The sequence below is a fragment of the Micromonospora sp. NBC_01655 genome (assembly GCF_026339755.1).
Lineage (GTDB): Bacteria > Actinomycetota > Actinomycetes > Mycobacteriales > Micromonosporaceae > Micromonospora.
This window is the reverse complement of the sequence record NZ_JAPEQF010000001.1, coordinates 5,158,658-5,271,273: the sequence shown is the minus strand read 5'-3', so window position 1 is coordinate 5,271,273 and position 112,616 is coordinate 5,158,658. Positions and strand designations below refer to the sequence as shown.

The 112,616-nt window shown below is 74.0% G+C and carries 106 protein-coding genes and 5 pseudogenes (1 of these 111 cut by a window edge); 76 read left to right on the top strand and 35 right to left on the bottom strand.

The genetic code is table 11. The features are described from left to right. Positions 1-22: 22 nt before the first annotated feature. Positions 23-985 (top strand): NAD(P)/FAD-dependent oxidoreductase, encoded by a 963-nt coding sequence (locus OOK41_RS23860; protein ID WP_266266764.1) that lies wholly within the window; start codon positions 23-25, stop codon positions 983-985. A gap of 34 nt (positions 986-1,019) precedes the next feature. On the opposite strand, the gene OOK41_RS23855 is transcribed toward OOK41_RS23860, so the two are convergent. Then, positions 1,020-2,297: a sodium:proton antiporter gene (locus tag OOK41_RS23855; RefSeq protein ID WP_266266763.1), complete on the bottom strand. Its 1,278-nt coding sequence runs from the start codon at positions 2,295-2,297 to the stop codon at positions 1,020-1,022. Positions 2,298-2,449: 152 nt separating this feature from the next. On the opposite strand from OOK41_RS23855, the pseudogene OOK41_RS31965 reads away from it, so the two are divergent. Next, positions 2,450-2,559: pseudogene (locus OOK41_RS31965) on the top strand (XRE family transcriptional regulator); the annotation flags it as partial. 220 nt (positions 2,560-2,779) lie between these two features. Here the strand turns inward: OOK41_RS31965 and OOK41_RS23850 are convergent. Next, on the bottom strand, positions 2,780-4,906 hold the full coding sequence (locus OOK41_RS23850; RefSeq protein ID WP_117669387.1) for a SpoIIE family protein phosphatase: 2,127 nt from the start codon (positions 4,904-4,906) through the stop codon (positions 2,780-2,782). Positions 4,907-5,117: 211 nt separating this feature from the next. Between OOK41_RS23850 and OOK41_RS23845 the strand changes: the two genes are divergently transcribed. Then, a complete protein-coding gene (locus OOK41_RS23845) occupies positions 5,118-6,002 on the top strand; it encodes a hypothetical protein (protein WP_117669386.1) in 885 nt (294 codons plus the stop codon). Positions 6,003-6,056: 54 nt separating this feature from the next. Here the strand turns inward: OOK41_RS23845 and OOK41_RS23840 are convergent, their stop codons facing one another. Further along, a complete protein-coding gene (locus tag OOK41_RS23840; protein WP_117669385.1) occupies positions 6,057-6,431 on the bottom strand; it encodes a DUF6401 family natural product biosynthesis protein in 375 nt (124 codons plus the stop codon). Positions 6,432-6,597: 166 nt separating this feature from the next. Here OOK41_RS23840 and OOK41_RS23835 point away from each other — a divergent pair, with 166 nt between their 5' ends. Next, a complete protein-coding gene (locus tag OOK41_RS23835; protein WP_266266762.1) occupies positions 6,598-7,044 on the top strand; it encodes a hypothetical protein in 447 nt (148 codons plus the stop codon). 24 nt (positions 7,045-7,068) lie between these two features. On the opposite strand, the gene OOK41_RS23830 is transcribed toward OOK41_RS23835, so the two are convergent. From OOK41_RS23830 to OOK41_RS23810, 5 genes are all read right to left on the bottom strand, one after another. Then, the gene (locus tag OOK41_RS23830) at positions 7,069-7,281 is read right to left on the bottom strand and encodes a hypothetical protein (protein WP_117669383.1); all 213 of its coding nucleotides are present in this window, start codon (positions 7,279-7,281) and stop codon (positions 7,069-7,071) included. Between the two features lie 181 nt (positions 7,282-7,462). Beyond that, positions 7,463-7,726, bottom strand: a complete 264-nt coding sequence (locus tag OOK41_RS23825; protein ID WP_117669382.1) for a hypothetical protein — start codon at positions 7,724-7,726, stop codon at positions 7,463-7,465. Positions 7,727-7,835: 109 nt separating this feature from the next. After that, entirely contained in the window at positions 7,836-8,297 is a 462-nt protein-coding gene (locus OOK41_RS23820) for an SRPBCC family protein (RefSeq protein ID WP_266266761.1), read from the bottom strand. 53 nt (positions 8,298-8,350) lie between these two features. Beyond that, a complete protein-coding gene (locus OOK41_RS23815; RefSeq protein WP_266267957.1) occupies positions 8,351-8,767 on the bottom strand; it encodes a DUF2795 domain-containing protein in 417 nt (138 codons plus the stop codon). An 81-nt stretch (positions 8,768-8,848) separates the two neighbouring features. Beyond that, positions 8,849-9,829, bottom strand: coding sequence for a YihY/virulence factor BrkB family protein (locus OOK41_RS23810; RefSeq protein ID WP_266266760.1), 981 nt, complete (start codon positions 9,827-9,829; stop codon positions 8,849-8,851). A 164-nt stretch (positions 9,830-9,993) separates the two neighbouring features. On the opposite strand from OOK41_RS23810, the gene OOK41_RS23805 reads away from it, so the two are divergent. Beyond that, positions 9,994-10,395, top strand: coding sequence for a ChaB family protein (locus OOK41_RS23805; RefSeq protein ID WP_266266759.1), 402 nt, complete (start codon positions 9,994-9,996; stop codon positions 10,393-10,395). A 108-nt stretch (positions 10,396-10,503) separates the two neighbouring features. On the opposite strand, the gene OOK41_RS23800 is transcribed toward OOK41_RS23805, so the two are convergent. Then, a complete protein-coding gene (locus OOK41_RS23800) occupies positions 10,504-11,937 on the bottom strand; it encodes an aldehyde dehydrogenase (protein WP_266266758.1) in 1,434 nt (477 codons plus the stop codon). Between the two features lie 72 nt (positions 11,938-12,009). Between OOK41_RS23800 and OOK41_RS23795 the strand changes: the two genes are divergently transcribed. Continuing rightward, a complete protein-coding gene (locus OOK41_RS23795; RefSeq protein ID WP_266266757.1) occupies positions 12,010-13,614 on the top strand; it encodes an NAD(P)/FAD-dependent oxidoreductase in 1,605 nt (534 codons plus the stop codon). 165 nt (positions 13,615-13,779) lie between these two features. Here the strand turns inward: OOK41_RS23795 and OOK41_RS23790 are convergent, their stop codons facing one another. Continuing rightward, complete coding sequence (locus OOK41_RS23790; protein WP_117669376.1) at positions 13,780-14,547, bottom strand: polyprenol monophosphomannose synthase; 768 nt, start codon at positions 14,545-14,547, stop codon at positions 13,780-13,782. A 222-nt stretch (positions 14,548-14,769) separates the two neighbouring features. Continuing rightward, a complete protein-coding gene (locus tag OOK41_RS23785) occupies positions 14,770-15,216 on the bottom strand; it encodes an SRPBCC family protein (protein ID WP_117669375.1) in 447 nt (148 codons plus the stop codon). A 287-nt stretch (positions 15,217-15,503) separates the two neighbouring features. On the opposite strand from OOK41_RS23785, the pseudogene OOK41_RS23780 reads away from it, so the two are divergent. The 8 genes and pseudogenes from OOK41_RS23780 to OOK41_RS23745 all read left to right on the top strand — a co-directional run. Beyond that, positions 15,504-17,090 (top strand): annotated as a pseudogene (locus OOK41_RS23780) (HAD-IIIA family hydrolase); the annotation flags it as partial. Between the two features lie 125 nt (positions 17,091-17,215). Beyond that, positions 17,216-18,190, top strand: coding sequence for a glycosyltransferase (locus tag OOK41_RS23775; RefSeq protein WP_266266756.1), 975 nt, complete (start codon positions 17,216-17,218; stop codon positions 18,188-18,190). Then, the gene (locus OOK41_RS23770) at positions 18,175-19,389 is read left to right on the top strand and encodes a glycosyltransferase (protein WP_266266755.1); all 1,215 of its coding nucleotides are present in this window, start codon (positions 18,175-18,177) and stop codon (positions 19,387-19,389) included. The genes OOK41_RS23775 and OOK41_RS23770 overlap by 16 nt, the downstream gene beginning before the upstream one ends. Next, positions 19,389-20,129 (top strand): SIS domain-containing protein, encoded by a 741-nt coding sequence (locus OOK41_RS23765; protein WP_117669371.1) that lies wholly within the window; start codon positions 19,389-19,391, stop codon positions 20,127-20,129. The genes OOK41_RS23770 and OOK41_RS23765 overlap by 1 nt, the downstream gene beginning before the upstream one ends. Before the next feature lie 12 nt (positions 20,130-20,141). Further along, positions 20,142-21,641 (top strand): PfkB family carbohydrate kinase, encoded by a 1,500-nt coding sequence (locus OOK41_RS23760; RefSeq protein ID WP_266266754.1) that lies wholly within the window; start codon positions 20,142-20,144, stop codon positions 21,639-21,641. An 11-nt stretch (positions 21,642-21,652) separates the two neighbouring features. Then, positions 21,653-22,339: an SDR family oxidoreductase gene (locus tag OOK41_RS23755; protein WP_117669551.1), complete on the top strand. Its 687-nt coding sequence runs from the start codon at positions 21,653-21,655 to the stop codon at positions 22,337-22,339. Beyond that, positions 22,336-23,334 carry a glycosyltransferase family 9 protein gene (locus OOK41_RS23750; RefSeq protein ID WP_266266753.1) on the top strand — a complete coding sequence of 333 codons (999 nt, stop codon included), beginning with the start codon at positions 22,336-22,338 and terminating at the stop codon, positions 23,332-23,334. The genes OOK41_RS23755 and OOK41_RS23750 overlap by 4 nt, the downstream gene beginning before the upstream one ends. Continuing rightward, positions 23,318-24,301 carry a DNA topoisomerase IB gene (locus tag OOK41_RS23745; RefSeq protein WP_266266752.1) on the top strand — a complete coding sequence of 328 codons (984 nt, stop codon included), beginning with the start codon at positions 23,318-23,320 and terminating at the stop codon, positions 24,299-24,301. The genes OOK41_RS23750 and OOK41_RS23745 overlap by 17 nt, the downstream gene beginning before the upstream one ends. A gap of 367 nt (positions 24,302-24,668) precedes the next feature. Here OOK41_RS23745 and OOK41_RS23740 read toward each other — a convergent pair whose 3' ends face one another. Both OOK41_RS23740 and OOK41_RS23735 read right to left on the bottom strand, forming a co-directional pair. Then, complete coding sequence (locus OOK41_RS23740; protein ID WP_266266751.1) at positions 24,669-25,652, bottom strand: helix-turn-helix domain-containing protein; 984 nt, start codon at positions 25,650-25,652, stop codon at positions 24,669-24,671. 389 nt (positions 25,653-26,041) lie between these two features. Further along, complete coding sequence (locus tag OOK41_RS23735; RefSeq protein WP_266266750.1) at positions 26,042-27,247, bottom strand: helix-turn-helix domain-containing protein; 1,206 nt, start codon at positions 27,245-27,247, stop codon at positions 26,042-26,044. Positions 27,248-27,860: 613 nt separating this feature from the next. On the opposite strand from OOK41_RS23735, the gene OOK41_RS23730 reads away from it, so the two are divergent. Together OOK41_RS23730 and OOK41_RS23725 are read left to right on the top strand one after the other, a co-directional pair. Continuing rightward, entirely contained in the window at positions 27,861-28,112 is a 252-nt protein-coding gene (locus tag OOK41_RS23730) for a GntR family transcriptional regulator (RefSeq protein ID WP_266266749.1), read from the top strand. 251 nt (positions 28,113-28,363) lie between these two features. Then, positions 28,364-28,531 carry a hypothetical protein gene (locus OOK41_RS23725; protein WP_266266748.1) on the top strand — a complete coding sequence of 56 codons (168 nt, stop codon included), beginning with the start codon at positions 28,364-28,366 and terminating at the stop codon, positions 28,529-28,531. Between the two features lie 153 nt (positions 28,532-28,684). On the opposite strand, the pseudogene OOK41_RS23720 reads toward OOK41_RS23725, so the two are convergent. Further along, positions 28,685-28,897: pseudogene (locus OOK41_RS23720) on the bottom strand (XRE family transcriptional regulator); the annotation flags it as partial. A 161-nt stretch (positions 28,898-29,058) separates the two neighbouring features. Between OOK41_RS23720 and OOK41_RS23715 the strand changes: the two are divergent. Further along, complete coding sequence (locus OOK41_RS23715) at positions 29,059-30,528, top strand: hypothetical protein (RefSeq protein ID WP_266266747.1); 1,470 nt, start codon at positions 29,059-29,061, stop codon at positions 30,526-30,528. A 188-nt stretch (positions 30,529-30,716) separates the two neighbouring features. Here OOK41_RS23715 and OOK41_RS23710 read toward each other — a convergent pair whose 3' ends face one another. The 3 genes from OOK41_RS23710 to OOK41_RS23700 form a co-directional block, all read right to left on the bottom strand. Then, positions 30,717-31,220 carry a hypothetical protein gene (locus OOK41_RS23710; RefSeq protein WP_266266746.1) on the bottom strand — a complete coding sequence of 168 codons (504 nt, stop codon included), beginning with the start codon at positions 31,218-31,220 and terminating at the stop codon, positions 30,717-30,719. A 144-nt stretch (positions 31,221-31,364) separates the two neighbouring features. Further along, positions 31,365-32,996 (bottom strand): RecQ family ATP-dependent DNA helicase, encoded by a 1,632-nt coding sequence (locus tag OOK41_RS23705; RefSeq protein ID WP_266266745.1) that lies wholly within the window; start codon positions 32,994-32,996, stop codon positions 31,365-31,367. Positions 32,997-33,134: 138 nt separating this feature from the next. Next, the gene (locus OOK41_RS23700) at positions 33,135-33,260 is read right to left on the bottom strand and encodes a hypothetical protein (protein WP_256371533.1); all 126 of its coding nucleotides are present in this window, start codon (positions 33,258-33,260) and stop codon (positions 33,135-33,137) included. Positions 33,261-33,407: 147 nt separating this feature from the next. Here OOK41_RS23700 and OOK41_RS23695 point away from each other — a divergent pair, with 147 nt between their 5' ends. After that, positions 33,408-34,946, top strand: a complete 1,539-nt coding sequence (locus OOK41_RS23695) for a glycoside hydrolase family 3 protein (protein WP_117669364.1) — start codon at positions 33,408-33,410, stop codon at positions 34,944-34,946. A gap of 90 nt (positions 34,947-35,036) precedes the next feature. On the opposite strand, the gene OOK41_RS23690 is transcribed toward OOK41_RS23695, so the two are convergent. Then, entirely contained in the window at positions 35,037-35,321 is a 285-nt protein-coding gene (locus OOK41_RS23690) for a GNAT family N-acetyltransferase (protein ID WP_117669363.1), read from the bottom strand. Between the two features lie 67 nt (positions 35,322-35,388). Continuing rightward, positions 35,389-35,547: pseudogene (locus OOK41_RS23685) on the bottom strand (aminotransferase class V-fold PLP-dependent enzyme); the annotation flags it as partial. A gap of 56 nt (positions 35,548-35,603) precedes the next feature. On the opposite strand from OOK41_RS23685, the gene OOK41_RS23680 reads away from it, so the two are divergent. The 7 genes from OOK41_RS23680 to OOK41_RS23650 all read left to right on the top strand — a co-directional run bounded on the left by OOK41_RS23680 (position 35,604) and on the right by OOK41_RS23650 (position 39,900). Then, the gene (locus OOK41_RS23680; RefSeq protein WP_266266744.1) at positions 35,604-35,969 is read left to right on the top strand and encodes a hypothetical protein; all 366 of its coding nucleotides are present in this window, start codon (positions 35,604-35,606) and stop codon (positions 35,967-35,969) included. Between the two features lie 60 nt (positions 35,970-36,029). Then, positions 36,030-36,854, top strand: coding sequence for a DUF1206 domain-containing protein (locus OOK41_RS23675; RefSeq protein WP_266266743.1), 825 nt, complete (start codon positions 36,030-36,032; stop codon positions 36,852-36,854). Between the two features lie 80 nt (positions 36,855-36,934). Beyond that, positions 36,935-38,134 (top strand): mechanosensitive ion channel family protein, encoded by a 1,200-nt coding sequence (locus tag OOK41_RS23670; RefSeq protein WP_117669360.1) that lies wholly within the window; start codon positions 36,935-36,937, stop codon positions 38,132-38,134. A 232-nt stretch (positions 38,135-38,366) separates the two neighbouring features. Next, positions 38,367-38,801 (top strand): phage holin family protein, encoded by a 435-nt coding sequence (locus OOK41_RS23665; protein WP_117669359.1) that lies wholly within the window; start codon positions 38,367-38,369, stop codon positions 38,799-38,801. Then, positions 38,798-39,133 (top strand): DUF3618 domain-containing protein, encoded by a 336-nt coding sequence (locus OOK41_RS23660; protein ID WP_117669358.1) that lies wholly within the window; start codon positions 38,798-38,800, stop codon positions 39,131-39,133. Before OOK41_RS23665 ends, OOK41_RS23660 begins: the two co-directional genes overlap by 4 nt. Further along, positions 39,130-39,402, top strand: coding sequence for a DUF4235 domain-containing protein (locus tag OOK41_RS23655; protein ID WP_117669357.1), 273 nt, complete (start codon positions 39,130-39,132; stop codon positions 39,400-39,402). The genes OOK41_RS23660 and OOK41_RS23655 overlap by 4 nt, the downstream gene beginning before the upstream one ends. Before the next feature lie 294 nt (positions 39,403-39,696). Continuing rightward, entirely contained in the window at positions 39,697-39,900 is a 204-nt protein-coding gene (locus OOK41_RS23650) for a cold-shock protein (protein WP_030338233.1), read from the top strand. Positions 39,901-40,121: 221 nt separating this feature from the next. Here OOK41_RS23650 and OOK41_RS23645 read toward each other — a convergent pair whose 3' ends face one another. After that, complete coding sequence (locus OOK41_RS23645) at positions 40,122-40,316, bottom strand: hypothetical protein (RefSeq protein ID WP_117669356.1); 195 nt, start codon at positions 40,314-40,316, stop codon at positions 40,122-40,124. A 350-nt stretch (positions 40,317-40,666) separates the two neighbouring features. On the opposite strand from OOK41_RS23645, the gene OOK41_RS23640 reads away from it, so the two are divergent. Together OOK41_RS23640 and OOK41_RS23635 are read left to right on the top strand one after the other, a co-directional pair. Beyond that, complete coding sequence (locus OOK41_RS23640; RefSeq protein WP_117669550.1) at positions 40,667-41,461, top strand: trans-aconitate 2-methyltransferase; 795 nt, start codon at positions 40,667-40,669, stop codon at positions 41,459-41,461. Beyond that, complete coding sequence (locus OOK41_RS23635) at positions 41,458-42,483, top strand: adenosine deaminase (RefSeq protein WP_266266741.1); 1,026 nt, start codon at positions 41,458-41,460, stop codon at positions 42,481-42,483. The genes OOK41_RS23640 and OOK41_RS23635 overlap by 4 nt, the downstream gene beginning before the upstream one ends. Positions 42,484-42,747: 264 nt before the next feature. On the opposite strand, the gene OOK41_RS23630 is transcribed toward OOK41_RS23635, so the two are convergent. Together OOK41_RS23630 and OOK41_RS23625 are read right to left on the bottom strand one after the other, a co-directional pair. Then, entirely contained in the window at positions 42,748-44,151 is a 1,404-nt protein-coding gene (locus OOK41_RS23630) for a HAMP domain-containing sensor histidine kinase (protein ID WP_266266740.1), read from the bottom strand. Between the two features lie 29 nt (positions 44,152-44,180). Then, entirely contained in the window at positions 44,181-44,870 is a 690-nt protein-coding gene (locus OOK41_RS23625) for a response regulator transcription factor (protein WP_117669353.1), read from the bottom strand. A 73-nt stretch (positions 44,871-44,943) separates the two neighbouring features. Here OOK41_RS23625 and OOK41_RS23620 point away from each other — a divergent pair, with 73 nt between their 5' ends. After that, positions 44,944-45,864 (top strand): ADP-ribosylglycohydrolase family protein, encoded by a 921-nt coding sequence (locus OOK41_RS23620; protein WP_266266739.1) that lies wholly within the window; start codon positions 44,944-44,946, stop codon positions 45,862-45,864. Between the two features lie 179 nt (positions 45,865-46,043). Beyond that, the gene (gene thrS / locus OOK41_RS23615) at positions 46,044-48,056 is read left to right on the top strand and encodes a threonine--tRNA ligase (protein WP_266266738.1); all 2,013 of its coding nucleotides are present in this window, start codon (positions 46,044-46,046) and stop codon (positions 48,054-48,056) included. Positions 48,057-48,144: 88 nt separating this feature from the next. Here the strand turns inward: thrS and OOK41_RS31960 are convergent, their stop codons facing one another. Then, positions 48,145-48,882, bottom strand: coding sequence for a D-Ala-D-Ala carboxypeptidase family metallohydrolase (locus OOK41_RS31960; protein WP_305792070.1), 738 nt, complete (start codon positions 48,880-48,882; stop codon positions 48,145-48,147). Positions 48,883-49,102: 220 nt separating this feature from the next. Here OOK41_RS31960 and OOK41_RS23600 point away from each other — a divergent pair, with 220 nt between their 5' ends. Then, positions 49,103-49,615 (top strand): HIT domain-containing protein, encoded by a 513-nt coding sequence (locus tag OOK41_RS23600; RefSeq protein ID WP_207892789.1) that lies wholly within the window; start codon positions 49,103-49,105, stop codon positions 49,613-49,615. 95 nt (positions 49,616-49,710) lie between these two features. Next, complete coding sequence (locus OOK41_RS23595) at positions 49,711-50,769, top strand: aldo/keto reductase (protein ID WP_266266737.1); 1,059 nt, start codon at positions 49,711-49,713, stop codon at positions 50,767-50,769. A gap of 27 nt (positions 50,770-50,796) precedes the next feature. On the opposite strand, the gene OOK41_RS23590 is transcribed toward OOK41_RS23595, so the two are convergent. Further along, positions 50,797-52,959 (bottom strand): elongation factor G-like protein EF-G2, encoded by a 2,163-nt coding sequence (locus OOK41_RS23590; protein WP_266266736.1) that lies wholly within the window; start codon positions 52,957-52,959, stop codon positions 50,797-50,799. 253 nt (positions 52,960-53,212) lie between these two features. On the opposite strand from OOK41_RS23590, the gene pgsA reads away from it, so the two are divergent. The 6 genes from pgsA to pdxT all read left to right on the top strand — a co-directional run bounded on the left by pgsA (position 53,213) and on the right by pdxT (position 58,313). Continuing rightward, a complete protein-coding gene (pgsA, locus tag OOK41_RS23585) occupies positions 53,213-53,845 on the top strand; it encodes a phosphatidylinositol phosphate synthase (protein WP_117669347.1) in 633 nt (210 codons plus the stop codon). After that, complete coding sequence (locus tag OOK41_RS23580) at positions 53,842-54,792, top strand: phosphatidylinositol mannoside acyltransferase (protein WP_117669346.1); 951 nt, start codon at positions 53,842-53,844, stop codon at positions 54,790-54,792. The genes pgsA and OOK41_RS23580 overlap by 4 nt, the downstream gene beginning before the upstream one ends. A gap of 17 nt (positions 54,793-54,809) precedes the next feature. Then, positions 54,810-55,970 (top strand): glycosyltransferase family 4 protein, encoded by a 1,161-nt coding sequence (locus OOK41_RS23575; protein ID WP_117669345.1) that lies wholly within the window; start codon positions 54,810-54,812, stop codon positions 55,968-55,970. A gap of 82 nt (positions 55,971-56,052) precedes the next feature. After that, the gene (locus OOK41_RS23570; protein ID WP_266266735.1) at positions 56,053-56,553 is read left to right on the top strand and encodes a hypothetical protein; all 501 of its coding nucleotides are present in this window, start codon (positions 56,053-56,055) and stop codon (positions 56,551-56,553) included. 163 nt (positions 56,554-56,716) lie between these two features. Further along, positions 56,717-57,634, top strand: a complete 918-nt coding sequence (gene pdxS, locus OOK41_RS23565) for a pyridoxal 5'-phosphate synthase lyase subunit PdxS (RefSeq protein WP_117669343.1) — start codon at positions 56,717-56,719, stop codon at positions 57,632-57,634. Positions 57,635-57,707: 73 nt separating this feature from the next. Further along, the gene (gene pdxT, locus OOK41_RS23560) at positions 57,708-58,313 is read left to right on the top strand and encodes a pyridoxal 5'-phosphate synthase glutaminase subunit PdxT (RefSeq protein WP_266266734.1); all 606 of its coding nucleotides are present in this window, start codon (positions 57,708-57,710) and stop codon (positions 58,311-58,313) included. A gap of 80 nt (positions 58,314-58,393) precedes the next feature. On the opposite strand, the gene OOK41_RS23555 is transcribed toward pdxT, so the two are convergent. Both OOK41_RS23555 and OOK41_RS32115 read right to left on the bottom strand, forming a co-directional pair. Then, positions 58,394-58,744 (bottom strand): hypothetical protein, encoded by a 351-nt coding sequence (locus tag OOK41_RS23555; protein ID WP_266266733.1) that lies wholly within the window; start codon positions 58,742-58,744, stop codon positions 58,394-58,396. A gap of 31 nt (positions 58,745-58,775) precedes the next feature. Then, positions 58,776-58,895, bottom strand: a pseudogene (locus OOK41_RS32115) (type IV secretory system conjugative DNA transfer family protein); the annotation flags it as partial. Between the two features lie 352 nt (positions 58,896-59,247). On the opposite strand from OOK41_RS32115, the gene OOK41_RS23545 reads away from it, so the two are divergent. The 3 genes from OOK41_RS23545 (at position 59,248) to OOK41_RS23535 (ending at position 62,014) form a co-directional block, all read left to right on the top strand. Then, positions 59,248-59,997, top strand: coding sequence for a YebC/PmpR family DNA-binding transcriptional regulator (locus OOK41_RS23545; RefSeq protein WP_117669342.1), 750 nt, complete (start codon positions 59,248-59,250; stop codon positions 59,995-59,997). Between the two features lie 3 nt (positions 59,998-60,000). Then, positions 60,001-60,624 carry a DUF402 domain-containing protein gene (locus OOK41_RS23540; protein WP_266266732.1) on the top strand — a complete coding sequence of 208 codons (624 nt, stop codon included), beginning with the start codon at positions 60,001-60,003 and terminating at the stop codon, positions 60,622-60,624. 127 nt (positions 60,625-60,751) lie between these two features. Next, positions 60,752-62,014, top strand: a complete 1,263-nt coding sequence (locus tag OOK41_RS23535) for a hypothetical protein (protein ID WP_266266731.1) — start codon at positions 60,752-60,754, stop codon at positions 62,012-62,014. Positions 62,015-62,074: 60 nt separating this feature from the next. Here OOK41_RS23535 and OOK41_RS23530 read toward each other — a convergent pair whose 3' ends face one another. Beyond that, positions 62,075-63,022, bottom strand: coding sequence for a permease prefix domain 1-containing protein (locus OOK41_RS23530; RefSeq protein ID WP_266266730.1), 948 nt, complete (start codon positions 63,020-63,022; stop codon positions 62,075-62,077). After that, the gene (locus OOK41_RS23525) at positions 63,019-63,360 is read right to left on the bottom strand and encodes a PadR family transcriptional regulator (RefSeq protein WP_266266729.1); all 342 of its coding nucleotides are present in this window, start codon (positions 63,358-63,360) and stop codon (positions 63,019-63,021) included. The genes OOK41_RS23530 and OOK41_RS23525 overlap by 4 nt, the downstream gene beginning before the upstream one ends. A 196-nt stretch (positions 63,361-63,556) precedes the next feature. On the opposite strand from OOK41_RS23525, the gene dnaE reads away from it, so the two are divergent. The 7 genes from dnaE to OOK41_RS23490 all read left to right on the top strand — a co-directional run bounded on the left by dnaE (position 63,557) and on the right by OOK41_RS23490 (position 73,132). Next, a complete protein-coding gene (gene dnaE / locus OOK41_RS23520; RefSeq protein ID WP_266266728.1) occupies positions 63,557-67,090 on the top strand; it encodes a DNA polymerase III subunit alpha in 3,534 nt (1,177 codons plus the stop codon). 80 nt (positions 67,091-67,170) lie between these two features. After that, positions 67,171-68,208 (top strand): aminotransferase class V-fold PLP-dependent enzyme, encoded by a 1,038-nt coding sequence (locus tag OOK41_RS23515; RefSeq protein WP_117669337.1) that lies wholly within the window; start codon positions 67,171-67,173, stop codon positions 68,206-68,208. Positions 68,209-68,506: 298 nt separating this feature from the next. Continuing rightward, positions 68,507-69,268 (top strand): ABC transporter ATP-binding protein, encoded by a 762-nt coding sequence (locus OOK41_RS23510; protein ID WP_266266727.1) that lies wholly within the window; start codon positions 68,507-68,509, stop codon positions 69,266-69,268. After that, the gene (locus OOK41_RS23505) at positions 69,255-69,947 is read left to right on the top strand and encodes an ABC transporter ATP-binding protein (RefSeq protein WP_117669336.1); all 693 of its coding nucleotides are present in this window, start codon (positions 69,255-69,257) and stop codon (positions 69,945-69,947) included. The genes OOK41_RS23510 and OOK41_RS23505 overlap by 14 nt, the downstream gene beginning before the upstream one ends. A 43-nt stretch (positions 69,948-69,990) precedes the next feature. Beyond that, on the top strand, positions 69,991-71,244 hold the full coding sequence (locus OOK41_RS23500; RefSeq protein WP_117669335.1) for an ABC transporter substrate-binding protein: 1,254 nt from the start codon (positions 69,991-69,993) through the stop codon (positions 71,242-71,244). After that, positions 71,241-72,122 (top strand): branched-chain amino acid ABC transporter permease, encoded by an 882-nt coding sequence (locus tag OOK41_RS23495; RefSeq protein WP_117669334.1) that lies wholly within the window; start codon positions 71,241-71,243, stop codon positions 72,120-72,122. Before OOK41_RS23500 ends, OOK41_RS23495 begins: the two co-directional genes overlap by 4 nt. Further along, complete coding sequence (locus OOK41_RS23490) at positions 72,119-73,132, top strand: branched-chain amino acid ABC transporter permease (RefSeq protein WP_266266726.1); 1,014 nt, start codon at positions 72,119-72,121, stop codon at positions 73,130-73,132. The genes OOK41_RS23495 and OOK41_RS23490 overlap by 4 nt, the downstream gene beginning before the upstream one ends. Before the next feature lie 86 nt (positions 73,133-73,218). Here the strand turns inward: OOK41_RS23490 and OOK41_RS23485 are convergent, their stop codons facing one another. After that, on the bottom strand, positions 73,219-73,827 hold the full coding sequence (locus tag OOK41_RS23485) for a hypothetical protein (protein WP_266266725.1): 609 nt from the start codon (positions 73,825-73,827) through the stop codon (positions 73,219-73,221). Between the two features lie 497 nt (positions 73,828-74,324). Here OOK41_RS23485 and OOK41_RS23480 point away from each other — a divergent pair, with 497 nt between their 5' ends. After that, entirely contained in the window at positions 74,325-75,896 is a 1,572-nt protein-coding gene (locus OOK41_RS23480) for an MFS transporter (RefSeq protein ID WP_266266724.1), read from the top strand. Between the two features lie 11 nt (positions 75,897-75,907). Continuing rightward, the gene (locus OOK41_RS23475; RefSeq protein WP_266266723.1) at positions 75,908-76,516 is read left to right on the top strand and encodes a TetR/AcrR family transcriptional regulator; all 609 of its coding nucleotides are present in this window, start codon (positions 75,908-75,910) and stop codon (positions 76,514-76,516) included. A 91-nt stretch (positions 76,517-76,607) separates the two neighbouring features. Here the strand turns inward: OOK41_RS23475 and OOK41_RS23470 are convergent, their stop codons facing one another. Together OOK41_RS23470 and OOK41_RS23465 are read right to left on the bottom strand one after the other, a co-directional pair. Then, a complete protein-coding gene (locus OOK41_RS23470) occupies positions 76,608-78,527 on the bottom strand; it encodes a helix-turn-helix domain-containing protein (RefSeq protein WP_266266722.1) in 1,920 nt (639 codons plus the stop codon). A 14-nt stretch (positions 78,528-78,541) separates the two neighbouring features. Continuing rightward, complete coding sequence (locus OOK41_RS23465; RefSeq protein ID WP_266266721.1) at positions 78,542-79,324, bottom strand: 3-hydroxybutyrate dehydrogenase; 783 nt, start codon at positions 79,322-79,324, stop codon at positions 78,542-78,544. 205 nt (positions 79,325-79,529) lie between these two features. Between OOK41_RS23465 and ruvC the strand changes: the two genes are divergently transcribed. From ruvC to OOK41_RS23425, 8 genes are all read left to right on the top strand, one after another. Beyond that, positions 79,530-80,057 (top strand): crossover junction endodeoxyribonuclease RuvC, encoded by a 528-nt coding sequence (gene ruvC / locus OOK41_RS23460; RefSeq protein WP_117671554.1) that lies wholly within the window; start codon positions 79,530-79,532, stop codon positions 80,055-80,057. Beyond that, the gene (ruvA, locus tag OOK41_RS23455; RefSeq protein WP_266266720.1) at positions 80,054-80,569 is read left to right on the top strand and encodes a Holliday junction branch migration protein RuvA; all 516 of its coding nucleotides are present in this window, start codon (positions 80,054-80,056) and stop codon (positions 80,567-80,569) included. The genes ruvC and ruvA overlap by 4 nt, the downstream gene beginning before the upstream one ends. Then, the gene (ruvB, locus tag OOK41_RS23450; RefSeq protein WP_117671558.1) at positions 80,566-81,636 is read left to right on the top strand and encodes a Holliday junction branch migration DNA helicase RuvB; all 1,071 of its coding nucleotides are present in this window, start codon (positions 80,566-80,568) and stop codon (positions 81,634-81,636) included. Before ruvA ends, ruvB begins: the two co-directional genes overlap by 4 nt. Before the next feature lie 194 nt (positions 81,637-81,830). Further along, a complete protein-coding gene (yajC, locus tag OOK41_RS23445; protein ID WP_117671560.1) occupies positions 81,831-82,124 on the top strand; it encodes a preprotein translocase subunit YajC in 294 nt (97 codons plus the stop codon). A gap of 243 nt (positions 82,125-82,367) precedes the next feature. After that, positions 82,368-84,257 carry a protein translocase subunit SecD gene (gene secD / locus OOK41_RS23440; RefSeq protein ID WP_266267955.1) on the top strand — a complete coding sequence of 630 codons (1,890 nt, stop codon included), beginning with the start codon at positions 82,368-82,370 and terminating at the stop codon, positions 84,255-84,257. Between the two features lies 1 nt (position 84,258). Continuing rightward, positions 84,259-85,449, top strand: a complete 1,191-nt coding sequence (gene secF / locus OOK41_RS23435; RefSeq protein WP_266266719.1) for a protein translocase subunit SecF — start codon at positions 84,259-84,261, stop codon at positions 85,447-85,449. Positions 85,450-85,552: 103 nt separating this feature from the next. Beyond that, positions 85,553-86,119, top strand: a complete 567-nt coding sequence (locus OOK41_RS23430; RefSeq protein WP_266266718.1) for an adenine phosphoribosyltransferase — start codon at positions 85,553-85,555, stop codon at positions 86,117-86,119. A gap of 274 nt (positions 86,120-86,393) precedes the next feature. Next, positions 86,394-88,847 (top strand): bifunctional (p)ppGpp synthetase/guanosine-3',5'-bis(diphosphate) 3'-pyrophosphohydrolase, encoded by a 2,454-nt coding sequence (locus tag OOK41_RS23425; protein WP_266267954.1) that lies wholly within the window; start codon positions 86,394-86,396, stop codon positions 88,845-88,847. Between the two features lie 60 nt (positions 88,848-88,907). Here the strand turns inward: OOK41_RS23425 and OOK41_RS23420 are convergent, their stop codons facing one another. After that, positions 88,908-89,744, bottom strand: coding sequence for a peptidylprolyl isomerase (locus OOK41_RS23420; RefSeq protein WP_266266717.1), 837 nt, complete (start codon positions 89,742-89,744; stop codon positions 88,908-88,910). Positions 89,745-89,808: 64 nt separating this feature from the next. Beyond that, positions 89,809-90,687 carry a peptidylprolyl isomerase gene (locus OOK41_RS23415; protein ID WP_266266716.1) on the bottom strand — a complete coding sequence of 293 codons (879 nt, stop codon included), beginning with the start codon at positions 90,685-90,687 and terminating at the stop codon, positions 89,809-89,811. A 263-nt stretch (positions 90,688-90,950) separates the two neighbouring features. Here OOK41_RS23415 and OOK41_RS23410 point away from each other — a divergent pair, with 263 nt between their 5' ends. The 15 genes from OOK41_RS23410 to OOK41_RS23340 all read left to right on the top strand — a co-directional run bounded on the left by OOK41_RS23410 (position 90,951) and on the right by OOK41_RS23340 (position 107,329). Continuing rightward, entirely contained in the window at positions 90,951-91,670 is a 720-nt protein-coding gene (locus OOK41_RS23410) for an MBL fold metallo-hydrolase (RefSeq protein ID WP_266266715.1), read from the top strand. A 73-nt stretch (positions 91,671-91,743) separates the two neighbouring features. Further along, positions 91,744-93,072, top strand: coding sequence for a histidine--tRNA ligase (hisS, locus tag OOK41_RS23405; protein WP_266266714.1), 1,329 nt, complete (start codon positions 91,744-91,746; stop codon positions 93,070-93,072). Positions 93,073-93,284: 212 nt separating this feature from the next. Then, positions 93,285-94,460 (top strand): sensor histidine kinase, encoded by a 1,176-nt coding sequence (locus tag OOK41_RS23400; protein WP_266266713.1) that lies wholly within the window; start codon positions 93,285-93,287, stop codon positions 94,458-94,460. Continuing rightward, positions 94,448-95,086, top strand: coding sequence for a response regulator transcription factor (locus OOK41_RS23395; RefSeq protein ID WP_266266712.1), 639 nt, complete (start codon positions 94,448-94,450; stop codon positions 95,084-95,086). The genes OOK41_RS23400 and OOK41_RS23395 overlap by 13 nt, the downstream gene beginning before the upstream one ends. Positions 95,087-95,488: 402 nt before the next feature. Next, complete coding sequence (locus tag OOK41_RS23390; RefSeq protein WP_266267953.1) at positions 95,489-96,811, top strand: aspartate aminotransferase family protein; 1,323 nt, start codon at positions 95,489-95,491, stop codon at positions 96,809-96,811. Continuing rightward, a complete protein-coding gene (locus tag OOK41_RS23385; protein ID WP_266266711.1) occupies positions 96,808-97,848 on the top strand; it encodes an NAD(P)-dependent oxidoreductase in 1,041 nt (346 codons plus the stop codon). The genes OOK41_RS23390 and OOK41_RS23385 overlap by 4 nt, the downstream gene beginning before the upstream one ends. 13 nt (positions 97,849-97,861) lie before the next feature. After that, positions 97,862-98,827, top strand: coding sequence for a UbiA prenyltransferase family protein (locus tag OOK41_RS23380; RefSeq protein WP_266266710.1), 966 nt, complete (start codon positions 97,862-97,864; stop codon positions 98,825-98,827). A gap of 79 nt (positions 98,828-98,906) precedes the next feature. Beyond that, on the top strand, positions 98,907-99,935 hold the full coding sequence (locus tag OOK41_RS23375) for a glycosyltransferase family A protein (RefSeq protein ID WP_266266709.1): 1,029 nt from the start codon (positions 98,907-98,909) through the stop codon (positions 99,933-99,935). After that, positions 99,932-101,059, top strand: a complete 1,128-nt coding sequence (locus OOK41_RS23370) for an endonuclease/exonuclease/phosphatase family protein (RefSeq protein WP_266266708.1) — start codon at positions 99,932-99,934, stop codon at positions 101,057-101,059. Before OOK41_RS23375 ends, OOK41_RS23370 begins: the two co-directional genes overlap by 4 nt. After that, positions 101,056-102,084: a glycosyltransferase family 2 protein gene (locus tag OOK41_RS23365; protein ID WP_266266707.1), complete on the top strand. Its 1,029-nt coding sequence runs from the start codon at positions 101,056-101,058 to the stop codon at positions 102,082-102,084. Before OOK41_RS23370 ends, OOK41_RS23365 begins: the two co-directional genes overlap by 4 nt. Position 102,085: 1 nt before the next feature. Beyond that, the gene (locus OOK41_RS23360) at positions 102,086-103,105 is read left to right on the top strand and encodes a glycosyltransferase family 2 protein (protein ID WP_266266706.1); all 1,020 of its coding nucleotides are present in this window, start codon (positions 102,086-102,088) and stop codon (positions 103,103-103,105) included. Continuing rightward, positions 103,102-104,238 carry an endonuclease/exonuclease/phosphatase family protein gene (locus OOK41_RS23355; protein WP_266266705.1) on the top strand — a complete coding sequence of 379 codons (1,137 nt, stop codon included), beginning with the start codon at positions 103,102-103,104 and terminating at the stop codon, positions 104,236-104,238. The genes OOK41_RS23360 and OOK41_RS23355 overlap by 4 nt, the downstream gene beginning before the upstream one ends. Then, entirely contained in the window at positions 104,235-105,263 is a 1,029-nt protein-coding gene (locus tag OOK41_RS23350) for a lysylphosphatidylglycerol synthase domain-containing protein (protein ID WP_266266704.1), read from the top strand. Before OOK41_RS23355 ends, OOK41_RS23350 begins: the two co-directional genes overlap by 4 nt. Next, on the top strand, positions 105,260-106,294 hold the full coding sequence (locus OOK41_RS23345; protein WP_207892870.1) for a class I SAM-dependent methyltransferase: 1,035 nt from the start codon (positions 105,260-105,262) through the stop codon (positions 106,292-106,294). Before OOK41_RS23350 ends, OOK41_RS23345 begins: the two co-directional genes overlap by 4 nt. A 96-nt stretch (positions 106,295-106,390) precedes the next feature. Next, on the top strand, positions 106,391-107,329 hold the full coding sequence (locus tag OOK41_RS23340; RefSeq protein WP_117671596.1) for an acyl-ACP desaturase: 939 nt from the start codon (positions 106,391-106,393) through the stop codon (positions 107,327-107,329). 159 nt (positions 107,330-107,488) lie between these two features. Here the strand turns inward: OOK41_RS23340 and OOK41_RS23335 are convergent, their stop codons facing one another. Next, positions 107,489-108,010: a PaaI family thioesterase gene (locus tag OOK41_RS23335; RefSeq protein WP_117671598.1), complete on the bottom strand. Its 522-nt coding sequence runs from the start codon at positions 108,008-108,010 to the stop codon at positions 107,489-107,491. Positions 108,011-108,066: 56 nt separating this feature from the next. On the opposite strand from OOK41_RS23335, the gene OOK41_RS23330 reads away from it, so the two are divergent. Together OOK41_RS23330 and OOK41_RS23325 are read left to right on the top strand one after the other, a co-directional pair. Then, positions 108,067-108,570 (top strand): helix-turn-helix domain-containing protein, encoded by a 504-nt coding sequence (locus OOK41_RS23330; RefSeq protein WP_117671600.1) that lies wholly within the window; start codon positions 108,067-108,069, stop codon positions 108,568-108,570. Positions 108,571-109,000: 430 nt separating this feature from the next. After that, complete coding sequence (locus OOK41_RS23325) at positions 109,001-110,053, top strand: S1 family peptidase (protein ID WP_117671602.1); 1,053 nt, start codon at positions 109,001-109,003, stop codon at positions 110,051-110,053. A gap of 120 nt (positions 110,054-110,173) precedes the next feature. Here OOK41_RS23325 and OOK41_RS23320 read toward each other — a convergent pair whose 3' ends face one another. Next, on the bottom strand, positions 110,174-110,347 hold the full coding sequence (locus OOK41_RS23320) for a hypothetical protein (protein ID WP_266266702.1): 174 nt from the start codon (positions 110,345-110,347) through the stop codon (positions 110,174-110,176). Between the two features lie 119 nt (positions 110,348-110,466). Between OOK41_RS23320 and aspS the strand changes: the two genes are divergently transcribed. Together aspS and OOK41_RS23310 are read left to right on the top strand one after the other, a co-directional pair. Next, positions 110,467-112,272, top strand: coding sequence for an aspartate--tRNA ligase (gene aspS, locus OOK41_RS23315; protein WP_117671604.1), 1,806 nt, complete (start codon positions 110,467-110,469; stop codon positions 112,270-112,272). Between the two features lie 69 nt (positions 112,273-112,341). Continuing rightward, positions 112,342-112,616 carry the 5' portion of a sugar nucleotide-binding protein gene (locus OOK41_RS23310; RefSeq protein ID WP_266266701.1) on the top strand. It continues 541 nt past the right edge of the window, so only the first 275 of its 816 coding nucleotides appear in the window; its start codon is at positions 112,342-112,344; its stop codon lies beyond the right edge, outside the window.

Below are 112,616 nucleotides of genomic sequence, written 5' to 3'. Positions count from 1 at the left end.
GGGAACCTCCTACCATCACCGGATGGATGCGGACCGGACGCGGGTCGTGGTGGTCGGGGCAGGGATCGCCGGGGTGGCGTGCGCCACCGAGCTGCTCCGGGCGGGCGTACCGGTGCAGATCCGTGAGCGTGCCCGGGTGGCGGGTGGCCGGATGGCCAGCAGGCGGTTCGACGGGCGCCCGGCGGACATCGGCGCGGCGTACTTCACCGTCAGCGACCCGGACTTCGCCGAGGTGGTGCGCGGCTGGGCGGCCGACGGGCTGGCCCGGGAGTGGACCGACACCTTCGTCGCATACTCCGCGCAGGGCCGGCGTGAGGTCCCCGGGCCGGTGCGCTGGGCGGCCCCGCGGGGGTTGCGGTCGCTGGTCGAGCACCTGGCCGCCGACCTGCCGGTGGTGGTCGACCGGCTGGTGCTCGGCGTCGAGCCCGGGCCGGCCGTGGACGGGTCGCCCTGCGCCGCCGTGGTGCTGGCCGTGCCCGGCCCACAGGCGGCCCTGCTGCTCGATCCGGCGCTCGCGGCGGCCACCGCCGCCGTGCAGGCGCAGCGGTGGTCGCCGACGCTGAGCGCGGTGCTGCGCTTCCCGGCCCGGTCCTGGCCCGACTTCGCCGGCGCGTTCGTCAACGAGCATCCCCTGCTCACGCTCGTCTGCGACGACGGCGACCGGCGCGGCGACGGTGCCCCGGTGCTGGTCGCGCACACCACGCCCACGTTCGCCGCCGGTCACCTCGCCCAGCCGACCGGGGCCGGCCCGGCCATCGAGCAGGCCGTCCGCGACCTGCTCGGCCTGCCCGAGCCCGCCGCGTTCGTGCACGTGCACCGCTGGACGTACGCCACGCCGACCGTGCCCGGCGGGGGCGGGACGTACTACCTGGACGCCGACGGCATCGGGCTGGCCGGCGACGCCTTCGGCAAGCCCCGGGTGCAGAGCGCCTGGCGCTCGGGCCACGACCTCGGCCGCGCCCTGGCCGCCCGCCTGCACCCCTGACCCACCCCCCTCACCTTGGCGGGAGAGGACGGGGTCAGGCTGGGGACGGGGTGGGGGTGGGCTCGGGTGTCTCCTCGGTGCGTTCGCCCGCGCGGTCGAGGAGCTGCATCACCGGGGTGGCGGCCACCCCGTGCACCACCACCGAGACGATCACCACCAGCCCGACCGTGGCCCAGACCAGATCGGCCTGCGGGAAGTCCGCCTTCGTCGTGGCGTACGCCAGGTAGTAGAGCGAGCCGACGCCCCGGATGCCGAACAGCGAGATCACCCAGTGCTCCGCCGGCCGGCCCGGCGCGCCGCGCAGCGACAGCCACCCGGCCAGCGGCCGGACCACGAAGACCAGCGCCAGCCCGACCAGCGCGGCCGGCCAGGTCAGCGGGGCGAGCAGCCCGCCGACCACCGCGCCGCCGAAGAGCAGCAGCAGCAGGACGGTCAGCAGCCGCTCGATCTGCTCGGCGAAGGCGTGCAGCACCGAGTGGAACTCGTGGGTCCGCTCGGCCGACCGGATCGCCCGGGCGGCCACGAAGACGGCCAGGAAGCCGTAGCCGCCGACCACCTCGACCAGCCCGTACGTCAGGAACGTGGCGGCCAGCGCGAGGAAGCCCTCGGCGTGCCGGGCGAGCCGCAGCGTGCTCGGGGCGCGGAAGAACAGCTTGCCGAGCAGCCAGCCGACCAGCAGCCCGCCGCCGACGCCGACGGCCAGCTTGTACAGCACGTCGACGGTGAACCAGTCGGCGAACCAGTTCGCCGGGGCGAGGCTCGTGCCGGCGATCGCGATGGCCGCGTACACGAAGGGGAAGGCCAGGCCGTCGTTGAGACCGGCCTCCGAGGTCAGCGCGAAGCGCACCTCGTCCTCGGAGTCCTCCACGTCGGTCGGCTCGCCGACCTGCACGTCGGCGGCGAGCACCGGATCGGTCGGGGCCAGCGCCGCGCCCAGCAGCAGCGCGGCGGCGGGCACCAGGCCCGCCCACCACCAGCCGAGCAGCGCCACGGCCGCGATGCAGATCGGCATCGCGACCGCCAGCAGCCGCCAGGTGGACGACCACCTGGCCCAGCTCAACGGCCGGTCGATCTTGAGGCCCGCGCCCATCAGCGCGACGATCACGCCGATCTCGGTGAGGTGGGTGGCGATCTCGGGATACTCCAGCGGGTCCGGGCTGGGCAGCCCGGTGGGCAGGACGAAGATCAGCATGCCCAGGCCGAGGAACGCGATCGGCATCGACAACGGCCGGCGCTCCAGCAGCCGGGGGAGAATTCCGGCGAGCAGGGCGCCCAGCCCCACCACCGCGAACGCGACGTCTACCGGTTCCACCGCACCACCCCTCGACCTCGCCCACGGCCGCGGGCAGGTGGTGACGGACCTTGCCCCGTCGACGTTCGCGGTATGCGTGCCGCCCGCAACCGATCCGCCGCCTGCCCGCGGACTTCGCGGCGGTCAGCCCCGTGCGCAGGTGGTGACCCCACACCGACGATCTTGTTACGCTCCAGCGCACGTGCGAGGTCGTCCGGGGCGAGGCGCTCCCGGGCGGCCGTCACTCGACCTGATCAGGGAGGCGGCGCAGGCATGGACGTGACCGAGGCCCGGTGGCGGTGCGACCCGGGATCGTGGCAGGCACTCGGGGAGTTCACCAGACGGCACTGATCCGAGGGCGTCGGCAAGTCTCGCAGCCCAGGGAGCTGCCGGCCCCGGCGCGGCGTCGACCTGGTCCACTCCAGGTCACTGACCCGGGGGCTCCCGTGCTTCGGACAGCGCGATGTGCGTGACCTGGAGTCGATCGTGTCGTCGGCGTCCGGCTAACCGGACGGGATGAGGATCTCGAACCAGACCGTCGAGCCGCGCACCGTCGGGTCGGTGCCCCAGGCGTCGCTGAGCTGCTCGATCAGGCCGAGCCCGCGGCCCCGGCTGCTCAACGTGTCGGTGCGGGCCCGGGTCACCGTCCCCCGGGTGCCGGAGTCGGCCACCGACACCAGCAGCCGCTCCGGGCTGAGGTCGATCTCGACCCGGGCGGCGGTGCCGGCGTGCAGCAGCGCGTTGGTGGTCAGCTCGCTGGTGCACAGCACCGCCGCACCGACCACCGCCTCGGGCACCTGCCAGTCGGTGAGCTGGGCGGTCATCCAGTGCCGCACCCGGCTCGGCGCGGTCGGCTCCGCCGGCACCTCCATGCTCGCCGAGCGGCTCGGGATCAGCGCGTGTTCGACCGCCAGCACGGCGACGTCGTCCTCGGTGGCGCCGCCGACGGCGGCGGTGGCGACCGCGCACAGCGCCCGTGGGTCGCCGCTGGCCGCGCCGGCCACGGCGCTGGCCAGGTCGTCCAGCCCGGCGGTGAGGCTCTGCCACCGCCGCTCCACGACCCCGTCGCTGAACAACAGCAGGGTGTCCCCCGGGGCGAACGGGACCGTGGTGGTGCGCGGAGCACAGCCCAGCCCGAGCGGGGCCCCGGGCGGCACGTCCAGGTACCGGGCCACCGGCTCGCCGTCGGGTGCGGCGCGGCGCACCAGCGGCGCGGGGTGCCCGGCGCTGGCCAGGGTGAGCCGCTCCCGCTGCGCGTCGACCACCCCGAACACCACGGTCACGAACAACTCGTGCGTGCCGGTCTCGGTGCCGAGGCTGCCCACCAGGCGGTCCAGCCCGGCGAGCACGGCGTCCGGCCGAGAGTCGGCCAGGGCCAGCGCGCGCAGCGCCGCCCGGACCTGGCCCATCCGCGCCGCCGCCTGCACGTCGTGCCCGGCCACGTCGCCGAGCACGATGCCCAGCTCGCCGGTGGGCAGCAGGAACGCGTCGTAGAAGTCCCCACCGGCGGCGTTGCCGTCGACGCCGGGGTCGTACCGGGCGGCGATCCGCAGCCGGGGCAGGTCCGGCAGGCGCTCGGGCAGCATGCTGCGTTGCAGGAGCTGGGCGGTGCCGTGCTGGGTCTCGAACCGGCGGGCGCGCTCGGCGGCCTGGCCGACCAGCTCGGCCGAGGCGGCCAGCAGGGCCCGTTCGGCGGCAGGCCACAGGTGGGCCGCGTGGTAGCCGACGGTCAGGCCGCCGCGCAGGACCGACGTCCGCAGCGGCTGGGCGGCCAGCGCCCGCACCTTCTGGTCGTGTCGGTCCACCGCGATGTCCCGCAGCGGCTGGCCGTCGCCGACGAACTGGGGCACGCCGCTGCGGGCGGCGACGACCAGCGGCCCGGGGGAGTCGGCGGGTGAACGCCGCCACAGCGGGGGCAGCCGCTCGTCGGCCTCGTCCAGCAGTTCACCGCGCACCCGCCGGACCGTGCGCCACCCCGCGCCGTCGTCCACGCCGAAGGTGACCCGGTCGGCGTCGAACGCGGTCAGCAGGTAGCGCAGGGCGACCCGGGCGACGTCGTCCAGGGTGAGGGTGCCGGCCAGCGCGGCGGCCACGTCGCTGAGGCTCTGCAACTGCTCGGTGACCTGGCTGGTCTCGGCGGCGACGGTCAGCGCCCCGACGATCCGCCCCGCGCTGTCCCGCACCGGGGAGCAGCCCCGGGTGAACACGGCCCGCTCGCGGGCGCCGGGGCGGAGCCGGTCGAAGGGGAGCACCGCCTCCTTCTCCAGGAACGACTCGCCGTGCCGGTAGGCGCGGTCGATCACGTCGCCGACGCCCGGCTCGGCCCACACGTCGGCGAACACCTCGGCCGCCGGCCGGCCGACCGCGCCGGGGTGGCGGTCGCCGATCAGCGCCGCGTACCCGTCGTTGTAGAGCAGCAGGAGGTCGTCGCCGTACGCGAGCGCCATCGGCACCGGCGAGGCGAGGATCAGATCCACCACCCCGCGCACCCCCGGATCCCAGCCCTGGGGCGGGCCGAGCGCCGTGTCGGCCCAGGGATGGCCGAGAACGACACCCACCGCTCCGGAGACACCCGTCTCCGCCGCGGCGCGCGTTGCTGGCGTGGGCACTCGCCCGACCGTGCCTGGCATGTCCGCAGCCTAGCCGGAGCGCCCGGCCGGAGGCCGGATCGCGTGCCCGGGTGGCGGCGCGCGCCCCGCCGCCGCCCGGCCCTGGTGGTCATCAATGCAGGTCAGGGCCGTTCTGGACGGAGATGTCGGGAAATTCTCTGCCGGTCTGGCGGCGTGCTGCCCGGCGGGACGGGTATGCCCGCGCCGAAGTCCATGCGACAGGAGGGACACCATGCAGAAAACCCTCGCGGTCGGGCAGGTAGACATCGGGGCCGCCCTGACTGATTTGTGGAGGTCGGTGTTGCTCTTCATCCCGAGGGCGATCGCGTTCATCGTGATCCTCGTGGTGGGGTGGCTCATCGCCAGAGCAGTGCTGAAGATCGTGGACACGGTACTGGAACGGGTGGGGTTCGACCGCGCGGTCGAACGGGGCGGCGTGAAGCGCGCACTGGAACGCACCAAGTACGACGCCAGCGACATCCTGGCGAGACTGGCGTACTACGCGGTCCTGCTGTTCACCCTGCAGTTCGCCTTCGGGGTGTGGGGGCCGAACGCGATCAGCGACCTGATCCGGGGGGTGGTCGCCTGGCTGCCGCGGGCGTTCATCGCGATCATCATCGTGGTGGTGGCCGCCGCGATCGCCAACGCGGTGCGCGACCTGGTCACCGGCTTCCTGGGCGGGCTGTCGTACGGCCGGGTGCTGGCCGACCTGACGGCGATCTTCATCCTGGCGCTGGGCGTGATCGCCGCGCTGAACCAGGTGGGCATCGCCACCACCGTCACCACGCCGGTGCTGATCGCGGTGCTCGCCACGGTGGCCGGCATCCTGATCATCGGTGTCGGCGGCGGTCTGGTGCGGCCGATGCAGAACCGCTGGGAGGGCTGGCTCGACCGGGCCGCCGAGGAGTCCCGGGCGCTGCGGGAGCACCGCCAGGCCCAGGCCGCCGGCAAGGGCGACGTCGAGCGGCGGATGGCCGACCGGTCGGGCGCCGAGCGCACCCAGGCCATGCCCCAGCCCGAGGGATCGATGACCGGCGCCCGCGGCGGGCAGGGCACGTACCGCTCCGGCGGTATGCCGGGCGACGAGACCCAGCAGTTCGGCCGCCCGGGTAGCTGACGGGAGGAGCACGGGGGAGGGGGTCCGCGCGGGCCCCCTCCCCGCTCGCGTACGTCAGGGGGTGGGCCGCGCCGCCGGGCCGTTCTCCAGCGCGCGGGCCAGAGCGCAGACCGCCAGCAGCCGGGCCAGCGGCCAGTCGGGCTCCGACCAGTCCGTCGAACGGGTGGGCGGCTGCCAGCCGTGCGCCCGCGCCGCGTCCCGGACGCCCTCGGCGTACCCGGCGAGCGCGGCCGGGCTCAGCGGCCGGCGGTCGCCGCCGAGGCTGTCCCGGACGGCCGCGGCGTGCTGGTCGATCTCGGCGAGCAGCCCGGGCCGGGCCGCCGCCGCCGCGAGCCCGGCGGTGCCGATCGCGACGGTCAACCGGGCGAGGACGGTGTTGGCGGAGTCCGCGGCGGAACGGCTGACCACCTGGTTCGACGGCACACGCATGAGCAACGAGGCTAACCGGCTGGTAACCGGGGCGGAGTCGGCCGCTCGGCCGGTACCGGATCCTCCGCCCGACGGCCCGTACCCGGCCGTGCGGATTGACCCGGTCCCGACGGGGCAGAAGGGAGGACGCGCGTATCGCCGCGCGGTCGACACGGTGGAGGGACGGATGGGACACCGGGACGGACCCGACGAGCAGCACCGTCGCCCGCCGGGGGTGAGCGACGCCACCGTGGAGGCGCTGGGCAGGCTCAGCGAGGCGCTGGAGACCGTGGAGCGGGCCCGTGGGCACCTCTACTCGATGCACCAACTCATCGGCCACGCCGACCTGATGCTCGACGACGCCGTGGCGAAGTTCCGCGCGGCCGGGCACGACGTGATCGCCGACCGGATCGCCACCGACCTGCTCGGCCGCAACGTGATCGCCGGACGGTGGACCTTCCAGATCGTCGAGGACTTCGACGACGGGTACCACGCGCTGTTCCGGGACCTCGACCGCCAGGCCCGCGAGGAACTGGTCGGTGGCCGGCGGCACCTGTACGAGGCGGAGATGAAGGAGCGGCGGCGCACCCGGGGTCGGCCCGGGCACGAGGCGCGACCGGGCGGCGGGGGCTGACCCCGCGCGCCCGGGCGTCGGGGACTAGTCGGAGGAGGTCGCGCCGGCGGGGCGCCGCCGCGAGGCGTCGTCCGCGATGATCACGGTGGCCACCATCAGGGCGACGCACAGGCTGAACAGCCAGGAGTCGTCGGTGGCGAACCTGGCGGCCACCGGCGCCTGGACGGCGGCGAGGAGGAAGCCGAGCCAGGCGAGGCGGCGCTGACGAACGGTGAGGAAGCCGGAGCCCTGTTGCATCCCGAAAGTCTTACGCGGCCCCCGCCGATCGCCGTCACCCGATTGGCCGATTCTGGATGACCTGTCCGCTTTTTCGGCCATCCGTACGGTGCTTTTTGTCGGTTCGGGGGTAGCGGCCGACCCCCGAACCGGCCCCGCCCGCCGTCGGAAGCGGGGCGGGCGGGGCCGGGCGGGGCGGGCGTCACATGGTGTCCGGGCCGGTCCGACCCGTGGTCGACGCCCGGTACGCCCGGTCGGCGTCCGTGCGCTCGCGCTCCCGTTCGGCCGGCGCCGCGCCGCGGTCCACCGCCTCCGGGCCGTGCCCGAACGCGGCCTCCTCACCGGCGTCGTTGCCGGTCACGTCGTCGGACTGCCCGTCGAGCGTCGACCGGGCCACCGCCCGGTCCAGTTCCTCCAGGGGGAGCCGCTCCTCGTCGCGCCACACATGGCTGTCGTTGTCGGTCATGCTGTCGCGGTACCCGCGGTCGGTGATCGCAAACGGCCGCGCCGCCGCTACCCGGACACGACGATGGCCGCCGGGGGCCGGCGGCCATCGTCAGGGCGTGCGCGGGGGATCAGGGCTGGGGCCGGTCGATGGCACCCCGCCAGGCGCCGGTCTCCTGACCGCGCCGCTCGATGAACTGCTTGAACCGCTCCAGGTCGCCCTTGGCGCGGCGGTCGACGACGCCGAGCTTGTCGCCGGCCTGCTCCACCACCCCGTGCGGCTCGAACTCGAGCTGGAGGGTGACCCGGGTGTGGTCCCCGTCCAGGCGGTGGAAGGTCACCACGCCAGCCTGCTGGGTGCCGCCGGTGGACCGCCAGGCGACCCGCTCGTCGGGCAACTGCTCGGTGATCTCGGCGTCGAACTCGCGCTTGACCCCGGCGATCTCCACCGTCCAGTGGGTCTTCGTGTCGGAGATCTGCCGGACCTCCTGCACCCCCTCCATGAAGTGCGGGAACTCCTCGAACTGGGTCCACTGGTCGTACGCGGTCCGGATCGGCACGGACACGTCAACGTGTTCGGTGACGCCACTCATCGACAATCCTCCTCAGTGCGCCGGTGCTTGGTCCGGATCGTGGGCCGGTCCGGTCACCAGCGCGTCGTCTCGTTCTTGTGCCCGAGCGCGGCCCACACCTCGGAAACCGTCTGGTAGCGGGTGCCCGGCGGCAGGCCCTCCAGGGCGGCGACGATGTCGTCGGGCGCGGTGTTGTCGCGCGCGTTCGCGACCAACGCGTCCCGGTCGCCGGGCAGGGCGGTCATCGTGATGAACCGCCCGAGCCGGCTGCGCCCCTCCACGTCGGAGGAGCTCATCCCCTGCGGCGAGCCGGTGCGCAGCGGGCCGGCCGGTGCTGTGGTCGGCTCCGGCTGGTCCTCGCCCGCGGGCTCGGGCTGCCGGAACTCGTCGACCCGCGAGCCACCGGTCCCCGGGCCCTGAACCAGGCCGCTGACCTCCTGGCCCATCTGCTCGTCGACCCTCGGGCTGTGCTTGCTGCTGCCACGTTCCAAACGGTCCATGCCTTGTGCGCTACCCGAGCGGGCCGCCGGTAAACCGACGGGGACGCCGGACGGGCGGAATGCGGCGACTCGTCACGAGGCGGCCGGTGACCGGGGCGGCAGCACCGGCTCGCCCGGGTCGGGACCGCCGGCCTGGATCTGCCGGCCGCGTTGCAGTTCGGCGTTGATCTGCACGCCCAGCATCAGCGCGCAGTTGGACAGGTAGAGCCAGACCAGGAACGCGATCACCGCGCCGAGGCTGCCGTAGGTGACGTCGTACGAGCCGAAGTTCGCCACGTACAGGCCGAAGCCGAAGGAGGCCAGCGCCCAGGACACCAGGGCCACCGCCCCGCCCGGGGTGAGCCAGCGGAACCGCGGCTGGCGCACGTTCGGGGCGATCCTGAACAGCAGCGACAGCAGCACCATCATCACCATGGCCAGCACCGGCCACTTCACGACGCTCCACGTCGTCCGGGTCAGCCCGCCGGCGTTGACCAGGTCGCCCACCGCGTCGGTGACCGGGCCGCTGACGATCAGACCGGTGGCCACCACGGCCAGCAGCACCAGCGTCACGGCGGCCAGGCCGATCTGTAGCGGGCGTAGCTTCCAGACCGGCCGCCCCTCCCGCACCCCGTAGATCGCGTTGGAGGCCCGGGTGAACGCCCCGATGAACCCGGACGCCGACCAGAGCGCACCGAGCAGGCCGAAGCTGAGCAGCACCTTGGCGCCGCTCTGCTGGTCCACCACGCCCCGCACCACGCTGACGAAACCGTCGTTGCCGACCACCGACCCGGCCCCCACCTCCCGGGCCAGGTCGATCACGGTGTCCACCGTGCGCTCCCCGTCGGAGACCAACCCGACCAGGGCGACCACCACGATGGTGGACGGGAACAGCGCGAGCACGCCGTAGTAGGTGAGCGCGGCGGCCCAGTCCGCGCAGTTGTCCTGCACGAAGTTCCGGCCGCTGCGCACCAGCACCCCGCGCCAGGTGTGCCAGCTCAGTTGGCGTACCCGCCGGGGCAGCCGCAGCGGCCCGCCGGGAGGAGCCGTGCCCGGTTGCGTCGTCGCTGTCATGACCGCCCCCTGCGCCCGGCGGCCCGGGTGATCCGCCCACCCGTCGCTCGCCTGGCCCAGCCGGTACCCGGCGCCGGAAATCGCCAAACCCGGCGCCCGGTTTGGCGGTGCGGCCCGGGGGAACGGTGGGAGTCAGCGATCCCGTCGACGCGGAGGAGGACGACATGCCCGGGCGCGAGGTACTGCCCAGCACGCTGCGGCGCTCCCCGGACAAGGCGCAGCGCACCTGGGAGAAGACGCACGACTCGGCGGTGGAGACGTACGGCGAGGGGGAACGGGCGCACCGTACCGCCTTCGCCGCCGTGAAACACAAGTTCGAGAAGGTGGGCGACCACTGGGAGCCCAAGGGTCGCAAGGGGCCCAGCGACCGCCAGGCGGCCGGTGGCGGCCCGGAGCGACGGGCCCCTACGGCGGGCGGGGTGGACGCCAACGCCACCAAGGACCACCTGATGACGGTGGCCCGCAAACTGGACGTCCCGGGCCGGTCCCGGATGACCAAGCCCGAACTGGTCAGGGCCATCGAGAAGGCCAACGACCGGCAGACCCGCCGGGCCCGCGGCGACTGACTCCGCCGCCACCGCCCGATCCGTCGATCATGGAGTCGTGCCGGGGTACGGAAGCCGCGAAGCGGCCGAACCACCCGGCACGACTCCATGATCGCGCGCGGGGAGGGGTCACCAGTGCCCGCTGCCGGGGGCCTGGATGTGGACCGCCTTGGTGGCGGTGAACTCGTCGAGGAGTTCCGGGCCGTAGCCGTAGCCCCGGCCGCTGGCGCGGCGTGGCTGGGCGGCGCCGCCCGGAGCGCCGCCGAAGACGGCGTTGACCTTGACCGTGCCGACCGGGAGTTCCCGCCAGGCCCGCTGGGCGTGGCTCATCGACCCGGTGAGCACCGTGGCGGCCAGCCCGTACGGCGAGTCGGCGGCGCACCGCAGCGCCTCGCTGAACGAGTCCACCACGACCACCGGGGCGACCGGGCCGAACGTCTCCTCGCGGACCAGGGTCATGTCGTGCCGGCAGTCCGTGACCACGGTCGCCGGGTAGAACGCCCCCGGCCCGTCCGGCAGCGTGCCGCCGGCGCGGACCCGCGCCCCGTCGGCCACCGCCGCCGTCACCTGCCCGTGCACGTGGTCCCGGTGCCGCCGGTCGACCAGCGGCCCGAGTTCGGTCCCCGGGTCCCGGCCGGCACCCGCCCGCAGCGCCTCGGCCCGCCGCACCAGGGCGTCGACGAAGTCCTCGGCGACGTCGCGGTGCACGTAGATCCGCTCCACCGCGACGCAGATCTGCCCGGCGTTGGCGAACGCACCCAGCGCCGCCTGCTCCGCCGCCCAGACCGGGTCGACGCCGGCGTCGACGACCAGCGGGTCGCTGCCGCCGTTCTCCAGCAGCGCTTTCGCCCCGGTCCGGGCCGCCGCCGCGGCGATCGACCGGCCGGTGACGCTGGACCCGACGTGCGCCACCACGTCCACGTCGCTCGCGGCCAGCGCCGCACCGACCTCGCCACCCCCGGTGAGCAGCGACAGCACCCCGGGCGGCAGTGCGCCGTCCAGCGCCCGGGCCAGCAGCCACCCGGTCGCCGGGGTCCGCTCGCTCGGCTTGTGCAGCACCACGTTGCCGGTCACCAGGGCCGCGCCGAGCAGCCCGCAGGAGACTGCCACGGGGTCGTTCCACGGCGTGAGCGCGGCGACCACCCCGCGCGGCTGCGGCGTCATGAAGTCGATCGCCTGCCCGCCGCCGAGCAGGGTCCGCCCGCCGCGCACCGGGCCCAGCTCCGCGTACTGGCGCAGGGTGCCGACACCCGCCTCGACGCCGCCCCGGGCGTCCGCCAGGGGCTTGCCCATCTCGGCGGTGACCGCCGCGGCCAGCTCGTCCGTCGCGGCCTCGACCGCGTCCGCGGCCCGGTGCAGGGCCGCCGCCCGCTCGGCCGGAGCGGTCGCCGCCCACTCGGCCGCCACGCCCCGCGCGGCCTCCACCGCCTTGCCGACCTCGTCCGCCGTCGCCACCGGCACGGTGCTGACCGGCGAGCCGTCGGCCGGATCGTGGACGACCAACTCGCCGCCCGCGCCGCCCGCGCCCCACACTCCACCTATGAGCTGCGAAACCGTGTACATGCGGCGGTGGATGCCCCGGTCCCCCCGGCGCAAACGCGTTTTACCCGGTAACCGGCCGGGTAGCCGGATCGGATGATCTCGACTGGGGTGCAGACGGCGGACGCCGTGGTGGTCGGCGCGGGCCACAACGGCCTGGTGGCCGCCAACCTGCTGGCCGACGCGGGCTGGGACGTGCTGGTGCTGGAGGCGACCGGCGCGCCCGGCGGGGCGGTGCGCTCGGCCGAGGTGACCGCGCCCGGCTATCTCAGCGACCTGTACAGCGCCTTCTACCCCCTCGGGTACGCCTCCCCGGTGCTGGCCGGGCTGGAGCTGGACCGGCACGGCCTGAGCTGGACCCACGCCCCCGACGTGCTGGCCCACCTGCTGCCCGACGGCCGGGCGGCGGTGCTGAACCGGGACCTCGACGCCACGGCGGCCTCGCTGGCGGCGTTCGCCCCCGCCGACGGCGAGCGCTGGCGCCGGGCGTACGCCGACTGGCTGGACGTCGCCGGGCCGATACTGGAGTCCGTCACCACCCCGTTCCCGCCCGTGCGCGGCGGGCTCGCCCTGCTGCGCCGGCTCAGGGTGGGCGGGGCGCTGCGGCTGGCCCGCCGCCTCGTCGTGCCGGTGCGCAGGCTGGGCGAGGAGTTGTTCGACGGCGAGGGCGGCACCCTGCTGCTGGCCGGCTGTGCCCTGCACACCGACCTGGCGCCGGAGGAGGCCGGCTCCGGCGTGTACGGCTGGCTGCTGGCCATGCTCGGCCAGCAGGTCGGCTGGCCGGTGCCGGTCGGCGGGTCGCAGCGGATCACCGACGCGCTGGTGGACCGGCTCACCGCCCGGGGCGGGCGGATCCTCTACGCCGCCCGGGTGGACCGGGTGCTCACGGCCCGGGGCCGGGCGATGGGGGTACGCACCGTCGGCGGCACCGCCTGGCGGGCCCGCCGCGCGGTGCTGGCCGACGTCCCCGCCCCCGCGCTCTACCTGGACCTGGTAGGGCCGGCGACGCTGCCGCCCCGGCTGGTGGCGGACCTCGCGCACTTCCGGTGGGACGGCTCCACCCTGAAGGTCGACTGGGCGCTGTCCGGGCCGGTGCCGTGGGCCAACCCGGCGGTGGCCGCCGCCGGCACGGTGCACCTCGGCGCCGACCTCGACGGTCTGACCGGCTACGCCGCCGAACTGGCCCGGGGCGAGCTCCCCCGGGACCCGTTCCTGCTGACCGGGCAGATGAGCGTCGCCGACCCGAGCCACTCGCCGGCCGGGACCGAGTCGCTCTGGTCGTACACCCACCTGCCGTTCCGGCGGAACTGGCGGGCCGAGGACGTCGCCGCGCACGTCGACCGGATGGAGCAGGTGCTGGAGGCGGCGGCCCCCGGCTTCCGGGCCCGGATCGTCGGGCGGCACGTCGCCGGCCCGGCTGACCTGGAGCGGGGCGACCCGAGCCTGGTCGGCGGGGCGCTGGGCGGCGGCACCGCCGCGGCGTACCAGCAGCTCTTCCTGCGGCCGATTCCCGGCCTGGGTCGCGCGGACACCCCGGTCGACCGGCTGTACCTGGCCAGTTCCTCGGCCCACCCGGGCGGCGGGGTGCACGGCGCGCCGGGCGCGAACGCGGCCCGGGCGGCGCTGGCCCGCGACCGGGCGGTCACCGGCGGGCTCTACGCCGGGGTGATCGGCGCGGCCCACCGGGCGGTCTACCGCTGAGCCCGCCGACCTGCCGGTCCCGCCCGCCGACCCGCCGCTGAGCCCGCCGACCCGCCGCTGAGCCCGCCGACCCGCCGCTGAGCCCGTCGGCCCGTCGTCGAGCGCGGTCGACCGGGCGACGCGGCGGGGCGGGCCCGGGCGCGTCGGCGCCCGGGCCGCGGACGGTCAGCGCTCGATGTTGCGGTGCCGGGTGCGCAGCTTGAACGGCATCAGCGCGCTCTCGATCTTGGTGGCGGTGGTCATCTTCGAGTCGCCGTCGCGGCGCTCCTCGAAGCGGATCGGCACCTCCAGGATGGTGTGGCCGAGCTTCGTGGCCAGGTAGTGCATCTCCACCTGGAAGCTGTAGCCGTTCGACTGCACCCGGTCCAGGCCGATGTCCCGCAGCGCGTCGGCCTGCCAGATCTTGAAACCCGCCGTGAGGTCCCGGATGCGCACCCGCAGCAGCGTGTGCACGTAGAGGTTGGCCCAGCCGCTGAGCGCGCGGCGGTACAGCGGCCACGCCTCGTCGAGCTGGCCGCCGGGGACGTAGCGGGAGCCGATGACCACGCCCGCCCGGGTGGACAGCAGCGCCCCGAGCATGCCGGGCAGCGCCTCCGGCGGGTGGGACAGGTCGGCGTCCATCTGCGCCACGTACTCGGCGCCCCCGTCGAGCGCCCGGGTGATCCCGTCGACGTACGCCCGGCCGAGCCCTTCCTTGCCGGCCCGGTGCACCACCCGCACCCGGTCGGGGTGTTCGAGGGCCAGCTTGTCGGCCACCTCGCCGGTGCCGTCCGGCGAGTTGTCGTCGGCGACCAGCACCGTCAGGCCCGGCAGCGGCAGCGCGAGGAGACGCTCGACCAGCACCGGCAGGTTGCCCGCCTCGTTGTAGGTGGGGACCACGACGGTCAGGCGCGCGTCCCGCCACGGCTCGGGCAACTGCACGGGTTCGATCATGACGGACATCCTCGGTTTGCCGACAGGTTCACCAGAGAGGGTAGCCAGTTGCCCGTCGCGTGTCGTAAAGGCTCCCCGTCCGGTACGAATGACGTGGTGTGTTCGCCGGCCCGGCAGTGACGTCCCCGGGCGATCAGCCCTCGGCCGGGCGCCCCGCTCGGCGTACGCCCGGCTGACCCCGGCGCTCGTCACGGCAGGTCACCGGCCCGCCTCCCCGCCCCGTCACCGGCCCGCCTTCTGCCGGGTCGCGATGTCGGCGAGCCGGCGCAGCGTCTCCCGGTTGCGCTGGTGCAGCACCAGGTCGTTGAGCTTGTTCCGGACCCAGCGCAGCGGGCCGGCGGCGAAGTCCTCGCCGATGCGGACCAGGGTGGCGTTCTCGCCGGCCGGTTCGAGGGTGAACACCACGGTCGCCTCGCCGGCCGGCCACAGCCCGGCCCGGAGCACCAGCCTGCGGGGCGGCTCGCAGGCCAGCACGGTCGAGGTGTCCTGGAGGGAGAACGGCCAGGGCCCGGCCTTGTGGTGCAGCCGGGCGCCGACCCGGGGCCAGGCGTCGTCGACGTCGCGCACGTGCACCGTGCCCACCACCCAGTCGCTGTACGTCCAGCCGTCCGCGAGGACGTCGAAGACCTGCTGCGGGGGTGCCTCGATCACTTCATCCACAGTCGCCACCGCCCTGCCGTACCCGGGTCCGAGGTGGGCTAACGACCCGAGCGGGTTAGCTTCTCCGGTGCGGCGGGTATCGCCGCACCGGAGCCGACGGACGTCCCGTCGCGTCCGCCCCGCCGCCGAAGGTGAGCGCCCGCGACGGCCGCCGGCCCGGAGGGCGGCGCGAGGGCTGGTCCGTCGCACGAGCGGCGCTACCGCGCCCGGGGACGACGTTTACTCCTCAGGGCGCAGGGAACCCGCCGCCCGTGCGACGGGACCAGTTGGAGCCGGATCGGCGCAGGTCAGCCCGGGTGGACCCGGGTGCTGGCCGGGGCCGGTCCGGCGGCGTCCTGTTCGACGCGGTGCTGCTCGACCGGGACGGGACCCTGGTCGAGGACGTGCCGTACAACGGGGATCCGGAGAAGGTGCGGCCGATGCCGGGGGCGCGGGAGGCCCTTGACCGGTTGCGGGCGGCGGGGCTGCGGCTGGGGGTGGTGACGAACCAGTCGGGCCTGGCGCGGGGCTGCTTCACCGCCGGACAACTGGGCCGGGTGCACGCGCGGATCGAGGAACTGCTCGGCCCCTTCGACACCTGGCGGGTGTGCCCGCACGACGACGGGGCGGGGTGCGGGTGCCGTAAGCCGGCGGCGGGGCTGGTGCGCGCCGCCGCCGCCGACCTGGGCACGACGCCGGGACGCTGCGTGGTGGTGGGAGACATCGGCCGGGACATGACCGCCGCCCTCGCGGCGGGCGCGTCCGGGGTGTTGGTGCCGACGCCGGTGACCCGGGCCGAGGAGGTCGCCGCCGCCCCGCACACCGCCCCGACGCTGCCGGCCGCGGTGGAGGAGATCCTGCGCCGGCAGGCCGCCGTCGTCGCGGCCGTGCCGCGCACGGCGGGGACGGTGTTGGTGGTGCGCTCGGACTCGGCGGGGGACGTGCTGGTGACCGGGCCGGGGATCCGGGCGGTGGCGGCGCACGCGGAGCGGGTGGTGCTGTTGTGCGGGCCGCGGGGTCGGGCGGCGGCGGGGTTGTTGCCGGGGGTGGACGAGATCGTCGAGTGGCCCCTGGAGTGGATCGATCCGAAGCCGGCCGGGGTCAATCCGGAGCGGACCCGGCGGCTGGTGCGGCGGCTGGCGGCGGTGGGGGCCGACGAGGCGGTGATCTTCACCAGTTTCCACCAGTCGCCGCTGCCGCTGGCGTTGTTGCTGCGGCTGGCCGGGGTGCCCCGGATCGCCGCGATCAGCGACGACTACCCGGGCAGCCTGCTGGACGTGCGCCACCGCGTCCCGGTGGGAGCGCCGGAGCCGGAGCGGGCCCTGTCGTTGGCCGCCGCCGCCGGCCACGCCCTGCCCGCCGACGACGAACCCCGACTGCGCCTGCGCCGGGACGCGGTGCCGGCCGCGCCGTCGCGGCTCGGCCCGCCCGGGTACGTGGTCGTGCACCCCGGCTCGTCGGCCTCGGCCCGGGCCTGCCCGGCGGAGCTGGCCGCCCGGATCGTCCGGGTGCTCGCCGGCGCCGGTCACCGGGTGGTGGTCACCGGCGGGCCCGGCGAGCGGGAACTGACCGCCCGGGTCGCCGCCGCCGGCGGCACCGACCTCGGGGGACGCACCGGACTCGCCGAGCTGGCCGGGATCATCGCCGGCGCCGGCGCCCTCGTCGTCGGCAACACCGGCCCCGCCCACCTCGCCGCCGCGCTCGGCACCCCCGTGGTCAGCCTGTTCGCCCCCACCGTTCCGTTCGGGCAGTGGGGGCCCTACCGGGTGCCGACCGTCCGCCTCGGCGACGCCGACGCGCCCTGCCGCGACACCCGCTCGGCGGGCTGCCCGGTCGCCGGGCACCCCTGCCTCGCTGGGGTCGACCCCGCCGCGGTCCTCGCCGCGGTCCGGCTCCTCGGCGTGCCCACCACGGGGGCCGCCCGCGCCGACGCCACGGCGGGTGCGGACGCCACGGCCGGAGTCGGCGGTGCGGCCGGCGCCGGTGGGTCGCCGGCGGTCGCCGTGCCGGCCGGTGGCGGGAGCGGCCGATGAACATCCTGGTCTGGCACGTGCACGGCTCCTGGGCCACGTCCTTCGTGCACGGCAGGCACCGCTACCTGGTGCCGGTCACCCCCGACCGGGGCCCCTACGGCCTCGGCCGGGCCCGCACCTACCCGTGGCCCGACGGGGCCGTCGAGGTCACCCCGGCCGAGCTGCGCGGGGCCGAGGTGGACGTGGTGATCCTCCAGCGCCCCGAGGAGTTCGACCTGGCCTCCGAGTGGCTCGGCCGCCGGGTCGGCCGGGACGTGCCGGCGGTCTACGTCGAGCACAACACCCCCAAGGGGGACGTGCCCAACAGCCGTCACCCGATGGCCGACCGCGACGACCTGCTGCTCGTCCACGTAACCGGATTCAACCAGCTCTTCTGGGACAACGGCGGCACCCGCAGCACCGTCGTCGAGCACGGCATCGTCGCCCCGAACGTCGAGTGGACCGGCGAACTCGACCGGCTCGCCGTCGTCATCAACGAGCCGGTACGCCGCTGGCGGGTCACCGGCACCGACCTGCTGCCCCGGTTCGCCGCCCTCGCCCCGCTGGACGTCTTCGGCATGGGGGTCGCCGGGCTCGCCGACCGGCTGGGGCTGCCCGCCGACCGGGTCGCCAGCCACGACGACGTGCCGCAGGACCGGATGCACGCCGAACTGGCCCGGCGGCGGGCCTACCTGCACCTGTGCCGGTGGACCTCGCTCGGGCTCAGCCTGATCGAGGCGATGGCCATCGGCATGCCGGTCGTCGCGCTGGCCACCACCGAGGCGGTGGTGGCGGTGCCGCCGGAGGCCGGCGCGCTCTCCACCCGGGTCGACGACCTGCTGGCGGCGACCCGCCGGCTCCTCGACGACCCGTCGGCCGCCCGCCGCGCGGGCACGGCGTCCCGGCGGGCCGCCCGGGACCGTTACGGCCTGGACCGTTTCCTCGCTGACTGGGACCGGCTGCTGGAGGAGGAAGTATGCGCATCGCGATGATCTCGGAGCACGCCAGCCCGCTCGCCGTCCTCGGCGGCGAGGACGCCGGCGGCCAGAACACGCATGTCGCGGAGCTTTCCGCCGCGCTCGCCGCCGCCGGTCACGACGTGCGGGTGTACACCCGCCGGGACGCGGTGGACCTGCCGGTGACGGTCCGCAGCCCGGACGGGTACGACGTGGTGCACGTGCCGGCCGGGCCGGCCGAGCCGGTCGCCAAGGACGCGCTGCTGCCGCACATGCGGGCGTTCGGCCGCTGGCTGGTCGACCGGTGGCGCGCCGGGGACTGGACGCCCGAGGTGATCCATGCCCACTTCTGGATGAGCGGCCTGGCCGCGCTGGCCGCCGGCCGGCAGACCGGGGTGCCGGTGGTGCAGACGTACCACGCCCTCGGCGCGGTGAAGCGCCGCCACCAGGGCGTCCAGGACACCAGCCCGCCCCGCCGGATCGGTCACGAGCGGGAGCTGGGCCGGGCTGTCGACCGGGTGGTCGCCCAGTGCCAGGACGAGGTCGGCGAGCTGGTCCGGCTCGGGGTGCCCCGGTCGCGGATCACCGTCGTCCCGTCCGGGGTCAACCTCGGCACGTTCACGCCGCTCGGCCCGGCCGCCGCGCGGGGCCCGGGGCGCCGCATCCTCACCGTGGGCCGCCTGGTGGAGCGCAAGGGCTTCCAGGACGTGATCCGCGCGATGCCGCTGGTGCCGGACGCCGAGTGCGTGGTGGTGGGCGGCCCGCCGGAGGGGCTGCTGGAGACCGACCCGCACGCCCGCCGGCTGCGGGCCCTCGCCCAGTCCTGCGGGGTGGACGACCGGGTGACGCTGGTCGGGGCGGTGCCCCGCGAGGAGATGGGCCGCTGGTACCGCTCCGCCGACGTGCTGGTCGCCGCCCCCTGGTACGAGCCGTTCGGGCTGACCCCGCTGGAGGCGATGGCGTGCGGCGTGCCCGTGGTCGGCACGGCCGTCGGCGGGCTGACCGACACCGTGCTCGACGGGGTGACCGGCGACCTGGTGCCGGCCCGGGACCCGCGCGCGCTGGGCGCCGCGATCCGCCGCCTGCTCGACGACCGGATCCGGCGGTTCTCCTACGCCGGGGCGGCCCGCGACCGGGCCCGGCGCAGCTACTCCTGGGCCGCCACGGCCGAGCGGCTGGCCGACGTGTACGGCCAGGTGGCGGCGGTGCGCCGGCCCACCTGGGTGGTCGCCTGATGGCCGCCGCGCCGCCCGGTCCCGCCGGCCCGGCCGCCCCGTCGGTGCTCGACGGGCACCTGGCCAGCCTGGCCGCGGCCCTGCTGCCGTACCGCCGGTCGGAGGAACTGCTGGCCCGGTGGGGCGGGGAGTTGGCGCACCGGCTCGCCGCGGGCGGCCGGTTGCTGGTGGCCGGCAACGGCGGCAGCGCCGCCGAGGCCCAGCACCTCACCGCCGAACTCGTCGGCAAGCTCCGCGACGACCGCCAGCCCCTCTCCGCCATCGCCCTGCACGCCGAGACCTCCGCCCTCACCGCCATCGCCAACGACTACGGCTACGACCACACCTTCGCCCGCCAGGTCCGCGCCCACGGCCGGCGGGACGACATCCTCCTGCTCATGTCCACCAGCGGCACCAGCACCAATCTCCTGACCGCCGCCCACACCGCCCGCGAGACCGGCCTGCTCTGCTGGGCCCTCACCGGCCCCACCCCCAACCCCCTCGCCGACGCCTGCCACGACGTCCTCGCCATCGACTCCCCCGACAGCCAGGTGGTCCAGGAGCTGCACCTGGTCTCCGTCCACGTGCTCTGCGAGTACGTCGACCGGGTGCTGCCCGCCGCCCTCGCGGTGGCCGGCGCGCGCGGCCCGGGCGGCGCGGAACCGGCGGCGGCTCCGTCCGGCGGGCCGGACCGGCCGGTGCGGGCCGGGGTCGAGGTGGTGCTGGACGGCGAGGCCGACCGGCAGGTCGAGACGGGCTGAGGAGGCGAGCTGATGGCGGGACCCGTGGTGGTGGTCGGTGACATCCTGCTCGACCGGGACGTCGAGGGGGTGGTGAACCGGCTCTGTCCGGACTCCCCGGTGCCGGTGCTCGACGAGTCGACGGCCGTGGACCGGCCCGGCGGCGCCGGCCTGGCGGCGGTCTTCGCCGCCGCGCTGGGCGCCGAGGTGGCCCTGGTGACCGCGCTCGCCGACGACGAGGGCGGGGCCCGGCTGAGCACGCTGCTCGCCGCGGCCGGGGTGCAGGTGTACGCGCTGCCGCTGCGCGGCGCCACCCCGGAGAAGATCCGGCTGCACGCCCGGGGCCGGGTGCTGCTGCGGCACGACCGGGGCGGGTCGGCCGGGGAGCCCGGCGAGCCGAGCGACGCCGCCCTGCGGTTGCTCGCCTCCGCGTCCGCCGTGCTGGTCAGCGACTACGGCCGGGGGGTGGCCCGACAGCCGGCCCTGCGCTGCGCGCTCGCGGCGACCCGCGCGCCCGTGGTGTGGGACCCGCACCCCCGAGGGCCGGCGGCGGTGCCGGGGGTGCATCTGGCCACCCCGAACGAGTCGGAGGTGCGCGATCTGGTGAAGACCGGGCCGGGCGCGTCCCGGCTGGCCACCGCGTCGAGGGGCGCGCAGGAGCTGCGCCGGCGCTGGCGGGCCGGCGCGGTCACCGTCACCCTGGGCGGCGACGGCGCGCTGCTCTGCCACGCGGGGTCGACGCCGCTGGTGGTGCCCGCCCCGGCCAGCGCCGAGGGGGACACCTGCGGTGCGGGCGACCGCTTCGCCGCGACCGCCAGCATCGCCCTGTCCCGGGGCGCGCTGGTCTCCGAGGCGGTGCAGGCGGCGGTCACCGAGGCGTCGGCGTACGTCGCGGCCGGGGGAGTGGCCGCGGCCCTGCCGCCGCCGGCCCGGACGGCTTCGCTGACCGGGTCCCGCCGCGGCGGGGGCGACCGGGTCGGGGTGGGCGCCGCCGCCGGGGTGGTCACCGCGGTCCGCGCGGCCGGCGGCACGGTCGTCGCCACCGGCGGGTGCTTCGACCTGCTGCACGCCGGGCACGTGGCCACCCTGGAGGCGGCCCGCCAGCTCGGTGACTGCCTGGTCGTCTGCCTCAACTCCGACGCCAGCGTGGCGGGGCTGAAGGGGCCGGACCGGCCGGTGGTGCCGCAGGGCGACCGCGGTCGGCTGCTGGCGGCACTGGGCTGCGTCGACGCGGTGCTGGTCTTCGACGAGCCCACCCCGCAGGCGGCACTGACCTGGCTGCGTCCCGACATCTGGGTGAAGGGCGGCGACTACGCCACCGGCGGCGAGCCGGGGCTGCCCGAGGCGGAGCTGCTGGGCCGCTGGGGCGGGCACACGGTGGTCGTGCCGTACCTCGACGGGCGCTCCACCACCGACATGATCGCCGCCGCCCGCGCCGGCGGCGGGACGACCGGGTCCGGCGACCGGGTGCCCGGGCCGCCGCCAGGCGTCGCGGTGGGCGTGGATGGCGCGACGGCGAAGGGGGCACGATGACCGGCAACACTGTGGGGACGGGGCCGACCGTCCTGGTCACGGGCGGGTCGAGCGGGTTGGGGGCGGCCGTGGTGACGGCCGTGGCCCGGGCCGGCGGCCGGCCGCTGGTGCTGGACCGCGACGCCCCGGCCGACGGGGTGCCGTGGGTCGAGTGCGACCTGGCCGACACCCGCGCGGCCGAGGCGGCCACCCGGCGGCTCGCCGAACGCTCCGGGGGCCTCGACGCCGTGGTCACCGCCGCCGGCATCGACGTGCCCGGCCGGCTCGCCGACGTGCCCGGGCAGACCTGGGACCGGATCGTCGCCGTCGACCTGCTCGCCACCGCGGCGGTGATCCGGGCCGCCCTGCCCTGGCTGGAGGAGTCCCGGGGCAACGTCGTCACGGTCGCCTCCACCCTCGGCGTCAAGGCCGTCAGCGACGCCACCGCGTACTGCGCCGCGAAGTTCGGCGTGGTCGGCTTCACCCGCGCCCTCGCCGCCGAGCTGGCCGGCGCGGTCGGCGTCACCCTGCTCGTCCCCGGCGGGATGCGCACCGCCTTCTTCGACGACCGGGACGCGCAGTACCGGCCCGGCCCCGACGCCAACCTCAACGACCCCGCCGACACCGCCGCCGCGGTCATGTTCGCCCTGTCCCAACCGCCCGGCAGCACCGTCCGCGAGCTGGTCGTCTGCGCCGAGCAGGAGTCGTCGTACCCGTGATCCTCGTGCTCCGGGCGCTCGGCGTCGGCGACCTCGCCACCGGGGTGCCGGCGCTGCGCGCCCTGCGCGCCGCGTACCCCGACCGGGAGCTGGCGCTGGCCGCGCCGCGCTGGCTGGCCCCCCTGGTCGACCTGGTCGGCGGCGTCGACCGCCTGGTGCCGGCGGACGGCCTGGGGAACCTGGGGTGGCCCGGCCCGCCGCCCGGGCTGGCGGTCAACCTGCACGGATGCGGCCCCCGGTCGCACCGGGTGCTGGCCGCCACCCGCCCCGGCCGGCTGCTCGCCTTCGCCAGTCCCGACGCCGGCCACGCCGACGGCCCCGACTGGCGGGCCGACGAGCACGAGATCGACCGGTGGTGCCGACTGCTCGGCTGGTACGGCGTCCCCGCCGACCGCACCGACCTCGCCCTGCGCCGTCCCGCCCCCGGCGGCATCCCGACCGGGGTGACGGTGGTGCACCCCGGCAGCAAGGTCCCGGCCAAGCGCTGGCCGGCCCGGCGGTTCGCGGCACTGGCCCGGGAGCTGACCGGCCGGGGGCACCGGGTGGTGGTCACCGGATCGGCGGGCGAGCGGGAACTGGCCGGGTGGGTGGCGTACCACGGTGGGCTGGCGCCGGACGCCGTGCTCGCCGGCCGGACGGACCTCGGCGACCTCGCCGCCCTCGTCGCCGGTGCCCGCCTGGTGGTCAGCGGGGACACCGGCGTCGCGCACCTCGCCACCGGGTACGGCACCGCGTCGGTGGTGCTCTTCGGTCCCGTCCCGCCGGCGCGGTGGGGGCCGCCGCCGGACCGCCCGTGGCACCGGGTGCTCTGGCACGGCGACGGTGCCCGGCCCCACCGGCCCGCCGCCCGGCCGCCCGGAGCGTGGGGCGATTGGCCCGGGTACGACGGGGTAACAACCGATTCGACACTGTCGGCCGTCGGCCTCGACGAGGTGCTGGCGGCCGTGGACGACGCGGAACGGGCGGTGCGGGTCTCCGGTGCGGTTACGGCGTAGCGATCCGGCTGGGCCGGGGTACGGCCGCCGGCGAAGCGGCAGAGGTTGGACGTTCCTCGACCCGAGGGGCGAGCCGGTCCGCGACTCCGGCGAGCTGCCCCGGCTGCGGGACCTGGTGATCCCGCCGGCCTGGCGGGACGTCTGGATCTCGCCGCACCACAACGGGCACATCCAGGCCACCGGGATCGACGCGGCCGGCCGCAAGCAGTACCTCTACCACCCGCAGTGGCGGCGCAACCGGGACGAGGCGAAGTTCGACCACGTGCTGGAGGTCGCCCACCGGCTCCCGGTGCTGCGCGAGCGGGTGCGATGTGACCTGTCCGGCCGGGGGCTGAACCGGGACCGGGTGCTCGCCACGGTCGCCTGCCTGCTCGACATGGGAATGTTCCGGGTCGGTAGCGACCAGTACGCGGTCGGCGACGACGCCACCTTCGGGGTCGCCACGCTGCGCCCCGAGCACGCCCGCAGCCGGCAGGGCTGCGTGGTGTTCGAGTTCCCCGCCAAGGGCGGCATCGACCAGGTGCGGCGGATCGAGGACCCGGAGCTGTGCCGGGTGCTGACCAACCTGCGCCGCCAGCGCCGCCGGGCCGAGCGGTTGTTCGGCTACTGGGACGGCCGGGACTGGCGGGACGTGCGCGCCGATGAGGTCAACGAGTACCTGCGCGCCGCCAGCGGCGGCGAGATGACCGCGAAGGACTTCCGCACCTGGCACGCCACCGTGCTGGCGGCCACCGAGCTGGCCACCCACGGGCCGGCCCGGTCCGCGACGGCCCGCAGGCGGGCGGTGGCGGCGGTGATGCGCGAGGTCGCCGAGCTGCTCGGCAACACCGCCACCGTGGCCCGGACCTCCTACGTGGACCCGCGCGTGGTCGACCTGTTCCACGACGGGGTGGTCGCCCCGGTGGAGCCGGGCGCGCCCCGGGCGGAGGCGGAGCGGCGGGTGCTGGAACTGCTGGAGGACGCCTGACCGGCCCCGCCGACGGTCCTGGGGGGAGAGCGACGGGGCCGGGGCCGGGGCCGGCGGCGACCGACGCACGGGATCGTCGCGTCGCGCGGCTGGGGACGCGGCCGGACGGCACCGGGCGACCGCCCGCGACGGTCGGTCGCGGGCGCCTCGCCACGGCCCCCCGATACGTGTGGGCCGCCGCGCCGGTGGTCCCGTTCGCCGGCCCGCCCCCAGTATCGGTGGGCGGCGGCGGGACGGAGTTGACAGTGGACGCCGGGCGGTTGACGATCCGTGCCGTCGAGGGCGGTGCGCCCGCCAGCTACGGGTCACGCCTGCGGGACGGTGCGGGCCGAGCGCCGTGGGCCGGTCGGGCCGGGACCGCCGCCGGCTACCGGCTCTCCCGGAAGGCGCGCGGGCTGGTGCCGTACGCGGCGCGGAAGGCGCGGCTGAAGTGGGTCTTGTCGCGAAAGCCCCAGCGCGCGCCGATGGCCTGGACGGTCTGGTCGCGCAGGAGCGGGTCGGTGAGGTCGCGGCGGCAGCGTTCGAGGCGGCGTCGGCGAATGACGCCGCCGACGGTCTCGTCCTGGTCGGCGAAGAGGCGGTGCAGGGTGCGCAGGGCGACGTGGTGGGCGTCGGCGACGGACTGGGGGGACAGGTCGGGGTCGCCGAGGTGGCGCTCGATGAAGTCGCGTACCTGGGTGAGCAGGGCCTGTTGGCGCAGCTCGGTGGGGAGGGCGGCCTCCGCGTCGAGGTGGCGGGCGAGCAGCAGGGAGACCAGGGTGAGGGTGACGTCGGCGAGGTGGGGGGCATCGGTGGCGCGGAACTGCTCGGGGTGCCGGGTGATCTGGTGCAGGTGCTGGGCGAGCAGCGCGCCGTGCCCCTGGGCGCCCGACATCCGCACCGCCGAGAGCCGGTCGACCTTGTCGGTGTCCAGCGGCAGCAGCGCCCGGGGGATGAGCACGGTGGCCGAGGCGGCGTCCTCCCGGCCGTGTTGCCGGCTGGCGTGCATGATGTCGTGCGGCCGACCCCAGTCGATGAGCGCGAAGTCACCGCTGCCCATCGCGGTGTCCCGGCGCCGGGCGCTGATCGCGCTGGTGCCGGCGACGGTCAGCGGGATCTGGTAGACCTCCGGGTCGCCCTGGCGGATCAGCCGGGGGGTCCGCCGCCCCACCAGGGACTGGTAGCGGAACCGGGTGAGCTGGATCCCGCCGCCCAGGTCGACCAGCCGGGCGCGGCCCCGGAAGTCGGCCGTGTGGTCGCTGGTGAACGCGATCGGCGCGGAGACCCGGGCCGCCATGTCGACCCAGAAGGGCCACCGCTCCGCCGGCGGCAGCGCCGTCGTGTCCACCGTCTCGGCCCGCAGTGTGCCCATCACCGATCTCCCCGTGTGGTGCCCGTGCCGGGTCGACGACGCGGCCGGCCGTCAATCATCTCCGGTCGGCGCGTCCATCGCCCACCTCCCAGTCCGTGACATTGCTCCGATGTCGAAGCGGGGAGCGGCCGGGCCACCGGAGCCCTACTACGGTTCGTTCCGGTCGCGTGCGACTGGCCCGGTCGCCGTGCTTCGCTGCCGAACCGCAGCTCTGCCGCTGGCCGGTCGGATGGCCGCGAGGAAGTTCTGTGCGGTGGTCGCCGCCGGGCAGTGCGGGACCCGGCACACCGGGCAGCGGCCGTCCCGGTCGGGCCGGTGCTGGCGCAGGATAGTCCGGGCCGTCAGGGCGAGCCGGTTGCGGATCTGGGCCAGGGAGAGGAACGGCGCGGTCACCGGGTCAGGCCGACCAGGGCGGCCAGGCGTGCCACGTCGGCCGGTGTCGGGCCGCCGCGCGCCACGTCGGCGATCACCGTACGCGCCACCGGCCGACACCGGATCTCCGCCGGCGCGGTCCGGCCGGCGTCGACCAGCGCGCGGCCCGCCCGCAGCAGGTCACCGACCTGGAGGTACGCCCGCGCGGCGTCCACCAGGTGCGCGGCCCGATGCTCGACCGGCAACCGCCCCCACCCGCCACGGCCGGTGGCCTTCTCGTGCCAGCTCACCGCCTCACCACCGTCACCCAGCTCCACCGCCGCCGCCACCCGAGCCAGCTCGACCGTCGTGGGTCCGAAGCTGGCCCCGTGGTGATGGTCCTGGCCCTCGCCGACCTGCTCGGCGAACTCGGCCGCCTGTTCGATCAGCTCCCCCACGCTGCGCCCGTCACCGCACACGGCGGCGGCAAGAGCAGCCTCCACCAACAACGTCCCGCACCACGACAGCTCCCGGAGCGGGCCGTCGTGCGGCACAGGAGGTGCGATCCGGTGCGCGGCGGCGACCGTCGCCGCCATCGCCAACCGGCCCCGCCTCGCCGTGCGCAGCGCCTGTCCGAGCGGGATCGCGGCGATCGCCTCCAGCAGCGGGTCACCGGCGGCCACCGCCATCGCCCGGTCGGCCGCCAACCACGCCAGGTCCGCGTCCTCGAGCTTCACCAGCGTCGACGCCACGATCCGGTACACCTGTACCAGCAGGTTCGCCACCTCGCCCCCCAGGCTGGCGGCGTGGGCACGTTGGGCGTCGCCGAGTAGGTCCGGCAGCATCCGCACCACCTGCGGGTAGTGCGCGTGTTGGTAGGTCAACCAGGCATGCTCCACCCGTCGGCCCAGCTCGCCGACCGGCAGGACCGGTCGGGAACCCGGCCCGTCCAGAAGGGTGGGGTAGCGCGCGAGCGCGGCCCGTACTCCGTCCACGCCCTCAACGGCAACAGTGGTCGACGACGGCAGGGCGTCCCCGCCCACCAGCGCCGACGGGTCCACCCGAAGCACCTCGGCGATGTCCTGGATGACCGAGAATCTGTCCAGGGCGCGGACGCCCCGTTCGACCTTGTCGACCCAGCTCTTGGACTTGCCGAGCCGGTCGGCCAGCATCTGCTGCGTCATCCTGCGCCGGGCCCGCCACTGCGCGACTCGCCGGCCTATCGGCAGGTCGTCACTGTCCACGATGCCACCGCCGGTCCGGCACCGCCCGCGTGGTCTCGTCGACCGGTATCCGATCGGCCTCGGCCTGCGCCAGAATCCGACGCCTCGCCGCCTCCTGCTCGGCCTGCTCGCCACAGCTCGACGTGGCCTCGTCATCGTTACTGGGTCTCATACGGGTCATTTCCCCTCTCCGGGTAGGGCGCGGCGGCGTGCTCTTGGAGGGATCGACCTCGCTACGCTCGGCCAGCGGCCACGGTTGATTGGGATGCGGTGCCGGACACGGCAGGGCAGGTCGGCCCCACACCGGCAGATCCGCCGCCACTTCCGCCAAGACCAGACCGGCCGATGCCGGCGAGCCAGGGTGAGGGCAACCGCCAGGACATACTCGTCATAGGAAATGCGCCTCATCGGCTCGTCGCTGGCACCTGTGCCAACGGTCTCCACGCTGGCTCTGTCGAAGAGAGCACGGCTTCCTCCTTGTGCCGCGGCTTTGCGGAAGGCGTGGATGCCCGAACGCGGGAAGTTCGCCCGGACATCCACGCCGGCGAGGACGGTCCGACAGCGCCAACCGAGGGAATCGGCCTCCCCTGCAACTTCCCATGGGTACCGTTGGGTAGTCAAGGGCAGGAGGTAGGTGGTCTACTCGGGTTGCCAACCGAGGAGAAGCACCGTGCCACCGCGTTACCGCTACGAGCAGATTGCCGACGACCTAGCCGCACGTATCGCGTCGGGAGAGTTCCCGCCAGCCTCCAAGCTGCCCAGCCGACGGGAGCTGATCGAGCAATACGGGGTCACCGAGCCAGTGATCGACCGCGCCATGCAGGTTCTACGCATCAAGGGAATGATCGAGACGCTGCCGGGTGTCGGCGTGTTCGTCGCCGAGTAGCCGTCGCCATCGCGGCGCTCGGACTCGGTGCCGCCGGCTGCACCGCCACGGACAGGCCGGCAACCGGCGCGGATCCGAGCCCACTAGCCGACGCGGAGTTCGTGGTATCCGGCGCGGTGGTGCTGGACGTCAGCACGTCCTTCAAGCGGGACCGGCGTGGCGGCTGACCCTGCACCGGCGACCACGCCGGCATCCACAACGGCACGCCCGTCTTCATCGACGTTGACGGCGGCGCCTCCCCCGCCGGGCAGTTGACCGACGGCAGGGCGCTCATGGACGGCATGTGCCGGTTCTGGTTCGCGGTACGGGACGTGCCGACCGGGCAGGACCGCTACCGCGTTCGCGTCGCCGACAGGGACGGCCGGGTGTACGGCGAGGCGGAACTTGAGGGGACGCTGGTGACCTTCCACCTCAGGTGACGGTGAGCGCCGTCCGGCGTCAGTGGATCCGGATAGTTGAGCGCGAAGCAGCGCCCGGCTCGGCATGCGGTTCGTCGGCGTGGCGGAACGTCAGGTCAAGTGAGATGCGGTCAACCGGGCGGTCAGTTCCTCCGCCAGGGACCATGGACCGTCAGCCTGCCGCACCGCCTCACCGGGCTTCTGCAACTCGACGGCAAGGGCCACCGCATGGGCGACCATAATGACCCGCGAGAACGACGTCTGTGGTTGATAGAAGCCCTGCGGCAGCCGCTGCGCCACCCGATCCACGTGATCCCAGTACCGCCAGGCCCGGCCCTCTTCCCCTGCCCGAGCGGCGATATGGGCAGCCTCGAAGTTCAGGGCACCCCGTTCCCTGCCCTCCCTCTCGACCTCCTCCATCTGCACCGAACCCGCCCCTGCGCCGAGCGCGCCCTGTTCGCGGCAGAGGAGTGGCCGTCACACGATCGGTGGATCTCGCGTGCGAGACTCGCGACGACGATTGGAGTCTGAGCGGAGGGGGCCAGGCCATGTCTGACAAGGCGCCGGTGCCTGTTCACCTTGCTGCAGCGTTGGATGGTCTTGCTGAGAATCCGGGGTTGCCGGCGGAGTTGGTCCGTCGGTTGGTGGGCTATCGGCGGGGCTTTGGTCGTGTGGCCGAACGGGCGGACCTGACCACTGAGGTGATCGCCGAGATCATCGCGGCCGACCACCACTGGCTTGTGCACACCCTTGCGCTCAACTCTCATATACCGGATACAGTCCGATTGCGACTTGCCGAGCATCGGAATCCCGCCATTCGGGCCGCATCGCTTGTTGGCGGACGCGACGCGGCCAGGGACCTGTTCGAACGGCTGATCAACGACCCGGACAAGCAGGTGCGTCAAGAACTCGCGGAGTGCGACCACGTTCCCGCCGATCTTCGTGCTCGCATGGCGGGTGACTCTGATCCAGAGATCCGTGCGACGCTGGCGCGTTGGTGGCCGCAAGCCCCGGAGGAGGTACGGCGGATCTTGCTGACCGATCCCGTCGACCAAGTCCGCGCGGCGGCCTGTTCCACCTACTACAGCCAGCCACCCCACCCGGTCCCGCCGGCCGACCTTGTTCCGATCCTGCTGGATGACCCGGTCACCCGGGTCGGTGCCGTGCGGCATTGCACTCTCACCGCCGAGACCGCTCTGCGGCTGTCCAACGACCCGAACCACCAGGTACGCCGGCAAGTAGCTGAGCATCCACAGCTTTCCCCGAAGCTGCGCGACACACTCGCTGAGGACCCGAGCGCATCCGTAAGAGTCGGCATCTTCGCCCGGCGTGACACCCCCGAGTCGATCCGGTACAAGATCTACGCCGGGATTCAGCGCGGTTCCGGCCCGCTGACCGACATGCTTGACGACGATCTCGACGACGACACAGCCCTACAAGAGATCGAGGACTTCCTCGCCGTCACCGAGCTGCGGGACCTGCCCCTGCCCTGGGTCACCGCCGACCCGCTGCCACACGTTGGCTCGCCGTACGTCTGCTTCCGGCTTTCCGCAGCTCGAAGCCGATCACTTCCAGTGGACGCGGTGACACGACTGCTCCACGACGACGAGAGCAACGTACGCACGACCATGGCCAGACACGCTCCCCACCTGGTCGACCAAGCCACTGCTGAACGCATAGACCGCGACTTCCGACCATGCAAAAGAACACGCTGGCGTCCGGCCGACGACTTCACCTTCTCGCCGCAAACCCTACGCCGATTCGCGACCGATCCCGACCCGAGAATGCGCTGCCTCGCGCCACGCGACCCCGACCTACCCACCGACCTGGCCGAGCACCTGGCCGCCGACTCCGAAAGCTCGGTACGCCGAACCATCGCCGCCCATCCACGCCTGCCAACACACGCGCTGATCACCTTGCTAACGGATCAAACCGAATGGGTTACCCGAGCAGCCGCCGCCTCACCATCCCTGCCAGTAGTTGACATGGAGCGCCTGCTTCTCCTCGCCGGCCTCTGAGCCCAACCAACCAGCTCACGACCGGACGGTGAATCGATCAATCCTCTGTCGCGTTGTGTGACACGCGGTTGGCGGAATGTGCGCATACTCGATCTGGCCGCGCAGACGGCGACGCTCTGCCGGCGGCGGGCGGCAGCGGCGCAATCCGGCCGCCCCCGGTGCGGAGACGGCCGGCGTGACGCCCGGGATCAGTCGTTGAGGATTTCGGAGAGCCGGTCGCGGAACCGCCGCTCGGAGTCGCTCACCTGGTCGCCGCCGAGGCCGAGGATGCCGCCGCTGGACGCCGCGCCCACCACGTGCTCGGCGATCTCGACCAGCCAGTGCTTGTAGGCGCCGGCCTCGCCCTCGTCGACCTTGGCGGCCAGCAGCCGGGCCGCCGAGGCGGCCCGGTTCAGCACGTCCTCGATCATCGCCCGCGGGTCGGCCGGCGCGATCACGGGCAGCTCCTCGCCGGCCTCCGGGTCGCCCACCCGGGACACGATCTCGCCCGACACGGCCGCGACCAGGGGGCTGGCCGACTCCCGCCCGGTGGCGATGGTCTCCAGGCCCGCGGCGTTCTCGGCCATGGTGCGGCGGGCGCTGTCGGGCTCGGCGGCGCTCGCCGCGGTGAGCACCGACTGCGGCAGGCCGACCAGCAGCCCCCACTCCTCGTCGGAGAAACCGAACCCGGTGTACGCCGGCTGCTCGATCACGTCCCCGCTCCTCTCATCCTGGTCTCACTCGGCTCGACTGTCTCACTCGGCTCGACTGTCTCACTCGGCTCGACTGTCTCACTCGGCTCGACTGTCTCACTCGGCTCGACTGCCGCCGCCCCGGTCGCCGGGGCCCGGCTCAGGCTAGTCGAGGGTCAACAGCCCCTGTCCGGACACCACGCGCACCGACAGCGTCTTGTAGCCGACCTCGTCGAAGAGCACCGTCATCCGGTCGTCCTCGTAACTGAGCACCATGCCGGGCCCCCACTCCGGGTGCCGCACCTGGCTGTGCACCGGGAACGGCCCGCCCGCGCCGTCGTCGGCGACGCTCGTGCCGGCCAGGCAGTTGTCGCAGTGCCCGCACACCTCGGTCATCTGCTCGCCGAAGTACGCCAGCAGCGCCTGCCCCCGGCAGCCGGTGGTCTCGGCGAAGGCCCGCATCATGTCGGTCCTTGACCGGGTCACGGTCTGCTGGCGTTCCGCCTCGGCCCGCGCGGCCTCGCCGGCCTCGGCCGGCGTGGGGGAGTACCGGGGCGCGCCGATCCGCTGCTTCGGCCGCGGCTCGGCGGCGCCGACCTGCTCCAACAGGGCGAGGTACTGCCCGAGCTTGCGCGGCCCCAGGCCGGTCAGCTCCCGCAGCTCCTTCTTCGTGGCCGGCTTCCTGCGCAGCAGGGCGGCCAGGTCGCGCAGCTCGGTGGCGGCCGGCAGGCCGCCGGAGAAGAAGCGTTGCAGGCCGACGTCCTCGGCCTGCCAGAGCAGCAGCACCCGGGCCGGCTTCCCGTCGCGCCCGGCCCGGCCGATCTCCTGGAAGTAGCTGTCCGGCGAGTCGGGCAGCGCCATGTGCACCACCCAGGCGATGTCGGGCTTGTCGATGCCCATGCCGAACGCCGAGGTGGCCACCATGATCGGCACCTGGTCGGCGAGGAACGCCTCGTGCAACTCCCCGCGCGCCCCGGCGGGCATGCCGCCGTGGTAGCACTGCGACGGGAGGCCGGCGTCGGTGAGCCGGCCGGCCAGCTCCTCGGCGGCGCGCCGGGTCGGCACGTAGCTGATCCCGGGCCGCCGGTCCTCGCGCAGCAGCGCGAGCAGCCGCCGCCACCGGTAGTCCTCCGTGGGGCAGTGCGCCACCTCCAGGAAGAGGTTCGGCCGGTCCAGCCCGGAGACCACCACCTCGGCGTCGCGCAGCCGCAGCCGGGCGATGATGTCGTCGCGGACCGGTGGCGAGGCCGTGGCGGTCAGCGCGACCACCGGCGGCCGGCCGATGCCGTCGATGAGGTGGCCCAGCGCCAGGTAGTCGGGGCGGAAGTCGTGCCCCCACGCCGAGATGCAGTGCGCCTCGTCGATCGCCACGAGGGCCGGCCGCAGCGACTTCACCTCCGCCATCCGGTCCGGGTTGGCGAGCTGTTCCGGGGTGATGAAGAGGAACTCCGCCCGGCCCTCGCGGATCTCGGCGATCGCCTCCGCCTGCTGGGCGGCGGTCTCGTCCGAGCTGATCCGCACCGCCCGCAGCTCCGGGCGTCGGCGCTCGTTGAGCGCCGCGATCTGGTCCTGCTGGAGGGCGAGCAGCGGGGAGATCACCACGGTCGGGCCGGGGATCAGGCTGGCCGGGATCTGGTAGATCGCCGACTTGCCGGCGCCGGTGGGCAGCACCACCAGGGCGTCGCGTCGCTTCATCACCGCGCGCATGGCGGCGAGCTGGTTGGGTCGCAGGGCGGTCCAGCCGAACAGGCTGCGCGCCGCGCGGCGCAACGTCATCGAGTGCGTGGACAGTCTCATCGAGGGCCGGAGGTACCCGCCGCGATCAGCGGCGAAACCCCGCGCCAGGAGGGCGCAGCGCCGGACCTGCCGGGCCGTACCCGGGGCACGGCGGGGTGACCGGCCGGCCCGCGCGGCGCCGACCGCGATCCGCGGGGGTCAGCGCCGGCGGAACATCGCCCGGATGGCGGCGAGCAGGAGCAGGCCGCCGACGACCAGTCCGAGCAGCCGTACACCGGGCACGTCGGCCGCGCTGGTCGCGTCGGCGAGGGGCGGCAGTGGCATGTGGGAACTCTCCCACGCCGGGCCGGCCCGCGCCATCCGTTAACAGTAAGGTTTATTGACTATTACTGGGCCCGGTGTGACCATGGCAAGCACCGCCGCGTCCCGCGGCCGGGTCCGAAACGGGAAAGACGGGGGTACGGCAGCCGCATGAGCAGCGCACCGACGGGGAAGCTGGCGAGCCTGGCGGCCGCCGTCCTGCAACCGGGATTCGTCGGCACCACCCCACCGCCCTGGGTCTGCCGGTGGCTAGGCGAAGGGCTCGGCTCGGTGGTCCTCTTCGCCCGCAACATCGTCGACCTCGACCAGGTCGCCGCGCTCACCGCGGCCCTGCGCGCGGAGCGGCCCGACGTGGTGGTCGGCATCGACGAGGAGGCCGGCGACGTCACCCGGATCGAGTCCGGACGAGGCAGCTCCCGCCCCGGCAACTTCGCCCTCGGCGCGGTCGACGACCCGGAGCTGACCCACGAGGTGGCCCGCGACCTCGGCCGCGAACTGGCCTCGGTCGGCGTCACCCTCAACTTCGCCCCGGACGCGGACGTCAACTCCAACCCGGCCAACCCGGTCATCGGGGTCCGTGCCTTCGGCGCCGACCCGGCCCTGGTCGCCCGGCACACCGCCGCCTGGGTCCGGGGGTTGCAGTCCGGCGGGGTGGCCGCCTGCGCCAAGCACTTTCCCGGCCACGGCGACACCCGGGTCGACTCGCACCACGACCTGCCCCGCATCGGTGGCACCCGGCAACAGCTCGACGCCGCCGAACTGGTCCCGTTCCGGGCCGCCGTGGCGGCCGGGGTGCGGGCGGTGATGACCGGCCACCTGCTCGTCCCGGCGCTGGACCCGGAGCTGCCGGCCACGCTCAGCCCGCGCATCCTCGGCGGCCTGCTGCGCGACGAGCTCGGCTTCGCCGGCGTGGTGGTCACCGACGCGGTGGAGATGCGCGCGGTCGCCGACCGGTACGGCTTCGCCGGGGCGGCCGTGCGCGCCCTGGCCGCCGGCGCGGACGCGATCTGCATCGGCGGGGAACGGGCCGACGAGGAGTCCGCCCGCGAGCTGCGCGACGCCATCGTCGCCGCCGTGGTGGCCGGCGAGCTGCCCGAGGAGCGGCTGGCCGAGGCGGCTCAGCGGGTCGGCCGGCTGGCGAGCTGGACGACGGCGGCCCGGGCCGGGATCCCGGCCCGCCCCGGCGTCGGGGTCGACGGCTCCCCGGTCGGGCTGGCCGCCGCCCGCCGGGCGCTGCGGGTGACCGCGGGCACCGGCGCCGAGTCGGCGCTGCCGCTGGCCGCCGCCCCGCACGTGGTCGAGTTCGAGCCGCCGCGCAACATCGCGATCGGTCCGGAGACCCCGTGGGGGATCGCCGCCCCCCTCGCCGGCCTGCTCACCGGCACCACCTCGGTACGCCTCGGCGAGGCCGACCTGCCCGCCGACCCGACCGCCGGGGCGGCCGGCCGGCCGCTGGTGCTGGTCGTCCGCGACCTGCACCGGCACGACTGGATGCGCGCCGCCGTGCGGCGGGCCATCGCCGTGCGCCCCGACGCGGTGGTGGTCGAGCTGGGCGTGCCCGTGCTGGTCGCCGGCGCGGTGCACGTGGCCACGCACGGCGCCACCCGGGCCGGCGCCCGCGCCGCGGCCGAGTTGCTCGCCGGCACCCGGCCGACCGCCGGCCAGCCTCGGCTGGACGTCCTCGGCTGACGCCTCGACGCCCGGCGGACGGGGGCCCGGCCGGCCGGGCCCCGGCCCGCCGACGCTGGTCGGGCCGCCCGCGTCGGCGCGCCCGCCGGGTCAGCCGGTGGTGACCAGGTCCGCGTACTCCGGGTGGCGCTCGATGAACGCGGCCATGAACGGGCACCTGGGCACCACCCGGCCGCCGCGCTCGCGGACCTGGTCCAGGGTGGCCCGCATCAGCGCGGACCCGACCCCCATGTTCTGGAACCCGGGGTCGACCTCGGTGTGCGTGAAGACCAGCACCTCGCCGCGGGGCAGGTACGCGGTGAACCCGGCCAGCGCGTCGTCGACCAGGATCTCGAAGCGGCGGCGGGCGGGGTTGTCCTCGACCAGGAAGCTCACCCGGTCATTCTGCCCCGGGTTCCGGCCAGCTCGTCCAGTTCGCCAGCAACCGGTCCACCTGGTCGGCTGGCCCGGACCACCTGTACGCGCTGGTCACCAGGAAATCCGCGCCCAGCGAGGCGACGCCGGTGGGGCCGTGCGGCACCGAGTGCACCCCGTCCACGCAGACCAGCGCGCCGGCCGCGTGCGCCGCCTTGGCGACCGCCGGCACGTCCGCCCAGGGCAAGCAGGGGCGATCGTGGGCCCCTCGGGCGCTCGCGCGGGCCTCGTACCCTTGATCGGGTGACGAACCGACCCGGTACCTCTCCGTCCACCCCCACCCGCCGGGCCGCCGGCCTGCTGGCCGGCCTGGCGCTCGGCGTCGCCCTACTCGCCGGTTGCAGCAGCGAGGGCGCCTCCACCGACTGCGTCCTGGACGCCTGCACGGTCACCTTCGACCGTGGTGTCGAGGCCAGCGCCACCATCCTCGGCGTCGAGGCCAAGCTCGTCGGCGCCCAGGGCGACCAGGTGACCGTCGAGGTCGCCGGCGAGCAGTTGTCGCTGACCGTCGGCCAGCAGGCTACCGAGGTCGGCGGCTTCGCCGTGACCCTGGACAGCGTCACCGACCAGGAGGTCAAGATCCGCGTCTCGCGCAACCCCTCCGGCTGACGGCGCTGCGGCGGCGGTGGCCGACGTTTGGGGATCTCCGCGATCGGAGATTGTGGCGCCATGTCACTCACCCGGAACGCCGAAGCCACCGCCTCGCAGGCCGCGAACAGCCGGTGGCTCGAACTACTCGCCCGGGCCGGCTTCATCGGCTACGGCGTCGTGCACCTGCTGTTCGCCTGGCTGGCCCTACAGATCGCCTTCGGCGGCTCGGGTGGCAAGAGCGGCGACCAGTCCGGTGCGCTGGGCACCCTGGCCGAGCAGCCGCTGGGCAAGTTCCTCTGCGTCGCCATCGCCGTCGGCATGCTCGCCATGGCGATCTGGCAGGCCCTGGAGGCGGCCGTCGGCCACCGCGCCGAGCGCGACAAGGAGCGGCTCGTCGAGCGGATCGCCTCGGCCGCCCGCACCCTGGTCTACCTCTACTTCGCCTGGACCGCCTGGAAGGTCTTCTCCAACGCCGGCTCCAGCAGCGCCGAGCAGCAGGAGGCCCTGACCGGCAAGCTGATGACCTCCGCCGGCGGACGCTGGCTGGTCGGCCTGGCCGGCCTGGTGCTCGCCGCCATCGGCATCGGCCTGGTGGTCTACGGGTGGAGGAAGAAGTTCGAGAAGCACCTGAAGACCGGTGAGATGAGCCCCCACACCCGCACCCTGGCCCGCCGGCTCGGCATGGCCGGCTACATCGCCAAGGGCGTCGCGTACGGCATCGCGGGCCTGCTGGTCGTGGTGGCCGCCGTCAACTACGACCCGGAGCAGGCCCGCGGCCTCGACGCCGCCCTGCGCGCCCTGCGCGACCAGTCCTACGGCCCGTTCCTGCTGGCCCTGGTCGCCCTCGGCATCGCCTGCTTCGGCGCCTACTGCTTCCTCCAGTCCCGGTACCGCAAGGTCTGATCTGGCCGGATCGGGCAACAACGGGCACCATTGGGCCTTTGCCCGGACCCAGGGTGCCCGTTGGAGGGAGAGAGACACCCGTGCAGAGCTACCTCACGACGGTCGTCGCCGCGCTCGCCGCGGCGGCGATCGCCGTTTTCCTGGTCGAGGTGGTGCACCGCGCGACCCGGCGGCTCGGCCGGCGCTCACTGCTGATGACCGAGCTGACCGACCACGCGCACCGCTCGTTCCAGGTCGCCGCGACCGTCCTCGCCGTGCAGTTCGCCGTCCGGTTCTCCACCGGCTACGCCGTCGGCACCCAGTGGCGGCAGGTGGTGCTGCACGTGCTGGTGCTCACCGTCATCGTCACCGCGGCCTGGCTGGTCGCCTCGCTGCTGGTGGTGGTCGAGGACGTGGCGCTGGCCCGGTTCCGGGTGGACGTGCCGAACAACCGGCACGCCCGCCGGGTGCGTACCCAGGTGGTGATGCTGCGCCGGCTGACCATCGCGGTGATCGTGATCCTGGCCGTCGGCGTGATGCTGATGACCTTCCCCAGCGTCCGGGGCGTCGGGGCCGGCGTGCTGACCTCCGCCGGCGTGGCCGGTGTGGTCGCCGCGCTGGCCGCGCAGAGCCTGCTCGGCAACGTCTTCGCCGGCCTCCAGCTCGCGTTCAGCGACGCGGTACGCCTGGACGACGTGGTGGTCGTCGAGGGGGAGTGGGGCCGGATCGAGGAGCTGACCCTCAGCTACGTGGTGGTGCAGATCTGGGACGACCGCCGGTTGATCCTGCCCACCTCGTACTTCACCAGCAAGCCCTTCCAGAACTGGACCCGCACGGAGGCGGCGGTGCTCGGGACCGCCGAGTTCGACGTCGACTGGTCGGTCAACGTGCAGGCGATGCGCGAGGAGTTGCGCCGGCTGGTGGAGGGCAGCGACCTGTGGGACGGCCGGGTCTGCGTACTCCAGGTGACCGACGCGACCGGCGGCCTGGTCAAGGTCCGCGCCCTGGTCAGCGCGGCGGACGCCGGCAGCCTGTGGGACCTGCGCTGCCTGGTGCGCGAGCACCTGGTCGGCTGGGTCCGCGACCACCGCCCGACCGCCCTGCCCCGGATGCGCGCCGAGATCGGCGACTCCTCCGGCGCCCTGCCCTGGCAGTCGGTGCAGCCCCGGCGCCCGGTGCGCCGGCCGGCCGACACCGACGTCCCCGACGACGCCCGGGTCTTCGGCGGCAGCGACGACGGCGCGGCCCGCAGCGAGGCCTTCGTCGGCCCAGAAGATACCCCCACCCCCACCCCCCGCTGACCCCACCCCCGCTCGAAGCGGTGATCAAGAGGTTTGCGTCGCCCCGGCCGCGGGATCCCGACGCAAACCTCTTGATCACCGTGGGCCGGCGGGGGGAGGTGGGTGGGGTGGGGGTTTGAGCGGCTGATTGTGGGGGACTGGTGCGCGGTGGTCAGGCGACTGGCCGCAGCGCGCAGGATTGACGGGCGGCTACTCCGGGCATACAGCGCGGTGATGATGAAAGGAGGACAGCATGGCTGACGTCGCGAACCACCGCACGTCTCAGAACGGGAGCGAGCCGTCCACCGCCGAACTGGTGCAGCGGGCCACGGAGCAGGTCTCTCGCCTCGTCCGGGACGAGCTCGCGCTGGCCCGGGCGGAGCTGACCCAGAAGGGTAAGCACGCCGGCATCGGGATCGGCCTGTTCGGCGGCGGCGGGGCCCTGGCGCTCTACGGGCTCGGCGCGCTGGTCGCCGCCGTGATCCTGTTGCTGGCGCTGGTCATGCCCGCGTGGCTGGCGGCGCTGATCGTGGCGGTGGCGCTCTTCCTGATGGCCGGGATCCTCGCCCTGGTCGGCAAGAAGCAGGTCAGCCAGGCGGTCCCGCCGCTTCCGGCGGCGACGGTACGCAGCGTCCGGGCGGACGTGGACACCGTAACCGCCGCGGTGAAGGACAGGGGACGGGCATGACGGGCAACGGGACCGGCGACACCGAGGCGCTCCGCGAGGAGATCCGGCGGACCAGGGTGGAGTTGGGCGAGACGATGGAGGCGCTGGCCGCCAAGGCCGACGTCAAGGCCCGCCTGAGATCCTCCGCCGAGCAGGCGAAGGGCCGGATGCGGAAGCAGGCCGCGCAGACGGTGGCCCGGGTGCGGGAGCAGGCGACGCAGAGCGCCGGGGCTGCGCGGGAGGCGTCCTCCGCCGGCGCGGGGCTGCGCGGCCCGGTACCGTGGGCGGCCGTCGCGGCCGGCGCGGTGGCTACCATGATCGTGCTGTTGATCGTTCGGGGGAGGCGCAGGTGAGCAGGGGCATCGGCAAGGCCGCGTACAAGCCGGTCGGGGTGCTGCTCGGCCTGGCCGCCGGCACCGTCGCGGGCGTGATCTTCCGGCAGGTCTGGAAGGTGACCGCTGGCGACGGCGAGGCCCCGAGCGCGACCGACGAGGAGCGTGGCTGGGGCGAGATCCTGGCCGCCGCCGCCCTCCAGGGCGCGATCTTCGCGGTGGTCCGGGCGGCCGTGGACCGGGGCGGGGCGGTCGGCGTACGTCGGCTGACCGGCCGCTGGCCCGACTGACCTGTCGTTACCAGGCGGAGGGCCCTTTTCCGGTACGCCGGGGAGGGGCCCTTTCTGCTGGCGACGCCGGCCCACCAAGCCGGAATTCGGGCGTCCTTCGGGTCACCTGCCGGAGAATTTCGTCGGGTAGGCTGTGCAGAGTTTTCGCTACGTGGTTTGCTGTTCCACGCTGTTGCGAGATGGCGTGGGTTGAGAGAAGTCTCCTGCACAGGGGGCCGCCTCAGGCGCCGCTGATCGAAAACGGCCAATCGGCCGCACGGCGTGCTCGGCCGCCAGTTTTAGAAGGAGATACACATGGCGCAGGGAACCGTGAAGTGGTTCAACGCAGACAAGGGCTTCGGCTTCATCACCGTCGACGGCGGGGGTGCTGACGTGTTCGTCCACTTCTCGGCCATCCAGACCAGCGGCTACCGCTCGCTGGAGGAGAACCAGCGGGTGGAGTTCGAGATCGCCCAGGGTCAGAAGGGCCCGCAGGCTGAGCAGGTCCGCCCGATCTGAGCAGCCGTGGCCGGCGCGCCGGCCGAGGGGATGATCCGACCCGGATCACAGTGAAACCCCGCGTCCCGTCCGGGATGCGGGGTTTTCCGTTGCCCCGCACCCGGTTGCCCCGCACCCGTTGCCCGGCCTTGCTTCGACCGGCCTCGCTTCGACCGGGCCTCGCTTCGACCGGCCCGCGCGTCGGGCCCGGCCGGTCGGGCGCCCGATCCGCCGGGGAGCGGTCAGGGCCGGCGGCGGCTGCGCAGGCCGCGCCAGATCGTCACGAGTCCGATCAGGGCCAGCGGCAGGCCGAGCAGTGCCCAGATCCGTTGGTCGGTCATGACGCTGCCGTCGACGTAGCCGAGGCCCTGCACCGTCCAGACGGCGCCCACGACCATGGCGAGCAGTCCGAGGGTGAGCGGGAGCCACCCCTTCATCGCGTTCCTCCTTCGCCGGCCGGCCGGGCCCGTCCAGCATGCATGCCGTCGCCGGGTTGGGCGGGCACCGTCGCCCCCGGGCGGGTCGTCACCGGTCGTGCGCCCGCGGCCGGACCAGCTCGTCGTGGGCGGCTCGGCCGACGGCCAGTTCCTTGGTGGACGGGCGGCGGCGGGCCGGCGGTGGCGGCGGCACGCCGGGCCTGGTCGGCGTCGCCGGCGCCGAGGCCGACGCGCCGCCCGAGCCGGGTGCGGGTCCGCTGCTGCACGACCCGAGCCTAGTGATCGGCTTGCCCGGCCGTGCGGCGGGCCGTACCGTACAACAAGACGAACGTACGGTTTGGGAGGCGGCGATGTGGGACCCGGCGGCGTACCTGCGCTACGACGACGAGCGGGGGCGGGCCTTCCACGACCTGGTCGCCCGGGTCCGGGCCCGGCGGCCCCGGGCCGTCGTCGACCTCGGCTGCGGCCCCGGCACGCTCACCGCCACCCTGGCCGCCCGCTGGCCGGGCGCCCGGGTCACCGGCCTCGACTCGTCGGCGGAGATGATCGACCGGGCCGCCGCCCTGGGCGCGCCGGTGGACTTCGCGGTCGGCGACGTGCGTGACTGGCGTCCCGCCGCCGATGTCGACGTGCTGGTCAGCAACGCGGTGCTCCAGTGGGTGCCGGAGCACCGGGAACTGTTGACCCGGTGGGCCGCCGGGCTGCCCGCCGGGGCGTGGCTCGCCGTCGGAGTGCCGGGGAACTTCGACGCGCCGTCGCACCGGGCGCTGCGCGCGGTGGCCGGGGAGGGGCCGTGGGCGGCCGAGCTGAACCCGTTGGTGCGCGGGGCCCCGGTCGACGACGCGGTCGGCTTCGCCACGCTGTTGACCGGTGCCGGCTGCGCGGTCGACGCCTGGGAGACTGTCTATGTGCACCTGCTGCCGGCCCCCGCCGAGGCCGATCATCCGGTGCTGACCTGGATGGAGGGCACCGCGCTACGCCCGGTCCGGGCGGCGCTGGACGCCGCGCGGTGGGCCGACTTCCGCACCGCGCTGGGAGCACGCCTCGCGGCGGCGTACCCGGTCCGGCGGGGGCAGGTGTCCTTCCCGTTCCGCCGGGTCTTCGTCGTCGCCCGAACCGGCGCCCGCATTGAGGAGAACCTGTGACCGACCTGCCCACCTTCATCGCCGGACTGCCCAAGGTGGAGCTGCACGTGCACCACGTCGGCTCCGCGTCGCCGCGGATCGTGGCCGAGCTGGCCGCCCGGCACGAGGGGCGCAGCCCGGTGCCGGCGGATCCGGAAGCCCTCGCCGACTACTTCGCCTTCCGGGACTTCGCTCACTTCATCGATGTCTACCTCAGCGTGGTGGACCTGATCCGCGACCCCGAGGACGTCTGGATCCTCACCCACGAGGTCGCCCGCGAGCTGGCCCGCCAGCAGGTCCGGTACGCCGAGCTGACCGTCACCCCGTACTCGCACGTGTCCCGGGGCATCCCCGCGCCCGCGTTCTGCGAGGCGATCGAGGACGCCCGCAAGCGCGCCGAGGCCGACTTCGGCATCGCCCTGCGCTGGTGCTTCGACATCCCGGGCGAGGCGGGGCTGCCGGCGGCCGAGGAGACCCTGCGGATCTGCCTGGAGGAGCGGCCCGCCGGGCTGATCAGCTTCGGCCTGGGCGGCCCCGAGATCGGGGTGCCCCGCCCGCAGTTCAAGCCGTACTTCGACCAGGCCCGGGCCGCCGGGCTGCGCTCGGTGCCGCACGCCGGGGAGACCACCGGCCCGCAGACCGTCTGGGACGCGCTGCGCGACCTCGGCGCGGAGCGGATCGGCCACGGCATCTCCGCCGCCGGGGACCCGGAGCTGCTCGCCCACCTCGCGGAGCGGCGGATCGCCCTGGAGGTCTGCCCGACCTCCAACGTGCGTACCCGGGCGGTCGCCTCCCTCGACGAACACCCGCTGCCCCGGCTCGTCGAGGCGGGCGTGCTGGTCACCATCAACTCCGACGACCCGCCGATGTTCGGCACCACCCTCAACGACGAGTACGCGGTGGCCGCCCGGTTGCTCGGGCGCGGCGCCGAGGGGCTGGCCGCGCTGGCCACCGACGCGGTGACCGCCGCGTTCCTGGAGCCGGGGGAGAAGGCACGGCTCACCGCCGAGATCGACGGTTACCTGGCCACGGCGACCCGCTGACCCGACGGCGCCGACCGGCCCGCCGCAGGCCGTCCGGCCGGTCGGCGCCCAGGTCGGTGGGGCTGGTGCGCGCGGCGGGAGTTGGTTGTGGGGGGACCGGACTCCCGCCGCGCGCACGGGCTCCACCGGCCAGGGGGTGGATCCGGGAGTGGCCGGTGGAACTGATGGGTTCGCCCTTCGATCCTGTCAGGCCGCGCCCGGCGCGCCGGTGCCGTTAATCCGGATCTAAGAAAGACTTGCGTCTGCCCACAGACGGGCGGGCGGTCAGCCGTCCGTGGGGCGCTGCCGGGGCCAGCGGCGGCCCCCGCTCTTCTGCTCCCGGGCCTCCCGGGCCATCCGGCCGACCAGTCCGAACCGGTTGACCTGCCGAGGGGTGGCCTCCGGGTCGGCCAGCAGCATCACCACGCTGGCCCCGCCGAGCCGGGCCCGGTCGATGCTCACCGATCCGTTGGCCTGCAACGACACCCGCTTGGCGATGTCCAGGCCCAACCCGGTGGAGCCCTGGTCGCTGGTGCCCCGGCGCAGCGCCCGGTCCGGGTTGGCGATGCCCGGGCCGGCGTCGTCGACGCGGATCGCCACGTATCCGTCGCGGCGGGAGACCGCGACCTCGAACGCGGTGCCCTGCGGGGTGTAGCGGAACACGTTGCCGATCACCGCGTCGAGGGCGGCGGCCAGCTCGGCCCGGGGCACGGGCGCCGGGATGCGAAGCTGCGCCCCGCTGACCCGGTGCGGCCGGTTCTGGTCCCCCGCGAGGGCCGACCAGAAGACCATCCGGTCCCGGACCACCTCACTGACGTCGCACATCGCCGGGCCGACCTCATGGGTGATCGCCTTGCGGGTCGTCTTGATCAGTACGTCGATCTCGCCCTCAAGGGTCACGATGGCCTGCCGGATCCGCCGGATCGCGCGTCGCCGGTCCAACTCCGCCTCGGTGAACGAGCCCACGCCGGTGTCGTCGGAGTCCAGCCCCTCGGCGTCCAGCCGCAACACGGTCAACGGGGTGCGCAGCCGGTGCGATAGGTCCGCCACCAGCTCCCGCTCGTCGGTGCGCGCCGCCACCAGCCGGTCCGCCATCCGGTTGAACGCGTAGCCGGCCTCGGCCAGCTCACGCGGGCCGCTCGGCTCGACGCGTACCCCGAGGTCGCCGTCGCCGACCGCGAGGGCGGCCTTCACCAGCCCCCGGGTCGAGTCGGCCGCGCGGGCGGCGACCCGGTCCACCACCAGCACGGCCGCCCCGACCAGGGCCACCGCCACCGCGGCCAGCAGCAGCCACCGGCCCCCGGAACCCTCCTCGAGCCCGGAGTCCGGCACGAACACCTCGACCACGGCCACCGTGTCGCCGAGCACCACCGGGTCCAGCCGGAGCGCCCCGCCGGACACGTCGACGACCACCGAGCGCCGCTCCCCGGTGGCCCTGGCCAGCGCCGCCGGGTCGGCCCGGCCGGCCGGGCCGACGCCGCCCAGCCCGTGTACCACCGGCCGGGTCGCCGGGTCCTCGCCGCTGGCCTCCACCGCGCGCCGCACCGCCGCCGGCTCGGTGCTGACCGCGAGCGCGCCGGTGACCAGCGCGCCGCGCCGGGCGGCGTCGGCGAGGGCCTCCTGGCGGGTTTGCTCACCCAGGCTGATGCCGAGGGGGACCAGGAACGCCAGCGCGACGAGCGCGCACATGCCCGCCGTGAGCCAGGCCAGCGCGACCCTCAGTCCGGGGCCACCAACCGGAAGCCCACCCCCCGCACGGTGCGCAGGTAGCGCGGCTTCGCCGCGGACTCGCCCATTTTGCGGCGCAGCCAGTACAGGTGAACGTCGATGGTCTGGTCCTCGCCGACCGACGGCTGGCGCCATACCTCCTCCAAGAGTTCCCGGCGGGACACCACCCGCCCTGGTCGGGCGGCGAGATACGCCAACAGGTCGAACTCCTTGCGGGTCAGCGCGAGCGGCATCCCGTCGAGCTGGGCGCTGCGCTCGCCGACGTCCACCCGCAGGCCGCCGACGGTGTGCACGGCCGGCTGCACGCTCCGGCTGGCCCGACCGGCCCGGCGCAGCACCGTGGTGATCCGGGCGTCCAGGTGCGCGCCGGTGAACGGCTTGACCATGTAGTCGTCCGCGCCCGCCCGCAGCAGGCGCACCACCGACTGCTCGTCGTCGCGGGCGGTGGCGATGATGATCGGCACGTCGGTGATGCCGCGCAGCATCCGCAGCGCGTCCGAGCCGTCCAGGTCCGGCAGGCCGAGGTCGAGCACCACCAGGTCAGGGGTCTCCGCGGCCACCCGGCGCAGCGCGTCGAGCGCCGTGCCGACGGCGTGTACGGCGTGCCCCCGGTCGGCGAGGGACCGCAGCATCGCGCCGCGTACGACGTGGTCGTCTTCGACCAGGAGCACCGTGGCCACGTCAGCACCGTACTCGGCGGGGCAAGCCGATCGCGTTGCGGCGCACCCGCGAACCGGGCAAGCTGATACGACCATGTCCTTCACGCTCTTCCCGGACACCCGCCTGGCCCTCGCCCGGGACAGTCTCGCCGGCCTCTCCGTGGGCGACGCCCTCGGCTCCCAGTTCTTCGTACCGGGGCAGCGGCCGGCCGACCTCGCCGCCGGCCGGCTCCCCGCGCCGCCCTGGCAGTGGACCGACGACACCGAGATGGCGTGCTCCGTGCTGACCGAGTTGGCCGGCGCCGGCGAGGTCGACCGGGACCGGCTGGCGCTGGCCTTCGCGCACCGGTGCGAGCCGTACCGCGGCTACGGCCCCGGGGCGGTGACCACCCTGCGGCTGATCCGTACCGGCACGCCGTGGCCCGTCGCCGCGGCCTCCGCGTTCGACGGGCAGGGCTCGTGCGGCAACGGCGCGGCGATGCGGGTCGGCCCGCTCGGGGCGTGGTTCGCCGACTCGACCCGGCGGGCGGCGGCCCAGGCCCGGGCGTCCGCCGAGGTCACCCACGCCCACCCGGAGGGGATCGCCGGCGCGGTGGCGGTGGCGGTGGCCGCCGCCCTGGCCGCCCGGGCCCGCCTCGACGGGGATCGCCCGCCGCCGTCGCGGCTGCTCGCCGCGGTGGCCACCGCCCTCGACCCCGGCGGCGAGGTGCACCAGGGGGTACGCCGGGCCGCCGCCCTGCTGGGCCGCCCCGTGGCGGTCGCCGCCGAGGCGCTCGGCAACGGCTCGCGGGTGACGGCGCAGGACACCGTCCCCTTCGCGCTCTGGGTCGCCGCCACGGGCCTCGACGACTACCCGGCCGCGATCCGGGCGTGCGTCGAGGCGGGCGGGGACGTGGACACCACGGCGGCGATCGCCGGGGCGGTGGTGGCCGCCCACACCGGTGTCGGCGCGCCGGGCGGGGTGCCCGCCGACTGGCTCGCGGCCCGTGAGCCGCTGCCCGACTGGGCGCCCTGACCTCCAGGCATCGTCGCACCCCTCGGTCTCCGCGCGGCCGTGCCGACCGGCCCACCCGGGGCCGGTGTCAAAAGGAGCCCTTCCACCACCGAATGCGATAAGAAGGGGCACTTCCTGGCCCGCTAGCATCAGCGGGGGCGACCGCCCGGTCGCGTCCGTCGTCAGCTGGAGGAGTCACCGTGTCCCCACCCCGTACCCCCGTCGTGGCCGACCCCGTCGTCGTCGCCGCCGGGACGACGGCGGCCGACGCGGTGGTCGCGGCCGGCCTGCCGGCCAGCGGCCCCAAGGCGGTCGTCGTGGTCCGCGACCCGCAGGGCCAGCTCCGCGACCTGGACTGGACGCCGGCCGAGGACGTCACCGTCGAGCCGGTCGGCCTGGACACCCCGGACGGGCTGAACGTGCTGCGCCACTCGACCGCGCACGTGCTCGCCCAGGCCGTGCAGGACGTGTTCCCCGAGGCGAAGCTCGGCATCGGCCCGCCGATCGAGAACGGCTTCTACTACGACTTCGCCGTGGACAAGCCGTTCCAGCCCGACGACCTGGCCAAGCTCGAGAAGCGGATGCAGGAGATCGTCAAGTCGGGGCAGCGGTTCCGGCGGCGGCGGTTCGGCAGCCTGGACGAGGCGAAGGCCGAGCTGGCCGCCGAGCCGTTCAAACTGGAGCTGATCGACGTCAAGGGCGAGGGGCTGGACTCTTCCGAGGTGATGGAGGTGGGCGGCGGCGAGCTGACCATCTACGACAACCTCGCGGCCAAGGAGGACAAGGTCTGCTGGTCGGACCTGTGCCGGGGCCCGCACCTGCCGAACACCCGGCTGATCGGGGCGTTCAAGCTGATGCGTTCGGCCGCCGCGTACTGGCGGGGGAGCGAGAAGAACCCGCAGCTCCAGCGGGTGTACGGCACCGCGTGGCCGACCCGGGACGAGCTGAAGGCGTACCTGAAGTTGCTGGAGGAGGCCGCCCGGCGCGACCACCGCAAGCTCGGCGCGGACCTGGACCTGTTCAGCTTCCCCGACGAGATCGGCTCCGGCCTGGCGGTGTTCCACCCCAAGGGCGGCATCATCCGCCGGGAGATGGAGAACTACTCGCGCCGCCGGCACGAGGCGGCGGGGTACGAGTTCGTCAACACCCCGCACATCACCAAGGCGCAGCTCTTCGAGACCTCCGGCCACCTGCCCTACTACGCCGACACCATGTTCCCGCCCATGCAGTTCGAGGGGGCGGACTACTACCTCAAGGCGATGAACTGCCCGATGCACAACCTGATCTTCAGGGCGCGTGGGCGGTCCTACCGGGAGCTGCCGCTGCGGCTGTTCGAGTTCGGCACGGTCTACCGGTACGAGAAGTCCGGCGTGGTGCACGGCCTGACCCGGGTACGCGGGCTGACCCAGGACGACTCGCACATCTACTGCACCCGGGAGCAGATGCCCGGCGAGCTGTCCGCCCTGCTCACCTTCGTCCTGGACCTGCTGCGCGACTACGGCCTGGACGACTTCTACCTGGAGCTGTCCACCCGGGACGACTCGCCGAAGTTCATCGGCGACGACGCCGACTGGGCGGAGGCGACGGAGGCGCTGCGCACCGCCGCCGAGGCGTCGGGGCTGGACCTGGTGCCCGACCCGGGCGGCGCGGCCTTCTACGGCCCGAAGATCTCGGTGCAGGCCCGGGACGCGATCGGCCGGACCTGGCAGATGTCGACGATCCAGGTCGACTTCAACCAGCCGGCCCGGTTCGGGCTGGAGTACCAGGCCGCCGACGGCACCCGCAAGCAGCCGGTGATGATCCATCGGGCGCTGTTCGGCTCGATCGAGCGGTTCTTCGGGGTGCTCACCGAGCACTACGCCGGGGCGTTCCCGGCCTGGCTGGCTCCGGTGCAGGTGGTGGGCATCCCGATCCGCGAGGACCACGCCGACTACCTGCACGGGTTCGTCGCGGCGCTGCGCGCCGAGGGCATCCGGGCCCAGGTGGACGCGGGCGACGACCGGATGCAGAAGAAGATCCGCACCGCCCAGCAGCAGAAGATCCCGTTCATGGTGATCGCCGGCGACGACGACGTGGCCGCCGGGACCGTGTCGTTCCGGTACCGGGACGGCTCGCAGCGCAACGGCGTGCCGGTCGCCGACGCGGTGGCCCACGTGCTCGACGTGGTCACCTCCCGGTCGAACACCGGACCGACCGCCTCCGACCCGGCCTGACCCGCGAGGTGGGGCTCCCCTCGTCGCCTGGGCGACGGGAGGAGCCCCACCCGTGTCGGGGCGTCGTGCTGGTGCCGGTGTCGGTCGATCAGATGCCGCAGGACGGCGCCGACCAGCCCCCGACCGCTCCGACGTGCGTGTGGTCGTTGTGGCCCGGGTAGCCGGGGCCGAGGATGTTCCCGAAGCCGTGGTAGCGGGCCTGCTGGGCCAGCCGGCAGAACGACGGGGACCCGACCAGGTCAACCCCGTCGCCGTACAGGTGTCGGCTGTTCGACGCCCCGCCGACCGCGCTGTTGCAGGCGTAGCTGCGGAAGCCGCTGCTGATGTAGATGGAGACGTCGCCGAGGGCGTGCCGCAGGGCCTGGAGCTTCCACATCGAGACGAGCGCGTTGAACTTGGCGGTGCTCGCCGCGACCGCCCCGCCGGACCAGGTCGAGTTGCAGTTGTTCAGCTCGGCGTAGGTGAAGTTGACCGGGGTGCAGTCGTCGTCCTGCAGGGCGTACAGCTTGTTGAACGTCAGCGGGCCGGCGATGCCGTCGGCGGACAGGCCGTACGCCTGCTGGAAGCGGATCACCGCCGAGCGGGTGGCCGGGCCGAACACGCCGTCGATGGCGATGGACGAGTTGTAACCCGGGTAGCCGGCGACCCGGATCTGGAGCTGGCGGACGTCCTCGCCGGAGGCGCCGGAGGCGAGCGTACGGCCCCAGGTGTAACAGCCGTCGGCGTGTGCCGCGCCGGTGGTCACGGTCAGGCCCACCAGGGTGGCGGCGGCGGCGAGCGCGCAGGCGGCCAGCGTTCTGCCGAGCCGGCGGAATGCGGTCTTCACGGGGGTCTCCCATCGACGGTCGTCAGGATCGATCAGTATGGAAGTTTTCATTCACGAGCATCAGTACGTCAAGTTTTTCACCCCCTATCCGCCCCCGGCGCGGCCCCGCGACACACCGCCGGACGCCCCCGGGGCGCGGCCCGTGGGGCACTGGGGCGATGCCGGCCGGGAACGTAGGATCGGTGGCGTGACAGGGGCGGAACGGCACACGGACAGCGGCATGGCCGACGGGCTGGAGCGGCTCTGGACTCCGCACCGGATGACCTACATCTCGGGCGAGGACCGACCCGAGGGCGGGTACGAGAAGCCTGCCGGCTGCCCGTTCTGCCGGGCGCCCGGGTTGCCGCCGGAGGAGAGCCTGGTGGTGGCCCGGGGCGCGCACGTGTTCGCCGTGCTGAACCTCTACCCCTACAACCCGGGCCACCTGCTCGTCTGCCCCTACCGGCACGTGGCCGACTACACCGACCTGGACCTGCCGGAGACCACCGAGCTGGCGGCGTTCACCCAGACCGCGATGCGGGTGGTGCGCAGCGTCAGCAACGCGCACGGGTTCAACCTGGGCATGAACCAGGGCGGGGTGGCCGGCGCCGGGATCGCCGCGCACCTGCACCAGCACGTGGTGCCCCGCTGGGGCGGCGACGCCAACTTCATGCCGGTGATCGGGCGGACCAAGGTCCTGCCGCAGGTGCTCACCGACACCCGCGAGCTGTTCACCCGCGCCTGGCCGGTCTGACCCCGGAGCCGGCCGGAGCTGACCCTGCGTGGTCGACTGTGTCCTTCCGGTGAAGCCGGTGCCCCCAGCGGGGCCGGAGGTGACACGATCTGGCGATGGCAGTGACGACACGGACATTGGGTCGCAGCGGCATCGAGGTCAGCGCCCTCGGCATGGGGTGCTGGGCGATCGGTGGCCCCTGGGCCGCGGGCGTCCAGCCGCTGGGCTGGGGCGCGGTCGACGACGACGAGTCCGTCCGCGCGGTGCGTCACGCGCTCGATCTCGGGGTCACCCTCTTCGACACCGCCGACACGTACGGGGCCGGGCACGGCGAGCGGGTCCTCGGCCGGGCCCTCGCCGGCCACCGCGACGAGGCCGTGATCGCCACCAAGTGGGGCTACACGTTCGACGAGGCCACCCGCCAGGCCACCGGGGAGGACGCCTCGCCGGAGTACCTGCGCCAGGCGGTCACCGACTCGCTGCGCCGGCTGGGCACCGACCGCATCGACCTCTACCAGCTACACCTGGGCGACCTGCCGGTGCCGAGGGCCGAGGCGCTGATCGGCGCCTGCGAGGACCTCGTCTCCGACGGCCTGGTCCGGGCGTACGGCTGGAGCACCGACCGGGCCGACCGGGCCACCTGCTTCGGGCAGGGCGGCCGGCACGCCACCGCCGTGCAGCACACCCTGTCGGTGCTGCGCGACGCCCCCGAGCTGCTCGCCGTCTGCGACAAGTACGACCTGGCCAGCGTCAACCGCAGCCCGCTGGGGATGGGGCTGCTCACCGGCAAGTACGGCGCCGGCTCGACGCTGCCCCGCGACGACGTGCGGGGGGCCGCAGTGAGCAGGGTGGAGTGGTTCCGCAGCGGCCGGCCCGCCCCGGAGTGGCTGCGCCGGGTCGGGGCGGTCCGGGCGGCGCTGACCGCCGACGGGCGCACCGCGGCCCAGGGGGCGCTCGGCTGGATCTGGGCGCGCAGCGACCGCACGGTCCCGATCCCCGGCTGCCGCACCGTCGCCCAGGTCGAGGAGAACGCCGCCGCCCTGGCCCTCGGCCCGCTCGCCGCCGACCAATTCGCCGAGGTGGAACGCCAACTCGCGGCGCTCCGCTCGGCGGCTCTGCGCTCCGCCGACCGCCCCCACTGGCCGATGCCCCCCACCGGCCCCGCCCGCCCCTGACCGCGCGGGCCCATGATCGACGGTGGGTCAGGGGGTGGGGGGGTGCTGCCTGCGGGGCTGGTCGGACAGGTGGGTGGGCATCGGGTCGTGGCGGACGAACCGGCGGCGGAAGGTGCCGGTGCCGGAGGTCAACGCGCGCAGCTCGATCGCGTACCGGAGCAGCTCGGTGGCCGGGACCTCCGCCCGGACGAGGGTTCGGCCGTCGGCCTCCGGGTCCGGCTCGGTGCCGAGCACCCGGCCGCGCCGGCCGGAGAGGTCGCCCAGCACCGCCCCGACGGTGTGGTCCGGCACCCGGACGACCACCTCGTCCACCGGTTCCAGCAGGGTCGGCTGGCCCCGCTCGGCGGCGTGGCGCAGCGCCAGCGCCCCGGCGGTCTGGAAGGCCGCGTCGGACGAGTCGACGCTGTGCGCCTTGCCGTCGACGAGGGTCACCCGCAGGTCCACCACCGGGTACCCGGCGACCAGACCGCGCTCCAGTTGGGCCCGCACGCCCTTCTCCACCGACGGGACGTAGTTGTGCGGCACCGCGCCGCCGACCACCCGGTCGACGAACTCGAACCCGGCCCCCCGGGGCAGCGGCTCCACCTCGATGTCGCAGACGGCGTACTGGCCGTGGCCGCCGGACTGCTTGACGTGCCGGCCGTGCCCGGTGGCCGGGGCGGCGAGGGTCTCTCGCAGCGCCACCCGGACCGGCTCGGTGTCCAGCTCGACGCCGCCACCGCGCAGCCGGTCGAGCACCACGTCGGCGTGCGCCTCGCCCATGCACCACAGGACGAGCTGGTGGGTCTCCGGGTTGCGTTCCAGCCGCAGCGTCGGGTCCCCGGCGACCAGCCGGGCCAGGTTGCGGGACAGGGTGTCCTCGTCGGCCCGGCTGCGCGCGGTGACCGCCACCGGCAGCAGCGGCTCGGGCATCTCCCACGGGGCCACCAGCAGCGGGTCCTCCTTGGCGGAGATCGTGTCGCCGGTCTCCGCGCTGCCCGACTTGGTGATCGCGCAGATGTCGCCGGCCACGCAGACCGGCACCTCGCGCAGGGCCGCCCCCAGGGGGGTGTGGAGATGCCCGACCCGTTCGTCCGCGTCGTGGTCGGGGTGCCCCCGCTCGGCCAGGCCGTGGCCGGCGACGTGCATCGTCCGGTCGGGTCGCAGGGTGCCGGAGAAGACCCGGACCAGGGAGACCCGGCCGACGTGCCGGTCCACCGTCGTGCGTACCACCTCGGCCACGAGCGGGCCGTCCGGGTCGCAGGTCAGCGGCGGCCGGGGGGAGCCGTCCACGCCGGTGACGGCGGGCAGCTCGTGTTCCAGCGGGGACGGGAACGCCGATACGAGGCCGTCGAGCAGCACGTCCAGGCCCACCCCGGTCGCCGCGCAGACCGGCACCACCGGGTGGAAGTGCCCCCGGGCGACCGCCTTCTCCAGGTCGGCGACCAGCACCTGCGTGTCGATCTCCTCGCCGGCGAGGTAGCGGTCCATCAGGGACTCGTCCTCGCTCTCGGCGATGATCCCCTCGATCAGCTCGTTGCGGGACTCGGCGATCGCCGGCAGGTGCTCCGGGTCGGGCTCGCGCACCTGCGCCGGCAGCCCGGCGGTGTAGTCGAAGACCCGGCGGGTGACCAGGCCGAGCAGCCCGACCACCGACTCGCCGTCGTCGCCGAGCATCGTCAGGTGCAGCGGGAGCACGTTGTCGCCGAAGACCCGTTGGCACAGCGCCACGGCCTCGTCGAAGTCGGCGCGGGGGTGGTCCAGCCGGGTCACCGCGACCGCCCGGGGCATGCCCACGGCGGCGCACTCCTCCCAGAGCGCGGCGGTGGCGGCGTCCATCCCGTCGACGGCGGAGACCACGAACAACGCGGCGTCGGCGGCCCGCAGGCCGGCGCGCAGCTCGCCGACGAAGTCGGCATAGCCCGGGGTGTCCAGCAGGTTGACCTTGACGCCGTCGTGCACCAGCGGGGCGCAGGCCAGGCTCACCGAGCGCTGCTGGCGCACGGCGGCCGGGTCGTGGTCGCAGACCGTGGTGCCGTCGGTGACCGCGCCGGCCCGCCCGATCGTGCCGGTCGCCGCGAGCAGTGCCTCGACCAGGGTGGTCTTGCCCGCCCCGGAGTGCCCGACGAGCACCACGTTGCGAACCCTGGCGGGCTCGGTCACCACCGGCACGCCGCCGGTGACTCCCTTGTCCTGGTTCCTCTGCGCCATGGGGCGCACCTCCCTCTGCCGGTGGTTGGTGGCGACCGCCGCGCGCGACGGGGAAGCGGCCCGGTACGGAAGTTCCGCGGCGCCATCCTCCGGTGATCTGCCGTGCGGCGGGTACGGGACGGTCGGTCGGGTGAGCTGGCTCACCCTCAGGTTCGATCTCACACCCCTCGCGGAGCCGGCACAAGACTTCCCCGGGCGGGTCGGCGACCGGGGCGTACCGTCGCCGGGGGCCGGCCGTTATCGTGGGACCGCCATGGCGAAGATCTTCCAAGTGTCAGTCCGGGCGGGGATGACCCGCATCGTCGAGCCGATCGCGCGCGGCCTGCTCCGCGCGGGCGTGTCCCCCAACGTCGTCACCGTCGCCGGCACCCTCGGGGTGCTGGTCGGGGCGCTCGGCTTCGGCGCCCGCGGCCATCTGGTCGCCGGCGCCCTCATCGTGACGGTCTTCGCGCTGACCGACCTGCTCGACGGGACGATGGCCCGGATGAGCGGCGGCTCGACGAGATTCGGGGCGTTCCTCGACTCAAGCATGGACCGGGTCGCCGACAGCGCCGTCTTCGGCGCGGTCGCGTACTGGCTGGCCACCGAGGGCGACCACGGCGGGGTCGCCGCCGCGCTGCTCTGCCTGGCCGCCGGCGGGCTGGTCTCCTACGTCAAGGCCCGCGCCGAGGGGCTCGGGATGACCTGCAACGTGGGCATCGCCGAGCGCACCGAGCGGCTGCTCATCGTCGGCGTCGGCGGCCTGCTCACCGGCTTCGGCGTCCCGTACGCCCTGCAGATCGCGCTCTGGCTGCTGGCCGCCGTCTCGATCTTCACCGTGGGCCAGCGGATCGCCCACGTGTACCGGCAGGCCCGCGAGGCCGCCCCGGACGGGCCGCAGGGGTGAACCTCACCGAGCTCGGCTACGTCGCCGGCTGGCGCCTGGTCCGCGCGCTGCCCCGGCCCCTGGTCGCCGCGGCCTTCCGGGCGGGCGCCGACCGCGCCCACCGCTCCGGCGGCGCGGGTACGGCCCGACTGCGCGCCAACCTGCGCCGGGTGGTCGGCCCGGAGCTGCCCGAGGCCGAGCTGGACGACCTGCTCCGGCGCGGCCTGCGCTCCTACGCCCGGTACTGGATGGAGGCGTTCCGGCTGCCGGCGCTGAGCCGGGGGCAGCTCCTGGCCGGGTTCCGGCTCGCCCCCGAAGGGGTCGACCTGCTCGCCGCCGACGTCGCCGCCGGCCGGGGCGCGGTGGTGGCGCTGCCGCACGCCGGCAACTGGGACGCCGCCGGGGCCTGGGTGGCGGCCACCGGCTGGCCGATCACCACGGTCGCCGAGCGGCTCAAGCCCGAGGGGGTCTACCAGCGTTTCCTTGCCTTCCGGCGGGGGCTGGGCATGGAGATCCTGCCCACCCACGGCGGCGAGCGGCCCGCGTTCGACGTGCTGGTGGACCGGCTGCGCGCCGGCACGGTGGTGCCGCTGCTGGCCGACCGGGACCTCTCCGCCCGGGGGATCGAGGTCGACTTCTTCGGCGCGCGGACCCGGATGCCGGCCGGACCGGCGCTGCTGGCGCTGCGCACCGGAGCACCGCTCTACGTCGCCTCGTTGTGGTACGAACCGGACGCGGCGTGCGCCTCGATCGAGGGCCCGCTGCCCGTGCCCGGGGAGGACAGCGGGCCGCTGGACCAGCGGGTCCGGGAGCTGACCCAGCGGATTGCCGACGGTCTGGCGGCGGGCATCGCCCGGCATCCGGAAGACTGGCACATGTTGCAACGGATGTGGCTGGACCAGCGCGGCACCGGCGACGGCGGGCCCGGACCCGTCTCCACGCCGCCGGCCGCCACCGGAACGGTCTGAGGCGGAGGGGCGCTCACATGCGGATCGGCATCGTGTGCCCGTACTCCTTCGACGTGCCCGGCGGGGTGCAGAACCACGTGATGGACCTGGCGGAGGCGTTGATCGGGCTCGGGCACGAGGTGAGCGTGTTCGCGCCCGCCGACGAGGACTCCCCGCTCCCGCCGTACGTGGTGCCGGCGGGCCGGGCCCTGCCGCTGCCGTACAACGGGTCGGTGGCCCGGATCGCGTTCGGCCCGGTCTCCACCGCCCGGGTCCGGCGGTGGATCACGCGGGGCGACTTCGACGTGCTGCACGTGCACGAGCCGCTGACGATGAGCGTGTCGATGCTGGCCGTGCTCTCCGCCCGGGGCCCGGTGGTGGCCACCTTCCACACCGCGATGACCCGGTCCCGGGTGCTCGCCGCCGCGCAGGGCGTGCTCCAGATCGTGCTGGAGCGGATCACCGCCCGGATCGCGGTCAGCGCCCTGGCCCGCAAGGTGCAGGTCGAGCACATGGACGGTGGGGCGGTGGAGATCCCCAACGGCGTCACCGTGGCCAAGTTCAGCCACGCGACGCCGCTGCCCGGCTGGCCGGGGGAGTGCGACCTCGGGGAGGGCGGCACGCTCGGCTTCCTCGGCCGGTTCACCGAGGCCCGCAAGGGCTTCCCGATCCTGCGCGACGCCTTCGTCGAGCTGGCCCGCTCCCGCCCGGGCCTGCGGCTGCTGGTGGCCGGGCCGGGCGACCCGGACGACCTGTTCGACCGGTTTCCCGCCGAGCTGCGCGACCGGGTCACCTTCCTCGGCCTGGTCTCCGAGGAGGACAAGGCGCGCATGCTGCGCAGCGTCCACCTCTACGTGGCCCCGAACACCGGGGGGGAGTCGTTCGGGATGATCCTCACCGAGGCCCTCGCCGCCGGCACCACGGTGGTGGCCAGCGACCTGGACGCGTTCCGCCGGGTGCTCGACGGCGGCCGGGCCGGGCTGCTCTTCCCCACCGGGGACGCGGTGGCGCTGCGGGCGGCCCTGGTCGGGCTGCTGGACGACCCGGCGCGGCGGGCCGCGCTGACCGCGTGCGGGGACCAGGTGGTGGCGCACTTCGACTGGCCGGTGGTCGCCCGCCGGGTGCTGGAGGTGTACGCGGCGGCGATCGAGGCAACCGACGGGCGGGTCATCGACCAGGAATGGGCGGGGCTGGGCTGACCGCCGTGGCCGGGGGTGCCGGTGGGACGCGGGTGTCGGGGCGGGTCGCGCCCCGGCCAGAGGCGAACGGAGCAGCACTACGATGCCGGGCATGTGGTGGTGGGTGGGCGCGAGTCTCGTCGTGGGGCTGCTCGCGGCGTACCTGACCTGGACCGTCGGCCGGGTCGAGCGGCTGCGCGTGCGCGCGGAGTCGGCGGCCCGGGCCCTGGACGCGCACCTGCTGCGCCGGGCAGCCGCCGCCGCGGTGCTCGCCGAGCGGCGCTACGGCGTGGAGCTGTACGCGGCGGCCCGGATCGCCCTGGACGCCGAGCCGGAGGAGCGGGAGGCCGCGGAGAACGACCTCACCCGGCAGCTACGGGCGGTGCGGCTGGACCCGGCCGACCCGGACTGCGAGGCGGTGATCGCCGCGAGCCGGCGGCTCGCCCTGGCCCGCCAGGTGCACACCGACCTGGTCCGGGACGCCCGCGCGGCGCGCGGCCGGCCGCTGGTGCGGCTGTTGCGGATGGGCCACCGGCACCCGTGGCCGCGCTACTTCGACATCGACGACCCGACCCTCGCGCTCCCCGCCGACGTGCCCGCCTGAGCGGAGCCGGCCGCCGCCCCGGCTCGTCACCAGCCACCCGGCGGCGGGGTGATGACGGCCACAGAGCAGGCCACCCGGGGTCTGATTGGCTGTCGGAGCGGCGTTGAGCCCGTCGTAGCATTCAGCAGAGCCACCCCCCGAGCACGCCGAGGAGCGATTACCCGTGCCCGAAACCAGTTCCCCGAACGCCAGCGCCACCCCCGTCGTCGGGACCGCCCGCGTCAAGCGCGGCATGGCTGAGATGCTCAAGGGCGGCGTGATCATGGACGTGGTCACCCCCGAGCAGGCCAAGATCGCCGAGGACGCCGGCGCCGTCGCGGTCATGGCCCTGGAGCGGGTGCCCGCCGACATCCGCGCCCAGGGCGGGGTGTCCCGGATGAGCGACCCCGACATGATCGACGGCATCATCGAGGCCGTCTCGATCCCCGTGATGGCCAAGGCCCGGATCGGCCACTTCGTCGAGGCCCAGGTCCTCCAGGCGCTCGGCGTGGACTACGTCGACGAGTCCGAGGTGCTCACCCCGGCCGACTACGCCAACCACATCGACAAGTGGGCGTTCACCGTCCCCTTCGTGTGTGGGGCGACCAACCTGGGCGAGGCGCTGCGCCGGATCACCGAGGGCGCGGCCATGATCCGCTCCAAGGGCGAGGCCGGCACGGGCGACGTCTCCAACGCCACCATGCACATGCGCAAGATCCGCCAGGAGATCGCCCGGCTCAGCTCGCTGCCGGCCGACGAGCTGTTCGTCGCGGCCAAGGAACTCCAGGCCCCGTACGAGCTGGTCAGGGAGGTCGCCGAGACCGGCAAGCTCCCGGTGGTGCTGTTCACCGCCGGCGGCATCGCCACCCCGGCCGACGCCGCGATGATGATGCAGCTCGGCGCCGAGGGCGTCTTCGTCGGTTCCGGCATCTTCAAGTCCGGCAACCCGGCCCAGCGGGCCGCCGCGATCGTCAAGGCCACCACCTTCCACGACGACCCGGACGTGCTGGCCAAGGTCTCCCGGGGCCTCGGCGAGGCGATGGTCGGCATCAACGTCGACGAGATCCCGCAGCCGCACCGCCTGGCCGAGCGCGGCTGGTGACGTGCGGAAGGGCCCCTGCTCCCCGCCTCTGGCAGGAGCAGGGGCCCTTTCCTGACACCCGAGAGGAGTGAACGTGACGGCACCGGTCATCGGTGTGCTCGCCCTGCAGGGTGACGTCCGCGAGCACCTGGGCGCGCTGGCCGGGGTCGGGGCGGACGCCCGCCCGGTCCGCCGCCCGGGCGAGCTGGACGCGGTCGACGGGCTGGTCATCCCCGGGGGCGAGTCCACCACGATCAGCAAGCTCGCCGACATCTTCGAGATGCGCGAGCCGATCGACAAGCGGATCGCCGCCGGGATGCCGGTCTACGGCTCCTGCGCCGGCATGATCATGCTGGCCACCGAGGTGCTCGACGGCCGCCCCGACCAGCGCGGCTTCGCCGGCATCGAGATGACGGTCCGGCGCAACGCGTTCGGCCGTCAGGTCGACTCGTTCGAGGCGCCGGTTCAGATCGCCGGGGTGGCGGACGGGGCGTTCCACGCGGTCTTCATCCGGGCCCCCTGGGTCGAGCGGGTCGGTCCGGGCGTCGAGGTGCTGGGCCGGGTCACCGACGGTCCCGCCCCGGACCGGATCGTCGCCGTCCGGCAGGGCAACCTGCTGGCCACCTCGTTCCACCCCGAACTCACCGGCGACCTGCGGCTGCACCGCTACTTCGTGGACCTGGTCCGCGCCGGGGCGTGACCCCGGGGCCGGCCACGCCGGCGAGCGGCGTCCGGTTCGCAGGTCAGGACGGCTGGCGTACGGCGGCTGGCCCGCGGTGCTCAGTGGTGCCGGGGGTTGGGGCGCGCCCAGCCGTGCAGCACCGGGTCGGTGAGGTGGTTGAACCGGGTCATCCGGGTCGGCCACTCGCTCTTGAAGGCGACCACCAGCATCTCGAACTCCTGCCGGGTGCTGGGCGGCATGTGCTTGCCCCGGGTGTCCAGCGCCACCGCCAGCCGGTAGCGCAGGTCGGTGTCGAACAGTTGGGAGCGCAGCTCGTGCAGGGAGTTGCGGCGGTCGGGCTGGCCGGTCATCAGGTCGGCGGTCAGCCCGGCGATCAGCAGTTGGGCCATCTCGTCCCAGAACGGGTCGGTGAGCGAGCGGACGCCACCCATCAGGATGTCGGACAACACCCGGCCGAAGTCCTCCGCCTCCTCGGCGTCGTCGTCGTCGCGGCGTGACGTCGTAGTTCTCGCCCTTGGGATCGAACACCACGACCGACCCCTCGTCCGTCAGCAGGTTGGGGATGATCACGTCCCGTCCCTTGCCGGCCCCCGGTGGGATCCGGTCGGGAGAACGGGAATCGGGCAGGTCAGCGGGAATGTGGTCGCGTGGTGCGGCGTACCGTCGCGGCGTGGTCCACGCGGCGCCCTTCCCGGTGGCGGCTCGCGGGAGTGTCGGAGCCCGTCACCGCGGCGCCGGGCCGCCGGGACGCGGCGGCCCGGCCGCGGTGGCGGGTGTGACGCCGCCAGGCGCGGCCTCGGTAGGATTACCGGCGGTTCGGCAGGGCCGCCGCCCGCCGCCGCCCTCCACGCGGAGCCGCCCGGTCCCCGGCCGGTGGAATGCGGTGCCCGGTGGCGGTGTGAAGTTGGCGCGGGCAGTCGACGCAGGCGTGATCAACAGACGGAGGTAGCAGATGTCCGGCCACTCAAAGTGGGCGACCACCAAGCACAAGAAGGCTGTGATCGACGCCAAGCGCGGCAAGATGTTCGCCAAGCTGATCAAGAACGTCGAGGTCGCGGCCCGCACCGGCGGCGGCGACCCGGCCGGTAACCCGACGCTCTACGACGCCATCCAGAAGGCGAAGAAGAACTCCGTACCCAACGACAACATCGACCGGGCGGTCAAGCGCGGCTCCGGCCTGGAGGCCGGCGGCGCCGACTGGCAGACGATCATGTACGAGGGCTACGGTCCGAACGGCGTGGCCATGCTCATCGAGTGCCTCACCGACAACCGTAACCGGGCCGCCACCGAGGTGCGCACCGCGCTGACCCGCAACGGCGGCTCGCTCGCCGACGCCGGCTCGGTGTCCTATCTGTTCTCCCGCAAGGGCGTGGTGATCGTCCCCAAGGCCGACACCACCGAGGACGACGTGATGCTGGCCGTTCTCGACGCCGGCGCGGAGGAGGTCAACGACCTCGGCGAGGCGTACGAGGTGGTCTCCGAGCCGACCGACCTGATCGCGGTGCGCACCGCCCTGCAGGACGCCGGCATCGAGTACGAGTCGGCCGAGTCCTCCCTGATCCCCAGCATGAACGTGCCGCTGGACGAGGAGGGCGCCCGCAAGGTCTTCAAGCTGATCGACGTCCTGGAGGACTGCGACGACGTGCAGAACGTCTACGCCAACTTCGACGTCTCCGACGAGGTGATGGCCGCGGTCGGCTGAGCCGTGGCGGCCGGGCGGGAGCGGCGGTTCGCGCCGGGCGACGTGGTCGTCCGGCGCGAGATCCTGCGCGGCGAGGTGTGGTTCGCCGCCCCGACCGTCTGCGTGCGGGACGCGCCCGACGTGCTCGCCCTCTACCTGCCCACCGGGGCCGAGTTCGGCTTCCCCGAGCGCGGGCGCTTCCCCTGCGGGCGGCACCCCTGGCAGGTGGCCGGGCAGCGGGCGTGGCGCGGGCCCGGCAAGCTGATGCTGCACCGCCCCGGCGAGGCGCACTCCGTCGACGTGTTCTGGTCCGGGCCGGGGCGGACGTTCGCCGGCTGGTACTTCAACCTCCAGGACCCGCTGCGGCGTACCCCGATCGGGGTGGACACGCTCGACCACGAGCTGGACCTGTGGTGGGCGGCGGACGCCGACCGGTACGTCTTCAAGGACGCCGAGTTGTTCGCCCAGCGCCTGGTCGAGGGGCGCTACCCGGGGATGGCGGCGGCCATCCGCGCGGAGGGGGACCGGATCGCGGCGCTGCTCGACGCGGGGGAGCGCTGGTGGGACCCGGGCTGGGCGAGGTGGCGTCCCGACCCGGCCTGGCCGGTACCGACGCTGCCCGCCGGGTGGGACACCGTCCCCTGCTGACCCCGGCTGCGCGGCCCGCCGGGCCCGCTGTACGCTTCATCCCCGGTTGACCTGTTCGTGGTGTGTCGTGCCCACTGTCCGGATAGTGTCTGCGACCGCCCGGTCACCGGAGTACCTCGGAGTAACAGTGCGTAGGAACGCCGTCGCCGTCGTCGTCGCGGCCGTGCTGCCCCTGGTGGCAGCGCTCGCCCCGGTCAACGCCCTGGCCCAGTCGGCCCGGGACGCCCTCGCCCCGCTGGGCGTGGGCGTGCTGGCCGACACCCTGCCGGGCCGGCCGTCCCGGGCCGACGCCTCCCCGCGCCGGGGGCCGGGGGAACTGCCGGCGGTGATCTACGGCGGCGCCTGGCCGACCTCGCACGTGCAGGGCATCGCGGTCGACCGGCGCCGCGGGTCGGTCTACTGGTCCTTCACCGAGGTGCTGGTCAGGACGGATCTCGCCGGCCGGGTGCTCGGCACGGTCACCGGGATCACCGGGCACCTGGGCGACCTCGACCTCGACCGGCGTGACGGCCGGGTGTACGGGTCGCTGGAGTACCGCGACGCCGGCGCGTTCTACGTGGCGATCTTCGACGGCGCCCGGATCGACCGGGTCGGCATCGACGCCCAGACCGGTGGGGTACTGACCACCGTGCACCTGCGTGACGTCACCGAGGACTTCGCCGCCGGGGCGGGCGCCGCGGGCCTGCCGGCCGGCGTCGCGCCGCGGCGGCACCGCTACGGCGCCAGCGGCGTGGACGGCATCTCGTTCGGGCCCCCGCTCGGCGACCCGGACGGCCCGGACGTGCTGATGGTGGCGTACGGCGTCTACCCCGACACCCGGCGCCGCGACAACGATCACCAGGTGCTGCTCGCCTTCGACGTGCGGGGGTGGCAGCGCTTCGCCCGGCCACTGGACCAGCGCCGCCTGCACCGCAGCGGCCCTCGGACGGCCGACGACAAGGTCTTCGTCCGCACCGGCAACACCGCCTTCGGGGTGCAGAACCTGGAGTACGACCGGCACACCGGCCGGTGGCTGATGGCCGTGTACCCCGGCGGCAAGCGGGCCTGGCCGAACTACTCGTTGTACGCCGTCGACGGGGCGACCCCGCCCCGGCGGGGCGTGGTGCGCGGGCAGCCGGCGGGGGAGACCGGCCGGCTCGCCACCCTCGCCGGGGGCGGCCTGTCCGACCGGCGTACCGGGGTCCGGGGCTGGGTGTCGCCCGGCAGCCGGGGCCTGGAGTCGCTCGGCGACGGCAGCTTCTACCTGGTGACCGGCGGGTGGATCGTGGTGGACGGGCAGCGCCGCCAGGACGCGACGGCGACCCTGCACCGGTGGACCGGCGGTACCCCGATGCCGTTCGACCGGGTGTCGCCGGCCCCGGCGGCGGCGCGCCCGCCGTACCCGCTCTGATCCGCCGCGGCGGCCCGGCCCGCCGGGTGCCGACGTGCCGGGCCGCCGCAGCGGGGGCGGTCAGCCGGCGCGCCGGGCCTTGACGCCGGAGTCGATCAGGTCCCAGACCAGGACCACCACCGCCGTGATGATCGCGATGACGGTGATCGACTGTCGGTTGCCCTCGTCCTGGAGCCAGGCGAAGCGCTCGACCAGGGCCGGGTTGAGCAGCCGGTCGTCCACCAGCAGCCAGACCACGGGCACCGAGAACGCCAGGTCCAGCGCGGCCTTCACCGTGACCAGCGGCCAGGTCCAGCGCCCGACGCGGTACCTGACCAGCTCGAAGGCCACCCCGGCCAGCAGCACGGCGATCAGCACCGGCAGCCACGACCGCCACAGCACCGGGTCGAGCAGCGGGATGCGCTCGCCGTCGGTGTCCTTCACCCACGACCAGAAGTGCTGCCAGGGCAGGAAGGCCGCGGTGAACAGCAGCAGGGCGACCGACGCGGCGATGTCGGTCAGGGTCATGTCCCTCTTCGCCGGCACCTCGGGCAGTTGGTCGACCGTCCACGCCGGCAGCTTCAGCGACGGGTCGACGCGCTCGACGATGGCGAAGACCAGGGTCACCCAGAACGCGATCTGGATCGCGACGTCGAAGGCGGTGGTGAATCCGGAGGTGATCGCGGTGGTCGGGCCGTCTCCGGCGGCTGCCCGGGCCAGGCCGACCAGCGTGCCCACCAGCGCCGGGACGAAGCTGAGCAGCAGCCGCAGCAGTCGCTGCCAGTGCAGGTAGTAGGTGGGGCCGATGAGCTGCAACCGGCGGTCGGCGTACCGGGCGGCGAGCCGGTCGGGGTTGCCGAGCTCGTTGAGCACCTCGCGCTCGGCGGTGGCGGCGTCCTGCCCGGCGCCGGTCCGGCCCTCGATCATGTCCTCGATCGAGCCGCGCAGCTCGGTGGCGATCTCCTCCCGCCGTGGGGTGGGCACCGCGCGCAGGGTCGCGGCGAGGTAGCGGTCGGTCAGCGAACTCATCGGTCCACTCCTTCGATCAGGCCGGTGAGGGATTTCTGCACGGCGGCGAGGTCGGTCAGCAGTAGGCGCAGCACCGTCTCGCCGTCCTCGCTGGTCCGGTAGAACTTCCGCGGCCGGCGTTCCTCGGTGTTCCACTCGCTGGTCAGCAGCCCCTGCTCCTCCAGTCGGCGCAGCAGGGGGTAGAGCGTGTTGGCGTCCACCGGGAAGCCGTGGTCGGTGAGTTGCTGGAGCAGCGCGTAGCCGTAGCCCGGCTGGCGCAGCGCGACCAGGCTCGCCACCACCACCGTGCCCCGGCGCAGCTCCTGGAGATGGGTCCGCAGGATGTCGTCGCTCACCATGCCTCACACCATACTGTATGCCACACACTATTGTCACCCGGCACATCGTTGTTGTGGGACGAGGCTCGTCGGGGCGGCCGGTGGAGACGCGGGCCACCACCCCCGGCGCGGACGGTGGAGCCGGCTCGATCACGTCGGTAGGGTGGTGCCCGGCCAGTCCGGCCGACCCATGATCCGACCCGGGGGGGCGCTCTGCATGGGCGATTCGTTCGCGCATCTGCACGTGCACACCGAGTACTCGATGCTCGACGGTGCGGCCCGGCTCAAGGACCTCTTCGCCGAGGCGGGTCGGCTCGGCATGCCCGCGGTCGCGATGACCGACCACGGCAACATGCACGGCGCGAACGACTTCTACAAGCAGGCGATGGCCGCCGGGATCACCCCGATCCTCGGCGTCGAGGCGTACGTCGCCCCCGAGTCGCGGTACCACAAGGCGCGGGTGAAGTGGGGCCGGCCGGAGCAGAAGAGCGACGACATCTCCGGTAACGGCGCGATCACCCACATGACGATGTGGGCGGCCAACAAGACGGGCCTGCACAACCTCTTCACGCTCAACTCGCGCGCCTCGATGGAGGGCCACTACGTCAAGTGGCCCCGGATGGACATGGAGCTGATCGCCGAGCACGCCGAGGGGATCATGGCCACCACGGGCTGCCCCTCCGGCGCGGTGCAGACCCGGCTGCGGCTCGGCCAGTTCGACGAGGCGATCAAGGTCGCCTCCGCGTACCAGGACATCTTCGGCAAGGAGAACTACTTCCTGGAGCTGATGGACCACGGGCTGAGCATCGAGCAGCGGGTCCGCGAGGGGCTCACCGAGATCGGGAAGAAGCTCGGCATCCCGCCGGTGGTCACCAACGACTCGCACTACACCCACGAGGCCCAGGCCGAGGCGCACGACGTGTTGCTCTGCGTGCAGACCGGCAGCAACATCGCCGACCCGAACCGGTTCCGCTTCGAGGGCGGCGGCTACTTCATCAAGTCCGCCGACCAGATGCGCGCCGTGGACTCGTCCGAGCTGTGGCTCCAGGGTTGCCGCAACACGCTGCTGGTCGCCGAGAAGGTCGACCCGACCGGGATGTTCGAGTTCCACAACCTGATGCCGCGGTTCCCGATCCCGGAGGGGGAGACCGAGGAGTCGTGGTTCCGTAAGGAGACGTTCGCCGGGCTGGCCCGCCGGTACCCCGGTGGCATCCCCGAGGGGCACGTCGTGCAGGCGGAGTACGAGCTGGGCGTCATCATCCAGATGGGCTTCCCGTCGTACTTCCTCGTGGTCGCCGACTTCATCCAGTGGGCGAAGAACCAGGGCATCGCGGTGGGCCCGGGGCGTGGTTCGGCCGCCGGTTCGCTCGTCGCGTACGCGCTGGGCATCACCGACCTGGACCCGATCCCGCACGGGCTGATCTTCGAGCGGTTCCTCAACCCCGAGCGCGTCTCGATGCCGGATGTCGACATCGACTTCGACGAGCGCCGGCGCGGCGAGGTGATCAAGTACGTCACCGAGAAGTGGGGCGAGGACAAGGTCGCCCAGATCGCGACCTTCGGCACGATCAAGGCGAAGGCCGCGATCAAGGACTCGGCCCGGGTGCTCGGCTTCCCGTACGCGGTCGGCGACCGGATCACCAAGGCGATGCCGCCGGCGGTGATGGGCAAGGACATCCCGCTGTCGGGCATCTTCGACCCGAAGCACCCCCGCTACGCCGAGGCCGGGGAGATCCGGGGCCTGTACGAGTCGGACCCGGACGTGCGCAAGGTGATCGACACCGCGAAGGGCATCGAGGGGCTGATCCGGCAGACCGGTGTGCACGCGGCCGGCGTGATCATGTCCGCCGAGCCGATCATCGAGCACATCCCGCTGATGCGCCGGGACGCCGACGGGGTGATCATCACCCAGTTCGACTACCCGACGTGCGAGTCGCTCGGGCTGTTGAAGATGGACTTCCTCGGCCTGCGCAACCTGACGATCATCGACGACGCGGTCAAGAACATCCAGCTCAACCACGGCAAGGACCTGGACCTGCTGGGCCTGGACCTGGACGACAAGGCCGCGTACGAGCTGTTGGCCCGGGGCGACACGCTGGGGGTGTTCCAGCTCGACGGCGGGCCGATGCGGTCGCTGCTGCGGCTGATGAAGCCGGACAACTTCGAGGACATCTCCGCCGTCCTGGCGCTGTACCGGCCCGGACCGATGGGCGTGGACTCGCACACCAACTACGCGCTGCGCAAGAACGGCCTCCAGGAGATCACCCCGATCCACCCGGAGCTGGAGGAGCCGCTGCGGGAGATCCTCGCGCCGACCTACGGCCTGATCGTCTACCAGGAGCAGGTGCAGCGCGCCGCGCAGATCCTCGCCGGCTACACCCTCGGTCAGGCCGACCTGCTGCGCCGGGCGATGGGCAAGAAGAAGAAGGAGATCCTCGACAAGGAGTTCGTGCCGTTCCGGGACGGCTGCCGCGAGCGCGGCTACTCCGACGAGGCCATCCAGGCCGTGTGGGACGTGCTGGTCCCGTTCGCCGGGTACGCCTTCAACAAGGCGCACTCGGCCGCGTACGGGCTGGTCTCCTACTGGACGGCGTACCTGAAGGCGCACTACCCCGCCGAGTACATGGCCGGGCTGCTCACCTCCGTCGGCGACGACAAGGACAAGATGGCGCTCTACCTGTCGGAGTGCCGGCGGATGGGCATCCAGGTCCTGCCGCCCGACGTGAACACCTCGGCCGGGCCGTTCACCCCGGTCGGCAAGGACATCCGGTTCGGCCTCGCCGCGATCCGCAACGTCGGCGCGAACGTCGTCGCCGCGATCATGCGCTGCCGCCAGGAGAAGGGCGAGTACGCCGACTTCTACGACTTCCTGTCCAAGGTCGACGCGGTGGTCTGCAACAAGAAGACCATCGAATCGCTGATCAAGGCCGGCGCGTTCGACGTCATGGGCCACCCACGAAAGGGACTACTACAGGTCCACGCCGACGCCATCGACGCGTACGCCGACGTCAAGCGCAAGGAGGCCGTCGGCCAGTACGACCTGTTCGGCGCCGGCTTCGGCGACACCGAGAGCGCCGGCAGCACCACGGTCATGCCGACCATCGGCGAGGCCGAATGGGACAAGCGGGACAAGCTGGCCTTCGAACGCGAGATGCTCGGCCTGTACGTCTCCGACCACCCGCTGTTCGGCCTGGAGCACGTGCTCGGCGCGGCGGCGGACTGCACCATCGCCGCCCTGTCCGAGGAGGGCACCGTCCCCGACGGCGCGGTGGTCACCCTCGCCGGCATCCTCTCCGGCGTGCAACGGCGGGTCACCAAGCAGGGCCGGGCCTGGGCCTCGGCCACCCTGGAGGACCTCGCCGGCGGCGTGGAGGCCCTGTTCTTCCCCAACACCTACGAGGTGATCGGCCAGTACATCGCCGAGGACGCCATCGTGGTGGTCAAGGGGCGGGTCGACCGCCGCGACGACACCCCGCGCATCATGGCGATGGACATGCAACTGCCGGACGTCAGCAGCAACCCGGGCAGCAAGCCGGTTACCCTCACCATCCCGGTGCACCGCTGCACCCCACCGCTCGTGGAGCGGCTCAAGGAGACCCTGGTGCTGCACCCCGGCGACACCGAGGTGCACGTCAAACTCCTCAACGGCGGCAAGACCACCACCCTGCGGCTCGGGCCGTTCCGGGTCGCCGCCACCACCGCGCTGATGGGCGACCTGAAGAGCGTCCTCGGCCCGGCCAACGTGAGCTGACCCCCGGCCCCGGCCGGGGCCGGCCACCGCCGGTGGATTGGCCCTGCCCCGACCACTGTGGGCGCAATACCGTCGATGGCATGGAGTTGGAACAGGCACGGAACCTGTGGCATCCGGAACCCGGCTGGCTGAACACGGCGACCTACGGGCTGCCGCCCGAGCCGGCCTGGGCGGCGCTTCAGGCGGCGCTGGCCGACTGGCGGGTGGGGCGTACCTCATGGGAGGGCTGGGGCGAGGCGACCGGGCGGTCCCGGGCGGCCTTCGCCGGTCTGGTCGGCGTGCCGGCGGCCGACGTCGCGGTCGGCAGCACGGTCTCCCAGCTACTGGCCCCGGTCGCGGCGTCCCTGCCGGCGGGCGCGACGGTGGTGGTGCCGGAGGTCGAGTTCACCGCCAACCTCTTCCCCTGGCTGGTGCAGGCCGAGCGGGGCGTGAAGGTGCGGACGGTGCCCGCGGCCGGCCTGGTCGACGCGATCGACGCCGACACCGACCTGGTCGCGTTCAGCCTGGTGCAGTCCGCCGACGGCACGATCGCCGACTACGACCGGATCGTAGCCGCCGCCCGGGCGCATGACGCCCTGGTGGCCGTGGACGCCACCCAGGCGTGCGGCTGGCTGCCGTTCGACGCCGGCCGGGCCGACGTGGTCGCGGTCGGAGCGTACAAGTGGCTGATGGCGCCGCGTGGGGCGGCCTTCGGCTACCTCGCGCCCGCGCTGCGCGAGCGGCTGCGCCCCGACGCCGCCGGCTGGTACGCGGCCGAGGACCCGCACACCTCCTTCTACGGGCCGCCGCTGCGGCTGGCCGGCGACGCCCGGCGGTTCGACCACTCCCCGGCGTGGTTCAGCTGGGTCGGCGCCGCCCCCGCCCTGGAGTTGCTCGCCGAGATCGGGTTGCCGGCGGTGCACGAGCACGACGTGGCGCTGGCCAACCGGTTCCGCACCGGGCTGGGCCGGCCGCCCGGCGAGAGCGCGATCGTCACCGTCGAGGTGCCGGGGGCGCAGGAGAGGCTGGAGCGGGCCGGGGTGCGGGCGGCGGTACGCGCCGGGCGGGTCCGGGCCTCGTTCCACCTGTACTCCACCGAGGCGGACGTCGACCTGGCCCTGGACGCGCTGACCGGCTGACCGACCCGGGCCGTCCCCTCGCCGGTCGCCGGTCGGCGCCGGGACGGGGGCCGAGGGCCCGCCGCCGGATGCCCGGTGGCGCGGCCACATGCGCCGGACGGTTCCGCGCCCCGACGCACCACTGTCGATCACATCCGCCGCGCCGGTCATGTGGCACGGTTACCCCCGCCGCCCCGTGAATGTGTGATCCATCGACATAGTTCGACCCCTCTTGCGCGCCGTAGGTTTCCTGCACGCGACGGCCCTGTGACTCCGGTCACCGACCCGGCCGTCGCAGAGACCTGCGGAGGGTGTGGCGATGGCCGGGCAAGGTCTGCTGTCGGCTCGCGGGCTGACCCGTGACTTCCGGGGCTTCCGGGCCGTCGACGCCGTCGACCTCGACGTCGCGCCGGACAGCGTGCACGCCCTCGTCGGCCCGAACGGCGCCGGCAAGACCACCCTGTTCAACCTGCTCACCGGCTTCCTGCGCCCCACCGCCGGGCGGATCGAGCTGGCCGGCCGCGACGTCACCGGGCTGCCCCCGGAACGGGTCGCCCGCCTCGGGGTCGCCCGCTCCTTCCAGATCACCAGCCTCTTCCCGCAGCTGTCCGCCGGCGAGCACGTGGAGCTGGCGTTGCAGTCGCCGAGCGGGCTCGGCTGGCGGTTCTGGCGCTCCGCGAAGCTGATGGGCCGCTACCGCGACCGGGCCGACGAACTGCTGACCATGGTCGGCCTCGCCGAGCTGGCCGGGGCCCCCGCCGAGGCACTCGCGTACGGGCGCAAGCGGGCCCTGGAACTGGCCATCGCGCTCGCCCTAGACCCGAAGGTGCTGCTGCTCGACGAGCCGACCGCCGGGATGGGGTTGGAGGACGTCGACCGTACCGTCGAGCTGGTCGCCCGGGTCCGGCAGGGCCGGACCGTGGTGCTGGTCGAGCACAACATGAGCGTCGTCGGGCGGCTCGCCGACACCGTCACCGTCCTACAGGCCGGCCGCGTCCTGGTCGAGGGCCCGTACGAGCAGGTCCGCGCCGACGAACGCGTGATCACCGCCTACCTGGGAGCCGCGGATGCTGCGCATTGACAACCTTTCCGCCTGGTATGGACAGGCGCGGGTGCTGCGCGAGGTCAGCCTCGACGTCTCCGCCGGGGAGGTGGTCACCCTGGTCGGGCGCAACGGCGCCGGGAAGTCCACCCTGCTGCGCTGCGTGATGGGCCTGCACCCGGGCCGCAGTGGCGTGATAGCCCTCGACGGGCGCGACGTCAGCCGGCTACCGGCGCACCGGCGGGCCCGGCTCGGCCTCGGCTGGGTCCCCGACGACCGGGGCAGCTACGCCACCCTCACCGTCACCGAGAACCTCACCCTGCCGCCCCGGGTCGGCCCCGACCCGTGGCCGCTGGAGCGGGTGTACGAGGCGTTCCCCGCCCTGTACGACCGCCGCGCCTCGGCGGCGACCATGCTCTCCGGCGGCGAGCAGCAGATGCTCGCCCTGGCCCGGGTGCTGCGGATGGGCGCCCGGCTGCTGCTCTGCGACGAGCCCACCGAGGGGCTCTCCCCGCTGCTCGTACGGCAGGTCGCCGACCTGCTGCGCCAGGCCAAGCGGCACGGGGTGACCGTGCTGCTGGTGGAACAGAACCTGCACTTCGCCACCGGCGTCGCCGACCGGCACTACCTGCTGGCCGAGGGACGGATCGCGGAGGCGATGGACAACTCAGAGGTGCGCTCGCGGGAACGCGAGCTGCTGGCGTACCTCGGGATCTGACGTCGACGCTGAGCCGCGCGGCGCGCGGACGAAAGGGACGGACATGCGTAGGAGCGTGGGTGTGGCCGCGGCGTCGGCCGTGGTGGTGCTGCTGGTCGCCGGCTGCGGCGGGGGTGGGCCACAGTCCTCCGGGGGCCAGAAGCTGACCGGCGACAGGATCGTGCTGGGCGTCCTCAACGACCAGTCCGGGGCCTACTCGGAGCTGTCCGGGAAGAACTCGGTCAAGGCCGTGGAGTTGGCCGTCGCCGACTTCAAGGCGAAGTACGGCGACCGGGCCGTGACGAGGAACATCAGTGTGGAGACCGCCGACCACCAGAACAAGCCCGACGTGGCCAACAGCAAGGCCGCCGAGATGTACGACCGCAGGGGTGTGGACCTGATCCTCGACGTGCCCACCTCGTCGGCCGCCCTGAAGGTGGCCGACGTGGCGAAGGAGAAGCGGAAGCTCTACTTCAACATCGGCGCGGCCACCACCGACCTGACCGGCAAGAGCTGCAACAGGTACACGTTCCACTACGCGTACGACACGTACATGCTGGCCAACGGGACCGGGAAGAGCACCACCGAGCAGATCGGGAAGAACTGGTACATCCTCTACCCGAACTATGCGTTCGGCCAGGACATGGAGAAGAGCTTCTCCACCGCGATCACCCAGGCCGGCGGGGCGGTCGTCGGCCGGGACGGCGCGCCGTTCCCGAACACCGCCGGCGACTACTCGACGTACCTGCTCAAGGCGCCGACGCTGAAGCCGAAGCCGGACGTGCTCGGCACCATGCAGGCCGGCGCCGAGCTGGTCAACGTGGTCAAGCAGTACAACGAGTTCAAGCTGCGGGACAAGGGCATCGGCCTCGCGGTGGGCCTGATGTTCATCACCGACATCCACTCCCTCACCCCGGCCGCGCTCGCCGGCACCACCTACACCGACGCGTGGTACTGGAACTTCGACCAGCGCAACCGCGAGTTCGCCGACCGGTTCCGGGCCGAGACCGGCACCCGCCCGTCGTTCGCCCACGCGGCCAACTACTCCGCCGCCTCGCAGTACCTGGAGGCCGTCCAGGCCGCCGGCACCGACGACGCCGACACCGTCGTCGGGGGCCTGGAGGGCAAGACCGTCGACGACGTCTTCCTGCGCAACGGGAAGATCCGCGCCGAGGACCACCGGGTGGTCCACGACGCGTACCTGGCCCAGGTCAAGCCGGCCGCCGAGGTCACCGAGCCGTGGGACTACGTGAAGGTCCTCAAGACCATCCCGGCCGCGGAGGCGTTCCGCGCCCCGTCCCCGGACTGCGCGCTGTGACCGGCTTCCTCCAGAACACCTTCAACGGGCTGGTTAGCGGGGCGTTCTACGCCCTGCTCGCCCTCGGCCTCGCCGTCATCTTCGGCATGCTCCGGGTGGTCAACTTCGCCCACGGCGCGTTCTACATGCTCGGCGCGTTCGGGGCGTACGTGCTGCTCAGCGAGGCCGGGGTGCCGTTCTGGGCGGCCCTGGTGGTCATGCCGGTCGCCCTCGGCCTGCTCGGCATGGCCCTGGAACGGGCGGTCATCCACCGGCTGACCCGGCTCGACCCGCTCTACAACTTCCTGCTCACCTTCGGCCTCACCCTGATCCTCCAGGACCTGGTGAAGAACCGGTACGGCGTGCAGTCCAGCCCGTACGCCACCCCCGCCGAGCTGAGCGGCTCGCTCGACCTCGGGCTGTTCGACTTCCCGACGTACCGGGTGTTCATCCTCGGCTTCACGGTGCTGCTCTGCGTCGCCGTGTGGTGGGTGCTCAGCCGCACCCGGGTCGGCCTGGTGGTCAGGGCCGCCACCGAACGCCCCGAGCTGACCCGCGCCTTCGGCATCGACGTCGGGCGCTGGGTCACCCCCGTCTTCGGCTTCGGCATCGGCCTGGCCGGGCTCGCCGGGGTGCTCGCCGCGCCGATGCGGGCGGTGAACCCGCTGATGGGCGCCGACCTGATCATCGTGGTCTTCGCGGTGGTGGTGATCGGCGGCCTCGGCTCCATCTTCGGCTCGGTCGCCGCCGGGTTCGGCATCGGCCTGGTCCAGGCATGGGGTGAGGCGTACCTGTCCGACTTCCCGATCGTGTCCCAGACTGCCGTGTTCGTCGTGATGGCCGTCGTGCTGCTGTGGCGGCCCGCCGGCCTGTTCGGCAGAGAGGAGGCCCCGGCATGACCAGCGCCGTCGACACCCCCGCCGACGCGGCCCGCCCCACCCCGCCGTCCGCCCTGGCCGCCGTCGCCCGCGCGCCCGGCCGGATCCGGTACGCCCTGCTCGCCGTCGCCGTGGTGGCCGCGCTCTGGCTGCCCAACGGGCTCTACCCGGCGGTCGCCGTCGACATCCTCTGCTGGGCGCTGTTCGCCGTCTCGGTCGACCTGCTGCTCGGCTTCACCGGGCTGATGTCCTTCGGCCACGCCGCCTTCTGGGGCACCTCCGCGTACGTCACCGGGCTGGTCGCCATCCACGCCGGCCTGCCGTTCCCGGTGGCCGTGCTGGTCGGGGCGCTCGCCTCGGCGGCGCTGGCCGTGCCGATCGGCCACCTCGCGGTGAAGCGGACCGGCATCTACTTCGCGATGGTCACCCTGGCCTTCGCCCAGATGGTCTACTACGTGGCCAACGAGTGGCGTTCGGTCACCCGCGGCGAGAACGGCCTCCAGGGCGTGCCCCGCTCGCTGTTCGGCCTCGACCTCACCGACGACTACTACTTCTACTACGCGATCCTGCCGATCGTGGCGCTCGGGCTGGCCGCCGCCTGGCGGATCGTGCACTCGCCGTTCGGCCGGGTGCTGGTCGGCATCCGCGACAACCCGGCCCGGGCCCGCGCGCTCGGCTACCCCGTGCACCGGTACAAGCTGACCGCGTTCGTGCTCTCCGGCTTCCTGGCCGGGCTCGGCGGCGGGCTGTTCGCCCTCGGCCACCGGTTCGTCTCGCTCGACGTGCTGCACTGGACCACCTCCGGCAAGGCGGTGATCGTGGTGGTGCTCGGCGGCATCGGCACGTTGTGGGGCGGGGTGCTCGGCGCGGGGATCGTGGTCCGCCTGGAGGACTGGCTGTCGTTCTCCGGATTCGAGGCGATCGGCCTGGTCACCGGCGGCATCTTCGTACTCGTCGTGCTGCTGTTCCGGCGCGGGATCTGGGGCAGCGCCGCTCTGGTGCTGCGCCGGCTGGCGGCGCGCCGCAGATAGCTCGGCCGGCACCCCGGGTCAACTCGGCACTGCTGGCTGGCCGGGTCCCCGTCGTCGGGGACCCGGCCAGTTGGCTGTTCGGTGGGTCAGCTGTTCCAGTGTTCGGCGACGAGGTCGGCGGCCTGCTGCTCCCACTGCGCGTACGCGTCGGGGTACGCGGACACCTGCACCGTCTGGGCGGCCTGGGTCAGCGGCATGTCCTGCCACCCGTCGACCTGCTTGAGGCCCTTGAGGAACGCCAGGGTCGAGTGCTCGGGGTCGGTGATCTGCTCCGGCGAACCCCAGCCGCTGGACGGGCGCTGCTGGAACAGGCCCAGCGAGTCGTGGTCGTTACGGTCGCCCAGGTGGCCCAGGTTCTCCAGCTTCGACTCCTGCAACGCGGTACCGACCGAGATGACGGCGGCCCGCTCGTCCAGGCCGGCCTTCTTCGTCGCGGCGACGATCGCCTTGACGTTGGCGGTCTGCTCACCGTCAAGCGTGATACGCGACTGCTCGCCCCGCACACCGTGCGGGATCAGCTTGCCCTTGTCCACGCCCGGCTTGTCCACGCCCGGCTTGTCGGCCTGCACGGCGACCGCCTTCGGGGCCGACTCGACGGCCGGAGCGGCGTGGCCGGTGGCCGGACCGGCGAACACACCACCGGCGAACGCGAGACCAGCGATACCGAGAACGCTCTTACGCATGATCGTGTTCATGGGGGTGACTCCAATTCGGGGGTCGACACACCCAACCCCGGGGAGGGCAGGCGTGTAAGCACCACGTCAAGGCGCCCAAGAAGATCAAAAAGGGGGAGATCCATCCGGCACCGGCCTGCGAAGGCTCGTGGCGCCGGGTCCAGATGTAACGACCGACACCCGGCCCGCATTCCATCCCGGTCAGCAGCACACCGCTACTCGATCGTCCGCCATCTGTAACGCCCCCACCCCACCCCATGTTCCACCCCCACCATGCCCCCGCTCACACCCCCACCCACCCCACCCCGGCCCTACGCGGTGATAAAGAGGTTTGCGCCGGCATCCGGGCGCAAACCTGACGCAAACCTCTTGATCACCGCGAAAGGGCGTGGGGGTGATGTGGGGCACAAACGATACGGGGCGGTTCCGTATCGAAAAAACCTCGCTTAGGCTCGCTGGCGTTACGAGTCTGACCCGTTTCGTATTTGCGCCGCGGGTGAACCGGGGGAGAGCCGGCCATGCAGCTGCACGAGAACACCGGACATCCGAGGAGGTGGGCGATTCTCGGGGTGCTGGTGATCAGCCTCCTCGTCGTCGTCCTCGACAACACCATCCTCAACGTCGCCCTGCGCACCCTCGCCGATCCCGTGCACGGTCTCGGCGCCAGCCAGGGCGAGTTGGAGTGGTCCATCAACTCCTACACCCTGGTCTTCGCCGGCCTGCTGTTCACCTTCGGTGTGCTCGGCGACCGCGCCGGGCGTAAGCGGTTCCTGGTGGCCGGACTGGTGTTCTTCGGCCTCGCCTCGCTGCTGTCCGCGTACGCGCAGAGCCCCGGCCAACTGATCGCGGCCCGCGCGCTGATGGGACTGGGTGGCGCGGCGATCATGCCGGTGACCCTGTCGATCATCTCCAACGTCTTCGACCCCCGGGAACGTGGCCGGGCGATCGGCATCTGGGCCGGCGCGGTCGGCCTTGCCGTGGCGATCGGCCCGATCCTCGGCGGCGCGCTGCTGGAGCACTTCTGGTGGGGCTCGGTCTTCCTGATCAACGTGCCGGTCGTCGTGCTCGGCGTGGTCCTGGTCGCCCTGCTCGTCCCCGAGTCCCGCGACCCCGACCCGGGCCGGGTCGACGTTCCCGGCGTGCTGCTGTCGGTGGTGGGCCTGGTCGCGTTGACCTACGGCATCATCGACGGTGGCGAGCACGGCTTCGACCGGCCGCTGGTGTGGGCGTCGATCGTCGGCGGCGTGGCCGTGCTGGCCTGGTTCGTGGTGCTGGAGCTGCGCAGCGACCACCCGTCGCTGGACGTCCGGCTGTTCCGGGTGCCGCAGTTCGCCGCTCCGGTGGCGATGGTCGGGCTGATCTTCTTCGCCGCCATGGGCGTGATGTTCTTCAGCTCGTTCTACCTGCAACTGGTCCGCGGCTACAGCCCGCTGGAGACCGGCCTGCTCTTCCTGCCCTTCGCCGCCTCGCAGCTCATCTTCGCCCCGCGCAGCGCGGCGATGGTCCGCAGATACGGGGGCAGGGCGGTCGCGGTCGTCGGCCTGGCGCTGACCGTGGTGTCGCTGGGGGCGTTCGCGTTCGTCGACGGGGGTACGCCGATCTGGATGGTCCTGGTGTTCTTCTTCCTCCAGGGCGCCGGGATGGCGAACATCATGCCGCCGGCCACCGAGTCGATCATGTCGGCGCTGCCGAGGCAGAAGGCGGGGGTCGGTTCGGCGGTCAGCAACACGGTCCGGCAGGTCGCCGGCGCACTCGGCGTGGCCGTGCTCGGCTCGGTTCTGTCGGCGCTGTACCGCCAGGACGTCGCTCCGGCCCTGCGGGGCCTGCCCGCCGCGGCGCACGAGGCGGCCGGTGAGTCGATCTCCGGGGCGTACGCCGCGGCCGGACAGCTCGGCCCGGCGGGGCCGACGCTGGTCACGGCGGCCAACCAGGCCTTCGTCTCGGCGATGCACTGGGCGGCGGCGCTCTCGGCGGCGGTCGCCGCGTTCGGCATCGTGGTGGCGTTGCGCTGGATGCCCGGCCGGGACCAGGGCCAGCCACCGGCCGCGGCGCCGGTGACCGGGAAACCGGAGTTGGCCGGGACCGCATAGGTAAGGGAAGAATGTCGGACATGACTTCCGCCGCCGACGCTCCGCGGTCGCCCGGCCGACCGCGGAGCGCCCGTGCGGACGAGGCGATCGTGGAGGCGGCCCTCGACCTGCTCGCCGAGGGCAGCACGATCGAGGCGCTCTCCATCGAGGCCATCGCCGCCCGGGCCGGGGTGGGCAAGGCCACCATCTACCGGCGCTGGCCGGGCAAGGACGCGCTGCTGCTCGACGCGCTGCGCCGCCTCAAGGGCGTCCTTCCGCAGCCGACCGGGAACTCCGTCCGGGACGACCTGGTGCTGCTGGTCGGCGCGGTCGGGCACAACATCGACCCCCGGGCCGCGAAGATCATGCCCTGCCTCGTGCCGGAGGTGAACCGTAGCCCGGACCACTTCCGGATCTACCAGAACATCATCGAGCCCCGCCGGCAGCTCATGCGTGAGGTGCTCCGCTGGGGGGTACGCAGCGGCGAACTGCGCGCCGACCTCGACATCGAGGTGGTGATGGCCCTGCTCACGGGGCCGATGCTGGTGCAGCGGATGCTGCGCTGGAACCCCGAACTGGACGACGACTCCCTGCCCGGCCGGATCGTCGACGGCGTCCTGAACGGCATCCGGGCCCGCTGACCCCGTGCCGGGGCCGCCGGCCCCGAGGCGGGTCCCCGGGTTGCGGCCGTTCCGGGCTGCGGGCGGGGCCGGGGGCCGCAGCGGGTGGGCGTCAGCGGTTCGGCTCGCGGAGCCGGTGCAGGCGCAGCGCGAGCTGCACCTCCAGGGCCCGCTCGGGCCGCTGCCAGTCCGCGCCGAGCAGCTGGCCGACCCGCTCCAGCCGCTGGGTGACCGTGTTCACGTGCACGTGCAGCAGTTCGGCCGCGCGGGCCAGGCTGCCGCCCACCCCGAAGTACGCCTCCAGGGTCTTCACCAGCGCCGTGCCCCGCCGGGCGTCGTAGTCGACCACCGGCCCCACCGTGCCGGCGAGGAAGCGGGCCACGTCCCGGTCGCCGGCGTCGCCGACCGCGCCCAACAGCAGCCCGACGAAGCCCAGCTCGGCGGTGCTCGCCCCCTGCCCGGCCCGGCCCAGCGCGCCGAGCGCGGACAGGCAGCGGCCCGCCTCCTGGAAGATCGCCGCCAGCGACGCCGGGTCCGTCGAGGGGCCGCTCGCCCCGGCGGTCACCGGCCGCCCCGTCACCCGGGCCAGGTCCCGGGACACCGCGCGGGCCGCGCCGCCGGCGTCGGCGCCGGGCAGCATCAGCACCACCCGGCCGTCGCGCGCCGCGGCCAGCCCGCCCCGGGTCGAGGCGTACGTGGTGGCCCAGGACAGGGCCCGCTGCCGGGCCGAGCCGGTCGCGGCGATCGCGTCGTCACCGACCGCCACCAGCACGTGCGGGGCGTCCAGGTCCACCCCGAGCCGCCGGGCCCGGCTGCGCAGCGCGTCGGTGTCGGCCAGCGGCCGGGCGATCAGGTCGTCGAGCAGCTCCCCCCGGACCCGGCCCTCGGCCTCGGCCACCGTCCGGCGGAACAGCAGCAGCAACGCGGTCACCAGCGCCGCCCGCTCCAGGATCCGCTGGTCGGCGTCGACCAGCTCGCCGTCGGGGCGCAGCACCAGCGCGCCCAGGTTCTCCGCGCCGGCCACCACCGCCGCGTACCAGACCCGGCCCCGCCGTACGCTGCGTCCCTCGGTCCGCGACGCGGCCACCGCCTCGACCAGGTCCGCCCGGTCCGGCTCGTCGATCTCGCCCACCCGGGCCAACCGCCGTCCCTCGGCGTCCAGCGCCAGCAGCGCCCCGCCGAGCACGTCGGTGACCGCCGAGGCCACGTCCTCGACCCCGCCGCCGCGCAGCACCAGCGCCGTCATCCGGTCGTGCGCCGCCGCGGCCCGCTCCACCGAGCTGCTGTGCGCCCGGATGGTGGTGTTGGCCGCGGAGAGCTCCTCCAGCGCCGAGCGGGTCTCCGCCAGCAGCCGGGCGGTGTCGATCGCCACCGCCGCGTGCGCGGCGAGGGAGACCAGCAGCGACACCTCCTCCCGGGCGAACGGCCGGGCGGAGCGGTTGGCCGCGTACAGCACGCCGATCGAGGTGGGGCCCAGCCGCAGCGGCACGCCGAGGATCGCCACCAGGCCCTCCTCGCCCACCCCGGCGTCGATCTCCCCGGTGTGGTGGAAGCGCTCGTCCTCGGGGTAGTTCGCGGTGACGTACGGGGTGCCGGACTGCGCCACCAGCCCGCCCAGGCCGGCGCCCATCGGCAGCCGCAGCCGCTGGAACCGCGCCGAGATCGACCCGTCGGTGACCCGCATGTACGTGTCGCCGCGCTCGTCGTCGTCGAGCGTCATGTACGCCACGTCGGTGCCGAGCAGGCTGCGCGCCCGGTGCACGATCGCCCGCAGCACGGCGTCGAGGTCGCGCAGCCCGGCCAGGTCGCTGGCCGTGTCGTACAGGCCGGACAGCTCGGTTTCCCGGCGGCGCCGCCGCTCCAGCAGTGCGCGGACCCGCAGCGCGACCACCTTGGCCTGCTCCAGTTCGGCCAGCCGGTCGGCGGGCAGGCCGGCGGTGCGCGCGGCCACCAGCGGCCCCTCGAACTCCACCGCGGCGGCCTCCCGGGCGAGCAGTTCCAGGAACTCCACCGGCGACGACATGACCGACATTGTGCGCGAGGCCACTAGTTCGCCGTCCAGCCCCCGTCGAGGGCGATCGAGGCGCCGGTGATGAACGCCGCCGGCGGCGAGCAGAGGTACGCCAGCAGCTCGGCGACCTCCTCCGGCTCGATCAGCCGCTTGATCGCCGCCCGGGCCAGCATGATCTTCTGCACCACCTCGGCCTCGGGTATGCCGTGGGTGGCGGCCTGGTCGGCGATCTGGCTCTCCACCAGCGCGGTCCGCACGTACGCCGGGTTGATGCAGTTGGCCGTCACGCCGTGCGCCGCGCCCTCCAGCGCGACCACCTTCGACAGCCCCTCCAGGGCGTGCTTGGCCGAGACGTACGCGGCCTTGTACGGCGAGGCCCGCAGCCCGTGCACAGAGGAGATGTTGACGATGCGGCCCCAGCCCCGGGCGTACATGTGCGGCAGCGCCCGGCGCACGATCAGGAACGGCGCCTCCACCATCACCCGGTGCAGGTGGGCGAAGCGCTCGGCCGGGAAGTCCTGGACCGGGGCGACGTGCTGCAACCCGGCGTTGTTGACCACGATGTCGACGTCGGCGTCGAGCCGGTCCACCGCCGCCGGGTCGGCCAGGTCCACCCCCTGCGCCCGGCCGCCCACCGCGTCGGCCACCACCTTGGCCGCCTCGACGTTGCGGTCCACCACCAGCACGGACGCGCCGGCCGCGGCCAGCCGCAGGGCGCAGGCCCGGCCGATGCCGCTGCCACCGCCGGTCACCAGGGCGGTGCGACCGGTCAGGTCGAGGTGTACGACGTGGGGGACCGCCACGGGTTCTGCCGTCATGGCGCATGAAGTTACGAGCTGTGTGGCCGAGGGCACATGGGGCGGCGACACATACTCGCCACCGCGACTGTGTGGTGGACGGCCCACCCGGCCCCCGGCCACCCGGAGCCCCGGGTGCCCCGGCGTGTCCCCGGCGGGGGGTGTCCGGGGCGACCAGTAGGGTGTCGAACACACGTACTGCTGGCGGCTGGGGGAGGGAGGCGGCGTGCGCGTGCTCGGCGTCGACCCGGGGCTGACCCGGTGCGGGGTCGGCGTGGTCGAGGGCGTGCCGGGCCGGCCCTGCACCCTGGTCGCCTACCACGTGGTCCGCACCGACCCCGGCGACGACCTGCCGCTGCGCCTGCTGCACCTGGACCGCTCGCTCACCGACCTGGTCGCCGAGCACCGGCCGGACGCCGTCGCCGTCGAGCGGGTGTTCAGCCAGCACAACGTGCGCACCGTGATGGGCACCGCCCAGGCCAGCGGGATCGCCGTGCTGGCCGGCGCGCGGGCCGGCCTGCCGGTGCAGACGTACACCCCGAGCGAGGTCAAGGCGGCCGTGACCGGATCCGGCCAGGCGGACAAGGCGCAGATGACGGCCATGGTCACCCGGCTGCTGCGGCTGCCCGAGCCGCCGAAGCCGGCCGACGCGGCCGACGCGCTCGCGCTGGCCATCTGCCACGTCTGGCGCGGCGGCACCCGCTCGAAGCTGGCCGAGGCGGCCGACCGGGTACGACGAGGAGGAGCACGATGATCGCCAGTGTGCGCGGCACGGTGACCGCGACGGGCCCGGACCACGCCGTGGTCGAGGTCGGCGGGGTGGGCCTGGCGGTGTACTGCGCCCCCGGCACGCTCGCCGACCTGCGGGTCGGCCAGCCCGCCCGGCTGGCCACCAGCCTGGTGGTCCGGGAGGACTCGCTCACCCTCTACGGCTTCGCCGACGACGACGCCAAGCAACTGTTCGAGCTGCTCCAGACCGCCAGCGGGGTCGGCCCCCGGCTGGCCCAGGCGGTGCTCGCCGTGCACCCCCCGGACGCGGTGCGCAAGGCGATCGCCAACGCCGACACGGCGGCGCTGACCCGGGCGGCCGGGGTGACCGGGGGCGCCTGGCCCGAGCAGGTCCGCCAGGCCCTCGTCGGGCTGGGCTGGACGGCCGGCCAGGCCGACCAGGCGGTGGCCGCCGTGGCGGAGACCGTCGACGGGCCGCCCCCGCCCGTGCCGGTGCTGCTCAAGCAGGCCATCCGGCTGCTCGGCCGGACCCGATGACGGGCCCCGACGGCAACCTCGTCTCGGCGTACGTCAACGACGCCGAGCGGGACGCCGAGGCCAGCGTCCGGCCGAAGCGGCTGGCGGAGTTCATCGCCCAGCACCGGGTCCGCGACCAGCTCGACCTGCTGCTCCAGGGCGCGATGCGGCGCGGCTCCCCGCCCGACCACATCCTCCTGTCCGGCCCGCCCGGCTTGGGTAAGACCACCCTGGCGAACATCGTGGCGGCCGAGCTGGGCGCGGGCATCCGGGTGACCAGCGGCCCGGTGATCGAGCGCTCCGGCGACCTGGCGGCGATCCTGACCAGCCTCGCCGAGGGCGACGTGCTGTTCATCGACGAGATCCACCGGATCGCCAAGCCGGCCGAGGAGCTGCTCTACAGCGCGATGGAGGACTTCCGGGTCGACGTGGTGGTCGGCAAGGGCCCGGGGGCCACCGCCATCCCGCTGGACGTCGAGCCGTTCACCCTGGTCGGCGCGACCACCCGGTCCGGCCTGCTGACCGGGCCGATGCGGGACCGGTTCGGCTTCGTCGCGCACCTGGACTTCTACTCCCCGGCCGATCTGGAGGTGCTGCTGCGCCGGTCGGCGCACATCCTCGGCGTGCCGATCACCGACGACGGCGCCGTCGAGATCGCCGGCCGGTCCCGGGGGACCCCCCGGATCGCCAACCGGCTGCTGCGCCGGGTGCGGGACTACGCCGAGGTCCGGGCCGACGGCGTGGTCACCGTGGAGACCGCCCGGGCGGCCCTGACGGTGTACGACGTCGACGCGCTCGGGCTGGACCGGCTGGACCGGGCCGTGCTCACCGCGCTGGTCGACTCGTTCCGGGGCGGGCCCGTCGGGTTGTCCACCCTGGCGGTGGCGGTGGGGGAGCAGCCGGACACGGTCGAGGAGGTCTGCGAGCCGTTCCTGGTCCGGGCGGGGCTGCTCGCCCGGACGCCCCGGGGGCGGGTGGCGACTGAGGCGGCCTGGCGGCACCTGGGGCGTACCCCACCGAATGGTACATTTGGCGCCGATGCTCCTGTCGTTCCCGATCTGTTCTCCGCCGCGCCTGATCAGCCGTGATCCGAACGTGATCTGCGCCGCATTCGGCGTTCCCAGGTGCAGGGACTAGACTTCGCCGCGGTTTGTACAGGACGTGAGAATCCGCCTCCGCTCCGGTGCCCCTCGTGCCGGGCCGGAGGCCAATCGGAAGGTCAGTAACCGTGCACTACGCAGCAGCGGGTGGAGGGGGAGTCGGCGGTCTCACGCCGATCCTCATGATCGCCCTGCTCTTCGGCGTCATGTACTTCATGATGATCCGCCCCCAGCAGAAGCGCCGCCGCGAGGCGGAGCAGATGCAGTCCGCCATCGCCCCCGGCGACGAGGTGGTCACCATCGGCGGTCTCTACGGCACGGTCGCCGGCGTGGACGACGAGACCGTCCTGCTCGAGGTAGCCCCCGGCGTGCAGACCCGGTACGCCCGTCCCGCCATCGCCCGGGTGGTGAGCAAGGCCGAGCAGGTCGAGTCGACCGAGCCGGTCAGCGAGGACGCCGAGACCGTCAAGGAGTGACCGCCTCCCCGACGGGGCAGCGGAGACGCCGTTAAAACTGGATAGTTGGGTCGACACCCGACGCCGACACCCGAAGGCTGCCGGCCGGCGCCCCCGCGCCGGTCGTGGTCAGCCGTGTCGGCGTCGCGTCGCCGGCCCGGACACCCGTCGCCGGTACCCCCGGCCCGACACTCGCGCCGCCGCCTCGGCAGCGCGACCGTAACAGGGAGACAGACAGCCGTGGCACCACCACCTCAGGGACAGATGCGGCCCGGACGGCAGCTCGCCGTGCTCGGGCTCATCTTCGTCGTCCTCTATCTCATGGTGTTCTTCTCGGGCGGCGCCAGTGGTGGCTTCAAGGACCGGCTGGAGCCTCGGCTCGGCCTGGACCTGATCGGCGGCACCCGGCTGACGCTCGAGGCGACGAACAGCATCGACGGCAAGCCCCCGACGGCGGAGAACCTCGAAGAGGCCCGCCAGATCATCGAGAGCCGGGTCAACGCCTACGGCGTGGCCGAGGCCGAGGTGGTCACCGAGGGCAACCGGAACATCGTCATCTCCCTGCCCGGTGAGAACCGCGACCTCACCGACGTCGGCAGCGCCGCCGAGCTGCGCTTCCGCAAGGTGCTCAAGGTCGCCGACGGCAGCGGCGCGGTGGCTCCCCCGGCCGCCACGCCGGCCCCGGCCCCGTCCGGCAGCGCCAGCCCCAAGCCGTCCGGCAGCGCCAGCCCCAAGCCGTCCGGCAGCGCCTCGGCCGGGGCGAAGGCGAGCGCGTCGCCGAGCGCCGGCGGACAGGGCGGCGGGGCGCCGGCCCCGAGCGCCAGCGCCTCCGCGCCGGCCTCGCCGAGCGCCGCCGCACCGTCGCCCAGCGCCAGCGCCGAGCCGGTGCCGCAGGGTGTCGAGGAGCAGCGCAAGGCCGTCCAGCAGAAGGTGGGGGCCGCCGCCTGGCAGGCCGCGACCGCGCTACAGGCCCCGGCCGATCTGACCACCGACCCGTCGCTGGGCGAGAAGCTCAAGCCGTTCGGCACGCTCTCCGCGCGTGAGGTCGCGGTGCTGCCGGCGGAGATGCAGTTCAACGTCCCGACGATCGGCTGCGCCCAGCTCGACCAGCGCCCGGCGGCGTCGATCAAGGACGAGAAGCAGAAGGCGGTCGCCTGCGAGGACGGCGTCCAGAAGTACCTGCTCGACGTGGCGAAGGTGCTCGGCACCGACGTCGGCGACGCCAACGCGGTGCTCGACCAGACCAGCTCCTGGGTGGTCAGCCTCGACTTCAAGGGCAAGGGTCAGGAGAAGTGGACCAGCCTGACCCGGGAGGCGTTCACCAACGAGGGCCAGGCGTGCGACCAGACCGCGCTGGGCCAGGACGGCAAGTGCCGGGTCGCCGTCGTCCTCGACAACAAGGTGGTCTCCTCGCCGGAGATCCAGGGCGTGCTGACCGGTGACTCGCAGATCACCGGCAGCTTCGACAACAAGGCGGCCAGCGCCCTCGCCAGCCAGCTGCGCTACGGCGCGCTGCCGGTGACCTTCGAGCAACAGGACAAGGTGAACATCACCGCCACGCTGGGCGCCAGCCACCTGCGCGCGGGCCTGCTCGCCGCCGGCATCGGCATGCTGCTGGTCATCATCTACTCGTTCTTCTACTACCGCCTGCTCGGCTCGGTCATCTTCCTGAGCCTGGTGCTGTCGGCGCTGCTGGTCTTCGGCGCGCTGGTGGTGCTCGGCCGGCAGATCGGCTTCACCCTCACCCTCGCCGGCATCGCCGGCATGATCGTCTCACTGGGCGTGGCGGCGGACTCGTTCGTCATCTACTTCGAGCGGCTCAAGGACGAGATCCGCGAGGGGCGCAGCCCGCGCAGCGCGGTGCCGCGGGCGTGGATCCGGGCCCGCCGCACGATCATCTCGGCCAACGCGATCACCCTCATGTCGGCCGTGGTGCTCTACGTCGTCTCGGTCGGCACGGTGAAGGGCTTCGCCTTCGCGCTCGGCCTGGCCACGGTGCTCGACCTGGTCGTGGTCTTCCTCTTCCGTCACCCGATCATGACGATGTTCGCCCGGACCCGGGCGTTCCTGTCCCCGCGGGTCAGCGGTCTCGGCCGCGCCCTTCCGGCGCGGACCGAGCAGGCCCCCCGCACCTCGCGCGTCAAGGAGGCCTGAGATGGCTAAGACTGGATTGGCGAGCCGCCTCTACCGGGGCGAGGCCGGCCTCGACGTCATCGGCCGGCGCAAGCTGTGGTTCACCGTCGCCGGGGTGCTGATCCTGCTCTCGGTGCTCAGCTTCGCCGTGCGGGGCTTCAGCCTGGGTATCGAGTTCGCCGGCGGCAACTCGTTCCAGGTGCCGGCCAGCGTCGGGACGCTGGAGCAGGCCGAGGAGAAGGTCGACGCGGCGCTGGCGAGCGTTGCGGGCGGGGCCGAGGTGGCCACCGCGCAGAAGGTCGGCGGCACCGGCGGCGACTACTACGAGATCCGCACCTCGCAGCTCAACCCCGAGCAGGCCGACGCGGCCAAGACGGAGATTGCCCGGGAGCTCGGCATCCAGCCGGACCAGATCAGCGGCAACCAGGTCAGCGAGGCGTGGGGCAGCCAGGTCACCTCCCGGGCCATGCTGGGTCTGGTGATCTTCGTCGCGCTGGTGATGGTCTACCTGATCCTGCGCTTCGAGTGGCGGATGGCCGTGGCGGCCGTCTCCTCGCTGTTCATGAACCTGATCCTCACCGCCGGCATCTACTCGCTGGTCGGATTCGAGGTGACCCCGTCGACGATCATCGGGTTCCTCACGATCCTGGGCTTCGCGCTCTACGACGTGGTGGTGGTCTTCGACAAGGTCCAGGAGAACACCCGGGGCATCACCGCGAACAACAACCAGACGTACGGCGAGGCGGCCAACCTGGCGATCAACCAGAGCCTCATGCGGTCGCTGAACACCTCGGTGGTGGCCCTGCTCCCCGTCGGCGGCCTGCTGTTCATCGGCGCCGGCCTGCTGGGCGCGGGCACCCTGAAGGACCTCGGCCTGGTGCTCTTCGTCGGTATGGCGGTCGCGTTCCTGACCTCGATCCTGCTGGCCACCCCGCTGCTGGTGCTGCTGAAGAACTACGAGCCGCGGATCCAGGCGCACAACAAGCGGGTGCTGGCCCGGCGGGGCGCCCTGGCCCGGGGCGAGATCACCCCGAAGGGTGCGCCGCGCCCGGCCGGGGAGGACGACGAGCCCATCGACCCGGAGGAGGCGGCCCTGGCCGGGGCCGCGCCGAAGGTGGGTGCCCGGCCCACCGGCAAGCGCGCGGGCGGAGCCCGGGGCGGTCGCCCCGCCGGCGGCGGCGGTAACCGGCCGGGCGGCGCGAAGCGCCGCTGACGCGACCGGGGAGACACCCACCGGAGACGGTGACGACGGCGTCCTTCATGCTGTGCGAGCGGCGTGGAGGACGCCGTCGTCGTACGAAGGGAGACGGGACCGCGTGACGGAGACGCACAGCGCCGGGGTACGGGGAGACAGCGGCCCGCAGGTCGCCGAGTTGGTCGCCAGCCGTGTGCTGGACGTGCCGGACTTCCCGAAGCCCGGCGTCATGTTCAAGGACCTGATGCCGCTCTTCGCCGACGGCACCGTGTTCGGCCAGGTGGTCGACGGGATCGTGGCGTACCACGGGCGGGAGTCGTTCGACGCCGTGGTCGGGATCGAGGCCCGGGGCTTCGTGATCGCGGCGGCCGTCGCGTACGCCACCGGGGTCGGCGTGGTGCCGGTGCGCAAGGCCGGCAAGCTGCCCCGCCCCGCCTACTCGGCCTCGTACGCCCTGGAGTACGGCGAGGCGACGCTGGAACTGCACGAGGACGCGTTCACCGCCGGGCACCGGGTGCTGGTGGTCGACGACGTGCTCGCCACCGGGGGGACCGCCGAGGCCACCCTCGACCTGGTGGAGCGGGCCGGCGGCACCGTCGCCGGCTTCACCGTGCTGCTGGAGCTCGGCTTCCTCGGTGGCCGGAAGCGGCTCGCCCCGCGGCCGGTGCACGCCCTGCTCCAGGTCTGAGCGGCCCGGGCCGGCCGGCGACCCCGCCCGGCGACTCGGGACCGGGGCGGCGTCCGGTCCGTGCCCGGCTGACCGATTGGTCGTGGCGGCCGTCGGACGGACCCGGTGCGGTCCGTCCGGCGGAGCGGCGGGGCACCGTGCGTGCGGGTAGCATTGCCCATTGCTGAGCGGGCGGGAGATTGCCCGGGCGGCGGAAGACCAGGCCGGCCGGCGCACGGTCGGCATACCCCGGCGAGCGGTGAGGAGGCCGGTGTCCCACGATGTCGTCCCCCCGGTGGAGGGCACGGTGCACCCGACAGGCGACGCTGACGGCTCGGTGACCGACAAGGGAGCTGACCTGCGGGGCGCGATCCCCGGGAGCGAGGGGGATTCCGCCCACGCAGACGGCGGCACCCCGGCGGCCGGCTTCCTGGAGCCGCTGTCGGCCGACGACTCCGGCGACCCGTTGCCGGGCGCCGGCTTCGCGCTCTCCAACGCGCCCACCGGGCGGCGGGTGCGGGCCCGGCTGGCCCGGTTCAACGCGCCCTGGCAGACCTCGCAGGTCAGCGAGGTGCTGGAGCCGCTGATCTCCTCCCATCGGGTGAACCACCCCAAGGCCGACGCCCGGCTGCTCCAGCGGGCGTTCGACACGGCGGCCCGCTGGCACTCGGGCCAGTACCGCAAGTCCGGCGACCCGTACATCACCCACCCACTGGCGGTGTCCACCATCCTGGCGAACCTGGGGATGGACACCACCACCCTGGTCGCCGCGCTGCTGCACGACACGATCGAGGACACCGAGTACACCCTCGACCAGATGAAGGCGGACTTCGGCGGCGAGGTCGCGCTGCTCGTCGACGGGGTGACCAAGCTCGACAAGGTCAAGCTCGGCGACGCCGCCAAGGCGGAGACGATCCGCAAGATGGTCGTGGCGATGGCCAAGGACCCCCGGGTCCTGGTGATCAAGCTGGCCGACCGGCTGCACAACATGCGCACCCTGACCTTCCTGCCCCGCCCGAAGCAGGAGCAGAAGGCCAAGGAGACGCTGGAGATCCTGGCGCCCCTGGCCCACCGGCTGGGCATGAACACGATCAAGTGGGAGCTGGAGGACCTCGCCTTCGGCACGCTGTTCCCGAAGCGGTTTGAGGAGATCCTCCGGCTGATCGGGGAGCACCAGCCGCAGCGGGAGTCGTTGCTGCGCCAGGTGACCCAGAAGGTGGGCACCGACCTGAAGGCCGCCAAGATCAAGGCGGAGACGACGGGCCGGCCGAAGCACCTGTACTCGATCTACCAGAAGATGATCGTGCGGGGTCGGGACTTCAACGACATCTACGACCTGGTCGGGGTGCGGATCCTGGTCGACACGGTGCGGGACTGCTACGCCGCGTTGGGCGTGATCCACGCGAACTGGCAGCCGGTGCCGGGCCGGTTCAAGGACTACATCGCGATGCCCAAGTTCAACATGTACCAGTCGTTGCACACGACGGTCATCGGGCCGACCGGCAAGCCGGTGGAGATGCAGATCCGCACGTACGCGATGCACCGCACCGCCGAGTTCGGCATCGCCGCGCACTGGAAGTACAAGGAGCACAAGGGCACCCAGATCGTCGGCCCGCCGGCGCACATCGACGAGATGACCTGGCTGCGCCAGCTGCTGGACTGGCAGCGGGAGGCGGCCGACCCGAGCGAGTTCCTGGACGCGCTGCGCTTCGACCTGTCCAGCCAGGAGGTGTACGTCTTCACCCCCAAGGGCGACGTCATCCCGCTGCCGACCGGGTCGACGCCGGTGGACTTCGCGTACGCGGTGCACACCGAGGTGGGGCACAAGTGCATCGGGGCGCGGGTCAACGGCAAGCTGGTGCCCCTGGAATCGACGCTGTCCAACGGCGACGTGATCGAGATCTTCACGTCGAAGTCCGAGACGGCGGGGCCGACGCAGGACTGGCTGGGCTTCGTCAAGAGCCCCCGGGCGCGGACGAAGATCCGCCAGTACTTCAACAAGGAGCGGCGCGAGGAGGCGATCGAGGCCGGCAAGGACTCGATCGTCAAGGCGATGCGCAAGCAGGGCATGCCGTTGCAGCGGATGCTCACCTCCGACGCGCTGATGGCGATCGCCCGGGACCTGCACCTGGCCGACGTGGCCTCGCTCTACGCGGCGGTCGGCGACAGCCAGGTCTCCGCCCAGTCGGTGGTGCAGAAGCTGATGGCCGCGTACGGCGGCGAGGAGGGCGCGGCGGAGGACATCGCCGAGACCGCCGTCGCCACCCGGCCGCCGCGCAGCCGGCAGAGCAGCGCCGACCCCGGCGTGGTGGTCCGGGGGGTCAGCGACGTCTGGATCAAGCTGGCCCGGTGCTGCACCCCGGTCCCGCCGGACTCCGTCTTCGGGTTCGTCACCCGCTCCGGCGGGGTCAGCGTGCACCGGGACGACTGCGCCAACGCCGAGGACCTGCGGGCCCAGGACGAGCGGGTGGTCGAGGTGAGCTGGAAGCTCACCTCCGCCTCGACGTTCCTGGTGGCCATCCAGGTGGAGGCCCTGGACCGGCACAAGCTGCTGGCGGACGTGACCCGGGTGCTCTCCGAGGAGCGGGTCAACATCCTCTCCGCGACGGTCACCACCACCCGGGACCGGGTGGCGGTCAGCCGGTTCAGCTTCGAGATGGCCGACCCGAAGCACCTGGGCCACCTGCTGGCCGCCGTCCGCAAGGTCGACGGCGTCTTCGACGCGTACCGGGTCACCTCGGGGTCCTGACCCGCACACGACAGCGCCCGCCGGCTCGCAGCCGGCGGGCGCTTCGTCGTTGCGGAGGGCTCAGCCCTGCGGCTCGCTCATCGTCAGCTTCTTGATGACGACCTCCTTCTTGGGGTGGCCACCGCCGGCCTGCTGGGCGAACGCCTTGTCGTCGCCGGCCTTCGCGACGTCCTTGACGATGTCCATCCCGCCGGTGATCGTGCCCAGGACGGTGTATTTCGGGTCGAGCTGCGAGTCGCCGTAGACGATGAAGAACTGGCTGCCGGTGCTGCCGGGCTGTCCCGAGTTGGCCATCGCGATGACCCCGTCCGGGTACGCGGGGCGCTTGTCGGTCGGCAGGTTCTCCTCGGTCAGCTTGTACGCCGGGCCGCCGGTGCCGTCGGTGTCCCGCCAGCCCTTGCCGGTCGCGCTCGGGTCACCGCACTGGAGCACCTGAATGCCCTCGGTGACCAGGCGGTGGCACTTGCTGTTGTCGAAGAAGTTCTTGCTCGCCAGGTGGGTGAAGCTGGCCGCGGTGCACGGCGCGGCGGCCCGGTCGACCTTGGCGGTGATCGGGCCCAGGTTGGTGTCCATGGTCAGGGTCTGCACGCCGGTGTTCGCCTGCTGGGCCTGCGGCAGCCCGACGTCCTTGATCTCCTTGGTGCGGTTCTCCTTGGGGATCTCGGTGAACGCGCACTGCACGAAACCGCTATTGGCGGCGGTGTCCTGCTTCTTGTCGTCGCCGCCGACGGTGGTGGCCAGCCACACGGTGCCGGCGACCACGAGCAACAGGGCCGCCCCGGCGCCGACGATCGCCTGCGTCTGCCGGCGCTTGCGGGCCTTGGCCGCCTGCGCGGCCATGTTCCGCTGGAGTCGGGCCTTCGCCGCCGCGCGCTGCCGCTCTTTCGTGGACGTCACGGTCGATCCTCCTGGACTGTGTCTCTGGCGCGGTCTGTGCCGCAGTGTGTGGGGCGGGGCCCGGTCAGCCGGCGCTCGGGCTGGCCGCCGGAGCGCCCGACGCCGGGGCGGTCGCGGCCGGTGTCGACTCGCCGACGGTGAGACTCTGGATCACCACGTCGGTCTTCGGCTTGACCTTGGCTCCACTCCCATTGTCCACGGTCGGGAGGGCACCGATCTTCGTGATCACGTCGAGCCCGCCGGTGACCCTGCCGATCACCGGGTAGACCGGCTTGTCGGGGTTGTAGTCCTTGAAGAAGACGAGGAACTGGCTGCCGTTGGCGCCCGGCGGGTTGGCCATCATCGCGACCGTGCCCTTCGGGTACGCCGGGGGCTGGCCGGGGGCGGGGCTGGCCGACGGGCTCGCCTCGGGCGCCGTGGGGACGTTCTCGTCGTAGAACGAGTATTTCGGCCCGCCCAGGCCGGTGCCGCTCGGGTCGCCGCAGCGCAGCGCGCCCTCGGCGGTGATCTCGTGGCACGTGGTGTTGTCGTAGAAGCCCCGGCTGGCGAGGTGGGCGATGCTCGCCCCGGCGCAGGGGGCCGAGGCGAGGTCCAGCTCTGCGGTGACCGGCGCGCCCTGGTTGGTGGTGACGGTCATCGTCCGGGTGCCCTCGGTCGGCAGGCCGGTGGTGGCCGGGGTGCCGACGTCCTTGAGGTTGGTGTTCGCGGTGGCGTCCTGCGGCGTCCAGAGGCAGACGTCCTCGGCGGCCGTGTTCTTCTCCGGGTCGTCGTCGAAGGCGCCCAGCGCCCACGCCGAGCCGGCCACGATCAACGCGAGCACCACGGCGGCGCCGACGCCGGCCTGGATCTGCCGACGGCGCCTGGTCCGGGCGGCCCGTCGGGCCAGCTGCCGGTCGAGCTTGGCCCGCGCCAGTTTGCGCTGCCGGTCCCTGCTGGAAGCCACCCGTGCTCCCCTTCCTCTACCCTGACGGTCACCGGCGGGTTTGGGCGTCGCGCCCCGTGGGGCGGCACGTGCGCCACGCCACACGCCCGCCAGAGTGTACGGGTACCGGCTGGGAATGTGGTGTACCAGGTCCTCGCCGGGTTTATCGGAGGCAGTCACTGCGCCCCCTGGGGCCGGCGGGGCGGGTGGGTCGACGGAATCCGCTCGCCGTTGCGGCTAGGCTGCCAGGGCAGGGACGGCAGCTCGACGGAAGGGGAGCGGACGTGCTCGTGGCCGGCTTTCCCGCGGACGCCTTCGGCACCAACTGCTACGTGGTGGCGACCGCGCCGGGGGAGCAGTGCGTGGTGGTCGACCCGGGCATCGGGGTGATCGACCGGCTCGACGCCGTGCTCGCCGAGCACCGCCTGCACCCGGCCGCCGTGCTGCTCACCCACGGCCACCTCGACCACACCTTCTCCGTCGCGCCGGTCTGCGGCGCCCGGGGCGTCACCGCGTACGTCCACCCCGACGACCGGGAGCTGCTGGCCGACCCGGGCAAGGCGCTGTCGATGGACCTCACCCAGCTCTTCGGCGGCCGGCTGCCCTACACCGAGCCCGACGACGTCGCCGAGCTGACCGACGGGGCCACCCTCGCCCTGGCCGGCCTGGAGATCACCGTCGACCACGCCCCGGGCCATACCGGCGGGTCGGTGCTGTTCCGGCTGCCCGGCGCCGGCTCGCCCTGGGAGGCCGAGCAGGTCTGCCTCTCCGGCGACGTGCTGTTCGCCGGCTCGATCGGCCGCACCGACCTGTGGGGCGGCAGCATGCCCCGGATGCTCGCCAGCCTGCGGGACAAGATCCTCCCGCTGGCCGACGACACCGTGGTGCTGCCCGGCCACGGCCCCGCGACCACCATCGGGCGCGAGCGCGCGAGCAACCCGTACCTCGTCGAGGTGGCGGGCTCCGGCGACGCGCGCCCCGCCGCGCCCCGCCGCGGTCTCTAGTTTTCCTCCGCCCGCGCCGCGCGGGCCCACGACCTCACCGCGCCCGGCGGCGCGGAGCTGCAAGGAGTACGCCATGAGCAAGCCCACGCCCATCTCCGGTTTCCCCGAGTGGACGCCGGCGCAGCGGATGATCGAGCAGTTCGTCCTCGACCGGATCCGCACCACCTTCGAGCTGTACGGCTTCGCCCCCCTGGAGACCCGCTCGGTGGAGCCGCTGGACCAGCTCCTGCGCAAGGGGGAGACCTCGAAGGAGGTCTACCTGCTGCGCCGGCTCCAGGCCGACGCCGAGGGCCCGGCCGGGGACGACGCGCTCGGCCTGCACTTCGACCTGACCGTCCCGTTCGCCCGGTACGTGCTGGAGAACGCCGGCAAGCTCCAGTTCCCGTTCCGCCGCTACCAGATCCAGAAGGTCTGGCGGGGCGAGCGCCCGCAGGAGGGCCGCTACCGGGAGTTCCTCCAGGCCGACATCGACATCGTCGACCGGGACACCCTGCCGGCCCACTACGAGGCCGAGATGCCGCTGGTCATCGGCGACGCGCTGCGGTCGCTGCCGATCCCGCCGGTGCGGATCCAGGTCAACAACCGCAAGATCTGCGAGGGCTTCTACCGGGGCATCGGGCTGACCGAACCGGAGGCCGCCCTGCGCGCGGTCGACAAGCTCGACAAGCTCGGCCCGGCGAAGGTGGCCGAGCTGCTGGCCGAGACGGCCGGGGCGAGCGAGGCGCAGGCCAAGGCCTGCCTGTCCCTGGCTGAGATCTCCGCCCCGGACGCCTCCTTCGCCGACGCGGTGCGCGCCCTCGGGGTGAGCCACCCGCTGCTGGACGAGGGCGTCGCCGAACTGGTCGCGGTGGTGGAGACTGCCGCCGCGCACTCCCCCGGGCTGTGCGTGGCCGACCTGCGGATCGCCCGCGGCCTGGACTACTACACCGGCACCGTCTACGAGACGCAGCTCGTGGGCTACGAGCGGTTCGGCTCGATCTGCTCCGGCGGCCGGTACGACAACCTGGCCAGTTCCGGCAACGTCCGCTTCCCGGGGGTGGGCATCTCGATCGGGGTGACCCGGCTGCTCGGCCTGCTCTTCGGCGCCGACGCGCTGTCGGTGTCCCGCAGCGTGCCGACCTGCGTGCTGGTCGCGGTCACCGCCGAGGAGCAGCGGGCGGCCAGCAACGCCGTCGCCGACGCGCTGCGCCGCCGGGGGGTGCCCACCGAGGTGTCGCCGAGCGCGGCGAAGTTCGGCAAGCAGATCCGGTACGCCGAGCGGCGCGGCATCCCGTACGTGTGGTTCCCGGGGGCCGACGGCGCGGCGGACGAGGTGAAGGACATCCGATCCGGCGAGCAGGTGGCCGCGGCGGCGGGGGAGTGGACCCCGCCCCGGGCGGATCTTCGGCCGCTGGTGGGCTGACCCGCCGCCGGTCCGCCGGATCGTCCCGCGGGGGGCCGGCCCCGTGCCCGGTCGGTGGCCGGCGTCCCGGCCCGGCAGGGGCCGGACCAGCCGTCAACCGGCCCAGTGGCCGGTCGGGGCCGCCACCCGGCCCGCCAGGCCGGGCCGAACGGTTGCCGTGATCCCTGCATCCAGTGATGACCGTCGTTGATCCGACTGCCAGAATAACCAACGTGTCATCGCCCGGTCACTCTGCGCCCGTCGTCGATGCCGCAGGGGAGGGCCGGGCCAACCGGTTCATGCTGGTCCTGCTCGCCCTGCACCGGGCCACCTGCCTGGCGCCGGCGGTCGCCACGGGCGCGTACGGGGCGTACCGCAGCGCCTGGGCGAACCTGGCACTGCTGCTCGGCGCGGTCGCCTGGAACCTGGTGCTGTTCCGCTCCGCCGTGCGGCGTGGCTGGTTCCCGACGCCGCTGGTCTACCTGGACGTCGGGCTGGCCGTGGCGGTGCTGGTGGTGGTCACCGCGAACCTGCCCACGGAGGTCGCCGACGCGCCGAACTGGGGCAACGGGGTGGCGCAGGCCGCCGGGTCGCTGGCCGCCGCGGCCATCGCCCGGCCCGCGTCGGCGGTGGCCAGCGTGTTCGCGCTGCTCACCGCCCAGGCCGCGGTGGCGGTCGGGTACGGCACGTCGGGGGCGCCGGTGCTGGAGCTGGTGCACACCATCAACGGGCTGGCCTGCTTCGCGCTGGTGGCGGGCTTCGCCGTGCGGTACCTGCGCCGGGTCGGCCGCGACCTCGACCGGGTCAACGCGCGGCGGCTGGTCGCCGAGGCGGAGCGGGCCGCCGACCACGCCCGGTACGTCACCCGGTTGGCGCACCACCGCGCCCTGCACGACACGGTGCTGACCACCCTCACCCTGATCGCCCGGGGCGGGGTGGACCCGCGGCTGCCCGAGCTGCGGCAGCGGTGCGCCAGCGACGCCGACGTCATCCGGGGGCTGCTGGCCGACCGTGCCGACCCGGAGTTCGGCACCCTCGCCGAGGCCCTGCGGCACGTGGTCGGCGAGGTGTCGCTGCTCGGCCTGCGGGTGCGCTACCGGGGCGCGCTGACCCCGCCGCACGTGCCGTCCCCGGTCGTGCAGGCCGTCGGCGAGGCGGCCCGGGAGGCGCTGAACAACGTGGTCAAGCACGCCGGGGTGGACCAGGCCTGGCTGACGGTCAGCGGCGAGCGGGGCGTCCTGCGGGTGACGGTCGTCGACCGGGGGCGCGGCTTCGACCCGGACGCGACGCCGCCCGGGTTCGGGTTCCGGCACTCGGTGGTCGACCGGGTGGCCGAGGTGGGGGGCCGGGTCCGGGTCTCCAGCGAGCCGGGCGGGGGAACGTGCGTGGAGCTGTCGTGGCCCCGGTGATCCGGGTGGCCGCCGTCGACGACGACCGGATGCTCCTCGACGGGCTGATCACCTGGCTGTCCACGGTGCCCGACCTGCGGCTGGTCGGCGCCGCGTCCACCGTGGACCAGTTGCTGGCGGGCCTGCCCGGCCCGGTCGACGTGGTGCTGCTGGACCTGGTGCTGCGCGACCGCAGCGACGCGGCCGGCAACGTCCGGCGGCTGGTCGCGCGCGGGCACCGGGTCCTGGTGCTCAGCGTGTGGGCGCGGCCCGACCAGGTCGTGGCCACCTTCGCCGCCGGTAGCAGCGGGTACGTGACCAAGGACCACGACCTGCCCGCCCTCGCCGTGGCGATCCGCGAGGTGCACGCCGGCCGCCCCGTGTTCTCCACCGACCTGGCCTTCGCCTGCCTGGGCGACAGCCGCCCGGTGCGCCCCGCGCTGTCCCCCCGCGAACGCGCGGTCCTGCTGGCGTACGCCTCGGGCATGACCCTCAAGGCGGCGGCCCGGCACCTGGGCATCAAGCCGGAGACCGCGCGCACCTACCTGGACCGGGTCAAGGCGAAGTACCACGACCTGGGCCGGCCCACCCGCACGAAGCTCGACCTCGCCGACCGGGTTCGCGAGGATGACCTGGAGGCGGGCTGACCGCCCGGCCCGACCCTCCCGCGCCGCCGACCGGCGGCCGTCCCTCGCCCCCCGCCGCCCCGGTCGCCGGGCCTCGTCGACCCCCTGCCCGGACCGTACCGGTTGCCCGGCGGCGGCGGGCGTCCCGCGTTCGGGGGACACGCCCCGGCCGGCCCGTCCCCCGAACGCGCGGCATGACCTGCTCGGCGCAGATCGTTAGTTTGGGAATCGCACAGCGTCGAGATCCATCGATGCCCGGACGGGTTCCGTCCCTGGCCGGCGCTGCCGTGCCCCCACCGGTCGTTCGAGGAAAGGCCATGCCCCATGCCCAGTTTGATCGGCGTCGACGAGGCGGAACAGCTCAGCACCAGGCAGGTGCACGAGCTGTACCGCGCCCACGTCAGCCGCAGCCAGGTATCCCTGATGACCACTTTCGGCTTCGGCCGGGAACTGGTCGAGCACGCCGAGGGGGTGTGGATCCGGCTGCGCGACGGCCGACGGGTGCTCGACTTCTCCGGCGGCGTCGGGGTGCTCAACCACGGGCACAACCACCCCCGGATCCTGGCCGCCCGGCGGCGCTTCGCGCAGGCCCGCCGGATGGAGGTGCACAAGGCGTTCTTCTCGCCGTACCTGGCCGCGCTGAGCCACAACGTGGCCGCGCTGCTGCCCGGCGACCTGTCCGTGTCGTACTTCCCGAACTCGGGGGCGGAGGCCAACGAGGGCGCGATCAAGATGGCGTACAAGTACCACGGCGGGCGGCGCAACACGATCCTGCGCGCCGACATCAGCTTCCACGGCAAGACCCTCGGCGCGGGCAGCCTCACCGGCTCGTCGGAGAACTCGTTCAGCTTCCCGGGGCTGCCCGGCATCGTCGTGCACCCGTACGGTGACCTCGCCGCGGTGCGCGCCGCCGTCGACGCCGCCCGCACCCCCGACGGCGGCTGCGACGTGTACGCCATCCTCGTCGAGCCGTTCAGCGCCTCCACCATGCGCGCCTGGTCGGCCGACGACCTGCTGGCCCTGCAACGGCTGTGCCGGGAGCGGGACATCGTCACCATCTACGACGAGGTCTACACCGGCTGGGGCAAGACCGGCAGCCTGTTCTACTTCATGCGCCACGAGGGGCTGCTGCCCGACATCCTCACCTACTCCAAGTCGCTCGGCGGCGGCAAGGCGTCCATCTCCGGCTACACCGCCCGCGAGCCGGTCTTCCGCCGGGCGTACGACCGGCTCACCGACGTCATCCTGCACAGCACCACCTACTACGGCTTCGGCGAGGAGACCGCCACCGCCCTCGCGGCGATCGAGGTCGTGGTGGACGACGACTACCCGGCCCGCGCCCGCGCCCTGGAGGCGGTGCTGCGCCCCGGCCTGGAACGGCTGGCCAAGGCCCATCCCGACGTGGTGACCCGGGTCGCCGGCGCGGGCGCGCTGTGGGGGGTGTTCCTCGGCGGCGGGCCCGGCGTGCTCGACCTGGCCGGCAAGCTGATGCCCGGGTTCGCCCACGACCCCCAGTTCCGCACCAAGCTCGTCACCCTGTCGGTGATCGCCCACCTGTTCCGCGAGCACGGCATCATGACCTACTACAGCCCGAACGCGGACAACCCGCTGATGGTCGCCCCGAGCCTGGTGGCCACCGGCGAGGACGTCGAGCACTTCCTCACCGCCCTGGACGCCACCCTGTCCCGGGGCCTGCCGAGGCTGCTCGCCTCCTTCGTGCGGGAGCGGGTGACCTCCCGGTGGTGAGCGCCGAACGGGTCGTGGTGACCGGCGCGTCCGGGATGCTCGGCTCGCACCTGGTCCGCCGGCTGCTCGACACCGGCCACCGGGTGCACGGCGTGGACCTGCTGCCCGCCGTGCACACCCACCCCGACCTGACCCACAGCCAGGGCGACATCCGCGACGGCGCCCTGCTGGACCGGGTCCTCGCCGACTCCGCCGCGGTGGTGCACTGCGCCGCCGCGCTGCCCAGCTACCCCGCCGAGATGATCCGCTCGATCATCGTCGACGGCACCCGCGCGGTGCTCGACGCGGCCCGCCGGGTGGAGGTGCCCCGGGTCGTGCACATCTCCTCGACCGCCGTGTACGGGCTGCCCCGGCTCGTCCCCACCCCCGAGGAACACCCCCGGGTGCCGGTCGACCCGTACACCCGGGCGAAGGTCGAGGCGGAGCTGCTGGTCGAGCGGCACCGCGCCGACGGGCTCTGCGTGCCGGTGCTGCGGCCGAAGACCTTCCTCGGCCCCGGCCGGATGGGGCTGTTCGCGATGCTGTTCGAGTGGGCCGAGGAGGGCCGCAACTTCCCCGTCCTCGGCCGCGGCGACGTGCGGGTCCAGATGTTCGCCGTGGAGGACCTGGTCGACGCCGTGCTCATCGTCCTCACCGCGCCCGACGACGTCGCCGGGGACACCTACAACCTCGGCGCGGCCGAGTTCGGCACCCTGCGCGAGGACTTCCAGGCCGTGCTCGACGCCGCCGGGCGCGGCGGCCGGGTGGTCGGCCTGCCCGCCGGGCCGGCGCTGGCCGCCCTCGCCGCCCTGGAGCGCAGCGGGCTCTCCCCGGTGTACGGGCGGCTGCTGCACAAGCTGCGCGCCGACTCGTACGTCAGCATCGACAAGGCCCGGGAACGCCTCGGCTTCAAGCCCCGGTTCGCCAACCGCGACGCGATTCTCGGCACGTACCGGTGGTGGCGGGAGAACCGGCACGCCACGGCGGCCGGCGGCGGCCGGACCAGCCGGGAGCCGTGGCGGCAGGGCGCGCTCTCCCTCGCGAAGATCTTCTTCTAGGCCGGGAGGTCCGATGCCCCTGCTCGACTCGGCCCCGGCCGCCGCCGGCCCCGCGGTGCACCCCCCGGCCGCCGGCCGGACCCGCCTCCTCGTCGACCTGGTCCGGCTGGTCCGGCCCGGCCACTGGGCCAAGAGCCTGCTGGTGGTGCCGGTCCCGCTGCTCGACGCCCCGTCCTGGCACCCCGCCGGGCTGGCCCGGCTGGGCTGGTCGGTGCTCGCCTTCGTCCTCGCCGCCTGCGCCGTCTACGTCGGCAACGACGTGGCCGACCGGCACCGCGACCGCCACCACCCGGTCAAGCGGCACCGGCCCGTCGCCGCCGGCCGGGTGCCGGTGCCCCTGGCGTACGCCTGGTGCCTGGTGCTGCTCGTGCTGCTCGCCCTGGTGCTGGCCGCCGGCCTGACCGGGCCGGCCTGGCCGGTGCTGGCGTACCTCGTGTTGAACGTCTGCTACAGCCGCGGCCTCAAGCACGTCCCCCTGGTCGAGGCCGGGGTGGTCGCGCTCGGCTTCGTGCTGCGGGCCGTGCAGGGCTACCTGGCCGTCGGTGCCGCCGTCTCGGCCTGGCTGCTGCTCACCGTCTTCGCCGGCTGCCTGCTGCTGATCGTCGGCAAACGCCGGCAGGAACTGCTGGACGGCGGGGTGGCCCACCGGCCGGCGCTGCGCGGCTGGTCGGTCGAGCTGGCCGGGCACCTGTTGCAGCTGACCAGCGTGCTGGCCGTCACCGCGGGGCTGGTCTGGCTGAGCACCGAGGCCCCGTTCGACCCGTACGGGGAGGCCGCGATGCTGCTGTCCGCCCCGTTCGTGCTGTACCTGATGTCCCGCTACCTGCAACTCGCCCTGGTCCGCCGGGCCGGCGGCGACCCGGTCCGGCTGCTGCTGCGCGACCGCGCGGTCGTCGCCGCCGCGCTGTTGTGGGCCGCCGCCCTCGGCGCCCTGCTGGCCGCCGCCCAGTTCCCGGCGCTCATCGCCGCCCTGCCCTGACCTGACCCGCCGGCCCTCCTGACCTGACCGCCGGCTCCTGCCCTACCCGCCGCCCCGGTGCTCCGCCGGAAGGAGACCCATGACCCCGCCCGTACCGACGGTGTCCGTCGTCGTGCCCAACTACAACCACGCGGACTCGCTGCGGCTGACCCTGCCCGCGCTGCTGGCCCAGACCCACCCCGCCACCGAGATCGTCTTCGTCGACGACCGCAGCACCGACGACTCGGTCGCCGTCGCCCGCGCCCTCGGCGTGCCGGTGCTGTCCACCCCCCGCAACGGCGGCCCCGCGCTGGCCCGCAACCTCGGCGCGGCCCACGCCACCGGGGAGGTCCTGCTGTTCGTCGACTCCGACGTGGAGCTGCCGCCGGACACCGTCGCCCGCGCCGTCGCGCTGCTCGCCGCCGATCCGGCCGCCGGCGCGGTCTGCGGCACCCTCGACGAGGTCCCCCTGGTCCGCGACAGCCTGGTCCAGGAGTGCCGCTGCCTACAGGCGCACTGGTGGCGGATCAGCTCGCTCGGCGACGTCAGCTTCCTGTTCACCGCCATCTGCGCGATGCCGGCCCGGGTGTTCGCCGAGATCGGCCCGTTCCACGAGGGGCTGCGGCAGACCGAGGAGGTCGAGTACGGCGAGCGGATGGGCGCCCGCTACCCGATCCGGCTCACCGACGCCATCCACGGCCGGCACCGCGACGACGACCGGCTCTGGCCGATGCTGCGCAAGGTGTTCCACCGCAGCCGGCTGCGGATGCCGCTGTACGTCCGCCGCCGCCGCGCCGCGCAGGGCTTCGAGACCGCCGCCCGGATGTGGGCCAGCGTCACCGCCCTGCTGGCGACCGCGGCCCTGCCGCTGCCCCTGCTGCTCGGCCCGGCCGGGGCGCTGCCGTCGGCGGCGCTGGCCGTGGCGTTCCTGGCCTGCGACGCCGGGATGTACCGGTTCGTGCTGCGCCGGCGCGGCGCGGGCCTGCTGGTGGCCTTCGTCGGGGTGCAGTGGCTGATCAACTTGGCCATCGTCGCCGGGGCCGCCGCCGGGGCGGCACAGTGGCTGTTCTCCCGCTCCTTCCGCGCCCTGTACGAGGGCGGCCCCCAGCCGGCGGCGGTGCCCGCATGAGCCTGCTGGCCCGCCCCGCCGCCGGCCCGCCGGCCCCGCCCCGGCGACGGTGGTGCCCGGCCACCCGGCTGCTGGTCGCCGCCGCCCTCGGCTGGCTGGCGGTCACCGTGGCGCACCGGGCGCTCACCGGCCGGTGGTGGCTGTGGCTGCTGCCCGACCTGCTGCCGCCGCTGGCGTACCTGGCGGTGCCGGTGGGGCTGGCGCTGGGCGTGCCGGCCGCCCGGCTGCTGCGCCGGCCGCTGCCCGCCCGCCCGGCGACGGCGGTGCTGGCCGGGGCCGCCGCCGCACTCGCCCTCGGGCTGCCCGACGCCGGGCTCAACCGGCACGCGTTCGCCGACCGGCCCGCCCCGCCGCCGGACGCGCTGCGGGTGCTGGCCTGGAACACCGGCTACTGGGACCAGCACGACGACCCGGACGCGTTCCTGCGCTTCCTGGCCGACCAGCGCGCCGACGTCTACCTGCTCCAGGAGCACCTGTACTGGGACGACGCCGCCGGGCTGGCCGGCGCGCGGCCCGCCCCCGGCCTGGACCGGCTGCGCCGGGCGTTCCCCGGGTACGCCGTCCTCGCCCGGGGTGAGCTGCTCACCCTGTCCCGGTACCCGGTGCTGGCCCGGCCGGCCGTCGGCCCCGACGCGGCGCTCGCCGCCGACCCGGCCGCCGACTTCGGGCGGGTGTTCGCCGCCGCCAAGGTGCTCCGCGTCGACCTGCGGGTCGGCGACCGGACGCTGTCGACGTACAACGTGCACCTGCCGGTGCAGGTGAACCTGGCGCCGGAGCGCTTCTGGGCGTACGTCCGCGAGCGGGACGCGGCCCGCCGGGCGCAACTGGCCGCCCTCGGCGCGGACCTCGCGGCCAACCCGAATCCGGCGCTGGTGGCCGGCGACCTCAACACCACCCCGGCCATGGGTGACCTGCGCCCGCTGCGCGACCGGCTGCGCGACGCCGCCGACGCCTCCGTCGACCTCTACCCGGCGAGCTGGCCGGCCAGCGGGCCGACCTGGCGGCTCGACTGGACCCTCGCCTCGGCGCAGGTGCGGGTGCACCGGTACGCCCTCGGCGACCCGCGCGGCCTGTCCGACCACCGCACCCAGACCGCCCTGATCTCGCTTGAGGAGGCGCGATGAACCTCGCACCCACCGTCTCGGTCGTGATCCCCGTGTGGAACGCGGCGAAGACCCTGCGCCACTGCCTGGACTCGGTGGCCGCGCAGACCCATTCGCCGGTGGAGGTGCTGGTCGTCGACGACGGCAGCACCGACGACTCCCGCGCCGTGGCAGCGGCGGCCGGCGTCCGGGTGCTCGTCCAGCCGGTCAACGGCGGGGTGTCCGCCGCCCGCAACGCCGGGGTCGCCGCCACCACCGGCGACGTCGTGTTCTTCCTCGACTCCGACGTGGCGCTGGCCCCCGACGCGCTCGGCAACGCCCTGGCCGCGCTCGCCGCCGACCCCGGCTGCGGCTGCGTCTACGGCGTCTACGCCCCGCAGCCGCTGATCGACGACGGCCCCGTCGAGCGGTACCGGGTGCTGCACCTGCACTCGGCGCTGACCCGGGCCGTCGGGCCGGTGGACACCGCCGTGTTCGCCCTCGCCGCCGTGCCCCGGGCCGTGCTGCGCGACCTGGGCCCGTTCGACGAGAACCTGCGCAGCGCCGAGGACGACGAGTACAGCGAGCGGCTGCTCACCCGCTACCGGATCCGGCTCACCGACGCCGTCGTCGGCTGGCACGACGAGGCCGACCGGCTGCTGCCGCTGCTCGGCGAGCAGTACCGCCGCGCCCAACTGCTGCGCTTCTCGCTGCGCAACCGGTACCGCCGCCGGGGCCTCGCGTTGAACCCCACCCTCGGGGTGGCCGCCGCCGGGCTGGCCGCGCTCACCCTGCCCGCGCCCCTGCTCGGCCCGGCCGGCGCGGCGCTGCCGGCGTTCTGCCTGGCCGTCTTCGCCGCCGCCGATCCGCCGCTGGTCGCGCTGCTGCGCCGCGCCGGAGGCTGGCCGTTCCTCGGCCGCGCCCTCGGGGTGCACCTGCTGGTCAACCTGGCCCTGATCGCGGGCGCGGTGGTCGGGCTGGCCCGCGCCGCCGTCGACCCGACGTTCGGGCCGTCGCGGCGGCCGTCCCGGTCCGCCGTCCGTCCGCTCGACTCGAAAGGTTGGTGAGGTGGTGTCCGCCGCCCCGCTCGTCAGCGTGATCGTGCCCAACTACAACTACGCCCGCACCCTGCGGCTCTGCCTGGCGGCCCTGGCCGGGCAGACCCACCACCCGCTGGAGGTGATCGTCGTCGACGACGGCAGCACCGACGACTCCGTCGCCGTGGCCCGCTCCTTCCCCGAGGTCCGGCTGCTGCATACCCCGGTCAACAGCGGGCCCTCGGTGGCCCGCAACATCGGCGCGGACGCCGCCACCGGCGAGATCCTGGTGTTCGTCGACTCCGACGTGGCGCTGGCCCCCGACGCCGTCGCCACCGCCGTGGCGATCCTGCGCGACGAGCCGGGCGTCGGCGCGGTCTGCGGCAACTACGACACCGTCCCGCTGATCCGGGGCAGCTTCACCAAGGACTACCGCAACCTGTTCCGGCACTGGTACTTCCGCATCGCCGAGGGCAGCATCACCGGCTTCCTGTCCACCGCCATCCTCGCCCTGCCCGTCCGGGTCTGGGCGGAGGTGGGGCCGTGGAACCCCCGGCTCACCCAGAGCGAGGGCGCCGACGTGGCCGAGCGCCTCACCGACCGGTACGAGGTGCGGATGACCTCGTCGGTGATCGGCCGGCACGACGACGACGCCACGCTGGGCATCGCGCTGTCGAAGGTGTTCACCCGCACCCGGGTGCACATCCCGTTCTTCCTCAACCGGCGGCGGGTCGTCGGCGTGGTCACCTCCACCGAGTCCGGCACCGGGCTGGCCTCCTGGCTCGCCGCCGCCACCGCGCCGCTGCCGCTGCTCGCCGGCCCGGCCTGGGCCGCCGTGCCGGTGCTGCTGCTCGCGCTCTGGCTGCTGCGCGACACCCGGATGTACCGCTACGTGCGCGCGGTGCGCGGCCTGCCGTACACGGTTAGGTTCGCCGCCCTGCACCTGCTGGTCAGCCTCACCATCGGGGTGGGGGTGGCCGCCGGCCTGGCCCAGTGGCTGGTGTCGGCGCGCTTCCGCCGGCTGTACGAGTCCCCGGCGGTGGCCGCGTGAGTACCGTGGACGACCCGCCCCGGGTGGCCACCTCCGACCAGCCCGGGTCGCCCGCCGCTCCCGCCACGCCCGCCGTCCCTGCTGCCGTTCGGGGACCCCGGCGGCGGGCCGGCCGGGCGCTGACCGTGCTCGCCGGGGCGTGGCTCGCCTTCGTGGTGGCGCACCGGCTGCTCAGCGGCCGGTGGTGGCTGTGGCTGGCCCCGGAGCTGACCCCGCCGCTGGCCTTCGTGGCCGTACCGGTGCTGCTGCTCGCCCTCGCCGGCCTCGCCGGGCCGGCGCGCGGCCGGGTGGCGCTGCTCGCCGCCGCCGCGCTCGCCCTCGGCGCCGGGCTGTCCGGGCTGAACCCGGCGGTGCTGCGCACCCCGCCGCCCGCGCCGGCGGACGCGCTGCGGCTGGTCTCCTGGAACACCACCGTGTGGAACGAGACCGACGACGCCGACGCTTTCTACGCCTCGCTCACCGCCCGGCGGGCCGACGTGTACCTGCTCCAGGAGTACAAGCCGGCCGACGACCCGGCCCGCCGTGACGCCGACCTGGCCCGGCTGCGCCGCGAGTTCCCCGGTTACCAGGTGGCCGCCCGGGGCGAACTGGTCACGCTCACCCGGTTCCCGATCGTCGGGGTCGCCGCCCTGCCGGCCGACCCGCCGCCCGGCTCGGACTGGCGCACCGACTACTGGGAGGTCAAGTCGCTGCGCACCGACCTGCGGATCGGGGCGCGGACCGTGTCGGTGTACAACACCCACATCCTGGTCCCACTGGACCTGAGCAGCCCGCTGCGCGCCACCTTCTACGAGCGCCGGCGCGAGTTCTTCCAGCGCCGCGAGACCCAGTACGACGCGCTCGCCGCCGACCTGGACCGCAACCCGCTGCCCGTGCTGGTGGCCGGGGACCTGAACACCAGCCCGGCGATGGCCGACCTGGACCGGCTCACCGACCGGCTCACCGACGCCGGCCGGGCCGGCGGGTCGGCGTACCCGACGTCGTGGACCATCGCGGGGCAGCGCTGGTGGCGGCTGGACTGGACGTTCGTCTCCCGGGACTGGACGGTGCACCGGTACCGGCTGCGCGACGCCCGGGGCATGTCCGACCACCGGGTGCAGGAGACGACCCTCTCCCTGGACGGTGCCCGGTGACCCGGGCGCGGCTGTGGGCCGCGCTGCGGCTGGCCGGCTACGCCGCGGTGCTGGTCTTCCTCGGCTGGCAGGTCTGGCGGGTCCGGCACGGCCTGGGGGAGAGCCTGCGGGCGGTCGGCTGGGGCACCGCGCTCGCCGCCGGGGTGCTCGCGGCGGTCGGCGGGGTGCCCGGCTTCGTCGGGTGGCGGCTGCTGCTGGCCGGCCTCGGCAGCCGGCTGTCGCTACGCGACGCGAGCTGGTTGTTCTTCCTCGCCGGGCTGACCCGCTACCTGCCCGGCGGGGTCTGGCCCACCGTCGCCCACGCGGCGATGGCCCGGCCGCTGCGCCAGCCGCCCGCCCGGCTCGCCGCGGCGTTCCTGGTCAGCCAGGGCCTCGCGGCGGTCTCCGGGGTGCTCGTCGGCATCCTGGCGCTGCCCTGGCTGGTCGCCCGGAGCCCCTGGTGGTGGCTGCTGCTGCCCGCCGCAGCCGCCGCCCTCGCCCCGGTCCTCGCACCCCGGCTGCTCGGCCGCCTGCTGGGCGTCGCCGCCCGGCTGCTGCGCCGTTCCACCGGGGCGGGGGAGGGGCCGGCCCTGCCCGAGCGGCGGACGCTGCTCGGGGCCACCGCGCTGATGCTGCTCGGCTGGCTGATCAGCGGTCTGCACATCGCGGTGCTGGCCGTCGCCCTCGGCGCCGAGCCGTGGCGGGCGCTGACCGTCGGCGTCGGCGGGTTCGCCCTGTCCGTGGTCGCCGGCCTGTGCGCCGTGGTCATGCCGACCGGGCTGGGGGTGCGTGAGGTGGTCCTCGCGGTCACCCTGGCCACCCTGGTCGCCGGCCCCGACCTGGTCACCCTGGTCGCGCTCAGCCGGGTGCTGCTGACCGTCGGCGACATCGGCTCGACGGCCGTGGTGCTCGCCCTGCTCACCGCCACCGGCCGCCGGCCCACCCACCCCACCGTCCCCGCCCCTGTTCCGGCCGTCGCCCCCTCCCCCTCCTCCTCCGCCCCCGTTTCCGCCAGCGTCGAAGACCTCGAAGGAGCACCCTCATGACCGCCACCGACCTGCCCGCCCACCCGCCCACCGACCGGCTGCGCGCGCCGGGCCGGGTCCCCGGCGGCGGCGTCCGCGGCTTCACCCGGCGGATGCGCAGCGCGTTCGGCACCGCCTCCGGGGTCGAGGTGCTGGCCGCCCTGCCGTTCCTGGCGGCGCCGCTGGCCCGGCTGGAACGCCGCCCGTTGCTGCACGGCCTGGTGCTGTCCGCGTTCGGGCTGCGCCGGCCGATCTTCGTGGACTTCCCGGTCCGGCCCGAGCCCCGCTTCGGCCACGGCCGCCCCGACCACCCGGCGCTCACCGCGCTGCTCGACCGGGGCCGGGACGCCTACGCCGCGCGGCTGCGCCGGTTCTGCGACCACGCGGACCGGCTCGCGGAGATCCCGCTGCGCGGCGACCTCGACGCCGGGTCGCCGTACTGGGTCAACGGGTGGCTGCCGCCGCTGGACGCGCTGGCGCTCTACGGGTTCCTCGCCGACGGCGACCCCCGCCGGTACGTGGAGATCGGCTCCGGCAACTCCACCAAGTTCGCCCGCCGGGCCGTGCGCGACCACGGCCTACGCACCCGGATCACCTCGATCGACCCGGCCCCCCGGGCCAGCGTCGACGTGCTCTGCGACGAGGTGGTGCGCCGCCCCCTGGAGCGGGCCGACCTGGCCGTCTTCGACGAGCTGGAGCCCGGCGACGTCGTCTTCTTCGACGGCTCGCACCGCAGCTTCATGGGCTCGGACGTGACGGTCTTCTTCTTCGAGGTGCTGCCCCGGCTGCGGCCCGGGGTGCTGGTGCAGGTGCACGACATCATGCTGCCGCGCGACTATCCGCCCCAGTGGCGCTACCGGCACTACAACGAGCAGTACCTGCTGGCCGCGTTCCTGCTGTCCGGGTCGGACCGGTGGCAGGTCGAGCTGCCCAACGCGTACGTCGCCGGGGATCCCGAGCTGCGCGAGGTGGCCGCCGGGCTGTGGCGGCGGCTGGGGCTGACCGAGCACTATCTGCCGGCGTCGTTCTGGCTGCGGATCGGGGAGGGCTGAGGATCCGCGGGCACCGCTCACGAGCTGGGCGCTACTGGCGCGTACGCCGACGAAGACCTACGGTGGCGTAAGTTACGCCACCGTAGGGAGATCGTCGTGACCGCACTGAGCCAGACCGCCCTGCTCGTCGAGCTGGAGCCCGTCGTGGAGAAGAACCTCGACCGGCACCTCTCGATGGCCAAGGAGTGGTTCCCGCACGAGTACGTGCCGTGGAGCGAGGGCCGCACCTTCGACGGCCCGCTCGGCGGCGAGGCGTGGGCGGAATCGGACTCGACGATCCCCGACGTGGCGCGCACCGCGCTGATCGTGAACCTGCTGACCGAGGACAACCTCCCCTCGTACCACCACCAGATCGCCACCCTCTTCGGCCCCGACGGGGCGTGGGGGACCTGGGTGGGCCGGTGGACGGCGGAGGAGGGGCGGCACGGCACCGCCATCCGGGACTACCTGACCGTGACCCGGATGGTCGACCCGGTGGCCCTGGAGCGGGCCCGGATGGTGCACATGACGGCCGGCTACTCCAACTCCCACGACGACTCGATGCTGCGCTCGCTGGCGTACGTGTCGTTCCAGGAACTGGCCACCCGGATCTCGCACCGAAACACCGGCCGGGTGACCGGCGACCCGGCCTGCGAGGCGCTGCTGGCCCGCATCGCGGCCGACGAGAACCTGCACATGGTCTTCTACCGCAACCTGCTCAACGCCGCCCTGGAACTGGCCCCGAGCCAGGCGATGCGGGCGATCGCCGACGTGCTGGCGGACTTCCAGATGCCCGGCGTGGGCATCGACGGCTTCGCCCGCAAGTCGGTGGCGATCGCCCTGGCCGGCATCTACGACCTGCGCCAGCACCGCGACGAGGTGGTCGTCCCGGTGCTGCGCCAGTGGGACGTGTTCAACGTCGCCGGCCTGGACGCCGAGGGCGAGGCGGCCCGCGACCAGATCGCCGCCCACCTGGACACCCTCGAAACCCACGCGTCCCGCTTCGAGGAGAAGCGCGACGCCCGCGCCGCCCGCCTCGCCGCCACCCGCCCCTGACCCACCCCAACCCCCACCCCCACCCCACCCCCACCCCCACCCCCACCCCCACCCCACCGTCGATCATGGAGTTGTGGTGGGGGATGTTTCGGGCGAAACGGCACCTTCCCGGCACCACGCCTCCATGATCGACGGTGGGGGGTGGGTGGGGGCGGGAGGTTAGGCCGGGGGAGCGGGGGTGGTCAGGGGGAGGAGGAGGCAGGTGGAGGTGGCGTGGGCGATCAGGCGGCCCGCCGCGTCCGTGAGCCTCGCCTCGGCCAGGGCGGTGCGGCGGCCCCGCTGCAGGACGGTGCCCTCGCAGCGCAGGGTGCCGCTGGTGACCGTCACCGGGCGGAGGAACTTCACGTTCAGGTCCAGCGAGGTGTAGCCGACCCCGGCGGGCAGGGTGCTGTGCACGGCGCAGGCGGCGGCGGTGTCCAGCAGGGTGGAGATGACGCCGCCGTGCACGGTGCCCAGGGGGTTGTAGTGGAACTCCTGCGGCACCAGCTCGACCGCCACCCGGCCCTCGTCGGCCTCCATCCGCGCCATGTCGATCAGGTGCATCACCGGGGGCGCGGCCAGCTCGCCGGCGATCATCGCCCGGAGCAGCTCCAGGCCGCTGCGCCGGCCGAGGTGGGCGGCACCGGCCGCCGGGTCGGACCAGGTGAAGGTGCGGCTGCGCGCCGGCTGCGTCTGCGTCATGGACGCAGCCTGGCAGCGCGTTGCTGAGTCTGTCAACAAGACCTAGCCTGGTGGGCATGAGACCCTCGGCACTGGACTGGTCGGTGGACAACTGCACCATCGCCCGCGCGATGGCGATCCTCGGCGAGCGGTGGACCCTGGTCGTGCTCCGCGAGGTGTTCAACGGCATCCGCCGCTTCGACGACATGCGGGTGCGCACCGGCATCCCCCGGCAGGTGCTCACCAACCGCCTCGCCACCCTGGTCGAGCAGGGGGTGCTGCGCCGTGAGCCGTACCGGGAGCCGGGCAGCCGGGTGCGCCACGAGTACCGGCTGACCGGCAAGGGGCTCGACCTGTGGCCGGTGCTGGTCGCCGTGCTCGGCTGGGGGGACCGCTACCTGGCCGACCCGGACGGCTCGCCGCTGTCCGTCGAGCACCGCGACTGCGGTGCCGAGGTGCGGGCGGAGCTGCGCTGCGCCGCCGGGCACGAGGTGGCCGACCCACGTGACGTGCTGCCCCGGCCCGGCCCCGGCGCCCACCGCCGCGAGGGCGACGGGCCGCCCCCGCTCCGGGCGGGCTGACGGTACGGCCCCCGCGTCCGGCGGGGCCGGCGTCACCAGCCGGCGACGGCGGCCCGCGGCGCGGTTGGCATCCGCCGACGGATCCGGGCCCGCCGGTCGGCGTCGGGTAGGCCGGGTCCTGAGCGGGGCGAGCGCCGCGTCGACATCGATCCGGTGGGGGCGTCAGGCGGGGCTCATGGTGGCCTCCGAAACGCGGGTACTGATGGGGGAGTCAGGATTCACCGATCATAGATATCGATGTCTGTGGTCGCAACTTCGCAGGCCGAGCCGGATGTGGCCCGGATGGAGCGGGGCAAGGTCAGGTCTTGCGAGAAATCTTAAGTATGTGAATACTTCAGTTCACTCGACCGGTTCGCACAGATCCGGCCGGGTCCGTCCTCGGGTCCGTCACCCCCGGCGCGACCCGTCACCCCCTTCCGGGAGGTCTTGCATGCGACCCACAAGGTCATCGCTCCTCCGCGCCGCGTCCGTCGCCGCGGCCGGCACCCTGGTCGCCACCGCGCTGATCGGCGCGCCCGCCCAGGCCGCGCCCTCGCCCGCCTCGCCCGACGCCGCGGCCAGCCTGGCCGACCGGCTCGGTGACCGCTCGGCCGGCGTGTACGCCGACGCCAGCGGCAAGATGGTCGTCACCGTGACCGACGAGGCCGCCGCCCGTCAGGTCCGCGCCGCCGGCGCGACCGCCAAGATGGTCAAGCGCGGCGCCTCGGAGCTCAACCGGGCCACCGCCGAGCTGGAGCGCTCGGCGAAGATCCCCGGCACCGCGTGGTGGACCGACGCGGTCACCAACCAGGTCGTCATCTCCGTAGACAGCACCGTCACCGGCGCCAAGCTGGAGCGCGTCAAGGCCGCCGCCGCCCGGACCGGCGGCGCCGTCCGCGTCGAGGCCGAGGCCGGCGTGCTGAGCACCCGGATCTCCGGCGGCCAGGCGATCTACGCCGCCGGCGGCGGTCGCTGCTCGCTCGGCTTCAACGTCCGCAACAGCGCGGGCACGACCTACTTCCTGACCGCCGGGCACTGCACCAACATCGCCTCGACCTGGTACTCCAACTCGGGCCAGACCAGCGTCCTGGGCACCCGCGCCGGCAGCAGCTTCCCGGGCAACGACTACGGCATCGTCCGGCACAGCAACTCCGCCAACGCGACCGGCAACGTCTCCCTCTACAACGGCAGCTACCGGGACGTCACCGGCGCCGCCAGCGCGTTCGTCGGCCAGTCCGTGCAGCGCTCCGGCAGCACCACCGGCCTGCGCAGCGGCTCGGTGAACGCCACCAACGCCACGGTGAACTACGCCGAGGGCAGCGTCTCCGGCCTGATCCGCACCAACGTCTGCGCCGAGCCGGGCGACAGCGGCGGCTCGCTGTTCAGCGGCAGCAGCGCCGTCGGCCTCACCTCCGGCGGCAGCGGCAACTGCTCCTCCGGCGGCACCACCTACTTCCAGCCCGTCACCGAGGCGCTGAGCGTCTACGGCGTCAGCATCATCTGATCGGTTCGCACCACCCCGCGAGGCGGGCCGCCGGACTCTCGGCGGCCCGCCTCCGGCGTACCGGGAGAAGGCGCCGAATCGCCGCCGAGGAGCGCGTCCGGGCGTTGGCCGAGGGCCCCGTCACGGTGCGCCCCCCGCTCCCCGCCGGCCACGACCGAGGGCCAGCACCGCCAGCAGCGGGCCGAGCGCCTCGGCCCCGGCCGTGACCCGCTCGGCCCGGCCGAGCCGGGCCCCGCCGTTGACCAGCGCGGCGGCGCGGGACGCGGGGCCGGCCGGCGTGCGACCGGCCGCCACCGGGCTCGCCCGGGTGGCGGCGCCGTCCGGGTACCGTCAGCCGCCCGGTGGCGGCAGGGGGCGGGGCGCCCTGACAGAATGCGGGGGCAGACCGACCGCAGACGAGGGAGACGCAAGCCGTGATCCGTACCCATGACGCCGGCAGCCTGCGCGCGACGGACGCCGGCACCACGGTGACGCTCGCCGGGTGGGTGGCCCGCCGGCGCGACCACGGCGGTGTCATCTTCGTCGACCTGCGCGACGGCTCCGGCATCGTCCAGGTGGTCTTCCGCGAGGAGGACGCGCACGCGCTGCGCAACGAGTTCTGCGTGAAGGTGACCGGCGAGGTGACCCGCCGCCCCGAGGGCAACGAGAACCCGGAGCTGCCGACCGGCGAGATCGAGGTGACCGCCAGCGAGCTGGAGGTGCTCTCGGAGGCCGCGCCGCTGCCGCTGCCCGTCGACGACCAGATCGAGGCCGGCGACGACATCCGGCTCAAGTACCGCTACCTCGACCTGCGCCGCGGCGGCCCGGCGAAGGCGATGCGGCTGCGCTCGCGGGCCAACCAGCTCGCCCGGGGCGTGCTGCACTCCCGGGACTTCCTGGAGATCGAGACTCCGACGCTGACCCGGTCCACCCCGGAGGGTGCCCGCGACTTCCTGGTCCCGGTCCGCCTCCAGCCGGGTAGCTGGTACGCCCTGCCGCAGTCCCCGCAGCTTTTCAAGCAGCTGCTGATGGTCGGCGGCATGGAGCGGTACTACCAGATCGCCCGCTGCTACCGGGACGAGGACTTCCGCGCCGACCGGCAGCCGGAGTTCACCCAGCTCGACATCGAGATGTCCTTCGTCACCGAGGACGACGTGATCGACCTCGGCGAGGCGATCGTCTCGGCGCTGTGGAAGGACCTCGCCGGCCACGAGATCTCCCGGCCGATCCCGCGGATCACCTGGCACGACGCCATGGCCCGGTACGGCTCCGACAAGCCGGACCTGCGCTACGGCGTCGAGCTGACCGAGCTGACCGACTACCTGCGCGGGACCGCGTTCCGGGTCTTCGCCGGCGCGATCGACGCGGGCGGGTACGTCGGCGCGGTGGTCATGCCGGGCGGGGCGGGCCAGAGCCGCAAGGAGCTGGACGGCTGGCAGGACTGGGCGAAGGCGCGCGGGGCCAGGGGCCTGGCGTACGTGGTGCTCGACGCCGAGACCGGCGAGGCGCGTGGCCCGGTGGCGAAGAACCTCTCCGCCGAGCACCTGGCCGGGCTGGCCGACGCGGTCGGCGCGAAGCCGGGCGACGCGGTCTTCTTCGCGGCCAGCGCCGACGCGCGGGAGGCGCAGGAGCTGCTCGGCGCGGCCCGGATCGAGATCGCCAAGCGGGCCAAGCTGATCGACGAGTCCGCCTGGGCGTTCTGCTGGGTGGTCGACGCCCCCATGTTCGAAAAGACCGACGAGGGTGGCTGGACGGCCGTGCACCACCCGTTCACGTCCCCGAACGCCGAGTGGGTCGACCGGTTCGAGGAGGCCCCGGACCGGGCCCTGGCGTACGCGTACGACATCGTCTGCAACGGCAACGAGATCGGCGGCGGCTCGATCCGTATCCACCGGGGCGACGTGCAGCAGCGGGTGTTCGACCTGCTCGGCATCACCCCCGAGGAGGCGCAGGACAAGTTCGGCTTCCTGCTGGAGGCGTTCAAGTACGGCGCCCCGCCGCACGGCGGCATCGCGTTCGGCTGGGACCGGGTCTGCATGCTGCTGACCGGTGCGGACTCGATCCGCGAGGTCATCGCGTTCCCGAAGACCCGGGGCGGGTTCGACCCGCTGACCGGTGCGCCCACGCCGATCACCGGGCAGCAGCGCGCCGAGGCGGGCATCGACGCCAAGCCGAAGCCGGCCGCCGCCGCGCACACCGGCACCGCCGGCCCGGCCGCCCCGGTGGCCGACCCGGTCTGAGGCGGTCTTTCGCAGGGTGCAGCGGGGCGTCGCCGAGGTGGCGCCCCGCCGCCGTGGAGGGGGAGACGCGTGACGCTGCTCGTGGTGGGTGCCAGCGGGTACCTCGGCGCCGAGGTGTGCCGGCAGGCCGTCGCGGCGGGCCGGCGGGTGCTCGGCACGTACCACGCCAACCCCGTCGAGCTGGCCGGGGTCGAGGCGCACCGGCTCGACGTGACCGACCGGGCCGCCGTGCGCGCGCTGGTCGCGGCCGTGCGGCCCGCCGCCGTGGTGAGCACCCCCTACCGGTACGACGACTGGACGGTCACCGCCGACGGGGCGGCCCACGTCGCGTACGCCGCCGCGGA

Bases quoted from the DNA above. Each gene is read 5' to 3' on its own strand.
- OOK41_RS23860 (WP_266266764.1), top strand. From the start codon at position 23: ATGGATGCGGACCGGACGCGGGTCGTGGTGGTCGGGGCAGGGATCGCC.
- OOK41_RS23850 (WP_117669387.1), bottom strand. From the start codon at position 4,906: ATGCCAGGCACGGTCGGGCGAGTGCCCACGCCAGCAACGCGCGCCGCG.
- OOK41_RS23845 (WP_117669386.1), top strand. From the start codon at position 5,118: ATGCAGAAAACCCTCGCGGTCGGGCAGGTAGACATCGGGGCCGCCCTG.
- OOK41_RS23840 (WP_117669385.1), bottom strand. From the start codon at position 6,431: ATGCGTGTGCCGTCGAACCAGGTGGTCAGCCGTTCCGCCGCGGACTCC.
- OOK41_RS23835 (WP_266266762.1), top strand. From the start codon at position 6,598: ATGGGACACCGGGACGGACCCGACGAGCAGCACCGTCGCCCGCCGGGG.
- OOK41_RS23830 (WP_117669383.1), bottom strand. From the start codon at position 7,281: ATGCAACAGGGCTCCGGCTTCCTCACCGTTCGTCAGCGCCGCCTCGCC.
- OOK41_RS23825 (WP_117669382.1), bottom strand. From the start codon at position 7,726: ATGACCGACAACGACAGCCATGTGTGGCGCGACGAGGAGCGGCTCCCC.
- OOK41_RS23820 (WP_266266761.1), bottom strand. From the start codon at position 8,297: ATGAGTGGCGTCACCGAACACGTTGACGTGTCCGTGCCGATCCGGACC.
- OOK41_RS23810 (WP_266266760.1), bottom strand. From the start codon at position 9,829: ATGACAGCGACGACGCAACCGGGCACGGCTCCTCCCGGCGGGCCGCTG.
- OOK41_RS23805 (WP_266266759.1), top strand. From the start codon at position 9,994: ATGCCCGGGCGCGAGGTACTGCCCAGCACGCTGCGGCGCTCCCCGGAC.
- OOK41_RS23800 (WP_266266758.1), bottom strand. From the start codon at position 11,937: ATGTACACGGTTTCGCAGCTCATAGGTGGAGTGTGGGGCGCGGGCGGC.
- OOK41_RS23795 (WP_266266757.1), top strand. From the start codon at position 12,010: ATGATCTCGACTGGGGTGCAGACGGCGGACGCCGTGGTGGTCGGCGCG.
- OOK41_RS23790 (WP_117669376.1), bottom strand. From the start codon at position 14,547: ATGATCGAACCCGTGCAGTTGCCCGAGCCGTGGCGGGACGCGCGCCTG.
- OOK41_RS23775 (WP_266266756.1), top strand. From the start codon at position 17,216: ATGAACATCCTGGTCTGGCACGTGCACGGCTCCTGGGCCACGTCCTTC.
- OOK41_RS23770 (WP_266266755.1), top strand. From the start codon at position 18,175: ATGCGCATCGCGATGATCTCGGAGCACGCCAGCCCGCTCGCCGTCCTC.
- OOK41_RS23765 (WP_117669371.1), top strand. From the start codon at position 19,389: ATGGCCGCCGCGCCGCCCGGTCCCGCCGGCCCGGCCGCCCCGTCGGTG.
- OOK41_RS23760 (WP_266266754.1), top strand. From the start codon at position 20,142: ATGGCGGGACCCGTGGTGGTGGTCGGTGACATCCTGCTCGACCGGGAC.
- OOK41_RS23740 (WP_266266751.1), bottom strand. From the start codon at position 25,652: ATGGGCACACTGCGGGCCGAGACGGTGGACACGACGGCGCTGCCGCCG.
- OOK41_RS23715 (WP_266266747.1), top strand. From the start codon at position 29,059: ATGTCTGACAAGGCGCCGGTGCCTGTTCACCTTGCTGCAGCGTTGGAT.
- OOK41_RS23705 (WP_266266745.1), bottom strand. From the start codon at position 32,996: ATGAGACTGTCCACGCACTCGATGACGTTGCGCCGCGCGGCGCGCAGC.
- OOK41_RS23700 (WP_256371533.1), bottom strand. From the start codon at position 33,260: ATGCCACTGCCGCCCCTCGCCGACGCGACCAGCGCGGCCGACGTGCCC.
- OOK41_RS23695 (WP_117669364.1), top strand. From the start codon at position 33,408: ATGAGCAGCGCACCGACGGGGAAGCTGGCGAGCCTGGCGGCCGCCGTC.
- OOK41_RS23675 (WP_266266743.1), top strand. From the start codon at position 36,030: ATGTCACTCACCCGGAACGCCGAAGCCACCGCCTCGCAGGCCGCGAAC.
- OOK41_RS23665 (WP_117669359.1), top strand. From the start codon at position 38,367: ATGGCTGACGTCGCGAACCACCGCACGTCTCAGAACGGGAGCGAGCCG.
- OOK41_RS23660 (WP_117669358.1), top strand. From the start codon at position 38,798: ATGACGGGCAACGGGACCGGCGACACCGAGGCGCTCCGCGAGGAGATC.
- OOK41_RS23650 (WP_030338233.1), top strand. From the start codon at position 39,697: ATGGCGCAGGGAACCGTGAAGTGGTTCAACGCAGACAAGGGCTTCGGC.
- OOK41_RS23645 (WP_117669356.1), bottom strand. From the start codon at position 40,316: ATGAAGGGGTGGCTCCCGCTCACCCTCGGACTGCTCGCCATGGTCGTG.
- OOK41_RS23640 (WP_117669550.1), top strand. From the start codon at position 40,667: ATGTGGGACCCGGCGGCGTACCTGCGCTACGACGACGAGCGGGGGCGG.
- OOK41_RS23630 (WP_266266740.1), bottom strand. From the start codon at position 44,151: ATGTGCGCGCTCGTCGCGCTGGCGTTCCTGGTCCCCCTCGGCATCAGC.
- OOK41_RS23620 (WP_266266739.1), top strand. From the start codon at position 44,944: ATGTCCTTCACGCTCTTCCCGGACACCCGCCTGGCCCTCGCCCGGGAC.
- OOK41_RS23600 (WP_207892789.1), top strand. From the start codon at position 49,103: ATGGCCGACGGGCTGGAGCGGCTCTGGACTCCGCACCGGATGACCTAC.
- OOK41_RS23595 (WP_266266737.1), top strand. From the start codon at position 49,711: ATGGCAGTGACGACACGGACATTGGGTCGCAGCGGCATCGAGGTCAGC.
- OOK41_RS23590 (WP_266266736.1), bottom strand. From the start codon at position 52,959: ATGGCGCAGAGGAACCAGGACAAGGGAGTCACCGGCGGCGTGCCGGTG.
- pgsA (WP_117669347.1), top strand. From the start codon at position 53,213: ATGGCGAAGATCTTCCAAGTGTCAGTCCGGGCGGGGATGACCCGCATC.
- OOK41_RS23575 (WP_117669345.1), top strand. From the start codon at position 54,810: ATGCGGATCGGCATCGTGTGCCCGTACTCCTTCGACGTGCCCGGCGGG.
- OOK41_RS23570 (WP_266266735.1), top strand. From the start codon at position 56,053: ATGCCGGGCATGTGGTGGTGGGTGGGCGCGAGTCTCGTCGTGGGGCTG.
- OOK41_RS23545 (WP_117669342.1), top strand. From the start codon at position 59,248: ATGTCCGGCCACTCAAAGTGGGCGACCACCAAGCACAAGAAGGCTGTG.
- OOK41_RS23530 (WP_266266730.1), bottom strand. From the start codon at position 63,022: ATGAGTTCGCTGACCGACCGCTACCTCGCCGCGACCCTGCGCGCGGTG.
- OOK41_RS23525 (WP_266266729.1), bottom strand. From the start codon at position 63,360: ATGGTGAGCGACGACATCCTGCGGACCCATCTCCAGGAGCTGCGCCGG.
- dnaE (WP_266266728.1), top strand. From the start codon at position 63,557: ATGGGCGATTCGTTCGCGCATCTGCACGTGCACACCGAGTACTCGATG.
- OOK41_RS23515 (WP_117669337.1), top strand. From the start codon at position 67,171: ATGGAGTTGGAACAGGCACGGAACCTGTGGCATCCGGAACCCGGCTGG.
- OOK41_RS23510 (WP_266266727.1), top strand. From the start codon at position 68,507: ATGGCCGGGCAAGGTCTGCTGTCGGCTCGCGGGCTGACCCGTGACTTC.
- OOK41_RS23505 (WP_117669336.1), top strand. From the start codon at position 69,255: ATGCTGCGCATTGACAACCTTTCCGCCTGGTATGGACAGGCGCGGGTG.
- OOK41_RS23500 (WP_117669335.1), top strand. From the start codon at position 69,991: ATGCGTAGGAGCGTGGGTGTGGCCGCGGCGTCGGCCGTGGTGGTGCTG.
- OOK41_RS23490 (WP_266266726.1), top strand. From the start codon at position 72,119: ATGACCAGCGCCGTCGACACCCCCGCCGACGCGGCCCGCCCCACCCCG.
- OOK41_RS23485 (WP_266266725.1), bottom strand. From the start codon at position 73,827: ATGAACACGATCATGCGTAAGAGCGTTCTCGGTATCGCTGGTCTCGCG.
- OOK41_RS23480 (WP_266266724.1), top strand. From the start codon at position 74,325: ATGCAGCTGCACGAGAACACCGGACATCCGAGGAGGTGGGCGATTCTC.
- OOK41_RS23475 (WP_266266723.1), top strand. From the start codon at position 75,908: ATGTCGGACATGACTTCCGCCGCCGACGCTCCGCGGTCGCCCGGCCGA.
- OOK41_RS23470 (WP_266266722.1), bottom strand. From the start codon at position 78,527: ATGTCGGTCATGTCGTCGCCGGTGGAGTTCCTGGAACTGCTCGCCCGG.
- OOK41_RS23465 (WP_266266721.1), bottom strand. From the start codon at position 79,324: ATGACGGCAGAACCCGTGGCGGTCCCCCACGTCGTACACCTCGACCTG.
- ruvA (WP_266266720.1), top strand. From the start codon at position 80,054: ATGATCGCCAGTGTGCGCGGCACGGTGACCGCGACGGGCCCGGACCAC.
- ruvB (WP_117671558.1), top strand. From the start codon at position 80,566: ATGACGGGCCCCGACGGCAACCTCGTCTCGGCGTACGTCAACGACGCC.
- yajC (WP_117671560.1), top strand. From the start codon at position 81,831: ATGATCGCCCTGCTCTTCGGCGTCATGTACTTCATGATGATCCGCCCC.
- secD (WP_266267955.1), top strand. From the start codon at position 82,368: ATGCGGCCCGGACGGCAGCTCGCCGTGCTCGGGCTCATCTTCGTCGTC.
- secF (WP_266266719.1), top strand. From the start codon at position 84,259: ATGGCTAAGACTGGATTGGCGAGCCGCCTCTACCGGGGCGAGGCCGGC.
- hisS (WP_266266714.1), top strand. From the start codon at position 91,744: ATGAGCAAGCCCACGCCCATCTCCGGTTTCCCCGAGTGGACGCCGGCG.
- OOK41_RS23390 (WP_266267953.1), top strand. From the start codon at position 95,489: ATGACCACTTTCGGCTTCGGCCGGGAACTGGTCGAGCACGCCGAGGGG.
- OOK41_RS23380 (WP_266266710.1), top strand. From the start codon at position 97,862: ATGCCCCTGCTCGACTCGGCCCCGGCCGCCGCCGGCCCCGCGGTGCAC.
- OOK41_RS23375 (WP_266266709.1), top strand. From the start codon at position 98,907: ATGACCCCGCCCGTACCGACGGTGTCCGTCGTCGTGCCCAACTACAAC.
- OOK41_RS23370 (WP_266266708.1), top strand. From the start codon at position 99,932: ATGAGCCTGCTGGCCCGCCCCGCCGCCGGCCCGCCGGCCCCGCCCCGG.
- OOK41_RS23365 (WP_266266707.1), top strand. From the start codon at position 101,056: ATGAACCTCGCACCCACCGTCTCGGTCGTGATCCCCGTGTGGAACGCG.
- OOK41_RS23345 (WP_207892870.1), top strand. From the start codon at position 105,260: ATGACCGCCACCGACCTGCCCGCCCACCCGCCCACCGACCGGCTGCGC.
- OOK41_RS23335 (WP_117671598.1), bottom strand. From the start codon at position 108,010: ATGACGCAGACGCAGCCGGCGCGCAGCCGCACCTTCACCTGGTCCGAC.
- OOK41_RS23330 (WP_117671600.1), top strand. From the start codon at position 108,067: ATGAGACCCTCGGCACTGGACTGGTCGGTGGACAACTGCACCATCGCC.
- OOK41_RS23325 (WP_117671602.1), top strand. From the start codon at position 109,001: ATGCGACCCACAAGGTCATCGCTCCTCCGCGCCGCGTCCGTCGCCGCG.